General features: G+C 65.7%; 72 protein-coding genes (2 of these 72 only partly in view). 23 read left to right on the top strand and 49 right to left on the bottom strand.

What is annotated here, in order from left to right:
• From ACIBCN_RS01965 to ACIBCN_RS01945, 5 genes are all read right to left on the bottom strand, one after another.
• On the bottom strand, positions 1–809 hold the 5' portion of the coding sequence (locus ACIBCN_RS01965; protein ID WP_396989586.1) for a hypothetical protein. 22 nt of this gene lie to the left of the window's left edge; 809 of the gene's 831 nt are visible here — the first part of the coding sequence; the start codon lies at positions 807–809; the stop codon falls past the left edge of the window.
• The gene (locus tag ACIBCN_RS01960) at positions 806–1048 is read right to left on the bottom strand and encodes a hypothetical protein (RefSeq protein WP_396989585.1); all 243 of its coding nucleotides are present in this window, start codon (positions 1046–1048) and stop codon (positions 806–808) included. The genes ACIBCN_RS01965 and ACIBCN_RS01960 overlap by 4 nt, the downstream gene beginning before the upstream one ends.
• Positions 1048–1926, bottom strand: a complete 879-nt coding sequence (locus ACIBCN_RS01955) for a diiron oxygenase (RefSeq protein WP_396989584.1) — start codon at positions 1924–1926, stop codon at positions 1048–1050. Before ACIBCN_RS01955 ends, ACIBCN_RS01960 begins: the two co-directional genes overlap by 1 nt.
• A gap of 35 nt (positions 1927–1961) precedes the next feature.
• Entirely contained in the window at positions 1962–2897 is a 936-nt protein-coding gene (locus ACIBCN_RS01950) for a hypothetical protein (RefSeq protein ID WP_396989583.1), read from the bottom strand.
• A 364-nt stretch (positions 2898–3261) separates the two neighbouring features.
• Positions 3262–4872 carry an MFS transporter gene (locus tag ACIBCN_RS01945; protein WP_396989582.1) on the bottom strand — a complete coding sequence of 537 codons (1611 nt, stop codon included), beginning with the start codon at positions 4870–4872 and terminating at the stop codon, positions 3262–3264.
• A gap of 323 nt (positions 4873–5195) precedes the next feature.
• Here ACIBCN_RS01945 and ACIBCN_RS01940 point away from each other — a divergent pair, with 323 nt between their 5' ends.
• The 3 genes from ACIBCN_RS01940 to ACIBCN_RS01930 all read left to right on the top strand — a co-directional run bounded on the left by ACIBCN_RS01940 (position 5196) and on the right by ACIBCN_RS01930 (position 8343).
• Positions 5196–5351: a hypothetical protein gene (locus ACIBCN_RS01940; RefSeq protein WP_396989581.1), complete on the top strand. Its 156-nt coding sequence runs from the start codon at positions 5196–5198 to the stop codon at positions 5349–5351.
• Between the two features lie 276 nt (positions 5352–5627).
• The gene (locus ACIBCN_RS01935) at positions 5628–7427 is read left to right on the top strand and encodes a carbamoyltransferase (protein ID WP_396989580.1); all 1800 of its coding nucleotides are present in this window, start codon (positions 5628–5630) and stop codon (positions 7425–7427) included.
• 88 nt (positions 7428–7515) lie between these two features.
• The gene (locus ACIBCN_RS01930; RefSeq protein ID WP_396989579.1) at positions 7516–8343 is read left to right on the top strand and encodes a BTAD domain-containing putative transcriptional regulator; all 828 of its coding nucleotides are present in this window, start codon (positions 7516–7518) and stop codon (positions 8341–8343) included.
• 11 nt (positions 8344–8354) lie between these two features.
• Here the strand turns inward: ACIBCN_RS01930 and ACIBCN_RS01925 are convergent, their stop codons facing one another.
• From ACIBCN_RS01925 to ACIBCN_RS01900, 6 genes are all read right to left on the bottom strand, one after another.
• The gene (locus ACIBCN_RS01925; RefSeq protein ID WP_396989578.1) at positions 8355–8672 is read right to left on the bottom strand and encodes a hypothetical protein; all 318 of its coding nucleotides are present in this window, start codon (positions 8670–8672) and stop codon (positions 8355–8357) included.
• 148 nt (positions 8673–8820) lie between these two features.
• Positions 8821–9882, bottom strand: a complete 1062-nt coding sequence (locus ACIBCN_RS01920) for a ketoacyl-ACP synthase III family protein (RefSeq protein ID WP_396989577.1) — start codon at positions 9880–9882, stop codon at positions 8821–8823.
• Positions 9883–9977: 95 nt separating this feature from the next.
• Positions 9978–10568 (bottom strand): response regulator transcription factor, encoded by a 591-nt coding sequence (locus tag ACIBCN_RS01915; RefSeq protein WP_396989576.1) that lies wholly within the window; start codon positions 10566–10568, stop codon positions 9978–9980.
• Positions 10569–10669: 101 nt separating this feature from the next.
• Positions 10670–12112 (bottom strand): ABC transporter ATP-binding protein, encoded by a 1443-nt coding sequence (locus tag ACIBCN_RS01910; RefSeq protein ID WP_396989575.1) that lies wholly within the window; start codon positions 12110–12112, stop codon positions 10670–10672.
• On the bottom strand, positions 12109–12870 hold the full coding sequence (locus tag ACIBCN_RS01905) for an energy-coupling factor transporter transmembrane component T (protein WP_396989574.1): 762 nt from the start codon (positions 12868–12870) through the stop codon (positions 12109–12111). Before ACIBCN_RS01905 ends, ACIBCN_RS01910 begins: the two co-directional genes overlap by 4 nt.
• Complete coding sequence (locus ACIBCN_RS01900) at positions 12867–13442, bottom strand: MptD family putative ECF transporter S component (protein ID WP_396989573.1); 576 nt, start codon at positions 13440–13442, stop codon at positions 12867–12869. The genes ACIBCN_RS01905 and ACIBCN_RS01900 overlap by 4 nt, the downstream gene beginning before the upstream one ends.
• A 620-nt stretch (positions 13443–14062) precedes the next feature.
• Here ACIBCN_RS01900 and ACIBCN_RS01895 point away from each other — a divergent pair.
• Positions 14063–14761, top strand: coding sequence for a TetR/AcrR family transcriptional regulator (locus ACIBCN_RS01895; protein WP_396989572.1), 699 nt, complete (start codon positions 14063–14065; stop codon positions 14759–14761).
• A gap of 39 nt (positions 14762–14800) precedes the next feature.
• Here ACIBCN_RS01895 and ACIBCN_RS01890 read toward each other — a convergent pair whose 3' ends face one another.
• From ACIBCN_RS01890 to ACIBCN_RS01845, 10 genes are all read right to left on the bottom strand, one after another.
• Positions 14801–15586, bottom strand: a complete 786-nt coding sequence (locus tag ACIBCN_RS01890; RefSeq protein WP_396989571.1) for a thioesterase II family protein — start codon at positions 15584–15586, stop codon at positions 14801–14803.
• On the bottom strand, positions 15579–17294 hold the full coding sequence (locus tag ACIBCN_RS01885; protein WP_396989570.1) for an ABC transporter ATP-binding protein: 1716 nt from the start codon (positions 17292–17294) through the stop codon (positions 15579–15581). The genes ACIBCN_RS01890 and ACIBCN_RS01885 overlap by 8 nt, the downstream gene beginning before the upstream one ends.
• Positions 17291–19135, bottom strand: coding sequence for an ABC transporter ATP-binding protein (locus ACIBCN_RS01880; RefSeq protein ID WP_396989569.1), 1845 nt, complete (start codon positions 19133–19135; stop codon positions 17291–17293). The genes ACIBCN_RS01885 and ACIBCN_RS01880 overlap by 4 nt, the downstream gene beginning before the upstream one ends.
• A 65-nt stretch (positions 19136–19200) precedes the next feature.
• Positions 19201–20301 (bottom strand): saccharopine dehydrogenase NADP-binding domain-containing protein, encoded by a 1101-nt coding sequence (locus tag ACIBCN_RS01875; RefSeq protein ID WP_396989568.1) that lies wholly within the window; start codon positions 20299–20301, stop codon positions 19201–19203.
• Between the two features lie 2 nt (positions 20302–20303).
• Complete coding sequence (locus tag ACIBCN_RS01870; protein ID WP_396989567.1) at positions 20304–25718, bottom strand: amino acid adenylation domain-containing protein; 5415 nt, start codon at positions 25716–25718, stop codon at positions 20304–20306.
• A gap of 71 nt (positions 25719–25789) precedes the next feature.
• The gene (locus ACIBCN_RS01865; protein WP_396989566.1) at positions 25790–30274 is read right to left on the bottom strand and encodes an amino acid adenylation domain-containing protein; all 4485 of its coding nucleotides are present in this window, start codon (positions 30272–30274) and stop codon (positions 25790–25792) included.
• A complete protein-coding gene (locus tag ACIBCN_RS01860; protein WP_396990156.1) occupies positions 30274–31146 on the bottom strand; it encodes an alpha/beta hydrolase in 873 nt (290 codons plus the stop codon). Before ACIBCN_RS01860 ends, ACIBCN_RS01865 begins: the two co-directional genes overlap by 1 nt.
• 46 nt (positions 31147–31192) lie before the next feature.
• Positions 31193–32770 (bottom strand): tryptophan halogenase family protein, encoded by a 1578-nt coding sequence (locus ACIBCN_RS01855; protein WP_396989565.1) that lies wholly within the window; start codon positions 32768–32770, stop codon positions 31193–31195.
• Positions 32771–32825: 55 nt separating this feature from the next.
• A complete protein-coding gene (locus tag ACIBCN_RS01850) occupies positions 32826–33584 on the bottom strand; it encodes a tryptophan 2,3-dioxygenase family protein (protein WP_396989564.1) in 759 nt (252 codons plus the stop codon).
• Between the two features lie 30 nt (positions 33585–33614).
• Positions 33615–35228, bottom strand: coding sequence for a (2,3-dihydroxybenzoyl)adenylate synthase (locus ACIBCN_RS01845; protein ID WP_396989563.1), 1614 nt, complete (start codon positions 35226–35228; stop codon positions 33615–33617).
• 199 nt (positions 35229–35427) lie between these two features.
• Between ACIBCN_RS01845 and ACIBCN_RS01840 the strand changes: the two genes are divergently transcribed.
• The 7 genes from ACIBCN_RS01840 (at position 35428) to ACIBCN_RS01810 (ending at position 42223) form a co-directional block, all read left to right on the top strand.
• The gene (locus ACIBCN_RS01840) at positions 35428–36195 is read left to right on the top strand and encodes a thioesterase II family protein (protein ID WP_396989562.1); all 768 of its coding nucleotides are present in this window, start codon (positions 35428–35430) and stop codon (positions 36193–36195) included.
• Positions 36192–36938 (top strand): SDR family NAD(P)-dependent oxidoreductase, encoded by a 747-nt coding sequence (locus ACIBCN_RS01835; protein WP_396989561.1) that lies wholly within the window; start codon positions 36192–36194, stop codon positions 36936–36938. The genes ACIBCN_RS01840 and ACIBCN_RS01835 overlap by 4 nt, the downstream gene beginning before the upstream one ends.
• A gap of 47 nt (positions 36939–36985) precedes the next feature.
• Complete coding sequence (locus tag ACIBCN_RS01830; protein WP_396989560.1) at positions 36986–38245, top strand: pyridoxal phosphate-dependent aminotransferase; 1260 nt, start codon at positions 36986–36988, stop codon at positions 38243–38245.
• Positions 38246–38277: 32 nt separating this feature from the next.
• Positions 38278–38829 (top strand): flavin reductase family protein, encoded by a 552-nt coding sequence (locus tag ACIBCN_RS01825; protein WP_396989559.1) that lies wholly within the window; start codon positions 38278–38280, stop codon positions 38827–38829.
• The gene (locus ACIBCN_RS01820; protein ID WP_396989558.1) at positions 38822–39376 is read left to right on the top strand and encodes a winged helix-turn-helix transcriptional regulator; all 555 of its coding nucleotides are present in this window, start codon (positions 38822–38824) and stop codon (positions 39374–39376) included. Before ACIBCN_RS01825 ends, ACIBCN_RS01820 begins: the two co-directional genes overlap by 8 nt.
• The gene (locus ACIBCN_RS01815; protein WP_396989557.1) at positions 39373–40584 is read left to right on the top strand and encodes a cytochrome P450; all 1212 of its coding nucleotides are present in this window, start codon (positions 39373–39375) and stop codon (positions 40582–40584) included. The genes ACIBCN_RS01820 and ACIBCN_RS01815 overlap by 4 nt, the downstream gene beginning before the upstream one ends.
• Before the next feature lie 73 nt (positions 40585–40657).
• On the top strand, positions 40658–42223 hold the full coding sequence (locus ACIBCN_RS01810; RefSeq protein ID WP_396989556.1) for a flavin-containing monooxygenase: 1566 nt from the start codon (positions 40658–40660) through the stop codon (positions 42221–42223).
• Between the two features lie 98 nt (positions 42224–42321).
• Here the strand turns inward: ACIBCN_RS01810 and asnB are convergent, their stop codons facing one another.
• The 5 genes from asnB to ACIBCN_RS01785 form a co-directional block, all read right to left on the bottom strand.
• The gene (gene asnB, locus ACIBCN_RS01805) at positions 42322–44157 is read right to left on the bottom strand and encodes an asparagine synthase (glutamine-hydrolyzing) (RefSeq protein ID WP_396989555.1); all 1836 of its coding nucleotides are present in this window, start codon (positions 44155–44157) and stop codon (positions 42322–42324) included.
• A 45-nt stretch (positions 44158–44202) separates the two neighbouring features.
• Positions 44203–45981 (bottom strand): non-ribosomal peptide synthetase, encoded by a 1779-nt coding sequence (locus tag ACIBCN_RS01800; RefSeq protein WP_396989554.1) that lies wholly within the window; start codon positions 45979–45981, stop codon positions 44203–44205.
• A 124-nt stretch (positions 45982–46105) separates the two neighbouring features.
• The gene (locus ACIBCN_RS01795; RefSeq protein WP_396989553.1) at positions 46106–46606 is read right to left on the bottom strand and encodes a winged helix-turn-helix domain-containing protein; all 501 of its coding nucleotides are present in this window, start codon (positions 46604–46606) and stop codon (positions 46106–46108) included.
• A gap of 557 nt (positions 46607–47163) precedes the next feature.
• Positions 47164–47850, bottom strand: coding sequence for a response regulator transcription factor (locus ACIBCN_RS01790; protein ID WP_396989552.1), 687 nt, complete (start codon positions 47848–47850; stop codon positions 47164–47166).
• A 135-nt stretch (positions 47851–47985) separates the two neighbouring features.
• Positions 47986–48132 (bottom strand): hypothetical protein, encoded by a 147-nt coding sequence (locus tag ACIBCN_RS01785; protein ID WP_396989551.1) that lies wholly within the window; start codon positions 48130–48132, stop codon positions 47986–47988.
• A 579-nt stretch (positions 48133–48711) separates the two neighbouring features.
• Here ACIBCN_RS01785 and ACIBCN_RS01780 point away from each other — a divergent pair.
• Positions 48712–49938 carry a Glu/Leu/Phe/Val dehydrogenase dimerization domain-containing protein gene (locus ACIBCN_RS01780; protein ID WP_396989550.1) on the top strand — a complete coding sequence of 409 codons (1227 nt, stop codon included), beginning with the start codon at positions 48712–48714 and terminating at the stop codon, positions 49936–49938.
• Positions 49939–49943: 5 nt separating this feature from the next.
• Here the strand turns inward: ACIBCN_RS01780 and ACIBCN_RS01775 are convergent, their stop codons facing one another.
• Together ACIBCN_RS01775 and ACIBCN_RS01770 are read right to left on the bottom strand one after the other, a co-directional pair.
• Positions 49944–52934 (bottom strand): hypothetical protein, encoded by a 2991-nt coding sequence (locus tag ACIBCN_RS01775; RefSeq protein ID WP_396989549.1) that lies wholly within the window; start codon positions 52932–52934, stop codon positions 49944–49946.
• The gene (locus ACIBCN_RS01770) at positions 52927–54333 is read right to left on the bottom strand and encodes a hypothetical protein (protein WP_396989548.1); all 1407 of its coding nucleotides are present in this window, start codon (positions 54331–54333) and stop codon (positions 52927–52929) included. Before ACIBCN_RS01770 ends, ACIBCN_RS01775 begins: the two co-directional genes overlap by 8 nt.
• Positions 54334–54544: 211 nt before the next feature.
• Here ACIBCN_RS01770 and ACIBCN_RS01765 point away from each other — a divergent pair, with 211 nt between their 5' ends.
• Entirely contained in the window at positions 54545–54832 is a 288-nt protein-coding gene (locus ACIBCN_RS01765) for a hypothetical protein (RefSeq protein WP_396989547.1), read from the top strand.
• A gap of 100 nt (positions 54833–54932) precedes the next feature.
• Here the strand turns inward: ACIBCN_RS01765 and ACIBCN_RS01760 are convergent, their stop codons facing one another.
• Positions 54933–55220, bottom strand: coding sequence for a helix-turn-helix transcriptional regulator (locus ACIBCN_RS01760; protein WP_396989546.1), 288 nt, complete (start codon positions 55218–55220; stop codon positions 54933–54935).
• 271 nt (positions 55221–55491) lie between these two features.
• Here ACIBCN_RS01760 and ACIBCN_RS01755 point away from each other — a divergent pair, with 271 nt between their 5' ends.
• Entirely contained in the window at positions 55492–56724 is a 1233-nt protein-coding gene (locus tag ACIBCN_RS01755) for a TetR family transcriptional regulator (protein ID WP_396989545.1), read from the top strand.
• Here ACIBCN_RS01755 and ACIBCN_RS01750 read toward each other — a convergent pair.
• A complete protein-coding gene (locus ACIBCN_RS01750) occupies positions 56632–58059 on the bottom strand; it encodes an alpha/beta hydrolase family protein (RefSeq protein WP_396989544.1) in 1428 nt (475 codons plus the stop codon). The genes ACIBCN_RS01755 and ACIBCN_RS01750 overlap by 93 nt on opposite strands.
• 84 nt (positions 58060–58143) lie before the next feature.
• Between ACIBCN_RS01750 and ACIBCN_RS01745 the strand changes: the two genes are divergently transcribed.
• Positions 58144–58572: a nuclear transport factor 2 family protein gene (locus ACIBCN_RS01745; RefSeq protein WP_396989543.1), complete on the top strand. Its 429-nt coding sequence runs from the start codon at positions 58144–58146 to the stop codon at positions 58570–58572.
• Here the strand turns inward: ACIBCN_RS01745 and ACIBCN_RS01740 are convergent.
• The 5 genes from ACIBCN_RS01740 to ACIBCN_RS01720 form a co-directional block, all read right to left on the bottom strand.
• A complete protein-coding gene (locus ACIBCN_RS01740) occupies positions 58544–59629 on the bottom strand; it encodes a ThiF family adenylyltransferase (protein WP_396989542.1) in 1086 nt (361 codons plus the stop codon). The two genes, ACIBCN_RS01745 and ACIBCN_RS01740, sit on opposite strands and share 29 nt — an antisense overlap.
• Positions 59629–61062 (bottom strand): phenylacetate--CoA ligase family protein, encoded by a 1434-nt coding sequence (locus ACIBCN_RS01735; RefSeq protein WP_396989541.1) that lies wholly within the window; start codon positions 61060–61062, stop codon positions 59629–59631. The genes ACIBCN_RS01740 and ACIBCN_RS01735 overlap by 1 nt, the downstream gene beginning before the upstream one ends.
• An 84-nt stretch (positions 61063–61146) precedes the next feature.
• Positions 61147–62520 carry a CHAT domain-containing protein gene (locus tag ACIBCN_RS01730; protein ID WP_396989540.1) on the bottom strand — a complete coding sequence of 458 codons (1374 nt, stop codon included), beginning with the start codon at positions 62518–62520 and terminating at the stop codon, positions 61147–61149.
• A complete protein-coding gene (locus ACIBCN_RS01725; protein WP_396989539.1) occupies positions 62510–63913 on the bottom strand; it encodes a hypothetical protein in 1404 nt (467 codons plus the stop codon). Before ACIBCN_RS01725 ends, ACIBCN_RS01730 begins: the two co-directional genes overlap by 11 nt.
• Positions 63910–65274 carry a hypothetical protein gene (locus ACIBCN_RS01720; RefSeq protein WP_396989538.1) on the bottom strand — a complete coding sequence of 455 codons (1365 nt, stop codon included), beginning with the start codon at positions 65272–65274 and terminating at the stop codon, positions 63910–63912. The genes ACIBCN_RS01725 and ACIBCN_RS01720 overlap by 4 nt, the downstream gene beginning before the upstream one ends.
• A gap of 104 nt (positions 65275–65378) precedes the next feature.
• Between ACIBCN_RS01720 and ACIBCN_RS01715 the strand changes: the two genes are divergently transcribed.
• Complete coding sequence (locus ACIBCN_RS01715; RefSeq protein WP_396989537.1) at positions 65379–66548, top strand: hypothetical protein; 1170 nt, start codon at positions 65379–65381, stop codon at positions 66546–66548.
• A gap of 7 nt (positions 66549–66555) precedes the next feature.
• Here ACIBCN_RS01715 and ACIBCN_RS01710 read toward each other — a convergent pair whose 3' ends face one another.
• Together ACIBCN_RS01710 and ACIBCN_RS01705 are read right to left on the bottom strand one after the other, a co-directional pair.
• Positions 66556–68109 (bottom strand): tetratricopeptide repeat protein, encoded by a 1554-nt coding sequence (locus ACIBCN_RS01710; RefSeq protein WP_396989536.1) that lies wholly within the window; start codon positions 68107–68109, stop codon positions 66556–66558.
• Between the two features lie 82 nt (positions 68110–68191).
• Positions 68192–68437: a LuxR C-terminal-related transcriptional regulator gene (locus tag ACIBCN_RS01705; RefSeq protein WP_396989535.1), complete on the bottom strand. Its 246-nt coding sequence runs from the start codon at positions 68435–68437 to the stop codon at positions 68192–68194.
• A gap of 260 nt (positions 68438–68697) precedes the next feature.
• On the opposite strand from ACIBCN_RS01705, the gene ACIBCN_RS01700 reads away from it, so the two are divergent.
• The 3 genes from ACIBCN_RS01700 (at position 68698) to ACIBCN_RS01690 (ending at position 71993) form a co-directional block, all read left to right on the top strand.
• Entirely contained in the window at positions 68698–69333 is a 636-nt protein-coding gene (locus ACIBCN_RS01700) for a TetR/AcrR family transcriptional regulator (RefSeq protein WP_396989534.1), read from the top strand.
• A 501-nt stretch (positions 69334–69834) separates the two neighbouring features.
• Positions 69835–70737, top strand: coding sequence for an SGNH/GDSL hydrolase family protein (locus tag ACIBCN_RS01695; RefSeq protein ID WP_396989533.1), 903 nt, complete (start codon positions 69835–69837; stop codon positions 70735–70737).
• An 11-nt stretch (positions 70738–70748) separates the two neighbouring features.
• Positions 70749–71993: an acyltransferase family protein gene (locus ACIBCN_RS01690; protein WP_396989532.1), complete on the top strand. Its 1245-nt coding sequence runs from the start codon at positions 70749–70751 to the stop codon at positions 71991–71993.
• On the opposite strand, the gene ACIBCN_RS01685 is transcribed toward ACIBCN_RS01690, so the two are convergent.
• Both ACIBCN_RS01685 and ACIBCN_RS01680 read right to left on the bottom strand, forming a co-directional pair.
• Positions 71960–73186, bottom strand: a complete 1227-nt coding sequence (locus ACIBCN_RS01685) for a serine hydrolase domain-containing protein (protein WP_396989531.1) — start codon at positions 73184–73186, stop codon at positions 71960–71962. The genes ACIBCN_RS01690 and ACIBCN_RS01685 overlap by 34 nt on opposite strands.
• Before the next feature lie 5 nt (positions 73187–73191).
• Positions 73192–75231: a hypothetical protein gene (locus ACIBCN_RS01680; RefSeq protein ID WP_396989530.1), complete on the bottom strand. Its 2040-nt coding sequence runs from the start codon at positions 75229–75231 to the stop codon at positions 73192–73194.
• A 245-nt stretch (positions 75232–75476) separates the two neighbouring features.
• Here ACIBCN_RS01680 and ACIBCN_RS01675 point away from each other — a divergent pair, with 245 nt between their 5' ends.
• Positions 75477–76148, top strand: coding sequence for a hypothetical protein (locus ACIBCN_RS01675; protein WP_396989529.1), 672 nt, complete (start codon positions 75477–75479; stop codon positions 76146–76148).
• Positions 76149–77159 carry a protein phosphatase 2C domain-containing protein gene (locus ACIBCN_RS01670; RefSeq protein WP_396989528.1) on the top strand — a complete coding sequence of 337 codons (1011 nt, stop codon included), beginning with the start codon at positions 76149–76151 and terminating at the stop codon, positions 77157–77159.
• Between the two features lie 1133 nt (positions 77160–78292).
• Here the strand turns inward: ACIBCN_RS01670 and ACIBCN_RS01665 are convergent.
• The 10 genes from ACIBCN_RS01665 to ACIBCN_RS01620 all read right to left on the bottom strand — a co-directional run bounded on the left by ACIBCN_RS01665 (position 78293) and on the right by ACIBCN_RS01620 (position 94045).
• Positions 78293–80224 (bottom strand): hypothetical protein, encoded by a 1932-nt coding sequence (locus tag ACIBCN_RS01665; protein ID WP_396989527.1) that lies wholly within the window; start codon positions 80222–80224, stop codon positions 78293–78295.
• 212 nt (positions 80225–80436) lie between these two features.
• A complete protein-coding gene (locus tag ACIBCN_RS01660; protein WP_396989526.1) occupies positions 80437–81357 on the bottom strand; it encodes a helix-turn-helix domain-containing protein in 921 nt (306 codons plus the stop codon).
• Between the two features lie 124 nt (positions 81358–81481).
• Positions 81482–81787, bottom strand: coding sequence for a WXG100 family type VII secretion target (locus ACIBCN_RS01655; RefSeq protein WP_396989525.1), 306 nt, complete (start codon positions 81785–81787; stop codon positions 81482–81484).
• A gap of 28 nt (positions 81788–81815) precedes the next feature.
• The gene (locus tag ACIBCN_RS01650; protein WP_396989524.1) at positions 81816–82625 is read right to left on the bottom strand and encodes an ESX secretion-associated protein EspG; all 810 of its coding nucleotides are present in this window, start codon (positions 82623–82625) and stop codon (positions 81816–81818) included.
• A complete protein-coding gene (locus ACIBCN_RS01645) occupies positions 82622–85168 on the bottom strand; it encodes a hypothetical protein (protein ID WP_396989523.1) in 2547 nt (848 codons plus the stop codon). Before ACIBCN_RS01645 ends, ACIBCN_RS01650 begins: the two co-directional genes overlap by 4 nt.
• Positions 85161–91175 (bottom strand): hypothetical protein, encoded by a 6015-nt coding sequence (locus tag ACIBCN_RS01640; RefSeq protein ID WP_396989522.1) that lies wholly within the window; start codon positions 91173–91175, stop codon positions 85161–85163. Before ACIBCN_RS01640 ends, ACIBCN_RS01645 begins: the two co-directional genes overlap by 8 nt.
• 12 nt (positions 91176–91187) lie before the next feature.
• On the bottom strand, positions 91188–91670 hold the full coding sequence (locus ACIBCN_RS01635) for a YbaB/EbfC family nucleoid-associated protein (RefSeq protein ID WP_396989521.1): 483 nt from the start codon (positions 91668–91670) through the stop codon (positions 91188–91190).
• A 127-nt stretch (positions 91671–91797) separates the two neighbouring features.
• The gene (locus ACIBCN_RS01630) at positions 91798–92127 is read right to left on the bottom strand and encodes a hypothetical protein (RefSeq protein ID WP_396989520.1); all 330 of its coding nucleotides are present in this window, start codon (positions 92125–92127) and stop codon (positions 91798–91800) included.
• 20 nt (positions 92128–92147) lie between these two features.
• A complete protein-coding gene (locus tag ACIBCN_RS01625) occupies positions 92148–93896 on the bottom strand; it encodes a hypothetical protein (RefSeq protein ID WP_396989519.1) in 1749 nt (582 codons plus the stop codon).
• Positions 93893–94045: a hypothetical protein gene (locus tag ACIBCN_RS01620; RefSeq protein ID WP_396989518.1), complete on the bottom strand. Its 153-nt coding sequence runs from the start codon at positions 94043–94045 to the stop codon at positions 93893–93895. Before ACIBCN_RS01620 ends, ACIBCN_RS01625 begins: the two co-directional genes overlap by 4 nt.
• 229 nt (positions 94046–94274) lie before the next feature.
• On the opposite strand from ACIBCN_RS01620, the gene ACIBCN_RS01615 reads away from it, so the two are divergent.
• Complete coding sequence (locus tag ACIBCN_RS01615; protein WP_396989517.1) at positions 94275–94742, top strand: YbaB/EbfC family nucleoid-associated protein; 468 nt, start codon at positions 94275–94277, stop codon at positions 94740–94742.
• 177 nt (positions 94743–94919) lie between these two features.
• Positions 94920–115343: the 5' portion of an ADP-ribosyltransferase gene (locus tag ACIBCN_RS01610; protein ID WP_396989516.1), read on the top strand. The gene runs 11202 nt beyond the window's last position; only the first 20424 of its 31626 coding nucleotides appear in the window; its start codon is at positions 94920–94922; its stop codon lies beyond the right edge, outside the window.

Below are 115343 nucleotides of genomic sequence, written 5' to 3'. Positions count from 1 at the left end.
GCCAGTGCGGCGTCGGTGTCGCCGAAACGCTCGGTCAAGGTGTGCACCCAGCGTTCCAAACCGAAAGCGAGGCAACTGGTGTGGGCCGTGCCGTCGCCGGCCAGGATCGAGCAACGCTCGCCGAAGAAGTTCCGGTGGTAGTTGACCGAGCCGATCGCCAGGCCGTTGACAACGAACTCCTCCTTCACCGGGAACAGCCGCTGCATCTTCGCCTTACCGCCGTTCTTGTCGAAGAACGGATCGGTGGCGACCTCGAGCCGCACCTTCAGGCCGAGCTCGGTGCACAGCGCGAGCACGGTCTCCTTCGCACGCACCAGGTGCTGCTTGGCGCCGTCCTCCGGTCCGACGAAAACGATCTCCCGCATGGAGAATCCGAGCAGCCGCTGCAATCCGTCGTAGTGGTCCTCGTTGCGGAAACACGTGCCGACCGTGGTCCGCAGAACCCCCTCATCGGGCAGCACCGCATCGGACAGATCGAGATAGATCGAGTAGCAGGCCGCGGACGGCAACGCGAACGCGGACGGCTCCATCACCGCGGCGGGCATCTCCTCCACCGGCCGTGGCCCCTCGGCCAGCACGGCGCCGAGGCGTTGCGGATCGAGCCGGGTGGCGGTCAGGCCGAGATGCGGAAAATTGTCGTAGTAGTCGAAGGTGTCGAGGTCCCGGCACCGCATCAGGTACGGGAACCGGAACTCCGGCGCGTCCCAGCCGTCGGCCCAGCGCAGGAACAACGCGTCGATCGCCCGCAGCAAACGCAGCTGACCGCCGTCCAGGATTCTCAAGCCGTTGTCGGTCGCGGTGGTCATCATGCTGCTTTCTGGTTGAAGAATCGTGCTTCGATCGCGTTGAGGGTGCGGAAGTCGCCGAGGTCGAGCTCTTCCGGATCGATCGCCTCGCCGGTGAGCTCCTCGAGCAGGAAGATGAACTCGACGAAGGCCAGCGAATTGATGGCCCTGCTGTCGATCAGGTCGAGGGTCGGGTCGATATCGGCGAACTGCGGATTCCGGCTTCCGATGAATTCACGCACCGCCGTCATCGGATTCGACATCAGTTGATCGCCTCTCGTCCGACGCCGGACTTGGTCAGGAACTTGCGCGTCCGATTCAGGATCTTGTCGTGTTCGGCGATCCTGGCCGGATGCGTGATCGCCTCGCGCCGCAGCGCCAGCGCGTCCGGAATGCCGGCGGCGCGGTAGGCAGCCGGGTTGTACAGCGTGCCGATGCTGTACTGCAGGTAGTTCTCGAGATACGCGGCCACCACCGGCAATTCGGCCGGATCCCGTTTCGCGACCTGGCCGACCAGGTTGGTGAAGATCATCCGGCCGAAGGCGACATGCCTGCTCTCGTCCTGGTGATGGACCCGGTTGATCTCGCGGGCGATGGCGGGCAGCGTCTGATCGGTCGCCATCAGCGCGTTGAAGTAGTCCACGATCTCCTCGAAGATCAGGATTCGCGCGAAGACGATCAGCTCGCGCGCGACCTCGGACAGGTGTTCCACCGAGCTGGCCTGCAGGGTGGGCTGCGCCGGGTACAACCTGCCGCTGTAGCGCAGGCAGAACTGGGCGAAGAACCACATGTGCTCGTTTTCCTCACCGATGAAATGGTGCAGGAACTCCGAGACATCGGCGTAGACCCGATCGTGAATGCGCATGACGACTTCGCTCAGCAGCTCGCGAATGCCGTGGATGTTCAGGCTGAAGAAGTTCGTCGATTCTTCACGGGTCAGCGCGAGCTGCTGTTCCCGGGTCAGGTTGTCCCACATCGGCGTGCCTGCGAGCGTGACCAGGCTTTCGCTCATCCACGGCTTGTCGTGCTCGATCGTGTCCGGCCAGTCGAACATCGTGTAGGGGTTGTAATAGCCGGACTCGGCCATATTTTCCAGCCGATCCAGCTCCAGCTGCACCGGCTCGATTTCGCGTACTGCCATTACCACTCTTCTTTCCAACGAGTTTGCTCGATGATTCAGCTTCGAGGCGTCGATCGGATATCGGCATGCACCCGAACGGGGAGCTGTGAACTGCATTCGTGATAACCGAAGGGCGCATTACCGGAAGCGGTGGACGGAATCACCTTGTTGTAGATCGACCCCTGGCACAGTTCTTGGAACTCCGTGGTGTTCGGAGACAACCGCGCGGCCAGCTGCGCCTTGGCGATATCGACGGTCTTGAGCGCGCCGTCGTCGTCCTCGACCTCGACGCAGGCGTGCGGCAGGTCGAGCGCGCCGCCGACCACTCCGCAGAACCAGCCGCGTTTCGCCTCGGCCAGATACCCGGCCGCACGGAACTGCTCGGCCAGGAACAGGCTCGCGGCGATGCAGCTCGTCGCGCCCAGGGCGTGCACCAGCGCGTAGTCGGCTTGCATAGCCACCGGGATCATCTGCCAGCGATAGCCGGCGTCCAGGTACTCGCGGGTCAGCCGTCGCAACACCGGCGAGGTCAGCGGGGTCAGCGCGCCGGTCGTGGTGACCGTCGCCGCGTATGCCGCGGCACCCGCGCTCGCCGTCGGCGCCGTCACATCGACGAGACTTCCGCCGAATCGGACGACGTCCGGTGCCTCGAGGCGCCAGGGCGCGACCTCCGCGCAGTCGACACATTCCAGGCGGACCCGGAAGTCCCAGGTCTTCGCGCGCAGCAGATCGTCGACCGGCCGGCCCGCGAACCGGAAGAGCATGCGGAACGCCAGCTCCGGCTGCGTCTTCGAGGTATTCGAATACATGCCGAGGTTGTACAGATCGTTCGCGTCGAAATGGCGTACGCCGGCTCGCTCCTCGAACGGCAGACCCGCGTCGACGAGGCTGTCGATCTCCGCCGTTCCGCAGCGCAGCATCTCGCGGGCCACGGATTCCGGCTGAGTTCTACTGGAATACTCGGCGGGAATGAATTCGATAGAATTCGCCACGCGAGCCCAGGGCATATTTGCGGTCAAGAATTGCTGCGACACACTATCTCCCATGCAGGACGACCACGCCGAAGGCCCGGCGCCCGCCATCGTCGCGACACCACCACAGGAATGGTCGGATTACCTACGGCGATCGGTCCTATGGATTATGAGGATTCCGCGAATTCGTCTGTCTCGATTGCGGAACGAGACCGACGCTACCAGCAGGAGACCGGATCGCAACACAGTAATTTTACACGTATAGTTATGTGTTTCGCATACGCTCGATCAGCACGAGCCGGGCACGGCGAACACCCCTCCCGCTGATGCTGGAGGGGTGCGCGAAATCGGCAACGAGTCCGCCGCGTGCGATGCCGCCCGAAGGCTAGTGCGTACTTTCCGAGGAATCGCCGAATCGCCGCCCCAACGCGAAGGCCAGCGCGGCCACCACGGCGGCGACGAGGCCCGCCACCGCGCCGACACCGAGAATGCTGTTGAGCGCATCGGCGGACGCGCTGTCCACCGACTCGGTCAGCCGGCCCGCCGCGGCATCGAATTGCGGCGGCAACGAATGGACCACCGACGAACCCGCGCCCGAACCGACCGCGTCGACGAACTGCTCGCGAACGCCGCCCGGGAGCTGCGCCCGAGAGTCGTTCTGGAGGACGTCGATATCCCGTTGGACCCGATCGATGGCCGTGTGACTGAACAACGCGCCGAGCCCCGCGATGCCGATCGCCAGACCCACCTGCCGGAAGGTACCGAACGTCGCACTCGCCATGCCCGCGTTCTCTTCCGGCGCGAAGCTCAGCGCGGCGGCATTACTGATCGAGGCGATACCGCCGAGCCCGACGCCGGCCACGATCATCCCGGGCAGGAAGTGCAGCCAGGAGTCGCCGACCGCGATGCCGCTCATGAGCCACATACCGAAGCCGACCAGCACCATGCTGATCGTCAGCGAGACCGATATCGGCACCCGCTTGCTCAACGCCGCGGCGGGCGGTGCGGTGAGGAAGGCCGTCAAACTTATCGGCACCAGCCGCAACCCCATCTGCAACGGCGTGTAACCGAGCGTATTCATCAGGTACAGGCCCAAATAGGTGACGGTGGCCATGATCGTCGCGGCGTACACGGTCGAGACGATCGCGGTGCCAGCGAATCCCGCCTTCCTGGCCATCGCGACATCGAACATCGGATCGGCGGCCCGGAACTGCCACACCAGGAACGCGATCAGCAAGACCGCGGCCGCACCGAGCAGGCCGAGGATCTCAGCCGAGGTCCAGCCGACCGAGTTGCCGCGGATCAGCGCGAAGACCCCGGCGAGCAGGCCACCGGTCAACAGCACCGAACCGAGCCAATCGGTCCGGCGCCCACCGGGTTTCACCGATTCGGGCATCCGCAGGTAGGCGAGCACCAGCAGCACCGCGCCGACCGGAACGTTGATAAGGAATACCGAGCGCCAGCCGAACGCGGTCACCAACGCACCGCCGACCACCGGACCGGCGACGGTGGCGCTGGCGATCACCGCGCCGTAGATGCCGATCGCCTTCAGCCGCGCCTCCCGACCCGGATACACGACGGCGAGCAGCGGCAGCGCGGCCGCGAAAAGCATTGCGGCCCCGATGCCTTGCACGGCCCGCAGCACATCGAGCATCGCGATGCTTGTCGAAAGAGCCAGCGCCAACGAGGAGCCGGTGAACACCGCGAGCCCGGCCAGGAACACGCGCTTGCGCCCGTGCCGGTCGGCCAGCACCGCGAAGGTCAGCGACAATCCGGCCAGGGGTAGCGAATACGCGTCGATAACCCACTGCAGGCCGCCGATGGTGGCGTCGAACTCGCTGCGGATGTCGGCGAGTGCCGCCGTGACAATGGTGGCGTCCAGCAGCAACATGAAATTCGCCATGCACACCATCACCAGGCACAGTGTGGCCCCGGGAATTGTTGCTTGCTTATCCACCCCGCCCCGCCCGGCCGAGGTGGCCGTAGTCGATGACATCGTAAATTCCTCTCGGTATAGCATTCGGCCGAATTGACAGCATTGAGCGAGGCGACTCCGCTACCGCGGTCGCATCGGAACAGCCGGCCCGGCCGTACCGTGGGTCGCCAACTATTGATTCAAGAACCCGGGCAGTAACACCTTCCCGAACCCGGGTTCGCGTACCGCCGGGCAGCCGGCGCCGGCCGGCGCACCAGACCGTCGTCCAGCGATCGAGTGGTCGTCTCCTGCAGAGCACCTCCCATTTTCGTACGCGTACCATTGCAAATGGTAGCTCGAAATCGCCTGGCAGGCCACCTAATCAAGAATTTGGACGGACAAGCATGCGGACCGCCCCGCCACCGGCGTCCGGCAGGCTCGGCAACCCGCGAGCCGCCACCGGCGATCCGCTGCCGCGGGTGCACCACACAGCCGATCCGAGCCGCGTCGACCTGTTCACGGTCACGAACACCAGAAAGCCGGATCGCCCGCGGATGTGAGAGATTCACGCACACATGGTGCAATTCTCATATTGCGACCGGTAGATTCCTGCTGGTAACTTCGGGGAGGACGTCGGCCACCACAGAGAATACCGAAGATTCACTCGGATACTTTCTGTATTTCGAAAGTCGATCCGGCATGGAAACCAGTCGCGGCGGCCGTGCAGTGGGTATTCCGATAATTCCGCGATATCTCCCCGTCCGATGCCGTCAGAGCCTTGCCGGCCGGTCGGCGCTCGGTGCACGCGACACAGCAACTGAGAAGGAGAATTTGGCATGATTATCTTGGGCTGCAACGGTTTTACCGGCGCGGCTGAGGCGTTCGGCAGGCTGTTCGGCGCGGTCGGCATCGATAAGCACTACATCCTCGGCCACGACGCGGGCGCGGCGCTGATGGTCGACGGCAAGCTGGTCGCCGCGGTAGAGGAGGAGCGCCTCAACCGGGAGAAGAAGACCTCCGACTTTCCGGTCAACGCGGTGCGCTGGTGCCTGGACCATGCGGGCGTGCAGTTCTCCGATATCGACCTGATCGCCATCCCCTGGAATTTGTCCGCCGAGGTCTTCGACCCCATGCTGGCCGACCTCGTGTCGACGCCGATGGACGTCAAGGAGAAGTTCGGCCGGTTGGATCGGCTCGGTCAACTGGTCACCGGTGTCTTCAACCGCGAAACGGTGCTCGCCGATTTCGCCGCGCGCACCGGCTTCACCCCCGATCCGGACAAGGTGGTGTTCGTGCCGCACCACCTCGGCCACGCGATGACCGGCTGGTACATGGCGGGCATGCGCGACACCGCGTTCCTCATCAGTGATGGTCGCGCCGAGGTGTTTTCGTCGATGATGGGCGAGATCCGGGACGGCAAGATCCGTGTCTTCCAGGAGTCGACCATCGGCGGCAACGATTCGCTCGCGCTGCTGTACGCCTCGATCACCCGGTTCCTGGGCTTCGTGCCCAACAACGACGAGTACAAGGTGATGGGCCTGTCCGGATTCGCGGCGCCGCCCTCGCCGAATCCGTTGCTGGAGCACTTCGTCGAGCTCCGCGAGAACGGGCGTTACGCGCTCTGCCGACCGCACGATCTGGAAAACTCCCGCTGCTTCGATCCGCTGTTGGAACAGCATTTCGGTCCGCTGCAGGACACCGTCGAATACAAGGCGGGGCTGGCCGCGGCGGCCCAGGAGATGATCACCGCCGTCACCAGCCACCAGGTTCGCGCGCTGGAAGCCAAGACCGATCTGAAGCACCTGGTGCTCGAGGGCGGCCTGGCGATGAACTGCGTCAACAACACGCTCCTGCTGGAGGGTTCGCAGTTCGAGGATATGGCGGTGAGCTTCGGCGCCAGCGACACCGGCGTCGTGCTCGGCGCGGCCGTCTACGCCTGGGCCACCCATCCCGACAACGCCGAACAGGTGAAGTCCACGCCGTCGATTACCCCGTACCTCGGACCGGAGTACGACGACGCGACGATGCTGACCACGCTGCAGGAGTACGGCGATCGAGTGGAGTGGAGCCGCCTGAGCGACGACGAGGTCATCGACCAGGTCGCCAAACTGCTCACCGAGAAGGTCGTCATCGGCTATTACGAGGGCAGGCTCGAGCACGGCCCGCGGGCACTCGGCCACCGCAGCATCCTGGCGAACCCCAAGTTCTCCGACATCAAGGACGTCATCAACATCAGGATCAAGCACCGCGAGCCGTTCCGGCCGTTCGCACCGATCGTGCTGGAGTCCGATGCGTCGAAGATCTTCGACATGGGCCGTAAAACCAGTTCGCCGCACATGACTTTCGTGTTCCCGGTGCGGCCGGAGTTCCAGGACCTGATCCCCGGCGCGTCCCACGTGGACGGCACCTCCAGGGTTCAGACGATCACCGATCGGGATACCCCGCGGCTCGCGGCGCTGCTGCGCCGGTTCACCGCACTCACCGACGTGCCCTGCCTGATCAACACCTCGTTCAACGTGGCGGGCGAGCCGATCGTCTGCGCGCCGGCCGACGCGTTGAACTGCTTCCTCGGCACGGAGATCGACTACCTGGTGCTCGGCAACTACCTGGTCACCAAGGTCGACGCGAGCAAATGACGCCCGTAGTCGCGTACGTCGGTTAGTCGGGAAGCCGTGCTTCGGCTTCCCGGCCTCCGAAATCCGAGCGTCTATTTCTGAGGTAACGATGATGGGCCGATCAATCGGACGCTGCTCCGCCACAACGGAATCAAGCGGCGTCGATCTTCGCCTGCTCGGCGAGTTGGCAATTGCCGCCGACGGTTTCGAGCACAAATTACCCGGAGCGCGACGCAGAGCGCTCGTCGCGGTGCTCGCGCTGCGGGCAGGCACCGTCGTGAGCACCGCGGCACTGGTCGAGGAACTGCGCATCACCGGCTCCGCACGACAGGTGACCAACAGCCTGCAGGCCCATGTCGCCCGGCTGCGGACCTGGCTGGACCAGCGGTTCCATGCCCGCGAACTGCTGCGGACCCACGAATCCGGGTACTGCCTGCGGATATCGCCGGATCGCATCGACACCAACCGTTTCGCCGCGGCGTTGGCCACCGCGTCCGCGGTGGCGCCGCAGCAGCCGCACAAAAGGTTGGCGGCACTGGAAACCGCACTCGAGCTGTGGCGTGGACCCGCGCTGGCGGACGCGGGCGACGGGCTGATCTGCCGTCAGGCGCGGGATCATCTGCACGAACTGAAGATCGCCGCGCACGAGGATCTCATGCAGGAATTGCTCACCCTCGGCTACTTCTTTCGGGTGACCCTGGACATTCAGGAGTTGATTGTCCAGTATCCGCTCCGGGAACGCCTTCGGGAGCAGTTGATGATGGCGCTGGCCTATTCCGGGCGGCACGCGGAGGCCGTCGAGGCGTACCACGCGTTCCGTCACCTGCTCGGCTCGGAATTGGGCCTGGATCCGAGCCCCGCGCTGCACGCCACGCTGGGGCGCATCCTCCGGCACGACCTGCGCTCGCCGAGCGCGCAAGCGCGTATCACGTTGTGACAATAGCGGATTCAAATCCGCTCGCCGACGTTCTGGAATCGTGTCCCGATGCGTTCGCGGGCGGCGAATTTCGTAGCCTCAACGGTGCTGCGGGCCAAGGCGATAGCGTCCTGCAGGAGAGTGGCGTCGTTGGCGGGACCGACCGGGCCGCCCTGCTGCGTACGCAGCAGGGCAGCGGCACAGGCCAGGGCATCGCAGGCGGCCCAGACCTCCGGAACGCGCCATCGAGGCGAGCTGCGCAGTTGCCGGTCGAGCAGTTCCAGCTGATGAATGACCGTCGTAAGATCTTGGGTCGCAAGATCTTCGGTGGACTCGTGGATAATGCTCATAGGAAACACTCCGCTCGCTTTCCTGACCACGCTCCTGCTTTCCGTGGCTGCACCAGTATTTCTGAGCCCGCTGATTTCTTGCTGACAGCGCCTGCGAATCGCGTCAGCGTCCGGTCAGCGCGCCATTCGTGAATTACCGCAATACCGTTCAGATATCGGCGGGGAGTTCGAAATCGGTGCTGACGTCCGGCCATTCGGGCAGCGAATCGATCTCGACCACCGCGACCGTCACCGAGTATCCGCCACCGGCACCGATCAGCAGCATCCGATCGCCCGGCGCCACCGTGTGCTTCTCCACCAGGCGGGCGATGCCGGCGATCTGGTCGCCCGCGCCGAGGTGGCCCGTGTGCGAGCCCCAGCTCATCAGCGTCTGGTCGGCGCTGATGCCCAGCGGCTTGAGGAACTTCAGGCCCATCAGCACATGCCCGATGCTCGGCAACAGAATCTTCGTGAAATCCCGCAGCTCGTACCCGGACTTCGACAGCGCCCGGCCCACCACCGCGCAGAGCGCGACCGAGAATCGTTGCAGCACAGAACCCAACCCCACCTCGGCCACATAGGAACGCTGGCGCTCCCGAAAATCGATCGGCCCGGGGTGGATCATCGAGGACAGCGGTTCGGTGCCGCGGTACAGCTGTTCCAGGGACGCGTCCGTCATCGACTCCATCGCCACGATCCTGGCGAATCCCCCCTGGCTGGACAGCACGAGCGCCGTTGCGCCGTCACCGAATACGACGCCGTAGGTACTCTCCCAGCGGTTGAAGCCGGGAGACGAGAACCGATCCGATGTCGTCACGAGAACGTTGGCCGCGCGGCCCGATTCGAGGTAGGCACCCGCGAGATCGACCGCGGCCATGCCACCGTTGGACGCCTGGTCGATATTCATCGCGAACGCGCCGGTGAGTCCGAGTTCACGCTGGATGAACGAGGCCGATGTCCAGCAGTGCCCGTGGCCCTGATGGTAGATCGACGCGTGCAGGACCAGGTCGATCCGCTCGCGGACCACGCCGGCCGCGCGCTGGAGTGCCCGGCGACCGGCCGCGACCGCCATACTCGACGCCGTCTCCCCGTCCGGCGCGATCGGCAGGCACATCACATTGTTGCCCGCCAGATCATCTTGCGAATATTCACCGTTCGCGACGGCTTCCTTGGCGGACGCGGCGGGCGGGATCCAGGCCGCGGCGGCAGCGATATAAATCGGTACACGCATGTTCGTACTCCTTCGAACTCACTTGTCGATATCGTCGCTGACTGATCGGCGCGATCGCACGATCGCGCGTGTCGATACTTATCCTGGGACTTTCCTCAGATCCAGTTCGCTTTCCGCGCGATACGCAAGGCGTCGATGCGGTTGCGGGCACCGAGCTTGGCCACGGTGGAGGACAGATAATTCCGCACGGTTCCCTCCGAAAGATGCACCCGCGCAGCGATTTCCGGCACCGTGTCGCCCAGCGACACCTGCTCGAGCACCGCGATCTCGCGGGGCGTCAACGGAAGATCGGTGTTGCGCAGCATCGCCAGCGTCAGCTCGGTGTCGAAGACACGCTGGCCGTGATGCACCTGGTGAATCGCTTCGAAGAACTGACGGGGCGGGGCACTCTTGTGCACCAGACCGCCGACGGTGCCGGTAAAGGCCCGGCGCACAACAGAACGCGGAAACGCGGTACCGAGCAGCAGGCTCCGGCATTCCGGAATGGTCGCGATCTTCTCGGCAAGGACAACACCGCCGGTATCAGCGCCCTCGGCACTGATCACCACGATGTTGGGGCGGAACTGCGCAGCGAGTTCGAGTGTCTCGTGGCTGCTACTCGCGGATCCGACAACACTGATCCCGGCCTGCTCCTCGAGCAATGCGACGAGCGCGGAGCGGGATAATTGCATTGTGTCGGAAACCATTACATCGATCGTCATACGAGCCCCTGATCAAACAATCTGTCAAAGCACCAGGGGCCCTACGAACGCCCTGGCTGCGCGCGTGCGCGCCATGCGAGGTTCATTCACCGGATCGAGCGCAGACGCAACTCCTGGTCCGCGGCCAGGGCCAGCAGGTCGGCGTCGTGGCTGATGAGAACGACCACCGCACCGTCGGCGGCGATCTCGCGCATGGTTCGCGTCATCGAGCGAAGATGACGGCGGTCGATACCGGAGCTCGGCTCGTCGAAGATGACGATGCGGCGCCCGCTCAGCCGGGCCGTCGCGACGACAAGGCGCTGCTGCTGACCGCCGGACAGCGACAACGGATGCCGGTCGTCGAGGCCGTCCAGACCGAGCTCGGCGAGCACGGTGCCGCCGGGCTCGGCGACGGCCCCGAGACGCAGTTCGGCGGTGACGCTGTCGGTGAACAGTTGCCGCTGCACGTCCTGCATCACCAGCGCGGACTCGCGCTGGCGCTGCGAGCGCGACAGCGCGCGGCCGCGCCGAAGCACCCGCCCGGAGTGGCGTTGCAGCCCGGCGATGATCCGGGCCAGGGTGCTCTTGCCCGCGCCGTTGGGACCGGTGACCGCGGTGATGACACCGGCGGGTAGCCGCGCTTCCGCGATGTCGAGTACGCGGCGTCCCCGGAAGGTGCAACGGATGTCTTGCAGGACAATATCGTTCGCGGCCGAGTTCGACGCAGCGGCGACTGGCACCATGGCCCGCGGCGCGGCGGCTCCCGTCGCGATGCTCGGTCCATGCGCCGAAGCCGGAACCAGCGCCACGCTTTCGGGTTCGCGCAGGCCACGTAGCCCCTCCGCGCGCATCATCGCCTCGGTCAATCCGGCGAATTCCGTACTGGCCCATTCTTTTTCGATACGTCCATGCTGAAGCACGACGATCCGGTCGGCAACTTCGCGCAGATAGTGCAGGCGATGTTCGGCGATGACGAGGGTCGCGCCGAGCTCCTTGAGGTGGCGCAGTATCGCGGTGAGATCGGCGATGGCCTGCGTGGACAGGTTGGCGGTAGGTTCGTCGAGCAGCAGCACCGGCGGTTCGTGGGTCATGGCCGCCGCGCACGCCACCCGCTGCTGCTGACCGCCCGACAGCTCCCGCAACCGGCTGCCGGCGAACTCGGCGAGCCCGAAGTCGGCGATGACCGAGGCGACCCGCTCGCGGATCCGCTGGGGCGGGGTGCCGAAATTCTCCAGGGCGAAAGCCAATTCGGTGTCGACGGCGTCGGTGAAGAACTGGCGGCGCGGATGCTGCAGCACCGTCCCGGTCAGCCGCCCGATCTGCGCGAGATCGGTGATCGGCGCACCATCGACCCGGACCGCCCCGTCGAGGCTCCCCTCGTGGAAGTGCGGAATGAGGCCGTTCATCAACCGCAGGGCCGTGCTCTTGCCGGATCCGCTCGGCCCGCACAACACTACGGTTTCACCGCGCCGGACGTGCAGGTCGACGCCGTCCAGCACGACGGCGCCGGCGCCCTGGTACGACCAGCCGACATTCTTCAGCTCGATCATCGCAGCGGCACCCACAGCGCCGACGCCGCAACGAGCACCGCGACGATGGCCGCGGCCGCCGCGTCGGCGGGCCCGAATCGCAGCGGCCGCATCGTCGTCGGCCGGGCCCGCGCGCCGAGCCCGCGCAGCAGCGCCGACGCCGAAAGGTCCTCGGCCACTCGCAGACTCGACGCGATGAGCGGCACCGTGAAGTACTCGATACTGCGGAGCGGGTGCCGCAGCAGCGCCCACCGGCCGCCGAGCCCGCGCAGCCGCATGGCATCACGCACCGCCTGTGCCTCGGCGACGATCGTCGGCGCGAATCGCAGCATCACCGCGCCGGGCACGGTGAACACCGATGGCACCCGCAGCGATCGCAGCGCGACGATGAACCGGGTCGGCGGGATCGTCCGAATCAGATGTGCGGCAATACCTCCCACGGCCACCAGCCGCAGGGTGTACGCGGCGAGGACCCCGACGAGACCGAGGATCGGTGACGCGGCGGTCAATGGCAGCAGGTAGGCCGCCGCGGCGGTGATCGCGGCGGCCACCGGCAAGCCGAGCGCGCGTCGCCAGGCTCGTTCCAGGATCGCCAGCAGCACACCGCCGATCAGCACCGCCGGAATGAACCGCTCGCCGCCGGGCGCCAGGACAGCGATGGACGCGGCCAGCAGGATCAGCACCGCGGTGCGCGGGTCCAGCCCTGCTCGGGCGGCCGGTTCCGCCGGTACGGCCGACTCCGGCACGACAGGATTCGGCCGTCCGAGCGTGCTGATCACACTAACCCGGCCTTGCGGAAGTGCTTGTCCAGCAACCGAAGTCCCAACGCGCCACCGATCAGCCCGAGGACAAGCGTCGACACGGCGTAGGCGATGAGCACCGTTGGCGAGAGCAAGGTATCCATGCGGTCGAGGAAGTCCGTGCCCATCTGCTGCAGTGCCGCGCTGGACAGGTACTCGTGGCGGGCGTAGAACAACGGCACGAACGGCCCCGTGGCCGATACGCTGAAAACGGCATAGGCGAGCACGCTCATCCGCCGGGAACGGTATCCGCCCAGCCACAGCAGCACCTCGGCGATCAGCGCCACGACGACCCCGAGGACCACCGCGATCGGCGGGTTCGCGAAGACCAGCAGAAATCCCCAGACGATGACCGCGAAGATGGTGACCATACCTGCGTGCCGCACCCGGGTGAGGAACAGCATGAACGGCACGCCCCCCGCGACGATGCCGATCGCGCCCCCTATCAGCAGCCCCAGCGGACCGATGAATTCGAGCAGGTTGAACACGCTGATGGTAACGATGAAGAGCGCGGCGAATATTCCGATATTGATGAGATCCCGTGGGCTCATTCGGAAGTCGATACGGCGATCAATGGATTGGACGGTCACGATATCGAAGTCCTCGTCTCGGCTGTAGCGACGTGTCCGCGCCGAGGGGCCCGCCCGGCATGGTCGAGGTCGGCCCGGCAGGTGCGGGTGCACAACAGGATTCGGGCGTAACAGGTCTCAACACGGGCAGCCCCTCAGCTGCGGCAGTCACTGGGTACCAACTCACCATACTGGAAATCGGCCAGTTTTCGTACGCATACGGGAAATATTTCCCTGCCACGAAGCTCCGCCCCCCAGGTCCGCAGGGCCGCCTTCGGCCCGACCACGGAACCCGTAGCGAGGCAGCTTGTTTCAGGGTATGATCAGCATTCGTACGCGTACGTTAATTGGATCGGAGACACTGTTGCCACACTGCCCGGACGCTCGAGATCGGCGATGCGGGTTCAGTCACGACGACACCCTCCCCACCGGCATTTCCCGGCGTACCCGGACCTGCGGCGAAACCATGATTTCGGACCTGTCGAGACGACCCGAAAGGGGTGAATTTCACGAAAAATAGATATTCGCCCGACCGCATATTCACCAGCGATCTCGGCACCCCCGACCATTACTGACCGGAACTCACCGTGGAAGATTGGCAGATGCCCGCAGAAACAAATAGCGCAAGGAGCGTCGGCAGGCCAGCGCGCCTGTCGGTGGAGGCGATCATCGCCGCGGCCGACCGCATCCTGGCGGCCGAAGGCTCGGAGAAGCTGTCGATACGTCGCTTGGCCAGCGACCTGGACAGCGCACCGATGGCGCTGTATTACCACGTGCGGGACAAAGACGAACTGCTGATGCACGTGCTGGAGTCGCACGCCAAGCGCCTCCCCCATCCGGATTTTCCGGACGATCCGCGCGAGCGGGTCACGGCGGTGGCCGTCACGCTCTACGACATGCTCGCCGAGCGCCCGTGGATCGTGGAGGTGCTCGCCGGCGACGACCTCTTCGCCCCCTCCGCCATGTGGTTCGTCGAGCAAATGATCAGCGCCGCAGTCGAATACGGCTGCACGCCCGCGGAAGCCGTGCACGTGTACCGCACGATCTGGTACTACATCGTCGGCAACCTGACCGTCCGGGTGAACCGGGCACGCAGGCTGGCCAGGGCAGGCACACCGGACGATCAGAATCAGGCCATCGCCGAGCTGCCCGCCGATATCCATCCGCGCCTCGCGGCGGTCGCCGATCGCTGGGTCGAACTCACCACCCGCGATTCCCATCGACAGGCGCTGATGGCCATCGTCGACGGATTGCTGCCCGCCGATTCCTGCACGCACGATCGTTCCCAGGCAGGCCAGTAGCCCTCTCCTGATCCCGCCCCCAGCGGCGGGATCCGGAGACTACGGGGTGGACAGCCACGGGGTGGCCGACCGGTCCGACGCCGCACGCGCGAGTGCCGTCAGGAGGTCGACCACCGACCGGCGGTGCTCATCCAGATAGAAATGACCACCCTCGAAAGCGCGGAATTCGCAGGGTCCGCCGGTGGCGTCGCGCCATGCCGCCGCTTCCCACGCATCGACCTCGGAATCCTGACTGCCATACCACACCGTCACCGGAACGCGCAGCTTCGTGCCGGGTAGTGGCCGATAGGTTTCGGCCACCCGATAGTCGCCGCGGATGATGGGCAGAAATGCCCGCAGCATGGTGTCGTTGTCGAGCAGATCATGGTGCGTCGCACCGGTTCTGCGCAGTTCCCGGACGAGGTCTTCGTCGCTGCCGAGATGTATCCGGCCGGGCCGGGTCAGGGCGGGAGCGGGATGCGCGGACGCGACCAACCCCACCGGCGGCGCACCGGCCGCCGACAGCTGCCTGGCCATCTCGTAGGCGACGACCGCCCCCATGCTGTGCCCGAACAGCACGGTCGGCAGCGGCGGGCCGTCGAGCGGCAGATCGGCCGCCAACGCGGCGACGAAACCTTTCATATCCGGCGGGACGGGTTCGGCATACCGATCCTCCCGGCCCGGATATTGCACGGCGAGGAATTCGATATCCCAGGGCGCCTCGTTGACCCACGTCCGGTAATAGCTCGCGCTGCCGCCGCAATGCGGAAACAGCAGCACCCGGGCACGGGCATACGGGCGCGGGGCGAGCCGGCGAAACGCGCCGGCTCGCCCTGACTCATTCACTGGCGACCGGCTTCATGGAAATGCTCCAGAAGTCGGCATATCGGCCACCGGCGCGCAGCAGCTCGTCGTGGCTGCCCTGCTCCACGATCCCGCCGTCCGCCAGGAAGGCGATGTGATCGGCGCGTCGGACGGTCCGCAGCCGGTGCGCCACCATGATCACCGTCCGGTCCGCCATCAGTCGCTCGATGCCCTCGTGCACGGCCGCCTCGTTCACCGGATCCAGCGCCGAGGTCACCTCGTCCAACAGCACGATGGGGGCGTTCTTCAGCAGCGCCCGCGCGATCGAAACACGTTGCCGCTCACCGCCGGACAGCATCGCGCCGCCCTCGCCGACGTCCGTCGACCAGCCGCCGGGCAGCCGCTCGATCACCTCGTCCAAGCGCGCCGCGGCCGCCGCCGCTCGCACCTCGGCATCGGTGGCGCCGGGACGGCCGAGGCGCACGTTCTCCTCGATCGTGCCGTCGAACAGATACACGTCCTGGAAGACGATGGCGATTCGCTCCATCAACGCGTCGGCGTCGATCGCGCGCACATCGACCCCGCCGATCCGCACCGCGCCCGCGTCCACATCGTAGAACCGCGCGAGCAGCTGCAGCATCGTGCTCTTGCCCGCGCCGGACGGTCCGACCACGGCAAGCCGCTTGCCCTCCGGCACCGACAACGACACCTCCTCGAGCACCGCGCGGTCGCCATGCCGGAACGTGACCGACTCGAATTCCAGGTCGTAGCGTCGCGGCAGGATCGGGTCGCTCGGGACAGGCAACGGCTCGGTGCGCAGCACCACGTCGAGCCTGGCCAGCTCGCCGCGGGCGGCGCGGATCTTGCCGCCGAACTCCGCCAGCGACATCAGCGGATCCGCGCACCGCGCCGCGAGCACCAGGATCGCCACAACCTCTGCCGCACTGACGCTTCCGTCGAGCGCGAGGTAGGCGCTCAGCACCAGCAGCACGGTGAACATCGCCTGCACCACGAACGCCAGCCCGAAAGTGGCCGGGAGCACCGCGAGCATGGAACGGCGCGCCGCACGCTCGACGCCCTGCAGCGAGTCGTCGAGCAACCGGAAGCGTTCGGTGGTCCGGCCACCCGCGCGCAGCACCGGCTGGGCCTGGAGATATTCGATGACGCGCCCGGCGGCATCGTCGCCGCGGGCCATCCGCTCGGTGTCGACGGCGGCCATCGCGCGTCCGGTCCAGATATGGATCAGCACGACTATCGGGGCGGCGATCAAGGCGGCCAACCCCAGCTGCCAGTTGAAGGCCAGAATCACCACGACGATCGTCAACGGCGTCACGCAGGCGGAGATGAGCGGTCGCAGCTGATGCGCGGCCACGCCCATCGCCATCAGCAGGCCACGGCTGGCCATCGCGGACACCTCACCCACGCGGCCGCCGCTGTACCAACCGATGGGCAAGCGGGCCAGGTGATCGCCGAGCCGGTGATACATGCCCTGCAGCAGAGTGGTGCCGACGCGAAAACCGGACAGACTGCTCAGATAATCCAGCACGGCGTAGACCGCGACCGCGGCGCCGAACGCGATCAGCCAGGGCCGGGCGGCTCCGGGATCGCTGCCGAACAGCTCCCGCAGCACCGGAATCAGCAGCGCGTAGGACAAACCTTCGACTATCGCGGTGGCCGTCATCAGGATCACGGTGCGGCGCATCGGCGGCGCGTACTCGTTTCCCAGCACGCGTAGCAGCATTCGAATCATCGAAGCTCATCTCCTTCGAGCACGTAGCCGTGGCCGTCGATCTCATCGGAAATCGCCGACTGATGCGATTGCCAGAACTCGGCGAACTTTCCATTGTTTTTCAGCAGCTCGGCGGGCTTGCCGCGTTCGACGATCGCGCCGGCCTCCAGCACCACGACGGTGTCCGCGTCGGCGACCGTCTCCAGGCGATGGGCGATGACCAGGATGGTCCGATCCCCCGCCAGCGAGGCCAGCGCTCGGCGCACCGCCTGTTCGGTGTGCGGATCAGCGAAGGCGGTCGCCTCGTCGAGCACGAGCACGGGCGCGTCGGCCAGCAGCGCGCGGGCGATCGAAATCCGTTGTGCCTCACCGCCCGACAGCTTGGCTTCGTCGCCGAGCACGGTCTCGTAGCCGCGCGGCAGCTCCAGGATCCGGTCGTGAATGTTCGCCAGCCTGGCGACGCGAACCACGTCGTCGATGTCGGCGTGCGGCACCGCCAGCGCGATGTTCTCGGCCACCGAAGCGCGGAGCAGGCGGACATCCTGGAAGACGAAGGAGACCAACAGGTGTAGCTCGGCGCTGCCGAGCTCGCGCAGATCGACGCCGCCGAGCGTGACCGAGCCATGGGTCGGGTCGAAGAACCGCGGCAACAGCTGGACCAGGGTGGACTTTCCGCTGCCCGACGGCCCGACGATCGCGGTGACCGTGCCGGGCTCTAGCACCAGGTCGATGCCGCGCAGCACCTCGCGATCGGCGTCGTAACCGAAACGGACGTCGCGCAGTTCCACCCGATGCCCGCGCGGCGTCACCGGATGCGACGGCTGCGACAGCGGCGGCACCGCGAGCACCTGCTTGATCCGGCCGACCGCGCCGCTGGCGGACTGCATGTCGTCGAAGCCGTGGCCAAGCGCCGCCAACGGCGCGGTCAGGCCGAGGCCGAGCAGCAGGAACGGCAGCAGGTCGGCCGGCGGCATGCCACCGGAGGTGATCAGGGTCGACCCGCCGATCAGCACGACCAACAGCACGAACGGCGGCGACAGCGCCAACTGCATTCCCGACGCGATCGGGGAAAGACCGATCACCCACCGGTAGAAAACGCGAACGAAATCGTCCACCGTCGTGAAGAATTTGCGGTGCGCGCGCTCGGATCCACCGAACGCCTTGACCACCGAAATGCCCTGCACGAACTCGATGACGGTGTCCCCGATTCGCCCCAAACCCTCTTGGAACTCGCGTTCTTCGCGCATCTTGGTGGGGGTCATCATCAAGGGGACGAACAGCAACGCCAGCAGCACCGGGATCAGCGTGATGAGCGTGAGCCGCCAGTCGACGGTGAACAAGTAGATCAGTGACACCAGCGGCACCAGGAACGCGGAGACGATCTCGCCGGGGGTGTGCGCGATGAACGGGTGCACGGCACTGACGTCGTCGCCGACCACCTTCGCCAACTCGCCGGTTTTGCGCCGGGAGAACCAGCCCAGCGGGACCCGGCCCAGGTGCTCGGCCAGCTCCCGGCGGAACGACAGCTGCACCCGGCTGTCGAGCAGATGCCCGATGCCCGACGACGCGGCGGTGAACAGCAACCGGACGAACAAACCGACGGCACCCCACAGCACCACGGTCCAGACATGACCACTATCAATCGGGCCGGGCGACAACAACGTTCGGCCCAATTCGACCACCGCCAGCAACGGCGCCAGACCCGCGATGGCACCGATGGCCTGCAAGAGGATCACGGCGGTGAAACCCCAGCGATGCGGAATGAGCAGGGCGGCCAAGCCGCCCTTCGCCGCCGCGGGATCGGCCTCCGGTGGTGCTGCGGGCTGCTCTCTCGCCTCGGCAAGGCCAGTCGTGTTCGACACTCTCTCACCTTTCTAGTACGCGTACAAATATCGTACCTTGAGCGAGGCTTACGAGCCATACTCGGTCAGAGAACGCCCTCGTCCGCCCCGACGTCCGCGGCCGACGGGGACTCGGAGATCGACACGACGGCGCCCTTGAGGTGTTGTCGGATCGCGTCGAGCACGACATCGACGCCCACTACGTCGGCAGCCTCATGACAAATACCGGGAGCGATACCACCGCGAGCAACCTCCCGCGTGGCGACAGCGCCGACAATGCCGGTCAGCGCATTACCGTCGTCGGCCCTGAGCAACGCGGTGCGCCGCATCGGGATTCGATCCGCGGAAAGGCCGTCGGCGGTGCCGAACAACACGTGGTAAGGAGCACGCCCCAACACATCGAGCGCACTGGCCCGCACCAACTCCGTCGCGACAGCCGCCCTATTTCCCGAAGCATGGGAGCGGTTGAGCACGCGAAGCCCGTGCTCACCGTCGAAGGCGTTGTACCAGCGGGCCGCTTTCAGCCCGAGATGGCGTGCCTGCCGCACCAATTCGGTGGTCAGATAGGGATACGCGGTGACCCGGCGCGGAATTCCGACGATGGAGCAGTCGGGTTCGACGTCGAGCGCACCGGGAACCACGCTGCCATCGCGCCATTCGGCGAGCGCCGTACCGTACCCGCGATCCATGCTCAGCAGATAATCCATCGCGCCGGTGTGCGTGAATGTGCCGAGCGTGACGTAATACCCGGCGAAGCATGCCTCGGACAGTCCGGCGGTCAGCAGCCGCGGCAACAGCCCGGACAGTCCAGGCAACAGCCCGGCGGACAACACCGTGACGCGGTCTGCCGGCGGTGAAAACGCTTCTGCGGCACCGTCCATCACGTCGACGTAGTCCGCTCCCGCCGCGAGCACCGCCTGCCTGGGCAGCACGCCCAGTTCATATGCGGGCCCGGCGCAGTTGAGCACTACGTCGCAGCCCGCGCTGAACCGGGCGATGCTCGCGGCGTCGGCGGCATCCACCACCATGGCCGCGGTGTCCGCGAGTTCGGCCGCGAGCGCCGCGCCGCGCGCCGCCGACCGGCCACCGATCCGCAGCCGGAACCCGTCGGCGGCAAGGCATCTGGCGGCCACCGACCCGACCGCCCCGTAGCCGCCGAGCACGCCGATCAACTGTGCCGTGCCCACCCTCAGTCCTCCGCCAGCAAGATATCCGCCATCATGGCGACATTCGGCGGTTGCATGCAGGTGAAATGGTCCCCCGGCACGTCGACGATGGACAGTCCGCCGACACATACCTGCTGCCAGTATTCGGTCATATCGGCATGCATGCCGGGAAATATCTCGGCATCACCGGTCTGGCGAATGAAGGTGGCCTGCTTCTCGTATTTCGTCGGCATGTGATTGGCCACGGTGATCAAGCTGTGCTTGATATTTCGCAAGAATCCCGCCAGCCATTCGACCGTGCCCAGCTCGTCGTCGCCCGCGGGCATTTTATCGCCCATGGCACGCAACCGCTCCTGCTGCGGACGTTGGGCCAGCAGCTGGAATTCGCGCAACGCCAGGGCGCCCGCCTCGCTCAACCCCGACGCCGGTTCCGCGGCGAGACTGCCCTGCGGAATCGTATTGCCGTGGCGGGCCGCGACGGCCTGAATCAGCTCGTTCATACCGCGGTCGGCGGGCGGATAGCCGAGGTCCGCCGGATCGACCTGAACCATTCTGGCGCACAGGTATTCGGCCATCAGATCGTCCTCGACCAGGTACGGCACTCGATAACTACTGATCGCGGTCATGCCGGTCACCTCGACACCCGCCTGGGTGAGCCGGTGCGCGATCTCGGGCACGAGCAGCCCGCCCATGCAGTAGCCGACCAGGTGCGCCCGCTCGATGCCGGCCGCGAGCAGCGCCGCGGTATGCCGATTCGCGAGGTCGTCCACCTCGGTGCGCGGGTCGCCGGACAGGAACAGTTCCGGGTCGTCGATGACCAGGCCGACCAGCGGCACCCGACCGGACAGTTCCCGCAGCAACGAACGGTAGGGAACCAGCGTGCCCGTTCCGTCGTGCACCAGGACCATGGTCGAGGTGTCGGCGACGATGCTGTTGATCTGAACCACCGAGGTCGCCGACCGGGTCGTGCCGTCCGCGCCGAGCTGGGCGGCCAGCGCGGCGACCGTCGGCCGGTTCATCACCAGCCGCAGCACCTCGTCCCAGGACAGCTCAGCGGCCTGCGTCAGGTCCTCGCGCATCCGGCTGACCAGCCGGGCTACCAGCAGCGAGTCGCCACCGAGGTCGAAGAAATTCGTGTCGCGGGCGACGAATTCGACGGGGAGTACCTCCGTCCACAAGGCCGCGATGGTGTGCTCGAGGCCCGCCCGCGGCGCCTCACCGCCCGCCTGGTGCCCGCTCCCCTGTTCCACCGACCCTGCCCACGCGTCGAGCCGTGACCTGTCCACCTTTCCGTTGCCGGTCAACGGAATACCGTCCACCACTTGGATTTCGGCCGGGATCATATAGCCGGGCAGCCGGGCAGCCAGCTGGCCGAGCAGTTCCTGCTGGCGTATGTCGGCGCGGTCGGACTTGAATCGCGCCGCGAAGGTCTGCGGACCGATCCCGGCGAGCGCGGAGCCCGCTTCGGGCAGGCACAACGCGACCTCCGCGCCGGCTTCGTCGAGCAACCGCAGCCACGTTTCCCGATCGGGGAATACGCTGCCGTCTTCTTTTCGATGGTCCTCGAATCCGCTGAGCCCGGCATTGAACTCCATCGAGGTCATGATGCTGTAGACCTCACGGGTGGCCTCGATGAAAACCAGCCAACCGCCGGGTGCGAGCATTTCGCGCAACCGGACGAGACCGTCGCCCAAATGCTTTGCCAGGTGCAGCACGTTGGAGAGCACGATGACATCGACCGTGTTCGGCGCGATGCCCTGGGCGCGGTAGTCGCGATTCAGGTCGAACAATCCGTAGCGCACCCAGTCGAAGTCCTGATACTTCTCCTTGGCGGCGCCGAGGAAGAAGTGCGAGACATCGGTGAAGAGGTAGTCGACGTTCGCCTCGGCCAGGCCGGGTATCAGCACGGCGCTGGTGCCACCGACGCCCGCGCCGATCTCCAGCACCCGCAGTGGACCCGGTCCGGCGTTGGTCCTGGCGATCTCCCGCACTGTCGAGGTGACGACCGCGTTGTTGTATCGGCTGATCAGATTCTCGCGGTAGGTGGCCTCCGCCGGCCCGAACTGTCCCTCCGGGAACAGCAGCGACAGCACGCTGACGTCATCACGCAGCAACGATGCCAAATTGGCCTCGGTCATGCGCAGATAGCGAATGACCTCGGCTCCCCAATTCGTCAGCCCGGCCAGTTCGTCGATCCGCCGCCATATTTCCCGGCGAGCGGCCGGATCGGCGGTCAACCTGCCGCGGTAGGCGCCGCCGGGAAGATCCCGCGTGATCCGCCGCTCGCTCACCAAGACGCTCAACCAACGCCGCATGAGGTGGTGATTACCGGCAGCCACCGCGAGCACATCGATGATCTCGTCGATGGTGTGCGTCGCGTCCGGCGCCGCGAACAACTCTGCGGCGGTGAACATTTCGGCCATCGCGTCGAGCGCGACGGCGTCGAGTAAGCCGTTCATCTCTACGATGTGCGCGTCCGCGATCCCGCGCGCGACCTCGGCACCGCTGTCGCTCGCCTGGCGCACCAGCCCGTCGGGCAGCGCGCGGGGCGTGATCCTGGCGGATTCGACAAAGCCGACGAGGCGCCGCGCCGGACCCTCGTCGCGCACGGCGACGGCGGACTGCTCGACGCCCTGGCAGGTGTGCAGTGCCGCCTCGATCTCCGCGAGCTCGACCCGGTGCCCGTTCAGCTTCACCTGCCGATCGATACGACCGAGGAATTCGATCACTCCGTCGGGATACCGGCGACCGAGGTCACCGGTGCGATACAGCGACGCGCCGGTCACCGGATGCCGCACGAATTGCGCGTTCGTTCGCTCCGGATCGCCCAGGTAGCCCTTGGCCAGCCCCACCCCGCCGATATACAGTTCGCCGATCACCTGGACCGGGCATTCCCGCATCATCGGGTCGAGCACGTGCATGGTCTGATTGGCCAGCGGCTTTCCGTACGGAATACTGCGCGCGCCTCGATCGACCTCGGTAATGGGGTGATAGATCGACCAAATCGATGCCTCGGTCGCCCCGCCCAGGCCGATCAGCTCGAGGTTCGGAATCCGCGGCCGAATGGCGTCCGGTAGCGTCACCGGAATCCAGTCACCGGAAAGCATCGCCAACCGCAAGCGTGAGATCTCGGTCGCGGAATCGTGTCGCAGATATTCCGCGAGCATCTGCATCTGGGCCGGTACCGAGTCCCAGATCGTGACGCCATTGGTGGCCAGTTGCGCCGCCCAGTGGGACGGGTCGCCGCGCAGCGCGTCATCGGGGAGTACCAGCGCGGCGCCGACGGACAGCGGGCCGAAAATATCGTAGACCGAGAGGTCGAAACCCAGTTGCGCCAAGCCGAATACGCGATCGTCCTCGGTGACCGAGAATCGCGTATTGATGTCATCGATCGTATTGCGCGCGGCGGCGTGGCTGATCATCACACCCTTCGGACGGCCGGTGGACCCCGAGGTGTAGATGACATACGCGAGATCGTCCGGTGCGGGCCGATGCGGCGCCGACCACGGGCGGGGGGACAATTGATCGACCTCGATCAGGTGCACGCCGGCAGGCGGGTCGAGCGATTCGCGCAACCCGGCCACCGTGATCACCTGGCGAATCCCGGCGTCGGCGATGACCGTATCGCGCCGCAGCGCGGGTTGTGTCGTGTCGATCGGTACGTACACGCCACCGACCAGCAGCGTGCCGAGTACCGAAACCACCTGCTCCGGACCCTTCGGCAACACGATGCCGACCCGGTCGCCCGGCTCGCAGCCGGCCGCGGCCAGCGCGGCGGCAACCGCACCCGCTTCGGCCATAAGCTCGGCGTAGGTCAACGTTCGCGCATCGCTCACCACGGCGACCCGGTCCGGTGTCCGTGCCGCACGCGCGACCACCCCCGCGTGCAGCGGCTCGACCGAACGCGGTGCCGCGGTGTCGTTCACGGCCGCGATGACCTCGCGTTGCGCGGGCGGCAGCTCGACCGGGTCAGCCGCCGACCACACCGCGGATTCGTCGGCCAGCCGGTTCACCAGCCGGGCGAACGCGACGAACATGGCTTCGGTCAGGCCGTCGGGGAACACACCGTCGCGCACATCCCAGTGGGCGACCAATCCGTCTGCGTCGGCGGTGATTTGGCAGTCGATCCAGACCTGTGGCGTCTGGGTGATGCCGTAAACGATCTCGGCTCCGGTCATCAGCGAATTCGTGTCGTCCGCGGTGGTACCGCCGATGGTGCTGGTGAAGGTGATCGGCATCAGCGCGTCGGCCCGGCCCCGGCGCTTGGCCAGCTCACGCATCACCTCGACACCCGAGTAGAGCCGATGGTCCAGGTCTTCCCACAGCCTCGCCTGCCCATCGCTGGCTCGGTCCGCGAAGGTCGCGCCCTCGGTGAGGTCCACGGCGAACAGGCTGGTCGAGCTGAAGTCACCGATTATCCGCGGCACGTCCGGATGCAGCGGCAGACGATTTTCCAAGGTCAGGCTCAAGGTGAGGCGCGGCGTCTGGCTCCATCGTGCGATCGTCTCGGCGAACGCCTGCAGCAACGCGCTCGACGCGCTGACGCCCGCCGCGCCCGCGCGTTCGTTGAGCGCATGCCACCGCTCGGCGGGCAAGCGCACCTCGTGCCGCGAGAATTTCGGTGGCGCGTCGGCCGCGTCGGTGCGCAGCGGCAGCAACGGAGCAGGCGGCAGCGCGTCGACGCGGTCCAGCCAGTAATCGCGATCGCGCCCGTAACGGGTACCTTCGACCACGCCGCGAGCGCCGAGCACATAGTCACGAAAGGTGATTTCCGGTGTGGGCGACAACGATTCGCCGGCACACAGCGCACCGAACTCGCCGAGCAGCAGCTGCATGCTGCGGTAGTCACAGAGCAGCAGGTCGAACCCGATATGCAGGATCAACCGCTGGTCGGTCGGCGTCACCCGCATATCGAACAGTGGCCACTGTTCGGTCGGGCGTACCTGATGCGACATCGCCGCCCTGGTCGCCGTGATCGACTCCGCGCGTTCCTGTTCGACGCGGTAGTGCGGCACTTCCGGCAGTACGCGTTGATAACCCTCCGCCGAGATCACCGCACGCAGCATGTCGTGCCTGTCGATCAGCTGATTCCAGGACGGCTCGAGCTGGGCTGAATACGACAGTGGGAGAGCGAGTTCCATATAGCCGTGGCAAGCGACGCCGCCGTAATCGAAAGCCCTGCTTCGACCGAGCAGATACGCCGACTGAATATCGGTGAGCGGGAACTGCTCGAACCGCGCGGCCGGATCGGCGACGAGTCCCGGGCCGAACTCGCGCTCCCGCAACAGCTCCAGCAGCGCGCCCTTGTGCGTCCGCAACCGCGCAAGCCGGTCCGGCGTCATCACGCCCTTCGGCGCGCGATAACGAAGCTGACCGTCCTTTTCGTACAGCACACAGCCTTCGGCAGTGAGGCTGGCAAACATCGCGCCTACATCCACGGCTTTTCATCCTCCATCAAAGAAAATTCAGCAAAATAGCGCAATCATCGGACGCGGCTCGTGCCCGCGGGTCACAGCTCGCCTTCGTCGAACTCGTCCCGGCCCGCACCGAGCTGCTCGATCAGCGCGCTCAATCCCGCCACGGTCGGCGCCCGCATGACCTCGCGCATCGGCAAGTCGACGCCCCATGTCGCGCGCACCTCGGCGACGAAGCGGGTGGCGAGCAGGCTGTCGCCGCCGAGCCGGAAGAAGTTCTCTTCCCGGCCAACCGATTCCAGCCCGAGCAGCGTCGTCCAGCGTTCGGCGATGAATTCCTCGGTGCCGCCGCGCGGCGAATCGCCCACCGCGCGCGGCACCGCCACGGATTGTTCGAGAGCCGATTGGATCCGTCGCCGATCGACCTTCCCGTTGGCGGACAGCGGCAGCGCGGGCAGCACCGCGAAGTGCGCCGGAATCATGTGCTCGGGCAGTCGGTCCGCCGCCCACCGGCGCAGCTGCTCGGCATCGACGCCGAGTGCCGTCTCGGGACGGCGCGCGGCGAGCACGAATTCGCCGGTGACCTCGTGGCGCAGTAGGCGAACGTTGTCGAGCCCGGCACGATGGCACGCCCGCGTCCAGCGCTCGGGGCCTTGGCACCAGGCGGAATTCGCACCGCCGTCGCCGAAACGGTTTCCCATTGCCTCGAACGGCAATTCGGTGACCAGCGCGAACGGCCTTGGGTAAGCGCGTTCGAGCAGATAGAGGTGCCCGCCCGGCGCGAGCAGCAGCGCCATGGTCGTGACGGCGAGCTCCGGGTCCGGCATTCGGCGCAGGGCGTTGTTCGCCACGACGGCATCGAACGCGTGGGCGCGTGGCCCGGCGATCGCCGCGGGGCCCTGCACCGCGATGCGGGTGCGGTACCCGTGTTCGGCCAGCCGCGCTTCGGCCGCGGCCAATACTGGCTTCGCGGTACCGAGCAGGGTGTATTCGACTGTGTCCGTGGCTAATTCGGCCAGCAATCGGGCGGCGCCGAGACCACCCGCCACATCCCACTCCGCGACCGCCGGCGCCGCGCCCCGGGTCCGCAGGTCGTCCGCAATGGCCGCAAGGCATTTCGCGGTCCCCGGCGCCAGATCGTTGAGACTTTCCGGAGCGAGTACCGGGTCGTCCAGCAACGCGGTCGGATCGGCGTCACCGCCGAGGATGGCCGCGAAAAGCGGGCCCGCCCACGCCAGCGCGTTCGCGGCGTGCTCCAGATGGGTGCCACCGGCGCTGGCGCGAAGCTCCTTGATCCACTCCGGATTCGTGACCTCATCCCATCGAGGACCGCGCCGGTAGACCGTGTCGGCAAGTGCCAGGACCGAGCGTTGCTCCAGGTATTCGAGCCAGATGTCCAGCACCGGAAGCTGTTCGGCGCTGACGGACAGCTCCGCCACGTCGTCCGGCCCGACCATCGGCGCGACGATCGCGGCCAGCAGCACCTCCATCAGCAGGTGCTCGACCAGGTCCGGTTCGGTACCGATCACGAACTCTGTTGCGGGCGAGACGTTTTCCTGGCTATCACCGACGATGCGGTCGGTATCGGCCGGCACCGACGCGCGTTCCACCACCGCGGCCACCAATTCCCTGCGCCCCTCGGTGGTCGCGATGGCCACCGCCTGTGCCACCGCCGGATGCGCTTGCAGGCCGGCTTCGATCTCGCCGAGCTCGATCCGGAAGCCGTTGATCTTCACCTGGTGATCGAGGCGCCCGAGGAACTCCAGGTTGCCGTCGGGACGGTAGCGGCCGAGATCACCGGTGCGATACCAGCGTTCGCCCTCCTGCCGCGGGAAGCGGGCGGCGGTCAGCTCGGGATCGCCACGATAACCGAGCGCCACCCCGCTCCCGCCGATCCAGAGTTCGCCGGGCACCCAATCGGGACAATCCCGGCCGCGGCCGTCGACCACTCGAAACTTCTGATTCCGCAACGGTTTTCCGTACGGTATCGATCGCCAGCCGGCCGGTACCTCGGCAACCTCGTACGCGTTCGACCAGATCGCGGCCTCGGTGGCGCCGCCGAGCGCGATCATCCGGCACCGTCCGCGCGACGAACTAGCCAGTCTGCCCGGCAGTTCCAGCCCGATCCAGTCGCCGGACAACAGCGCCAACCGCAGCGTGCCGGGGAGTTCGTCGGATGCGGTCAGCACCATCTCCAGCAAGGCGGGGACGGAGTTCCAGACGGTGACGCCATGCCGCTGGCACAGGGTCAGCCACTCGCGCGCGTCGCGGCGGCCGGACTCCGGCACCAAGACGGCGGCACCGCCCACCGCGAGGAATCCGAAGATGTCCCACACCGAGAGGTCGAAATCCAGTGCGGACACCGCCAATACGCGGTCGCCGCCGCCGACACCGAACCGCTCATTGATGTCCTCGACCGTATTGACCGCCGCCCGATGGCTCACCTCGACGCCCTTGGGCTGGCCCGTCGACCCGGAGGTGAAGATCACGTAGGCGGTGTCGCCGGGGTCGGCGGCCACGGGTGCCCGCAGTGGCCGGGCGCGCATCGCCGCGTCGATCGCGAGCACCTCGATGCCATCGGCCGATTCCGGTAGCCCGCTGCCGTCGAGAATTACTCGGACGCCGCTGAGTTCGAGGATGCGGGCCCTGCGGTCGGCCGGCTGATCGACGCCGATCGGCACATACGCGGCGCCCGCCGCGAGCACGCCGAGGACGGCCGCGATCTGCTCAGCGCCCTTCGGCGCGAGCACGGCGACATAGGAACCACGACCGATACCGCGCCGCACCAGCGCACCGGCGACGCACAGGGCGCGGCGAGCCAGCTCGTCGTGATCCATCACCCCGCCGTCGCCCCACAGCAGGGCGGGCCGTCCGAACCGGCCCTCGGCACGCTCGAAAAATACGGTATGCAAAAGGTTTTCGGTCAGCGTCCGGGTCGCCGAATTGATCGCCGCCCGCCGCTGTCGCTGACCAACAGGCAGCGGGATCTCCGGCATCGCGAGGTCCCGGGCGCCGTCGGTCAGGCCACGGACCAATCCTTCGTATCCCGACATCATCGCGTCGAGCACACCCGCCGGGAACAGCTCGTCCACGGCATCCCACACCAGCCGCACGCCGCCGTCGGGGGTGCGGTAGATCTGATGGTCCAGCCACAGCTGCGGGGTCTGCGTGATCATCCACGACACGTCGCCGAAGCGGGCCGCGAACTCGGCCGGAATCAGCGGTCCGGACAGATCGCAAGAGAACGCGACCGGCGCCGAGCGGGGCGTATCCGCGTCGGCGCGCGCGAAGTCGCGCAGCACATCGACGCCGGTGTACGCGGCGTAGCCGATGTCTTCGTGCATCTGCTTCTGCACGGTGCGCGCGCAGTCGGCGAAGCTTTCCCCGGACAGATCCACCTCGAGCAGCACGGTTCCGGTGAAATCGCCTACCAGTCGCGCGATCTCGGGGTTGGCGTCGAGGTCACGATCGAACAGCGGCAGATTGAGCAGGAAACGCTGCTCCCCACTCCAGCGACCCAGCATCATCGCGAACGCCGTCGCCAGCACCACCGCGGGCGTGAGACCCAGCTCGGCCGCTCGTCGCTCCACCCCGCGCCACTCGCCCTCGGTCAGCCCGAAAGAGCGGCGGACGAATCTGGGCGCGGCGACCGCTTCCGGGTCGATGGCCAGCGGCAGCTTCGGTCCCCCCGGCAGCGACGGCAACCGTTGCTGCCAGTACGAGCGCGCCCTTTCGCGTTCCACCGCGCGAATGTCGGTCTGATCGGCGAGATATCGGCCGAACGTATAGGTGATCTCGGCTAGTCCGCCCGGATTGTCGTACAGCACAGCCAGTTCGGTGAGCATCAACCGGAAGCTGGCCAGGTCCGCGACCAGCATCTCGACGTTCAGGTGCAGCCGATCCAGCGCACCGGGGAGTCGGGTCAGCTGAACATCGATGACCTTGCCCCGATCGACGTTCATGTACCGGTGCGACAGCCGGTCCCGAAGATCGAGGGCGGCCTTGGCCGCGGCATCCGCCGGGTATTCGCGATAGTCGTGCACGGCCAGACCTGGCCAGGACGAGTGCGCCATGATGTGCTGGGTGGCGTCATCGGCGAACCGCGCCCGCAGCATCGGATGGCGGTCGATCAGTTCGCGGACGGCCCGCTCGAGGCGAGGCGGATCCACCGGTGCCACATCGAATTCCATGTAGTTGTGGCAACTGACACCGCCGAGTGGCTGATCAGGGAGGCGACCGATCAGGTAGGCCTGCTGCACCGCCGTGAGCGGGAAGGACTGGTCCGCTCGGTCACGCTCGGGGATCCGCGACGCCGGTATCGGCGCTGTGCCCTCGGCGAGGTGCACCAGCCCGAACCACGCCGACAGCCGCGGCTCGTCGGACAATTGCGCGAAGGTGACCTCGGCACCGGAACCGTTGAACCGGTTGGTCAGTCGCATCAACTCCATCGACTGCAGGCCGAGTTCGAAGAGGTTGCTGTCGTCGTCCGCGCTGGTCAATTCGATGCCGAGGACACCGGACACCGCACCGCGCAGGGCATCCCGGTCGCCCGCGCCGGGGCTGACATTCTCCGATGACATTACAAACTCCCTTGCCCGGCATGGATCAACTCGACCAAGGCATGACCGAGCACAGTGTCCGGATCGCCCAGGTCGAAAGCCAGATCGAAATGATTTCGGTTGGGTACGACCAGATCCGTCACCCGGCCACCGCGGGCGCGCACGGCGGCCGCGAATTCCGTGTGCTGCCTCGCGAATTCGTCGGTTTCGTTGTCCCCGCGCGCAATGACCAGCGGCGGGAGCGCGGCACCCAGGTTGTGCAGCGGGCTGCACGCGCGGGCCGCATCTGCGTCCAGTCCCAGCGGCTCGTTCACGTAGGTTCGACGGATCGGTTCGAGGTCGTAAACGCCGCTCAGCAGCAGTGCGCCGCCGATCGCCTCGGCCGCCCGCATGCCGCACCGCCGCCAACCGGGTTCGTCGAGCAACGCCATGGCGACGAGATGCGCGCCCGCCGAACAGCCGCTCAGATAAATCTGCTCGGGGGCGCCGGGCAGCCGGTCGGTGTTGCGGGCTATCCACCGTATCCCGTCGGCGACCATGCTGATGATCTCCGGCAGCCGGTACGTCGGCGCCAGGCCGTAACCGAGTACCGCCACCGAAATGCCTTGTGCGACGAGGCCTTCGGCCATGAAGGCTGATTCGCGCCGGCTGAGCTCCTGCCAGTAGCCACCGTGCACGAACACCAGCACCGGGGCGCCCTCGTGGCCCGAGGGAAAGAAGTCGAGCAATTGCTCGGGCCACGGTCCATAACGTATACCGCGACGCACAGCCAACCTGTCTCTGGCCGCCGCGCTGCGCACGGCGTACTCGTGCAGATAGACATTGATGTCCGCAACACGCGAACTCGGTGAATACTGAATGTCCAGGGATCGCTGGTCGTACGACAGATACATCGTCACGTCGATTTCACTCGTTTCGAATCAGCATATCGAAGAAAATCTACTGATTGGCCCGCATGTGGGCGAAGTACTCATTCTGCGTCGGCAGTTCCTGAACCAGCTTCTCCGCCTTGGCCCGGATACGATCGAACTCGAGCAGCGCCGCCCGATCGTCAACCATATCGAGCGCCGGAGAATGGCGGACCTCGATCCCGCCGGTACCGAGCAGAATACAGTTGTACGAGTACGGCGGCAGGCCATGGTAGTACGGGTACACCGTCTCCGAGTCCGGCACCTTGTATTTCCAGGTCTCGAGCCGCTCGGCCAGTTCATCCGGGATCTTACGGGTCTTCGTATCCTGCCAATACTGGTTATCCGCACGCTTCGCGCCACGGTAATGCAGACACAGGAACTCTCGTACACCATCCATGACGCGCGACACCGAAAGGTTGTACTGGTCCCGCAGGCGGTCGTCGCCGCGCCCGGCCGGGAAGTATTTGACGATCTGCTCGATGGCCTGGTGGATGAAGAAGATCCCGGTCGATTCCAAGGGCTCGACGAACCCGCTCGCCAGACCGACCGCGACACAGTTGTTCACCCAGGAACGGCGGCTCCGGCCGACTCGCATCTTGATATGGTTCGCCGAAACGTCGGCCGCCGCGGGGCCGACGAATTCGCGCAGCACACGCTCGGCCTCCTCCGGCGTGGTGTATTCACTGGCGTAGACGTATCCGGTGCCGACGCGGCTGATCAATGGGATGGTCCAGATCCACCCCGCGTCCTGCGCGGTCGCGGTGGTGCACGGCCGCAACGGTTCACGATCCATATCCAGGGGCACCTGGAGTGCCACCGCGCTGTCGTTGGGCAGGGTGTCCTGGTACGACACGAACGGCTCACCGAGTGCCTTGTTCAACAGCACCCCACGGAACCCGGTGCAGTCCACGAACAGGTCACCGGTGATGTCGCCGTGCTCGGCGGTGCGCACGTGCGAAATCCAGCCCTGCGCGTCGAGCGCGACATCTTCGACCTTGTCGACGATGTGCCGGACGCCGCGCTGGGTCGAGTATTTCGTCAGGAACTTCGCCAGCAAATGGGCCTCGAAGTGGTAGGCGTAGGGGATCTGCGCGCCCTGATACTCGGCGATTGTCGACCTGGCCGAGGTATCGCTCAGATCGTGTTCGACGAAATCCTGGTCGATCAGTTTCCCGTCCAGGTAGCGGGGTGAGCGCTGGGCGTCGCACAGCGACGCCATCACGAAGCAATCCTTGTCGAAACGGCTGGTTATCGGGTTCCGCAGCCACCAGTCGCTGAGTGGAAATCCGTCGACCGATCCCAGCTGCTCGAAGGGGTGATAGAAATGATGACCCGGCTCCCGCCAATTCTCGAACCGGACCGCGAGCTTGTACGTGGCGTTGCAGGCCGGCATCCACTCGGACTCCTCCAAGCGCAGGAACTCGAAGAAATGCCGGATGTCGCTGAACGTCGCCTCGCCGACACCGATGGTGCCGATCTGGTCCGATTCCACGACCGTCAGATCGATCCGCTCGCCGAAGGCGGCCGCCAGGTACGACGCGGTCATCCAGCCCGCCGTGCCACCACCGACGATCACGACTCGTTTTCTGTTGCCATTATCGGACATTGCTGCTTTCTCCTTAACCATCGGTAACTCGCTCGACGACATCGGCTGATCCATATCAGATCGGGCAATTCATAGTCATGACCGTGCCCTCGCGCCGCTCAGCTCGAGTAAATATTTCTGGAAACAATGTGCGCTCGGTCGAGCGCCACAAATATGCCGCGCCGGACGAGCCGGCCGTGCCCTGCGCGCCGCCGAGAAATAGCTCGGCCAGTTCGGCATGCTGGGCCCGCCAGGCACGCACCGAGCTGTCGATATTCGAGAGCGCCGCATATATCCGCTCGGTCGACGACGAGTCGCTGTGCGGAGTCCCCGCGCCGACCCGATCGCGGTACTCGACGAAAGCAGTGGACACCGACTTCTCGTCGAGGCGGCGCCGCATCCTGGCTCGTTCGGCGTCGGTCAGCCCGGTGATGTTCAGGAATCGCGGATCTTTTGCGCCGCACAGAAATTCGATCTCGCGGTACTGGGCGGACTGGAATCCGCTCGAGGTGCCGAGCGTGGCCCGTAGCCGGTCGAACGATTCCGGCGTCAGGGTGGCGAGCACGGCGAAATGCTGGCTGATCACCTGCATGATGTGCGGCAGCCGCTCGAGCTGCGCCGCGGCCGCGGCCGCCTCGTCCGAGTCCAGCGCCGCACGCGCGGACTCCAGATGGCGCAGCACAACCGCGAACCAGATCTCACAGGCCTGGTGCGTCGCGAAGAACAGCGTGCGATCCGCCTCGTCACGCACACAGGCGATTTCGAGGAGTTCATCCAGTCGGAGTATTTCCCCATACGCCGGATCGCGTTCGATAGCTGGCGAATTGGTTGTCACGTGACGTTTCCCTCCTCATCTGATTTCCGTTCAGCGAGACTGCAGTTGTCCAGCACGCAGTGCGTTCTTGTCGATCTTTCCCACCGGCGTGCGAGGCAGTTCGGGCACGATGATCAGCTCATCGGGCAGCTTGTACGGCGCCAGACCACGATCGCGGAAATGCTCTCGAACCGTCCGCAGCGAGACCTGCGTCGCCGCGCCGTCCCCACCGACAACGACGAAGACGCAGAGGCGTTCGCCGAGATCATCGTCGGGGATGCCGACCACCGCGGCATCGCGGACCAGCCCGTGCGCCAGCACGTGGCCTTCGATCTCCTCGGCCGAAACCTTCTCTCCCCCATGGTGAATGATGTCTTTCAGCCGACCTTCGATGACAATGTGCCCCGCGTCGGTCAGCCGGGCCAGGTCGCCGGTGCGGAAGAATCCGTCCTCGGTGAACGCGCGGCGATTGACTTCCGGCGCGGCGAAGTAGCCCCGGATCGTATAGGGGCCGCGGGTGAGCAACTCGCCGATTCCGCCGGGCGCCACCGGGTGATCGTCGGCGTCCACGATGCGGATCTCGTCGGCGGGCGAGAGTGGTTTGCCCTCGGTGCCGAAGACGATCTCCGGCGGGTCGTCGAGGCGGGTATGGGTGAGCAGGCCCTCGCCGACGCCGAACCAGTTCATGATGCGGCACCCGAGACTCACGCTGACCCGAGCCGCGGCCGTCTGCCCGAATTTCGAGCTGCCAACCTGCATGGTCATCGCGCTCATGTCGATGGGGGTGTGCTGCGCGGCCTCCGCCCACAGCAGGGCCAACGTGGGCACCAGCGCCGTGAGGGTGACCCCCTCCTGCTCGATCAGCGGAAAGACATGGTCCGGACTGGGATTGGCGGCCAGCACGGCCTTTCCGCCGACGAGCAACGCGCCGAGCGCGCCGGGGCAGCCGAGCGCGGCATTGTGCGGCACCGGGTTCGCGGCGAGATACACACCGCCGCTGTCGAATTCGGCGACCCTGGCGCACTGGAAGATGTTGTACGCGTAGTCGTCATGGGTCCGGGGAATCAGCTTCGGCACCCCGGTCGTGCCGCCGGACAGCAACAGCAGCGCCACCTCGGACGCGTCGACCGGCGGCAGTTCGCGCGCCGCGGCTCGGGCGATCTCGGACAGCGGCGTGAATTCCGCTGCCTCGCCCGCGATCACGATATGCCGTAGACCAGGGACCGCATCGCGAACCTCGCGGGCAAGCGCTCGATAATCGAAACCCTGGAACCGATCCGGGGCGATATACGCCACCGCGGCCGATTGGCGCGCGAGATGGACGATCTCGTCGCGGCGATGACCGGGCAGTGCCATCACCGGAATCGCACCGATGGTGAACAGCGCGAAGATAGTGGAGAGGAAATCGACCACATTGGGCAGGTGCAGCACCACCCGGTCGCGCCGGCCGATGCCCAGCTCGAGCAGGCCCGCCGCGATTCGATCCGCCTCGTCGACGAGTTCCGCGTAGCTGACCCGACGGGTCGCATCCACCGCCGCGACCTTGTCCGGGCGGCGGCGGGCACTGTCGGCGAGCAGCTGCCCGAGCGAGATACCGTTCCAATAGCCCGCACTGCGGTAACGCTCGGCAAAGTCGGGTGGCCACGGTACGAACCCGTCCAGCATGTGTCCTCCTCGGTTACGTGCCTTCAGCGTCGGGCACAGGCCTCGACGGCGTACCGAGCCCCAACAGAGCTGCGACAGAAATGTGCGGCCGGGCCGTCGCGTCGACGGCGCCGAGGACCCGATCCGGCTCCGGCGCGGGGTGACGGAGAGACGAAAGATACTGGTACGTCACCGGGTTCGGCGTGCGACTCTCGGTGACATGAACCAGGTACGAACCCGCGACCGCGGGTGGGTGCGGGCCCTCAACAGCGTGGTGAACCCCGCTATCCGGTTGGTGTGCTTTCCATACTCCGGTGGCTCGGCGGCAACCTATCGCGCTTGGGCCTCGGCGATGCCCGCGGGTTTTCAACTGATTGCCGTGCAATATCCCGGTCACGCCGATCGGATCGCCGCGGCGCCGGCGGGCAGCGTAGCGGAGATGGCATCGTCGGTCGCCGGGGAACTGGCGCGACTGGATCCGGCTCGTTGCGCCCTGTTCGGGCACAGCCTGGGTGCCGTAGTCGCCTACGAGACCGCGAAAGTGTTGCAGAACAACGGAACACCGGCGGATTGCCTGTTCGTTTCGGGCGCGGCCGCGCCGTGGCAGGCCGGTGGCGGGGCCACCCATCGGGCTACCGACGACGAATTGTGGTCAGCCCTCCGGGATCTCGGCGGAATCGACGCGGACGTCGCCGACAATGCTGAGCTGCGTGAGCTGCTGCTACCGGTGCTCCGGTCCGACATCGCGCTCCACGAGACCTATCGGCCCGCGCCGCACCCCGAACCGCTGCGCTGCCGGGTCCGCTGCTACTACAACATCGAGGATCCCCTGGTGGATAGCGCGCGGGTCGTCGCGTGGGCCGCGGTCGGTACCGGCCGATTCGGCCTGCGGGCCTGGCCGGGTGGCCATTTCCAGTCGCTCACGGACTCGACCGAACTGATCGGCGACATCATCGCGACGCTCGCGGAAAGCGGGTTGCCGCAATGACTCTGGATGGTAAGTCGATCGTGGTCACCGGTGCGGCCACCGGTATCGGCCGGGGTATCACCGAATGCCTGCTGAAGTCGGGCGCCAACGTGACGATGGTCGGGCGCCGCGCCGTGCCGCTGCGGGAGCTGGCGGATCGATACGGAGACGCGGCCGCGGTGCTGGTGCACGACATCTGCGCACCCGGTGCCGCCGAACGGATCATCACGGCGGCGACCGAACGCTTCGGCGGGCTCGACGCGGTGGTCAACAACGCGGGCTCGGCCCGGTTCGGCAGGCTGGCGGAGATCGACCCCGCGCAGTTCGACGCGATGTTCGCCGTCAATGTCCGGGCGCCCGCCGACCTGATCCGCTGCGCGCTACCGCAGCTGCGCGCCAATCATGGCAGCGTGGTCAACATTTCGTCGGTCGGCGGGGTGCTGTCCATGCCGGGCCGCGCCTACTACGGCGCGACCAAAGCGGCCATGAACAGCCTGACTCGTTCGCTGGCCCGGGAACTCGCACCGGACGTGCGGGTGAACGCCATCCTCCCCGGGCCGGTGGACACCCCGATGTGGACCGAGACCGGTCTGAGCGAGGCCGCGACCGACCAGCTCCGCACCGACCTGCTCTCGTCCACGCCGATGGGACGCCTCGGTGACAGCACCGAGCTCGGCCGGTGGGTGTGCTTGCTGCTAGACCCGGATATGTCGAGCTGGGTGACCGGCGCACTGATCCCGGTCGACGGCGGTCGCACGGCGTGAAAACGGTTGACTCCGATGACAATTCGACGAATACAGGTGGTACGAGCGTGAGTCCAGATATCTTCTCCGTCGCTGGATCGATTCCGTCGTCGTGTCTGCACGACATCTTCCGAGCCGCGCAGGCTCAAGAGGAACGGACCGGCACCGAGGTGGTGAAGCTGCACGTCGGTGAGCCGTACTTCCACCCCTCCGATGCGGTCGCCGAGGCGTTCATCGATGCCGTTCGCCGCGGCGACACCAAGTACACCGGCCCGGAAGGCCTGTCCCCGCTGCGCGAGGCGGTGGTGGACAAACTACGCTCCGACAACGCACTGGACACCGAGTTTTCCCGGGTGCTGATCTCCCCCGGTTCCTGTCAGGGCCTGGCCGCCCTGATGCAGTCGCTCGCCGAGCCCGGCGCCGAAATCCTGCTGCCGGAACTGCATTGGCCCGTGCACCTGCAGCAAAGCCTGCTCGCGGGTTTCCGGCCGGTGCTGTATCCGCTCGGGCCGGACTTCCGGCCCGATCCCGAGGCGATCGCGGCCGTCGCGACGCCACGCACCCGAGTGCTGCTGCTGAACTCACCGGCCAACCCGTCCGGCGTCACCCTCGATCCCGAGGTGCTGGCCGCCGTGCTCGACTTGGCCCGCAGGCGGGGCTGGCGCGTCATCAGCGACGAAGCCTACGAGCACTTCTGCTACGAGGACGAGCACGTCTCGGTCGCTTCGCTCGAACGCGACGTCCCGGTGGACGAGCGCATCGTGCACAGCGTCTTCACCTTCTCCAAAAGCTTTGCGATGACCGGTTATCGGCTCGGTTACCTCGCGCTGGCCAACGACCGGGCCGCGGATGTCATGAAGGTCGTCCAGGAGGCCAATGTCATCGGCACGTCGACGCCGGTGCAGCATGCCGGGATCGCCGCGCTGCGCGGCCGGGCCGACGCGGCGGCGACCAATCGAAAGCTGGTGCAGCGCAACCGGGATGTGGCACTGTCGCCGCTGATCGAGGCGGGGTTGCTCAGCGAACTGCCCGCGGGCGGGTGGTACGCGATGCTCGACGTGGGCCGGACCGGGCTCGACGCCGAAACGTTCGCGATGCGGCTGCTCGCGCGCACCGGTGTCGCGGTGGTGGCGGGCAACGGCTTCGCCATGCGGCCCGACCTCGACGATCGAGGTCGGCTCCGTTCCTTCGGCTACGCACCGTGGGCGCGGCACCTGATCAGAATCGCCTATTGCGTCGATCCGGCACAGCTCGAGCTCGGGGTGCAACGGCTGGTGGAATTCGTCGACGAATGCGGCGACGGGCAGCGGCACGGGATCCGTTCGTGATCACCGCCGCGGTCAAGAGGAGGTAGCTCACCATGCGGGATCCGGTACCGGACACACTGCTGCGCACGCCGGTCGACGCGGCGCAGTTCAGGTCCCTGATGACGGCGCATCCAGCCGGGGTCGCCGTGGTGACCACCGCGGGACCGGATGGCAGGCCGTGGGGGATGACCTGTTCGTCGATATGCAGCGTGGCGCTGGAACCGCCGACCCTGCTGGTGTGCCTGCGCGCGGAAAGCCCGACGCTGGCCGCGCTGCTTCGATCGTCCGCCTTCGCCGTCAACCTGTTGCACGACCGGGCCGAATCAGCGGCGAGCCTGTTCGCCTCGCCGGTGGCGGACCGATTCGAGCGGGTCGCGTGGGCCCGGGAGCCGGAGTCCGGGGTGCCGCACCTGATCGAAGACGCGCATACGATCGCGGACTGCCGGGTCCGCGACACGCTGTCCATCGGCGACCACATGGTGGTCTTCGGGGAGGTGTTCGGGGTGCAATCACCGGTGGTTCGGTCATCGAGTCCGCTGCTGTACGGAATGCGGCGGTACTGGTCACTGGCGGTCGACCCGGTGTCCGGAGTCGACGGTGAGTAGCGAATTGGCCGGCACCGGGCGCGCGGCGGCCGGGCCGACACCGCGCATCCCCGATTGCCCGCTCGCGCGCACGGCCCAGACGATCGGCCCCTGGTGGACCCTGGAGATCCTGCACGAGATGTTCGACGGGCACACTGGATTCGAGTCGATCGGTCGGAATCTGGCGACGCCTGCCGACGTCCTGCTGGCTCGGATGGCCGCTCTGATAGCGAAGGGGTTACTCGAAACCGAGCACGGCTCCGCGAATCCGAGGGACCGGAACTATCGGCTCACCGATCTCGGTCGTTCGCTGCGCCCGATCATCCTGGCCATGGCGGCATGGGGGAATCATCTACTGGCGCCGCAGGATCGCAGCCTCATCCTGGTCGACGCCGCGACGGGCTCGGAGGCAGACCCGGTGCTGGTGGACCGCTGGACCGGCCGAAAAGTCGACAGCACCGGATATTTCTTCGCCCGCGGTCCCAAGGCAAGTGCATTGATCAGCGCCCGCTATCCGCCGAATCCCGGTGCGGCGAGCCAGCATTCGGTGGAAATAGAGGAACAATGAGTCAGCTCACGGTCGACGTTCGTTCGCTGGACCTCACCGATCCGGCGGCCTTCCTCCGCAACGACGTCCATGAATTCTGGCGTCGAGCACGGGTGGCACACCCGGTCTACTGGCACGACCCCACCGACCGGAAACCCGGATTCTGGGTGGTGTCCCGCTATTCCGACGTTCAGTCCTCGTACAGCAACCCCGCGCTGAGTTCGGTCCGGGGCAATGTCCTCGATGTCGTACTGCGCGGCGACGACTCGGCGGGCGGCAGCATGCTCGCGGTCACCGATGGTGCACACCACCGCAGGCTGCGCACCGTCCTGCACCGCGCGTTCACGCCGCGGGTGCTCGGCGAGGTGGTCGAGAAGGTCAGGCATCGCACCACCGAGCTGTTGTCGACGGTCGCCGGGCTGGACAGTTTCGACTTCGCCGCCGAGGTCGCCGACCACATTCCGATGAACACGATCTGCGATCTGCTGTCCATTCCGACCGCGGACCGCGCGGATCTGCTGCGCTGGAACAAGATGGCGTTGTCGTCGGATCGGGCCGACAGCACCGAACTCGACGCACTCGGCGCCCGCAACGAAATACTGCTCTACCTCATGGAATTGACCCAGGACCGGCGGGACGACCCGGGCAGCGACGTGATCAGCATGCTCGCCACCGCGGTCGTCGATGACCGGCCGCTCACCGTGGCGGAGATCGCGGTCAACTGCTACAGCCTCATTCTCGGCGGCGACGAAACGTCCCGGGTATCGGCGATCGGAGCGGTGCTCGCGTTGATCGAGAACCCCGACCAGTGGCACGCGCTGCGGGCCGGCGACGTCACCGTCGACTCGGCGGTGGAGGAGGTGCTGCGCTGGACGACGCCGCCGCTGCACGTCGCGCGCACCGCGGTGCAGGACCTGGATATCGGTGGCACCACGGTGCGCGAGGGCGACATCGTCACGTTGTGGAACGTCTCCGCCAACAATGACGAATCGGTCTTCGCACAACCACGCCGTTTCCTGCTGTCGCGCTCCCCCAACAAGCACCTCTCGCTCGGCCACGGCCCGCACTTCTGCCTGGGCGCCTTCCTCGGCCGGGCGGAACTGCGGGTGCTGCTGGGTGCCCTGGTGGCCGGCGTCGCGCGGATGGAACTGCGCGGGGCACCCCGCCCCCTCTATTCGAATTTCATCTACGGCTGCGACAGCCTCCCGGTGCACTTCGCGCGCCGCTGATAAGCAGGCACCTGATGGAAAGAAATTGGCAAGAGTCCGCGCAGTCGCCGGGCTCACCTGAAAACATTGAGTAATGAGAAAGAACGTCTGTGTAATCGGTGCCGGTCCCTCCGGCTTGGTCGCGGTGAAAGAGCTATTGGATGAAAACCACACGGTGACCTGCTTCGACCGTAGCACCGAACTCGGTGGGGTATTCCGTTCGGGAATCGGCCCCGACGAGATGGGCGCCTACGACTCGACGATGCTGACCATCTCCAATTACATGATGACTTTCTCCAGCTTTCCGCCGCAGCATGACGAACGTCGATATTGGTCCGCGGCCGAATATCGGCAATATCTGACGGATTTCGCCAAGAAATTCGGCGTCGATTCGACCATCCGCTACCGAACGGATGTCTCGAGCGTATCGAAGAATGACAGCGGCGGCTATACGGTCGAGGTCGCGCCGGTCGACGACCCGGCGGCGCGGACTGCACACCAGTTCGATGCGGTAGTCGTCTCCACCGGCACCCACCGGATCCCGAATTACGTCGACCTCCCTGGTCAGGACGACTTCACCGGCGAGATCGTGCACTCGGCCTATTACCGCAATGCCGAACGATTTCGCGGAAAGAGAATCCTCTGCGTTGGCATCGGCGAAACGGCCGCGGATGTCGTGAACGAGGTCGCCCAGGTAGCGACGAGCTGCACGCTGTCCGTGCGACGCTATCAGCCTGTCGTCGCCAGGTATCCAGGTTCCCGAAGCTTCACAAATGACACCTACACGTCCTACGTGTTGAATTCGGTACCGTTACCGGCCGCCACCGCGTTGCAGCGCGTAGGGGCCCAACTGGGTAAAAGGTACGGCAAGACGGCCATCACCAGGGCGGTGGCCGATTGGAATTCGAAGAACAAACACTTCTTCAATCATTTCTATACCAAGAACGAAGCATTCATCCATCGGGTCGTCGACGGCACGCTGGCCGTGAATGCCTCCGGCATCGAACGCCTCGGCAAGGATTATGTGCTCTTCAAGGACGGTCACCGGGAACCTATCGACACCATCGTCTTGAACACCGGATACGTCGAGGATTTCAGTCTGGTGCAGGACGTGCGCATCGACGACGTGCGCAGAATGTACAAGCATATGATCCATCCCGATCTCGGCACCGGCATAGTTTTCATCGGATGGGCCCGGCCCGGTACCGGCGGCGTGCCGGCCTGCTCCGAAATGCAGAGCCGCTACTTCGCCCTGCTGTGCAGTGGCAAACTCCAGCTGCCGGACCGCATCCGCCTACTCGGCCACATCGAGCGGCAGGCCGCGTACGAGAACGAGGTCTTCTTCGGCAATCCCGAGCTGCGGACGCTGGTGCACTACCCCCGCTACATGATCGACTTCGCGAAGGTGCTCGGCTGCTCGCCGTGGCGTCCGGAGGTCTTCCTGAATCCGCGATTGGCATTTCACCTCTGGTGGGGCTCCCAGGTGCCGCCGGTTTTTCGGCTGTTCGGTCCGCACAGCGATCCCGACACCGCACGGACAACGATCCTCAGTTTGCCGACCGGATTCAGTGCCGCTCAGATGCTGCTGGCATCCGCGTTCATCGGCGGCTCACGTGTGCTTACGGCGGTGGGCCTGATGAAACGGGACCCGGCCTACTGAGCCGGCCTACTACCCAAAGCGAAGCGGCCCTCGGTCGAGAATTCCTGGTGCCGGACAAGGAATCTCGACCCGAGGGCCGCTTCTTCACGTCGGCTAGCTCACAGCAGCAGTTCCGGGGAGTTCAGTTCGAGCCAGACGGCTAGGGCGATCGTGCGCTCCAAGCCGGCCCGGGTGGGAAAGGGCATCCGTGCCGGGTCCAGTGCGACCGCATGCTCTACCCGCTCCCGATCGGCCAGCGTGAAGATCGGCGAATCAGGTTCGGCCAGGCGCTCTTTCATCTGCTGTTGCAGGCTACCGATATAGGTCGCGTCCTGCGTGGACGGGAACGCGCTCTTCACCCGCTCCACCACCGACCCGGGCAACACATGCTTGGCGGCGTGCCGCAGCAGGCTCTTCTCTCGGCCGTCGAAGGACTTCATCGACCACGGAACGTTGTACATGTACTCGACGAGCCGATGGTCGCAGAACGGCACCCGCACCTCCAACCCGACCGCCATCGACATCCGATCCTTACGGTCCAGCAACTGCCGCACGAACCGAGTCAGGCTCAGGTGACAGATCGTGCGCATCCGGTACTCGACCTCGGATTCGCCGTCCAGGTGCTCGACCTCCGCGATGGCGGTGGCGTATTGGTCGGCGATGTAGTCGTCCAATCGCACGCGCTCGCGCAACTCGGGGCGCAGGATCGAGTCCGCGCTGCCGAGATACTGCCGGAAGGCGGGCAGCCACGGGAACGTCTTCGCGTGCACGCTGTCGTCATGGAACCAGCTGTAGCCGCCGAACACCTCGTCGGCCGACTCCCCCGACAGCGCGACCGTCGAATGCTCACGGATCGCCCGGAACAATAGATACAGCGAGCTGTCCAGGTCGCCGAAGGTGACCGGGATATCGCGGGCCCCGATCACCGCGTGGCGCACCGAAACATCGGACAGCTCAGCGGGATTGAGCACGACATCCTGATGCACCGATTGCACGAGCGTGGCCACGTCCCGCACGTACGGCGAATCCGGGGTGTCGTGCATCTCGTCGGGCACGAAGTTCTTCTCCTGGTCGATGAAGTCGACCGAGAACGTGCGCACCCGCTCCCCCCTGCGCGCCAGTTCGTGCGCCGCCAGGCCGGTGATGGCGCTGGAGTCCAATCCGCCCGAGAGTAGGACGCCTTGCGGCACATCCGAAATCAGCTGCCGTCGCACGGTGTCGGTCAATAGGTGGCGCACGCGATCCACCGTGTCGGTCAGACTGTCATGATGCTCGGCCGGGGTCAGCTTCCAATAGGTGCGCTTGCGAATGCCCTTGCGGTCCACCGTCAGCACGGTGCCGGGGAGCACCTCCGCCATCCCCTTCCACAGCGCCCAGCCCGGCGGCTTCGTGTACGCGAACACCTCCCGCAGACCCTCGAGTTCGACGGCCTTGCGCGCCAGCGGATTCGCCAGGATCGCCTTCGGCTCCGACCCGAACAGCACACCGTCCGGCGTCGGATAGTAGTAGAAAGGCTTGACCCCCATGCGATCCCGCACCATCACCAGCTTTTCGTCACGCTGGTCCCAGATCGCGAACGCGTACATCCCGTTGAGCTCATCGACCAGCCCGTCGCCCCACTGCAGGTACGCCCGCAACACCACCTCGGTATCACTGTCGGTGGTGAAGCTGTGCCCCAGCGCCGCAAGCCGGTTGCGCAACTGCAGAAAGTTGTACGTCTCGCCCGAATACACCAGCGCGACATCGCCATTCGGCGTAGCCACGGTCATCGGTTGCGCCCCACCCGGCAGATCGATCACCGCCAGCCGTCGATGCCCGAGCCCGACATGCGTCCGCACGAAGGTGCCCCGCCCATCGGGTCCCCGGCAGGCCATGGTCTCGGTCATCGCGTCGATCACCTCCGACCGGCGAGTCAGATCAGAGTCGAACGAAACCCACCCTGCAATACCGCACATTCCCGCGGCCCTCCAGATCCTTTGTCTATGAATTGATATCGAGAATCACGCGCGGACCGGCTCCGCCTGCTCCATCAGCCGCGCCAGCTCGGCCAAGCTCGCCGCCGCGAACATCGCCCGCATCGACACGTGCACGCCGAGCTCTTTGCGCATCCGACTGGCCAGTTTCGCGGCAAGCACCGAGTGGCCGCCCAGATCGAAGAAGTTGTCCTGTGGCGTCACGCCGCTGATCTGCAGCGTCTCCATCACCAGCTCGCACAGCAGCTGTTCGTTGGATTTCGGCTCGTTCGCGACGGAGGCGGCGAATGGTGGCGTCTCGGCCGCCGGACGCGCGGACCGCTCAGCGAGGGCCTTGCGATCGATCTTCCCGTTCAAGAGCGTGGGAAACTGCTCGAGCAGCACGAACGTCGACGGAACCATGTGTTCGGGCAGCGTCCGGCGGGCGTGTTCGCGCAACTGCGCCTCGGTAACAGCGTGGCGTGCCGAGGTTTTGACGTAGGCGGCGACATTCGCGGTAGCGACATCGGCACCGCTGACGACCACGACGACGATCTCCACCGCCGGGTGGCCGGCCAGCCGCGCTTCTACCTCGCCCAGTTCGATACGGAAGCCGCGGACCTTCACCTGATGATCGATCCGGCCGGTGAAATAGAATTCGCCGTCGGTTTCGTGTCTGCCTCGATCGCCCGACCGATACATTCTGCTGCCCGGCGCGCCGTACGGATCGGCGACGAACCGAGCCGCGGTCAGGCCGGGCCGGTTCAGGTAACCGCGCGCCAATCCGGTTCCGGCCAAGTACAACTCGCCCTCGTCGCCATCGCCGCAGGCGCCAACCAGTTCGTCGAGCACGTACACCACGCCGCCGTCCCACGGCGATCCGATGGTCACCTCCGCCTGGACGCCGTCGATCGGGCCGCCGACCGCCGCACCGACGGTCACCTCGGTCGGACCGTAGCCGTTGAACAAGCGCCTGCCCTTGGACCACGCCTCGGCCAGCGACCCGGTGCACACATCGCCGGTGGAGGTGATCGTGCCGCCGAGCAGCAGCCCCGCGCTGTCGGTGCTGCCCAGCGCGACCGGCGGCAGGACCGCGTGTTTCACGTCGTACTTCAGCAAGGTTTCGCGTAACGAATCGCCGGGCAGCAACGCGTCCGCATCGGCCATCACCAGCGTCGCGCCACGCAGCAACGCCAGCGTGAAGTCCCAGAACCAGGCGTCGAAGCTGAACGACGCCCATTGCAGCACTCGGTCGCCGCGTTCGACATCGAACACCCGCGCTTGGGTGGCGACCAGATCCGCGACGCCGGCGTGGCTGACCGCGACTCCCTTGGGGACGCCGGTCGAACCGGAGGTGTAGATGACGTACATCAGATGAGCTGGCGTCAGTAGCGCCAGACGCTCGCTCGCAGTGACGTTTTCGCCGCGTTCGCGCTCGCACATCGCCTCGAATCGCGGTGCGCCGAGCACCATCTCCGGCACGTGGAGTTGCAGTGCGGTGACATCCTCGGTCCGCAGCAAGAGGACCGGGCGCGCGTCCCCGATCATGTGCGCGAGCCGCTCGGCCGGATAGCTCGGGTCGAGCGGCAGGTACGCGCCGCCCGCCTTCAGCACCGCGAGCACCGCGACGATCAGCCGGGTCGATCGCGGCACCGCGATGGCGACCAATGCGTCCGGCCCGACGCCGGCCGCGATCAGGCGCCGAGCGAGCCGGTTCGCGCGGGCGTTCAACTCCGAATAATCGACGACGGTCTCCCCGAAGATGACCGCCGGAGTATCAGCCGACTCGGCAACCGTGGATTCGAAGAAATCCGAAACTGTATTCAACTTCGCTCAGCCTCCGGCGCGTATTTCATCACGTTTGATACAAGAGAATACGCCGCAGGCGTGGCAACGCACTTCATTCTTTCTCGAGTCTGTCAGGCCGGGCCCGGACGCCGCCGACCAGCGGCTAGGCGGGCTCTACGACGAAACCGCGACCCCAGATATTCCGCACCGCGAGATCAATTAATTGCAGGCGGCGGCGCAATCGCATGACATGAAGGTCGAGCGCATTGCTGGACGAGCTGGCACCCGAATGTTCGAGTATCTGCCGCAGTTCACTGCGGTAGACGAGATTGCCGTAGCGTGAGATCAGCGGTGCCACCATTTCGCATTGCGTCATGGAGAGCGTGACGGAAGCGTCCTTGTAATAGAGAATACCGGCCGGGTCGAGTAACGGCTTCGAATTGAGCACCGCGCGGGCGGCCAGCTGACGAACGCGAGCATATAGATCGTCCGAACCGATAGGCGGGCGTACCCAGTCCTCATTGAGGCTCAACTGCTCCGGCGGCTGCGCGCCGTGCTCGACTATCAGGAGGCAGAGATGCTGGCCTGCCTTGCACTGCTCGCGGATATCCCTTTCCGCGGGCCAGCGCACGAATTTGACCGACTCTTTGACATTTACCTGCACAAGTACTCCTTAAAGCAATTCTGCCCGTCGAGACCGAGCAGCAGGCGTCGCAACGCCGTCTTCCGCACAGCTATCGGCATGCCATCGGCTCAGCACGAATCACAAAGCAGCCGCAGTCATCTCATCGTCACCCGGGGCGAGCCGGGCCGAAGCGCTACGTGAGATCCGGAACCATCATGAAAGACGCGAATATCCGTCGGATTTCGGATTCACGATAGGTCCGACTCGAGCGACTTCCGAATAATCCTCCCCGCTGCAGGACCGATACAATTAAATGTGTCGACGGTAAATTCAGGAGTATGAAACATCTGGTGAGTACCGCCGGCGATGCTGGCGCCTTCAACTCTAACAGCCGTTTCGAACATCTGGCAATACAAAAAATCACTTGATGATAGTAAGTGAACATTACATATGACCGTCGTGAAGAATGCACATTGCGACTATTCGAAAATAATCACCGCATGACACGCCATATCTCGACACCGCTGCAGCTACGGACGATTCGAACCAAGCAAGCGATCGGTAGTACCTGCGATCCAGGGACCGCTAGGACGAGGTCATTGAGCACATATCCAGGACGCCTCGAGCGCGACCCGGACCGCATCGATCCGGTTGCGCGCGCCAAGCTTCGCGACGGTGGAGGAAAGGTAGTTCCGGACCGTTCCTTCCGAGAGATTGCAGCATGCGGCAATTTCGGCGACGGTATCACCGAGCGCCGCGCACTCCAGTACCGTGATCTCGCGCGGGCTCAGCGGGCAGTCACCATTCTGCATGGCCGCGACCGTCAGATCCGGATCGAAGACCCGCTGACCTCGATAAACCTGGTAAATCGCGTCGAATAGCTGGCGAGTGGGAACGTCCTTCTGCACCAGACCGGCGATCGGTCCCGCGAAGGCCCGGCGAACGACGGCACGGTCGAACCGCATACCGAGCAAAATGGTCCGGCATCCAGGAATTTCCGCCAGCTTCTCCGCGACCCCGACGGCGCCTGTCTGGCCGCTCTCCGACCCGACAACTACGACAGCCGGCCGAAGCCGCGAGGCGAGTTCCAATGCGTCATCGCTATCGCCCGCCGCGCCGATCACATCGATTTTTTTGCTTTGCCTGAGCAGGGCCGCCAGCGCTACTCTGGACAACTCGAACTCTTCGGCCACCATGACCTCGACCACTTCGGTGGACTTACCGGCCGAAGGTTCATGACGGAGCCATGCACTCGGCATTATCTCAACGGCCTGACCTACCACGACCGCCCTCCTTAACTCTCTGTGGATCCCTATTACGGCATGGCAACATCGGCCGACACGAAGTGCGGCGACGCGTGCTCATGCTCCCCAATGCCGAAAGGCAGGATTACCGCCCAACGGCCCCCGTCAGTAAAATCAGCTTTCGACCAGCCCGAGTGTCGTCGGCAGCGTCACCGCCAGGCGGTCGGCCTCGCGCAGATTCGGATGCGTCTGTCGTACAACAAATTTGGCGTCCAGTCCGGACTGGGAGGTTGGGGCGGCTTTCTCGAGGGTGGTCATCATCGACGTCCGCCGCGTTGCTGTATGTACCGCACGCGACGCCGATTACGGCTTGCCGCAGCGCAATCGGGCGGGGAACGATGCACTCGTACCATGTCTTGCTACCTCCCAAGAGCAAAGCGGGCCAGCGCACAACTGAACGTGCGCCCAGAGAGGCCGTCGCCGAGTGGCACTCCCGAGGCCCGCCGCTCCCAGAGAGTCGGTATGTGCAAGACCCGCAACCATTTTTCAAGCTACGGGCCGCCCGATGATTGTGCGAGCCCCTACTGCCGGGGGCCTCGCGTCGGCACTTCGCACTGCTAAGAAAATCGAACCGGGGGCGAGCTACCCGCCGCCACGGCGGTGCTGAAGGCGGACGAATCATTCCGCGCGCGCCCGGCTCCGTGCTGGCATGATTGCACTGCTGGCAACTAGGCATCTTGTCTCATCACAGTCCAATTACGGCAGGCATTCTGCGCAGGTTGCGCGGAAGCCACTAGGCAGGTTGCGTGGAAATCGTCGGGAATACACAGTGGCTGACACAACGGGCGCCCGTCCCTTTGGTTGGTCGACGGCACATTCCGAACGGTGAGGAACACGCGCATGAAGAACCTGCTTGCCCAGTTCGAGGATAAGGCACCCGAGATCGTGTTCGAGTGGCAGGATTCCGAGACCACCGCCAAGGGCTGGGTGGTGATCAACTCGTTGCGCGGCGGAGCGGCGGGCGGCGGGACGCGGATGCGCCGCGGACTCGATCGCAATGAGGTCGAATCGCTGGCGAAAACCATGGAAATCAAGTTCACCGTCTCCGGGCCCGCGATCGGCGGCGCGAAATCGGGGATCGATTTCGACCCGCGCGATCCCCGCAAAGGCGAGGTGCTCAGCCGATGGTATCGGGCGGTCACGCCGCTGCTGCGGGCCTATTACGGCACCGGCGGCGATCTCAATGTCGACGAGATGGCCGAGGTGGTGCCGATCACCGAACGGTACGGGCTGTGGCACCCGCAGCAAGGTGTGGTCAACGGGCACTACGGCACCGACGATCGGGAACTCGTCCAGCGGGTCGGCCAGCTGCGGCTCGGCGCGGCGAAGGTGGTCGAAGATCGGCGCTTCACCCCGAATCCCCATGGCAAATACACTGTCGCGGACCTGATCACCGGCTGGGGCGTCGCCGAATCGGTCCGCCATTTCTACCGGATCTACGGCGGCGAACTCGCCGGGAAACGGGTGATCGTCCAGGGCTGGGGCAATGTCGGCGCGGCCGCCGCCTACTACGCGGCGCAGGCCGGTGCCCGGATCGTCGGCATCATCGATCGCGACGGCGGTGTACTCAATCAGGCCGGGTACACCCTGGAAGAAACCCGAGAGTTGTTCTTGGCCAAGCAAGGTAACGCACTGCACGCCGACGGCGCGCTGCCGTTCGACGAGATCAACGACCGCATCTGGAATCTCGGCGCCGAGGTGTTCCTGCCGTGCGCGGCGTCCCGGCTGGTCACCCATGACCAGATCGATCGGCTGACGTCGAACGGATTGGAAGTGATCGCCAGCGGCGCCAATGTCCCCTTCGCCGACTCCGAGATCTTCTACGGCCCGATCTACGAGCACGCCGACAAGAGCGTCGCGGTAGTCCCGGACTTCATCGCCAACTGCGGCATGGCCCGCGCTTTCGCGCTACTGATGCAGGGCGATGTCGAGGTATCGGACGAGGCGATCTTCGGCGACATCTCCACCACCATCGCCACCGCCCTCGACCGTTGCCACGCCCGCTCGGACCGCACCACGAACGTAGCGAGCACGGCCTTCGAAATCGCCCTCGACCAACTCGTCTAGCGCGGTCAGAAAAGTTGTCCCGAACCGAAGCCGTAGTAGCCGTAGCTCAACCAGATCAACGGCCTGACCTTTTCGCCGCTACGCGCCGCGTGCAATCGACCGCGTTGCATATCGCCGACCACGGTCCATGGCGCGGCCGACGTGCTCAGTTCGGCGGCGAGCAGGTGGTCGATGTCGTCGGTCTCGGCATCGGCGGGCAGGCAGTAGCGGGTTGCGATGACATGGCGCGCCCCCGCGGCCAGGCAGCCGATCGGAAATCCGATCCATTCCGGGTTCGCGCGAATATCGAACCGGCCCGCATTGTCTTCGGCTCGAATATCGTTACCCCAGCTGAAATCTGCCCCCAGACTTTCGCAGGCTGATGCGATGACCCGCTCCGGCATCGCGTACCTCGGCACCGATCCGCGGAAGGTGATCAGGTCGCGCACCTCCAGCACGCCGTCGGCGAAGCGCAGACCACCGGTGGCGGGCTGACCCGGTGCGCCCGCGACCCCGTGACAGACGAACAGCGCGGTCGCCGGCGCGCCGTAGCCGATTCGACCGAGTTCCCTGGCCACCTGCTGCCGGTCGACACTGCCGACCAACGGCACCTGTGCTCCTGAAGGAACAGTCGCTTCCGCGAGCGGCGAAGCGGGATCCGGTGAGACCACCGCGAGCCGCAGCGGCGCCACCACCCCCGTGGCCGGCACCGCGCGAGGGTCACCGAACCGGATGTTCGCATGCACTGCCGCCCACGGCGGCGGGTGGATGAGGTCCGCGGAATCTATGACACGCAACGCATCCCCCGCCGACGACACGGTTCCGGAGAGCGGCAGTCCGGCAACGGGAATCGCGGTCAGGACGCCGACGAACCCGGTCACCACCACCATCCGCCGACCGCGGCGCTTGGCCAGCGCACGCCGCAGCCGGACAGGCAAGAGCAACTCCGCAATCGGACCGAGCAATCGGATCTCGGCATTGTCCGGCCGCCGCGACTGCCACCGACCGAGCACACTCGCTGTCGCGGCGCGCAGCACCGCACCGCCGTCCGCGCCGGACACCCTTGCCACATCAGGGATCACATCAAGCAACGCCGCGACGGCCGAGCCTGCGATGCCGGATAGGTCGTGGCGGACGAAACTCCATCGGCCGCTCGGCTCGCGCAGCGATATCCACAACGCCCCCTCGACGACCGCACCGCCGAGATACCAGACCGACTCCGCAGCGAAAGAGCCCAAGCAGGTTTCGAGGTCGATCGCCGGAAATTCGGGAGGACCACCCCAGGACACGCCGCCGATGCGCAACGTGGGCGGTGGTTCGATCAGATCGGCCCCGAGGATCGCGCCGTCACCCGAGACCATCGCGTCCGCGTCCGCCGAACTCGGCATCGTGCTGGCGGCCCGGTATCGCAATGCCGCCTCCAGGAGCAGGCGCGACGCCGAACCCCGATGATCGGATTCGTCGCGGCGGGTCGGAATCGGCTGTGCGCGAATGATTTCGATGATCTCGGCCACGGCGACCTGATCGTCGGCGTGCGCGGCGATCTCGAGCCCGAGGCCGTACACGGTCTCCATGGATTCCGCCCACTCGTTGCGCCATACGCTCGCGGGCAGCCGAAACCGGAGCCGCTGTCCCTCGCGAATCGCCGCGAAGATCCGGGCGAGCAACTCATCGATCGGCACCTCCAGCGGGTCACCCACGAGCGTCCACAGGTAGTACGCCTGGACGGTGAACGCACTGTTCGGATGGTCCGCCAGCCGCACCAACGCCTGCGCCACTTCGGCATCCGCCTGCTCCGGATCGTCGTAGTGCAGCGCGCAGACCGCCATCAGCAGATGGGCCGCGATGTGGTCATCCGAGGTCCAGTTCAGTGCGACATTGCGGTTGTCGGGCTTCAGCGCGTACCACCTGGTACGCCGGATTCCTTCGATATTGTCGACCCGCAACATCATCCGGACGAGGATCAGCTCGGTCCAGTTCACGTCGTACCCTTCGCGGCGCTGGAGACCGTCGCACCGCAGCAGCAGCAACTCGTCGTATGCCCGCGCCCATTCGTCCAGATCGACCAGCAGCGCGACCCTGCGACGGCGGGCATGCAGACGGATCGCGCACCCGTCGCGCCCGAGCGCGGTGCGCGCCGCCGATTCGAACGCGCTCAGCGCGTCTTCCATTCTCCCCGCCGCGAACATCACCTCACCATCGGCGAGATGGATCAACGCCACTACTCGCGGCGAACCCGCGGCCGCCTGCCGTGCCTGTTCGACCAGCATCAGCGCCTCGGTCACCTGCCGAACCCGCACGAGCGCAACGGCTTTCGCGGCCAGTACGGCGGCCGCGTCGATCTGCGGCAGCGCCCCACTCGCCTCGATAAACCGCAGCGCGACGTGCGGATCCTGTGCGAAGGCCGACTCGACCGCGACCGAAACTGTCGACCAGCGGTGCGGGTGGCGCAGCCGGGCGCGGCGTGTCATGACCGGCGCCGCGTACGGCGTCGGCAAGAAGAGTCCAAGACGCGCAGGCGATTTCAGCACCAGCGCCGCGGCATGTTGGACAACGAGCAACGCGCCGACGGACGCCCAGCTCTGCCAGTGGATCACCAGTGCCGCGATCCCCAAGGCAACCGCGACCGCGTCGATCGATCCGAGGAACAGCGTCGCCGCGCCGACGACCGCGACTTGCTGAAGCGGCCAGCCCAATCCCCAGCCGATGAGTACCGACACCGCGGCGACCACCACTCGGCCCGACCACCTGCGGCGGTCGATCGCCGCGTTGACCGCGACGACGTCGGGAAGGAAGTCACCGATCCGACCGGCAGCGCCCGCGGTGCGAGCGACGGTCCGGTGGGCATGGTTGACTCGGCGCGCGTCGGCGTAGCCGCGTACGGCGGTCCTGAAGCGGGTCGGATCCCAGAAGGTGGTCCGCAGCACACCGGTCAGGGTGATCATGTTTTCGAAGGCGATGGTGTTGCGGGTGCGCAACCAGTCGACGACTTCCTCGTCGCGATCGAGGTCAGCCATCGATCAGCTTTCGCCACTCGCGGCTCGCCAGCCTCGCTCGCGCGCTCGGTGCGCGAAAGAGACCGAAGGCGTCCTGCACGATGTCGGTGTAGCGCAGGTTCGGATTTCCGGAATCGTTGCGCCGGATCTGCAACTCGACCCACAGCAGCATGATCGAGACCACCGCGTTCACCGAACAGACGACGGCAAGGGGCCACGGCACGGTCAGGCACGCGGCGACCGTGAGCGGGACCCAGATCCGAAAGCCGATGAAACTTGGGCGGTAGGTCACCGCGTATACCGCAACCAGCGGCCAGAAGTTCCAGTGCGCCGCGGTATGCGCGAGATACACACAGCAGATCGCACACGCGACCAGCCACAGCCACAGCAGTTGGTACAGCCGCCCGGCGTAGCCGTCGGCCAACGGGGTGCCGTCGGATCGGAAGATCGTGGCGCGGGCCATCCCCCCGAGCGCACCCAGCGAGACCAGCCAGGCGACCTCGGGCAGCACCGGCAGTGGCGTGTCGAGGGCCGGCCTCGAGCCCAGCGGTGAAGTCGGCACGAACCGGTCGGCGGCCGCGACGGCGCCGCGCCGTAAATTGCGGTAGGCGCTGGCGATCTGGGCGGGGGTCGCGCCGAGCTTGTGCAGTACGCGGTCGAGCTCGGTCTGTACGGGGGCCGCGGCCATCAACAGTTCCGCGGTGTCGATCGGGCGGCCGTCGATCCGCGCGACGGTCGACGCGGCCTCGAGGCGGCCGCGCAATTCGGTATCCCAGACAGGTGCGCTCACTGCCCGGCCCGACCCGGCCCGAGCTGGCTCGAGCAGCTCGTGCACGAGCCGGTGCAGCGGGGCGACATCGAGGCCGAGTATCGCCAGAACGCCATGCGCCGCAGCTCCTTCGAGCTCCGGCGAGGTCAGTTCACACCACACATGGATGGGACCGATACGGTCGTCACCGTTACGGGACGCCCGCCGGTGCGCGGCGACGAGAACCTGCGTGGCCGCCGCGGTACACGACTGTCGCGGCAATGCCTGCGCCGCGATCGCTGACGTCGCGACCTCCGGTTCGAATCCATGCGCCGCCAGGATCCGGCCGACCCGAGGTTCGAATCGAGCGGCAGCACAGAGGAATTCGCCAGCGGTCCAGTCACCGGCCGCAGGCACGTCGGTGCGGGAGACGCTCATGAACGGTTGTGCGCGAATACTGTTCAGTAGTTCATCGCGCAGTTCCGCAGGCTCGGCATCCATCGTGTCGACGACGGCGGCAACACCGTCGTCCCAGCAGAGCGGATCCATGGCGGCCACCGCGATGTGGCCCCACGCGATCGTGTCTTGGGCAAGGTGGCGCGCGACCCGTTCGGCTTGGGCGTTGATCAGCCCGCGGGTATCGGGCGTATCCAGTGGAACAGCACTGGTCATGACAACATCATCGACTCGGGCTACCAAACGGGCAATACCGTTGCGCTGCTTGTCATTCGACTGAATGACGCCGGTCCCCCTGCTCGCCCCGAAACGCGACGATGCTGTCCGGCGTTCGGCAGACAGACAGCACCCTTGATCGATGACACCGTCGGACGAGCACGATTTCCGCAGAAATGCCCGACTATTATCGTCGAAAGAAGCAAATAACATGGATGCATCGTTTATCCCGTGGATAATTCTGTTCGCGTACGCGATCACCGGTGTCGTGGTCGCCCGGCTGTATTACCGGAAACGGCACGGTGTGTCGTTCAAACCGGAGAACGCGGGCGCCGCCGTCCTGCTCAGTTCGGTCTTCTATCTGGCGCTGGTCTGGCCACTGGTGTTCATCCTGCCGAACCTGAGGAATCCGGAACCGTGCGCACACGTCGAGCACATCGAAGCCCGCGCGCGGACCAACGCGGCCGCCGCGTTGTATCGGGCCGAACGCCAAAAATAACCGAGCGCGGCAGCCGGGCGACGTCAGCGGCGGTGTCGCCCGGGACCGACGTAGCAGGTCGGGAACGATGGCGCCGCCACCGAGCGACGGGCGGCGTACCTCAGAGCTCCGCGATATCGATGAGCCCGTCCTGCAGCAGCCGGGCAACCAGCGCCGCCTTGGTCGGGGCAGGCCTGCCAACGGCTACGTACTTCTCCCGCACCCTGGACAGATACGTGTTGACGGTGCCGAGCGAAATGTAGAGTCGCCGACCTACTTCCACCTTCGTATCACACCGCAACCAGGCCAGTAACACTTCGAGCTCGCGGGCGCTCAGCGCCGGACACCCGGGATGATCGGCCGCCCCCGCACCGGGCTGTTCGTTCGGGCCGTCGACTGTGACACTCATTGGATGTTCCTTCGCCGTCAACGCCGGAGTCCCGAACTCCCGCACCGGTATAGATGATGTGCCCCTATTCAATCGCCAGGCGACTGCCGGGACACTCCGCAAGAAGGACGACCCGGTCTCAGCTGAGACCACCCTGTCTCATCGCCGGCGTAACGACCGGGTCGGGAGACGGGATCAAGTGAGCGAAGGGATCTCGCCGGGGAGCGAGCCGGGCCTACCCGGGGGGTAGGAGTAGCAAATCAATACTGACGACCAAGCGGCTCTCGATCTCGTGCAGGCGGGCATCCGGCTACTGGTCGAGCAACCGGAGAAACTGCTCGACGGCGGCTTACGCAGCGAAGACGCCATCAACATCGCGAATTCCTCACACGCCACGTTCTATCGGAAGTTCAGCACGAAATCGCGCTACCTGGCCGAGGTCCTCGACCAGCTCGCCGACGACGCGCCCGGTGCGCCATCGGACCTGCGGGCGTTGACGCGGTCGGCGCTCGATGCCCATGGCGGCGATCGCAGACGCGCGGTGCGCGCGCTGATTCTGACGCATTTCGATGCCGCGTTCAACGACGCGTTCACCACTCGGCGACTGCTCGCGATGGCCTTCGGCTCATCCAGCCGACGCACGCCGGGAACGATGCGCGCCACTTACCGTCGCAGCGACGCGCTGATTCTTCAGATCTTCGAGGTCCTCTTCGCCCACACCGGCGCGACCTTCCGAAAACCGCTCACCGCCAACAGCTTCTGCGTGGTGCTGACGGCGCTACTGGATGGCTTTCTCATCCGCCATCGTGCTGAGCCACAGGCGGTCTCGGCCGAGCTGGTCGCCGACGCCGTACTCGCCGTGCTGAACGCCGCGGTGGATAGTTCGCAAAGCCACTCACATATCGACGACGCGCTCACCGCGCTCGGCACCACGCCCGGCCGGCCCTCGGTGCTGCCGAGCGAGCCGCGGGCAGCGCTGCTGGAGGCAGCGCGTAGCGAATTCACCAAACGCGGCTATTTCATGACCACCATCGCGGCCATCGCCGCCGATGCCCGCGTTCCGTTGGACGCCGCGCGCCGGATCTTTCCGACGAAAGCTCACCTGATCATCGGTGCGTTGAAATCGGCGCACGCCACGCTGGGTGAGGGCATCGCCGACGACACCGCGCTCGGCCACGACGATGTCACCATCGTGCGAAATCACTACCTGCGCTGTGCCCGCCTGGTCGACGAGGAGCGCCCCTTCATGGACGCGTTGATGGCCGCGGTCGCCCACGACACCTACGCCGAACCGGACGGGCTCATCTCGATCAAGCGGGAACTGAACTTTCCCGCGCTGCTGGCCCCCGTCATCCAGCACGGGCAGGACAGCGGCGTATTCGCCGACGACCGCCCTGCCGTCGAGATCGCCGCCTTCCTGACCAACACATTGCTACTGCGCTGCTTCACCAGCCGAAATCTGAGCCCGGAACAGAACGCGGCCTTCGTCAGCAGCGTGACCTTCGACGGGTTGCGCATACCGTGAGTGATCCACGTCGAGCCGGCGCCGCGCCCATGCCATGGCGACGTCCAGCCAATCGGCGTAATGACTTATCGCGCAATGGTCGTCGCCCGCGTAGAGGCGAAGGATGCCGTGCGGTGCCGCGGCGGCCAACTCGACCGAGTCGTGCGGGTCGACGAGTGTGTCGGCCGCACCGTTGACGACAAACAGTGGGATCGCGATCCGAGAGTAGAAGCGGCGCAGTGACAATGCCGGTAGCTTGCGGCCGATACCGAGCGTGCTGCCCGCGCCGACGACCTGCCGCATGGCGTCCACCATGACCGCGGGGGCGCCGACCAATCCGGTGGGCCCGAAGCTCCGGTGGGTCGGCGTACCGGCCGCGATGGCGCACCGCAGTCGGCGGTCGACGGCGGCCATCCGAGCCGACCAGTATCCGCCGAAACTCATCCCGAACATGCCGATCCGGCCGCCGTCCACCCGAGGATGGGAGCGGAGATGGTCTATCACCGCCCGGTAGACCCGCTCGGACTCGACCGACATCGGCTCCGAATAAGAGTATGTTCCCGGCATCTCCATGACGACTACGCCGAGGTCCGCGCCGCAGTACTTCAGCAGGGGCAGCAGCAGTTCCTGCATCGTGCCGTCGAGCCCGTTCGTCGCCAACATAGTCGCGCAGCGGTGCTCGCCGGACGGGAAAACCGCGCTGGCCCTGACGATCTCGCCGCCCACCGGGATCTCCATCGATTCGAAGGCCAGCCCGAGGCCGGGGGCGAGCGCCGCGACCAGCAGGCGGGCCAGTTGTTGCGATATCGCGTATGCCCGCATGCGGGCGGGCGAACGGCCCGGCCAGCAGGCAACGAGGTAGTAGGCCATCGCCTTGACGATCGCATCGATGGCGATGACCGCCGCGGCCGACTGTCCCTCCTCGAGTTCACCCGCCCCGGCATGGATTCGGCGGAAATTCGCTACGTCGTCGGGTCCAGCCTGCGGCCCGCGATCGGCGAGGAAGGCCGCCGCGGGCGCGAGCAGCGGACCGAGCACCTGGCTCGCGCGATCGATGTCGAGCAGGCCGCCGAGGGTCGGTGGCCGCGCCGCGAGAGCCGCCAGCGCACCGTCAGCCGCTGCCATGTGCGCGGCGGCGATCCGCTCCCAATACCCGGCCCACCGTTCGTCGGCGAACGAGCGAGCCCCCGCGAGCTGCGCGGCGAACACAGCGCGGTCGACGCCCGCGAGGTTCGCGAACCGAGGGACCAAGACCTCCGGCAGGAAGTATCGCGCGCCCGAACGACGCACCACCCACTCGGTCGTCCCCGTCAGCGCGCATGCGGTGACCACCAACCGTCTCGGCAGCTTCATCATCGTCGATCTCCTTGATCTCGTATCATTTTCGCTGTCCGGCGCAATGTCATCGCACCGCCGAACCGAGTGCACTACGTTGTCCGGATGACGTCGGACGCTGATCGAATCCAGGACCTGCTGGATCGGGAAGAGCTCGGCAACCTCGTCGCCGAGATCGCGGATTGCGTGGACCGCAAGGACTTCGACGGGTTGTCGCGGGTCTTCGCCGCCGATGCCACCCTCGAGACGCCGGGCGGAGTATCGACCGGCGCCGCGGCGATCGTCGACCTCGCCCGGCGTAACCACGAGAATTACGCACAGACCCAGCACCTAGTCGCGGGCACGACGATCGCGCTGCACGGAGACCGTGCGACGGTCGGCGCGAATGTCGTAGCGGTCTTCGTGCCGAATGCCGGGGAACCCGCCGTCCACCGAATGATCGGTTGCCGCTACGCATTCGACGCCGCCCGCACGACTCACGGCTGGCGGTTCACCAGCCAGCTCATCACGCCGATCTGGGATCGCCACCCATAGCTGAGACGGCCGCGAGGAACTGCGCCTCGGTCAGCTCGTTCCACTGGTCGGCCGTATCCGCCGCCGCGCCGAGTAGCGCTCGGTCCATATCGAGGCGATAGCGCCCCGACGGCAACGGGTGGCCGGTGGCGATCAGTCGCGCCGCGTACGCTGCGACCGCGCCCGCGAGGGTCGCCGCGGTACCCAGTTGCGGCCAGGACGGCAGCGAACGCCCGACCTGGGTCAGCGAAAAGCGGGTGCGTGGCGTGATGTCGGCGCCGACGATGCGCTGGGCGATCGCCGCCCGATCGCGCGGATCGTCGAGTGTCGAGGTGGTGAGGTCCGTCAGGTCGCCCGCCCGACCGTGGAACAGCGGGTAGCCGGGGTCGAGATCGAACCGCTCGACATCGAGAATCGCGTTGTCGCCGTTGTCTGTTGCCATGACGACCGGGATGCCCGCGTCCCGAGCGCGGCGGCGAATATCGACCTTCGCGGCGAGATCGTCCATCTCCTCGATCAGCACGGTCAGCGGTTCGTCGGCGTCGCCGAGGAACGCGGGGGCGATATCCGGTGTGTAGCCGTCCGGGAACACCGTCACCGAGCTGTACGGATCGGTCTCGAAAACGCGGCGCTGCGCGATCGTCAGCTTCGGTACCCCGATGTCACAGACCGATGCGGGAAGCCGGTTGAGGTTGGTGAGTCCCAGCGTGTCGTGTTCGGCCAAGCGGAATCGCCGCGCGCCGGTGAGCGCGCAGACCGACAGGGCGGACGCGCCGACGCTCAGACCCGCGATGCCGATCCGCGCGTTCGACCACCGCCGTTGTTCCTGGTCGTCGAGGAGATACCGGTTGCGCGCGGTACGCAACCGCCAGAACGTCTCGGAATCGGGCAGTTTCACGATCCGCGCGCGCCAGTCGTACACGACGTAGCGCGGCGTGCCGCGCGGTCCGGTCGGGTCGATGGCCGCGAGTTCGCGTGCCGCGGTGTCCCAAGCGTCGGTCAACGAGAACCCGGAGCCCGGGTCCAGCAGCGCGGCGATTCGGGTGGCATCGGTGGCGGGGTCGAGGATCTCGATCATTACTTGTTCTCCAGATAGTTGTGCTTGATGGGGTAGCGAAATCGGCTGCTGCCGAAGGGATCCAGCGTTATGACCGGCTCGGCCATGGCGCCGATCGTGGCGTGCAGTTGCCGGTACTCGCTGTTGGTCCGATCGAGCGCGGCGACCACCCGGCGGGCGAGCAGCTCGCGCAATGTCGCCGAGGGAAGGGCCGCCGCACTCAGCTCGACCCGCAAATGCAGTGTCTGCCCGAACGCGTCATCGGTTTCGGTGCTCAGCACGAACTTGCCGCTTACCGCGTCGCGCACGGCCGAGTCCTCGAGTGCCGCTCGAACACTTTCCGGAAACAACTTCACCGCATAGAAACTCGCGGCGATATCCGGGCGGCGGCGCAGCACCATGAACCCGGAACCGACGGTGGAGGTGCGCACCGGCAATTGGTGTCCGCACCGGCGCAACGCCTCGGCCACCTCCCACGGCGCGAAGACCCGGCCCTCGTCGTTGATTTGGTAGCGGATCAGCGGCAACGAGCTGTCCACGGTGAACAGCAACCGGCCGTTGGCGTCAACCTCGGTGTAGCGGAATTGCGGATCGAATTCGACAAAGGTCGGCAGTGGGTTGTCCGCGCCGAACAGGGTGGCCGCGAGCAGCCCATCGGTGCGGGCCAGCCGCCGGATCCCGATCGTGGTCGGGGTCTCGTGACCCATCTCGCCCGCATCGGCCGTTCCGTAGATCAGGCAGATCTGATCGGGCTTGTCCGGCTTGCCGATGCGCGCGAGGATATGGTCACGCCACTCCTCGGTGATGTTCTCCCCCGCGAGCAGCACCTTCAGATCCTGGCGCAGCACGTCGTGATCCGCCCGGTCCAGGATGTCCTTCACGAAAGGCGGATATCCGGCGATGACGACCTGTTCATAGTGCGGGCCGAGTTCGGCGATGTTCGCCAGGATGGTGTCCGCGTTGATGCCCGGCGCGATGATCGAGATCTTGTGCCCGCGCTTGCGCAACGCGAGCGCGGCACGGTAGGTATACGTCCCGCCGATCCAGTTGCCCAACGCGAACCCGACGACCAGCAGCGTCGATCGCCGATGCGAGGCGAAGCTGTTCCGGAACAGCCGGTCGTACATCTCGACACTCTCCTGCAGCGAGACCTGGTCCCTCGGCCAGTAGGTCGGCGCACCGGTGGATCCGGAACTGGTCGACCAGGTCCCCGCCTGGGTGATGTCGCCTTGCCACAGCATCGAGGGGATCTGGAACTCCTGCAGGTAGTTCGCCTTGGTGGTAGCCGGAACCGAGGCGAAGTCGTCGGCCGTCTGGATCGACTCGGCGTCGATCCCGTGCCTGGCGAGGAACTCTCGATACGCGGGCACCTCCCGGGCCGCGCGATGGAATACGTCGATGGCGCGGCCGAATCCCGGCCGGCCACCCGCTGTCAGCGACAGTGACACTGTCATTGGATTGATCTCCTCCGTGAGCGTGGGACCGAAGTCCTGTGCCCGGGACACCGATCCCCCGGCGCTCACGGCGGGCCGCTAGAACTAGCCCGCGCGGGGTAACTCGCGCAAAACCCGCGCGGGCGCACATGTTTGGCTGATCGAGGCCCACACCAGCGGCGTATGCGCCGGATCGCCGTTCGACCGCCACGCGGTCAGCTGTTCGCGTTGCCAGCCGGCCAGGTCGGCGACCGGATCGCAACATTCGTGCGCCTCGTCCACCCGAAGCGCGAGCGCACTCGTCGGCATCACCTCGCGGCCGACGGCACGGAACGCTCGATTGGCGGGCAGTGGCCAGCGCGTCGTGGTGACCAACTCCGCTCCCGCGTCGAGGACCGCGACAACCAGGCCGAAGGTTTCCGACGAGCGGTAGTCGATGCTGCCCTCGCAGGCGATCATCGCGACTCTGGGTGGCATCGGCCACAGGTCCGCACCGTTGGCCGCCGCGCTGTCGCCGTACCGGGCCCAGACGTGTTGCCCTGCCAGGCGGGTGCCGAGCAGCAGATCCAATGCCGAAAGCGGCAGGTGGTCGGCGGCATCGGCTCTCGCGGCCCCTGTCGTCGCGGACCTTCTCCGCAGCGGTTGCGCCATCCCCCAGGTCCGTGCGGTGTCGTAGAGGTGCAGCGACGCCGAGCCGGGTTCGTCGGGCTCGGCGGAGATATGCCCGACGTAGAACAGCCGGGATCGTGGTGTCCGCAGCGCCGCGCTCAGCTCGACCCGGTCGAGGCAATAAGCGAGGGCGATCTCCCGCTCGGCTTCGGTAATCCGTTCGGCGGCAACGTGTGCGGCCAGCCGAGCCGCGAACGCGGGAATATCGACGCGATCCAAGATCCGGCGCAGCCCGTGGTCGCCGGCGCGCGGGGGCAACACCGGGTCGATGACGAACAAGGCGGGCAGGTGCCGCATCGCATGCCACCCATCCGGCGGCGGAATTCTCGATCGCCCCACGTACACCGTCGCGGGCGGGTCGTAGACGATCTCCACAGCTTCGATCAACCGGAGATCATCATCCAGGCACAGCAATTCCCACGGAATGCGCGCGAGGCGTTGGCTCGGGGTGACCCGAAACCGGATTCGGTGGCCCGATGCGAGCCGCGCCAGCGTTTGACGACGCAGACGCCGAGGCAGCACCGCGTCCGTCAACGCGACCGCGAGCGCATGCTCCGTGCCAGGCTCGGCGAACGCGCCGACGGTGAGCGCGCGGGCCGCGGCCGCGGCCGCCGTCTCACCGGGCAGCCTGGCGATCAACGCCGTATCGAGCAGACCGACTGCCCGCGCCACCGACGCCGCGGCGAGCACCTCGAAGTTCGGGCTGTCCCTTTCGTCGAGCCAGCGCCACGTCAGATAGGTGCTTCCCGCGTCGGCGGCACGCACCAGCACCTCGATGACCGCGCCGTCCGGCGATGCCTCACTCGTCATCGGGCTCGGGCGGCACCAGCTCACTGAGCAGTGGCCTCGCCTGCGCCGCGGGCACCATCGCGAGCTCGTCGAGGAATGCCGTCACCGCCTCCGATCGCGTCCGCAGCAACAGCTCGATCGGTGCGGTGTCGGCGACACCGTCGGCAAGCTTGCGCAGCGCGATTCTGGCCGCCTTGCGCGCGTCGATGAGGCAATCGTCGAAGACCACTCGCGCAGCGGCCCATACCTCGGCGGAAGCGTTGTCCGGCACAGCATTCCATGCGGCCAGGGCCGCTCGCTGCCAATTCCACGCCTCGACGGTGTAGCGATCCACTTCGGCGAGGCAGCGTCCGGCCGGATCGCCGCGCAGCGATTCGACGTCGACCTTCGCGTCGAACACACCGCAGTGGAGGTCATCGATGTCGTGGCCGCGGGCTGGCAGATTCGCGGATATCGACCGCCCCGCCACCCGGGTCGGGGCGGTGGCGACGAGGGCGCCGCTGTCCTTGTTCGCGGCGTATGCCAGCAACCGGCGCGCCTCCGCGCTGTCCGGATCGACGCCGTCGGAGAGCAACGCGGTCAGCACGATCCGGTCGGTGTCGAGGTCGTGCTCGATCAACAGTTCCGGTACGTCGGCGCCCGCCCACGCGACGATCCTCGGCGGGACGGCGGCAATATCGAGCATCTCGGATCCGACGGTGAGACTGACGGTGCCCGCGCCGAGCTCCGTGCTCTGTGCCACCGCGCCGGCCTCCTGCACGGCATAGTTCCATTCCGCCAGCCCGGCGAATACGCGATCATCGGCGATCGCGCCCGCCGCGCCGAGTTCGCGTGCCAGCGAGTCGATCTCGCCCGTAAAGCCGGCGCTGCCCGCCACGATCGCGGCTCGGCGAACCAGATCGATGACAGCGCTGGACATTTCGCCGTCGACACAGCGGCGGCCGAAGTCGATGAGCGCGTCCTCGGCGAAGGTGAACAGGTTCCTGGCGGCGGCACCGTGTCCGACGCCCGCCTCCGCGACGGCGCGGTCGAGCAACAACGCCGCACGGTCGACCGGGCGCATCGTCCATCGCGCGACCGCGGCGACCTCCGCGAACCGCGACCACTGCGCGGTCAATCGCGCACCGCGCACGATTTCGGCGGTTTCCCCACGCTCGCGCAAGTGCCTGACGAGTGCGGCCAGCGCCGGGTCGCCGGCGGCGAATCCGAGCGGCTCCGGATCGGCGGCCGCGTCTACTTCCCAGGCCAGCACCGTCGCCGAGTGCGCGGCATCGACGTGTACGAAGCAGCCTGCGCCCACGGTGATATCGACCATTGCGACGGCCGCCTGCCGAACCGTCAGCCAGGACGCGTTCCCCGTCGCGTCGATGGACAGCACGCCATCGCCGACGGTGTCCGTGAATCCGATGGTCATCTGCCCAGCTCCTCGGGGTCGGCTCGTCTGGTGCGTCGACTGAGTTGGTTCAGCAGTTTCCTCGCCTGCTCGAGCCGATGGGCGACCCGCGCGGTCGCGGTCGCGGTCTGGAAGGTTTCGGGATGGTCCGAGGCGCGCGCCGCGGCGGCCGCGACGATGAGCAACGCGCGCACGTAGGTGGCGGCCGTTGCCGGGCCCGAGGTCGCGGCGCCGGACGGCGAGGCGCCGTAAGCCGGGCACTCGGTGCGCCATGCCGCGGTCACCAGGTTCTCGATCGACCCGCGCGCGTCCGAGGCGGGCAGTCCCTCGTCGAGAATCCGCATGGCCAGTGCCTTCTCCCAACTGACGCTGCCGTCGTCGGCTTCGGCGTAAGCGACAAGCTCCTCGTAGGCGGCTGTCAGCCGCACGCGTTCCGGAGCATCGTTGTCCACTCGCACACCGGAATCGATCCGCGCGAGCGCGGCGTCATCGAGTGACCGCTCCCGGTTCGCATGTCGAATCGTCGCCGCGAGGTCGTCCTTGCGTGCCCACTCGAGATGCTTGTAGAAGATCGCCGCATGAATATCGCCGCGGCCTTGGACTACCCAGCACAGCAGCGTCTTGGTCGCCCGCGCATAGGCCTCGGCGCAGTACGGGTTGTCCTTGACCTCGGGGGTGGTGGCTATGACGGTATCGAGCAGCGAACGGACAAACTGCTTTTCGTCCGCGGTCGGCTCACGTGGCGGTTCGGCCAAATCGCCGAAACGGCGAGACAATTCGCCTATCCGGTCCAGCAGCGGCCCCGCGACCTCGGCATCCGGATCCTCCAGCTTGCTGAATGTTTCCAGCAGCATCGAACCGTAACTTCGCAGCGCGACCGTTTCGTAGGGACCGTATCGACCGGCGATGTCGCCGAGAAACCCATCGGCGTCGCGGCGCGCATCGATCGCGCCACCTATGTCCCGCATCCGAGGACCGGCGACCACCGCGCGCACCATCGGCGGAACCTTCCGATTCAAGATTCTGACCTGCTGACCGATACCGTCCGGAAGTCCGATCGGACGGTATTCGTAAGCGACGGCGGCGTACTGTCCGGTGAAACGCGAAAATGGTTCGACGTACGTTGCGTACAGTCGGCTCAATACTTTTCGGTGCTCCGGCTCATGCAACGCCTTCTTCCGATACGACCGCGCCAACTCCGCAGGCCGCGGCCCGTAATCGCGCCGCACCCAGTCACATTCGCCGAGTCGGCCCGACCATCCCCCGAGTTCGGCGATGAACTCTTTCTTGTTGGGTTTGGGCCGCGCCGCGGCCTCGTACCACCTCTCGATGAATTGATCACCGGAGATCTCGTCCTCATCGCGGTGGTGGGCTACCGACATTCCTGAAGTCTGGCAGTCGGTCGGCGTGCCAGTCGACCTGTCCAGGCGAAATACATTCGAACGACCGACACGACTGCCACTTCCGGCCGGGTTGAATAGGGTGAATGTCGCCTCCGATATTCCCGCGGATCGTGCACCCGCACATCGCCCCGACGTGGCCGTCGAGCGTCGTACTCGACGACGGCCGCGCGATCGCGGTCGACCCATGGACACTCGATACGATAAGTGCACGGGCACAGGCGATCTCGCGACTCGGGGTCTTGCTGTGGCTCGAACGGTGGTCGCCGTGGCCGCTCGACGAGCAACTGCTCGATATCGACATTGCTTGTGCGGCAGGCGCCGCGGCACGATTCGGCACCTCGACCATCGCACACGAGCGATACCGCCGCGCTCTCGGCGCATTGGCCGATCTCGCGGAACGCACGCTGCTCGGCAACGCCACCGACCACCGGTTCCAGTCGATCGTGGCGACCGCCGTCGACCTGTCGGGTCCCTATCTGCACGACGCCGATGCCGACCCGGCGGCCCGGCTCCGGCAGCTCCGGCGGCTGCCGATGCCGGTGACGGCCCCGATCCAGACCGCCGCCGCGCGTTGTGCCGACGATCTGCTGATCGGCATGGATCTGACAACGACCGCGGGCCGGTTCCGCACCCTGTCGGGCGGCATGCGCATCCGCAGAACCTCGGTCGATTGGGCGCTGGTTCCGCGCGGATACCTCGACCCCGGCGAGAATACGGTCGGCGTAACCACGTCGGGCGCCGACATCTCCGTATCGGTGACCGCGTCGGCCGCGGCCGTCGAGCGCGCACAGTGGACCGATACGCTGCGCTGGCAGCTGCTGCGCCCATCCGCCTCGGCGCCGGTCGTCTCGGGCAGTCTGCAGCCGAACCCCTACACCGGCGACTATCGCGGGACCGCCTCGCTCGCAGGCGAATTGGGCGATGACGCGATCGTCGACGTCTACTCCGCCAACTCGCCGCCGCCGCTCGACGGGCGTACCCGAGCACTCGCCGCGTCGCACCGGCACGCCGGATGGGCCCTGTCGATCGAGCGCCTGATCCCACTCGACGACCCACGTTACGCGGACGAATCCTGGCGGCACGCGGAGAGCGAATGGGCGCAGGCGCAGGCGCTGACGCCAGCCAATGAGGCTGCGCTGCTTCAGATCCTGGATACCGCCCGGCGATCGTGCGGCACCGCGGGCACCCGGTCCGCCGCGACAGCACCTTCACTCGCCGAGATGGACCTCGTCGGCATCCGCCCACCCGCGTGAGCACGCCTCACCACACCGCGACCGGCGCCGACAATCGATCGATGCGCCCATACAACGCCTCCACCCTATCCGCGTAGCGATCGAGGGCGAGGTGGCCATCGGGCATCAGCAGTCGGGGCGGGGCGATCATCGGCAAGATCGCACCGGCTACCAGGCGGTGCCCACCCGACGAGTGCGCGGCGGTGTGCTCGTCGAGGGGCATGGCGATCGGCAACTCGGCACTGCCGATCCGCGCGAACTCCGATTCGGCATGGATTCGCTCGTGCCCGGTGATGCCCACGTGCACACCAGAATTGATGGCGGCCTCGACCAAATCCGCCACCAGCTCGCAGTCGCCGAGTTCGGCAGCCCATTCGAAGAGCGCGGACCATCTGATACCGAGAACGCGGGCCCACGCCTGCCGCGCCTGGGCCCTGGCGAACTGGAACCGCCCCGCGTCCAGGAACAGCACCGCGGGCACCACCAGCGACAACCCCGCACGCAGCCCCTCGCGCCATTCTGGCGAACCGGGCGCGCTCGACCTGGCCGCAAGCGCGGCCGACAGTCCGCGGTTGATATCGCACCACGCCACCTTCTCCGGCAGCTCGAGCTCGACGTAAACGGCACGGGCATGCGCGAAGTCGCGCTCGGCGCGCCGATAGTCGGTCGAAGACCTATGCACCACACCGAGATTCAGCGCGCAATCGGCTGCTCGCTCGGACAACCCCAGCTCCACGAAGACCCGTCGAGCCCGCCGGTGCGCCAAGCCTGCCATGTCATAGCGCTGCGCGATCTCGTAGACGATCCCGAGATTCTGATCGCATTCCGCCACCGCCTCGGCGCGGTCCAGCGTGGCGAATTCAGACCGCGCGCGCCGATAAGCCAGCTCGGCAGCCCGATAGCGCGTCATCGACTCATACACGACGCCGAGGTTCAGGTCGCATTCGGCGACGCCTGCCACCGAGCCCAGCTCGGCGAACACCGCTCTGGCCGAACGATGAGCCTGCTCGGCCAGCGCATACCGACCTGTCGCCTCGAAGACGTTGCCGAGCCCCTGCATCGAGTTCGCGGCGTGCTGCCGCCTGCCGAGCTGGTCGAATGCCGCACGCGCGGCTTCGAATGCGGCTTCGGCCAAGCTGTACCGTCCCATTCCCGCGTACGCGACGCCGAGCCCATGGGAGCAGTCGGCGCCCGCCGCCGCCCACGAGGTCCGCCGATACAGCTCCCATGCCAGGACGTAGGCGCACTCGGCTTGGCGATAGCGGCCGGTCGTCAGCTGGATCTTCCCGATATTGCGCACGCTGTCGGCGGCGCCCCTGAGGTATCCGATCCGCACGCACCGGCGCAGCGCGGCGCAGAACGACCGCGCCGCGGCGTCGTATCGACCGGCCGAGCCGTGCGCGATCCCCCGTTCGACGAGTGCGTCGAGCTGCCGCGCGTCCTCGCCCGACGGCCCGGATAACGTGCTGGCACAAAGCATCTGCTCGAACTCCCGGACAAGATCCGCAGCGGCGGCGTCGACGTCGCACACGACATCGGTCAGCCGCGCCGCCAGGTCGGCCGCGGACACGTCGTCGATCATGCGGTGCCACCTCCCCGGACAAGTCTGCGCCACCACCGAAGACGACGATGTCGGCTGTTCGATCGACTGGTCGCGATACCGGTCATATCTCGTCCAGCGTGATCAAGCCGTCCTGGATCGCGCGGGCCAGCAGCGCCGCCTTGGTCGTCGCCGGACGGCCGACCTCGGCATACTTCCGGCGGACGCGGGCCAGATGCGTATTGACGGTGCCGATCGCGACGAACAATCGCCTGCACACCTGCGATTTCGTGTCACAACGCAGCCAGGAGACCAGCACCTCCACCTCCCGTTTCGACAGTTCGGGACGCCGGTAGGCGAACGCAGTCATGAACCACCCGCTTTCTTCGAAGCGCCCATGCGGCTGGTGCCTGCGACGCTCGCTGCGGCCCCACACCGCAGATTACATATTAGACTCCACTACAACTTGTATTCAAGTCTGGTTTGTGTGACACGTCTTTACCAGTGCATATGCGATCACCTGTCGACCGCGATCTCGACTCGATGTCAATCGAACTCCATTGCATCCAGATTGGGTCAGACACCAGTTTGGTCTCCGCCATAGGCTGGATATGTGTAACGTCAGTTGACATGAGCTCTCCACTCGACGCACGCCAACGCAGCGGGGAAACGAAGCGTCAGCGCACGCGCGGCGCGCTGATCACCGCGGCCAAGGGGCACTTCGCGGCACGCGGATGGCAAGCGACCCGGGTCGAAGACATCGCGCGCGACGCCGGGGTGAGCGTGGCGACCGCATTCAACCACTTCAACAAGCAGGCCCTGCTCGGCCACGTCTACGCGCCGCTGTTCGAGCCACTACTCGCCGGCGCGACAGCGGATATCGAGCACGAGACGGATCCGACCGAGGCGCTGACTCGTCACGTCCGGGAATTCGCGGCCATCTGCCGCAAGCACCAGACCCTGACTGTCGCCCTGCTCGCCGCGGTCTTGGAGCAGACCGTCAGCGTCAGCGGCCCGTCCGCCATCGGCGACGAGAGCGACGTGCGCAACATCGTGCCGCTGCCGAAACCGATGATCGATCTCATCGCCTATGGCCAACGCGCACACCGCTTTCGCTCCTACCCGTCCAGCTCGGACGCGGGCGTCTACCACACCAACGCCCTGGTGTTACGCGTCATGACCCGGCCGAAGGAATCGGCCTCGACCACCGCGACGCTGGTACTGAGTCAAATGCTGCCGGCGTTGCTGACCGACTCTGCTCAGTAGGCGGCACCGAAAGCCGGGACGGCTGCTCAGTATCCGGGGCGCGGTTCGAATCCGGGATCGGAAAGCGTTGGTGGCGCTGCCGGTTCGGGCTTCGGCGGCGCGGGCTGGACAGTCCGCGGGACAGCTGCGGGTGCCTGCGCTATTTCTGGCGCCTGAACTATTTCTGGTGCCGGAGCCGATGCCGCCTGCGGCACACTGGTCGGCGGAGCGGGCTCAACCGACTCCGGACCGGCGGAGGCGGGTGTGGTCGACGACGCACCGGCCGCCGGAGCCGGTGATTCGACGGCGCCGGACGGGGGCGGTGCCGATCCACGGTCCTCGCCGCAGGCGACCAAGGCGACCGAAACGACGCCGATCGCCACAACGAACCGGAGACAACGCCTCTTCACGACGGGCTGACGTGTGGTGGCCACAGGGTCAGGGTAGCCATGACACGCGGCCGCATCTGTCGTCCGTTCAACCGATTGTGCGGCATCGCACCGCCGCGAATACTCGACTCCGATGAGGTCTCAGCAATGGAAGTCGTTGGCGGCAGCGCTATTTGCCGTCGCATCCGTGGTCGCCCTGCCCACCTCGGTAGCGGCCGCGGATACCGAGGGAGTGTCACTGGTCGTCCTTGGAGATTCGTTCACCGCGACCGCACCCGTGCTCGGCCAGGCCGATGACGGGTGTGTGCGCTCACCGTCGTCATGGCCTAATCAGCTCGCGGGGACAGCCGGAATCCTCGGAACCGCCGATTTCCTCGATGTGTCCTGCAACGGTGGCACGCTCGACACCGGCGGTGGCTGGACCCTGGTTCACCAGGCGCGAAAAGCGGCCGCGCAGGCGGCATTCGGCCCGGCGACGCGCGCCGTACTGATTCAGGCAGGCATGAACGACGTGTGGGGACGATCGAGCGGGACCGCGTTTCCGTCGACCGATTGCCTGCTCAACCTCGCCCAAGGATGCGGACTCGACGCCGCCGACCAAAACCGGCTTCCCGACTATCGGGCAGTGACCGGCGCGGCGTACGCGAACCGAATCCGGGAAGTCGTCGAGTTCGTCCGCTACTACGCGACGAACAGCAAGATAGTGCTCGTCGGATACCCGGAGATATTCGCCAGTGGTCAGCAGACGGCCTGCATGGACCTAGTCGGCATCGGTCGCGTCGTCCAGCCGCACGCCGAAGGCTATCTCGCCTATCTCGACCGACTGCAGGATGCGCAGCGGGACGCGGCCGGGCAGCTGCGGATCGACTTCTTCGACGCACGCGCTGTCACCGCGGGCCACAGCAGTTGCTCAGCCGAACCGTGGATCAGTGGCTTGGCCGGCGCGGACTCACCGTTCGCCGGTGCTCCCGTCCACCCCAATGCCAAAGGCAACGCAACGGTCGCGGCAGGACTGGCGCCTCAGATCGGCCGCTGAGAGGACCGAAGATGGCCTCGCACAACGGATCTGACAACTCGCCGGGTACCGTCCTGCCCGCGCTCACCGGCGCCCGCTGGTGGGCGGCGTTCGCGGTATTCGTGCTGCACGCACTGGTCTTCCTGCCGGTCTACCCCTTCCAGAAATCGGAGCTCTTCCGCACGATCCACCAGTTCGTTCCGATGCAGTTCGGCGCGGCCGGCGTGACCTTCTTCTTTGTGCTGTCCGGATTCGTCATCTACTGGTCGTTCCGGCCGGGCACCCGGACCCGGCTGTTCTACCGGCGCCGGATCTTGAAGGTCTACCCGACGCACCTTGTCGCGGCGACGGTATTCATCGTCGCGGCCGGTGTACCGCTGTCGCGCCTGGTGGTCTGGGCGCCCAACGCGCTACTCGTGCATACCTGGGTGCCGAAATGGACCACGATCGGCGGACTCAATGTCCCTTCGTGGTCGCTGTGCGCGGAATTGGTGTTCTACCTCAGTTTTCCGCTTGCGCTCCCGCTGATCGACCGTATTCCCGGGCACCGGCTGTGGTGCGGCATCGCGGTCCTGCTGATCGGCATCCTCGCTGTGCACACCTGCTTCTACCTGTGCGTCGATGGGCCGAAGGGCACCGCGAATGTGTTCGCGCCCAGGCTGTTACGCGGCGACGTCTCGCCGTCGTTCGAGATACACGCCGCACCACAATGGTTCGCGCAACCTGACATCCCCGTTTCACCGTCGTATTGGCTCAGCTACACGTTCCCGGTATCACGCTTACCCGAGTTCTACCTCGGGGTGCTCGCCGCACGCATGGTCGGCGAGCGGATCTGGCGAAACACGCGCCTGCTGCTGCCCTTGGCGGCACTGGCCGCCGCTTACGTCGCGACGTGGTACGTGCCCGTGAACTACAAAATGTCCGCACTGCTCGTCGCGCCGATGACCGCGGTGATCGCGACTCTCGCGGCACGCGATATCGCGGGTATCTCCGGCCTGAATGCCACCCGGCCGATGGTCTGGCTCGGCAATATCTCCTATGCCTTCTATATGATCCAATTTCCGGTGATGGTGATCATCACGCGGCTCTTCGTAGGCGGGCACCGGTTTTCGTTCGGTGGCTGGCTCCTGTGGGCGCTCATCAGCCTCGCCGCCTCGGTACTCGCCGCGGCAGCGATCTATCAGTGGGTGGACCAGCCCATCATGAAGCGCTTCGCCGGCAAACGAATCCGCGATCGGGTCGATCATTCGCCGTTCAGCTTGCGGACGATTCCATAGGCGATCTCGTTCGCGGGCCGACCGCCCGCGGGTCCGTCGCGCACGGTACACAGGACAACTATGGTGAGGTCGGCGACCGGGTCATAGCCCATGAATGTCTGGAAACCCGGTATGGCCCCGTCGTGACCGATCATCGGCCCGAACGACTCCAACCCGAGGCCGTACCGGATGGTCGCCGGATTGTGCCGGTCCAGTGGTTCGGCGCTGTCGAGTCGTTGCCGCTGCAGTTCCTTGCCGAGGAGCTGGTTGCCACCGACGAGCGCGCGAACGTATTCGGCCAGATCGGCCGCAGTCGAAATCGCCCCGCCCGCCGCCCAGATCCAGGATGGGTTCAGGCTCGTCACATCGGTCGGCGGCAGGGTACCGGCCCTGGTGGCCGCTATCTCACTGTCGGACAGCCTCGGCGACGCGAGCGACGATACGTTGGTACCGAACAGATAGCCGTGCGGGGCGGGCGACGGGATGGCCGCGTCACCGCGCGCGGGAAAAGTGGTCTTCGACAGGCCGAGGGGCTGGTAGATCCGATCAGCGAGCACTGTGCCGATATCCGCACCGGTCAGCTGCTGAATGATCAACGCCAACAGGATCGTATTCGTGTTCGAGTAGCGAAAGTCCTTGCCCGGCAAAAAGTATGGCCGGTGGGACAGTCCGATCCGCAGCAGTTCCTCGGGCTGCCACACCCGGTCCGGATCGTCGTCCATGGCTTGGGCGACCGACGGCGACTCGTTGTAGCTGTACAGTCCGCTACGCATATCCAGCAACTGGGCGATCGAGATCTCGGCGCCGTCCGGCACATCCGGCCGGTACTTCGATACCGGATCGTCCAGCGCCAGCCTGCCCTCGCGAACCAGTTGCAGTGCAACGGTGCCGACCATGGTCTTGGTCGTCGATCCGACCCGAAAGTAGTCACCGACCGTGACCGGATCGCGCTGCCCGATCGTCCGCGTCCCGAACGCGTGCTGCCAAGTGGCGCTCGGGGTCCGCACATAGACCACGGCGCCCGGAACGACCATCAAGTCCATCACACCCGCGACGATCGGAGTGACCGCGGCGTCGATATCCAATCCTGGCGGCCTGATCTCGGGCGTCGAATATTCGATCCTGCTATTCGCGACGCCGACCGACGCGTAGGCGACGACCAGGGCGAAGCCGAGCCGCACCCACCGCCGATATCCGATGTTCGTGGCAGTCATCGCGTTCAGTGTCCGATCACCGAGAGCGTACCGTCGTTGAAGTTGGTGACATAGACGAGGTGATCGGCCGCGTCGACGGCGATACCGTGCGGGCGGGTGCCGACCCGGACGGTGCCGCTCACCGCCGCAGTTCCGCTGTCGATGACCGAAACCGTGTTGTCCGAACGGATGTCGTCCAGACCGTGGTTGGCGACGTACACCGACCGCGCCCGCGAATCGACCGCGACGCCCACGGGCCCGACTCCGACTCGAATCGTCGTGACGACGGTGCGCGATCGGGTGTTGATCACCGAAACAGTGCCGTCGGCATGGTTGGTGATGTAGGCAGTCCCGGCGTCGGTGTCGATAGCCACGCCCCACGGCTGGTTTCCGACGTTGATGGTGGCGACCACCGTCAACGCGCCGGTGTCGATCACCGAGACCGTGTGATCGACCGCGTCGGGCGAGCCTGCGTTAACCACGTACACGCTGCGCGTTGCCGGATCGACCGCCACGCCGTACGGATGGCGGCCCACCGGAATCGTCGCGGTCACCATCCGGGTGCTGGTGTCGATCACCGACACTGTGTCGGCGTCGAAGTCGCTGACGTAGGCGGCATGTGACGCGGTATCGACGGCGACGCCGTATGGTCCCGCCCCGACCGGAATGCTGCCTACGACAGCGTGCGTCCGGGTGTTGATCAGCGACACCGAGGCGCTCCCCGCATTCGTCGCATAGGCGATCCCCGCCGCCGGGTCGATCGCTATCGCCGCAGGCTTCGCGGTACCCGCCGGGCTGACGGTGGTGACACCGAAGTCGGTGGTCCGAGTATCGACCGCCGACAGCGAGTTGCTGACACTGTTGGTGGCGTAGGCGGTCGACGCGTTCGGGTCGACCGCGACGCCCCACGGTTGCGCGCCGATGCCGACCGTGGCGATTACCGCCGTCGCGGGAGCTGTCGCGACGGCGCCGCGCTGAACGGTCGGACTCGCGCTATTACCGCCAGATGTCTTGTTGATCAGGAAGATCGCCAACACGACGAGCAGGACAGCGGCGACGGCGCCGACCTTCACACCGGGACGGTCCAGCAATCCGCGCGCTGGTCGTGTCTGGCGAACCGGCACCGTGGCGGCCCGAGGCGTGGCGGTCGGAGCCGGCGGACCGGGTGCGAAGTTCAGTGGCCGTGCGGAACTGAAGTTCACTGGGCGCGTTGATTTTTGGTTTTTGGGTGCGGTGGAGGTCGCGATGCGGGCGGCGGCGGTGAGGGCCGGTACCCAGTCCGCCGGTGTCGGCCGGGTGGCCGGTGCGGATGAGAGTGCCGCGCGGACCAGTTGGCGGACCGCAGCGGGGACCTTCGACGGGAGCCGTCCTGGGTCGCGCGTGCTTTGGTCGCTGACCAGGAGTCGCAGGGCGAGCAATCCGAGTTTGTAGGCATCGGACTGCGCGGTGGCGAGTTCCTCGCCTGGATTGATCTGGCGCACTTCCCAATCGGGTGTCTCGACCTGTTTTGCGACCGACCGGGACTGAAAACGCATCGCATCGCAGTCGATGAAATATACCTTCCGCTCCGGATGCAATGAGAACAGCAGGTTCTTCGGTGACATATCTCCGACAGCGATGTGATGGCTGTGCAAGATCGTCAACGCCTGCGCGGTTGCCAGCAACAGCTCGTAGCGGTCGCGCTCGGTCAATGGAATACCTAGCCGAGCCAGGAATCTGTCACCGTTGAGCAGATGTTGGAACTCCGCGGGTTTCGACTTGGTCCCCGACGGCAGCATCATTTTTATGAAGAACTCATCCGGAATGACCGGCATCACAAAGCCGGTCACCGTGGTCGAGGTGTCCTCCTCGACCAGTCGGCACGGCCAGGCGGCTCGCGTCAGCAAATCCATCCCGTCGGCGAACGGCAACGACTCCAAATATGCGGGCATCTCATCGAGCACCGCCACATTCAACCCGGGCCGCACCACAGCCTTGTATTCCTTGTACACCAACGACTTCGCGAACGACATCCGGCAATCCGGCGCCGTGAAAACCACGCCCTGACCACCCTCCGCCAGCTTCATCAGCGCACCCAATCGCGCTCGCTTCAATCGCTGTTTCGTCGTTACCATCCGGCCCCTTTTCCATTCCTTCGCAGCCGACCCACGACAGCGGACGATACCGCGATTATCCCCTCCGCCGGACCGCTGAACATACCTTGTCGATTGAACGAACGACAGTGAAATCCGTTGGCGCACGCTACCGTTGGGAACATCGCTGAGCTGCTGTTACCTGCTGGGCGGATCCAGAAGAGAGGTTGCGTGGCCACATGAGCGAACCCCGGGCGACGATTCTGCCGGTGTACTTCGTGGCGGACGAGTCGTATTCGATGAGTAATGACGTCGGCGATCTGAACATCGGCTTGACGAGTCTGCTGGACGCACTACAGAGTGAGTCGATGGCCGCGGCCAAAGTCCGTTTCTGCGTGCTGGGGTTCTCGGATACCGCGATCTGCTATCTGGAACCGGCCGATTTGCGGCAGATCGATGCCATGCCGGAATTGACCGCGCGCGGCTCGACATCGTTCGCCGCCGCATTCGACGCGCTCACCACCCGAATCCCGCAAGACATCGCCAAGCTCAAGTCCGACGGCTATCTGGTGAACCGGCCCGCCGTGTTCTTCCTGACCGACGGCGCACCGAACGGCGGTGATGGATGGGAAGCCGCGCACACACGCCTCACGAGTTTCCCGGCGCGGCCGAATATTCTCGCGTTCGGCATCGGCCAGGCCAACGTGGATGTCATCAGGATGGTCGCGACGAGTCCGCAATATGCGTTCATCACCGCGGCAGGCACCGATACCGGGGTGGCGATCTCGAAGTTCATCACCGCGCTGACCCAGTCGGTGATCAACTCGGGGCAAGCGCTGGCGACCGGGCAGGCATCGCTACAGGTTGCGAAGCCCGATGGTTTCGTATCCCTCGCCGTGGATACCGTGTAGATGCGATTTACCAAAAAGAAAGAAAAGCAACCGGCCGGCGACGCACCGGCCGAGCTCGCGGTCACGAACGAAGAATCCGACGACGCGGCCGAGGTCCCCGATCCGGTCCAGGTGGGCTGGCCGTCGAGCGACCCGATCGTGGTCGGCGAGCCGACGGCTGCCTTCGAGCCCAACGCGGTGGGCGAGGAGTATCGCCGGACGCCGTATCGGCCGGACACGCTGATCGACGGGTGGTCTCGCGGCTCGTTCACGATCAGGGCGGCATCGGCGCGTGGCCACCTGCACCGATACAACGGGGCACCGCGCCAGGACGATTTCGCCGTCGCACTGCCCAACGATCACGATCGTTTGATCGTTTCGGTCGCTGACGGGGTGTCCGCTGCCTTGCAGTCGCATATCGGCTCGACGACGGCCGTGCGCTATTCGGCTCAGTGGCTCGAGGAGACCTCACCCGACGACATCGCAGGCATCGACTGGCATTCGCTGTTCCAAAACACCGCCTGGAAGTTGACTGAACTTGCCGCATCCGTGCTTTCGCTGCCGGAGGCGAGCGCCGAGCAGGCCGAACAAGCACTGGCGACGACCCTCACCTGTGTCGTCTGCGAACCGCACCCGGAAGCGGGCTTGTCGGCGTACGTGGCGGGTGTCGGCGACTCCGGAGCGTGGATTCTGTCGGACGGCCATTTCACCCAGGTCCTCGGCGGCAAGCAACCCGCCGAGTCCGGACTGTCTTCGTCGGCGGTCAGCGGATTACCGCGCGTCCCCCCGGAGATCGAGGTCGTCAATGTGCTGATCGAACCGGACGAAGTACTGCTGGTCGGGACCGACGGTTTCGGCGATCCGCTGGGCGGCGGAGACGGCGCCGTCGGATCCCTGTTCAAATCCTTGCTCCACGGCCGAGTACCGACCCTGATCGAATTCGCCCACACCCTGGACTTCTCGCGAGAAACCTTCGACGACGACCGCACACTGGTAGCCGTGTGGCCCACGAAACACATTGGCATACACTAGATTTCGGCCTGGAGTTGACGGATGACGGTAGCGACGCAACGACTGAAGCGGTCACAGCTCGGGCCGTTGCTCAAGTTGAGCGAGGGCGGCCAAGGGGTGGTATACCCCGTCCCAAGCGTTCGATTGTCGTTCGCGAAGTCGTTGGTGTACAAGGAATACAAGGCTGTGGTGCGGCCCGGATTGAATGTGGCGGTGCTCGATGAGATGCCTACAAGCTCGGATTGCTCGCCCTACGATTCCTGGTCAGTGATCAAAGCACCTGCGATCCCGGACAGCTGCCGTCGCAAATCCCAACCGTGGTACGCCCACACAGCAACGACCACACCACCAAGAACTCCAACACCACGAACTCTGCCGCCAAGTCTTTCAAGACCGGCATCATCAATTGGTCCGCGACGAGGTTTCGAGCCCCCCCTCCAAAAACCGAGTGCTTCAGCAGGTACCGACCTCGCGGAGCTGTCGGCACGACGCGACCTCGAGCTCGAGGAGGCGGTGTGGACCGCGTTCCAAGTCTGCGCCGCGGTCGAGCACATCCATGCGCGAGGTCACGTCCACGGCGAGATAACCCCGCGCAATATCCTCATTTTGCCATCTCCGATCCCAGCCGACTGGGTGCCGATCGGCATCGATGGCTTGCCTGAGCGCCTCCGAGTGGCCTCCGCTCGCGGCTTCTGTCAGACACCCAAGGTTGGTTTTGCAAAGATAGCCGAGCTGCGAGATCATCTCAGCCCGTTGACAAATCGGCATATTTCCGTCGTCTTACCAGGAAATCCGGTAGTCGCACTCCATGGCATTCGAACCCATCCATCGTCGCGCACAGCTTCGGTACCTACACCCTCGGCAATGCGCTACTTCGATACCGCTACCTGCGATTCGATAAAGTATTTTTGTGCGGTTCGATTCTCCCGGCGACGTTCCCGTAGGACCTCCTGATCGAACGGGGACAGGTCCACGCGGTTCGCAACGAGTATCTCGACATCCCCGTCGTGGCACCGCGGTACCAGAGCCATCCATACGGTCTCTACTGCGCTTATCTGCTGCTGATAGCGGCTTGCGCAATGGCGGTCATCACGATTTCGTGGTGACCGGGCCGGTGTGGGACGCGCAGATTGCGGAGGCATCCGGTACCACCGTTACGGCTGGTATCGGGTGCTGCCCTCGATCGGGTGGGTGGTGCTTATCAGCTTCGCGTAGCAGTGGTCTCGGTCGAAGCCGTGGTCGGCGCACCATTGGATCGCGCCTTCGGGGGTCTGGTAGGCGGTGCCGGCAATGGTGATCCAGAAGTCGGGCGAGTTGAATGTCGACCAGGCGCCGGACCACAGCAAGCGTATGTTCGGGTACTGCTGTCGCAGCAAGAGATGCTCGCGCAGGATCTCGGCGTGGTGCCAGGTGACTCCTTCGGCGACGAGGCCGAAACGTTTCGAACTGAGCTGCGGTACCCAGCGATCCGCGAGATCCGGCAGGACGGTGGATCGGTCTGCCTCAGCGGTCGACTGAAGTCCCGCCAGGCTCATCGCCTCGACGTATCCGGCATCCGGTGGTGCTGCCGCAGCGGCTGCCGTCACGACCCCGCCGGACGACGAGCTCACCACGCTCAGAATGCCCTGGCTACCCGATTCGTCCACGGCGACCGACCAATTCGCGCTGGTGGGGAGGGTGTCCGCCGACCGCCAGAACTGTCCGGCGGGGAACCGGAAGACCCGCTGCGTGGATCGGGACGACGAAGGCATCGGCACAGGGGCGGCCGCCAGGTCGAAGGCCGCCGAAGCGACGGTGTCCGAGCCCATCGAAATCGTCACCTGAGTGTGGCTCGACGACAGCACGTCACCGTCGGGGCAGCCGGCGACGATATTGAGGGTGACATCAAGCGACTCACCCGCGGCTGCGGTTCGTGCGACCGAGAACTTCGGGGGGACAGCGCATTTGGCGCTCGGTAGGGATACGGCGGGCTCGGGATTCGGGTTTTCGCCGCCGCTGCCGCCGCTGCCGCCGCTGCCGCTACCGCCACGATCGAACAAGAGGACCCCGGCGGCGGCCAGTGCGGCAACGACGGCCACCGCCGTCAGCCGCCACCGCCGCGACGGCCCTCGCCGCACCTGACCGGACGGGGGCACCGGGACCCGCTGAACCGGCTGCCGCCAAGGCAGGTGAGTGGGCGGCACCGGCCCCGTGACGACCGTGATAGGCGTCGTGGTTTGTGGTGGTTGCGTCGACGCCAGGCTGACAGCGTCGGTCAGTGCCGATACCCACTCGGCCGGGGTGGGACGCGATGCCGGAGTGGGTGACAGCGCCGCCTCGGTGAGTCGGCGGATCGCGGTCGGCACGTACGAGGGCAGCCGGTCGGCGTCGCGGGTGCTCTGATCACCGGCGAGCAGCCGCAACACGAGCAGGCCGAGCTTGTAGGCGTCGGACTGCGGGGTGGCCAGTTCCTCACCCGGGTTGGCGGCACGCACTTCCCAATCGGGCGTCTCAACCTGGTTGGCGACCGTGCGGGAGCCCAATCGCATTGCGTCGCAATCGATAATGTAGACCTTCCGGTCCGGCTGTAGCGAAAACAGCAGGTTCTTCGGTGACAGGTCACCGATCGCGATCTGGTGGCCGTGCAGAGTCACCAACGACTTGGCGGCCTGTATCAGCAATTCGTACCTATGCCGGTCCGTCAGTGCGATATTGCGCCGGGCCAGGAAGTTGTCGTCATTGAGCAGATGCTGGAATTCGGCGGTGGTCGACTTCGTCCCCGAAGCGACGGACATGGTGATGAAGTACTCGCTCGGGATGGACGGCATGACGAATCCGATGACCGCGGGCGAGGCATCCTCCTCGACCAGCCGGCACGGCCACGCCGCTCGCGTGAGCAGATCGATGCCCTCGGTGAACGGCAACGATTCCAGGAATGCCGGCATCGCTTCCAGTGCCGCTACATTCACCGCGGGCAACACTTGCGGCTTGTACTCCTTGAAGACCAGTGCCGCCGCATACGCCATATGCGCATTCGGCGCGGTGTAGACCACGCCCTGGCCACCTGCGGCCAACTGCTGCACAGCGCCCAGGTCCGACCGTTTCAATCGTTGTTGCACCATCGTCGGCCCATCCCTACTCCCCGATGGGCCACCCTGGGTATTTCATGAAGAAACCGCACGGCAATGCCTTTCGCCGGCTCCGAATAGTCGCTACGAAGCGTTGCGTCGATTCTCCCGCTTCCGATCGGGCACCGGCAGTCGTGCGATCGACCGACAGCCATGGGTAATGGAAAACTCGGGCGGTCGAGGGAAATGGATCAGGTTGCGGTGCGGGCGTATTCGGTGGGGGTCAGGCCGTAGGCGCGTTTGAAGGCTCGGATGAAGTGGCTTCGGTCCGCGAATTGCCAGTAGGCGGCTAGTTCGGAGACGCTGAGGCGGTTGCGGGAGGTGAGGGCGAGCCGGGCCTCTTGCAGGCGTCGGTGCTGGATGTAGGCGGCCACCGATTCGCCTTCCGCGGCGAATGCTCGTTGCAGGGTACGCAGGGAGACATTCAGTTCGCGGGCCAGCACCGTGGGGGAGAGTTCGGGATCGGCGAGTCTGCGGTCCGCGAGGTTCTTTGCCGCTTGGGTGAGGGCGGGGGCGAGTCGGGGTTCCACGTCGTCGAAGTGGCCAAGTGCCACCGCCTTGAGCAGTTCGAGCATGGCGTTACCTGCGGCTTGCCTGCCGGCCGGGCTGAGGTCGGCTATCGTCGCTCGGACCATTTCCGCGTGGGCCAGCAGCAGCCGAAGCTCGGCCGAGTCCGCGGGTCCGGCGATCATCCGGTTGCGCAGTAGCGGTTCGAGTGCGGGCGATGGTGTGGTGACGACGACCTTCGCCGCGGTGCCGGGCGCCATGTCCAACTGCGGCGGCCGCTGGAAATGCTGGAGCAGGAACTGCCCGGCCGACACGGTGTGCGCACCGTGACCGGACGGCCCGAGCACCGTGTAGGCGCCGCGCGACACCACGTACAGCTGGATTTCCTTGTCCGTCTCATCCAACGGGCGCGTGGTCGAGATGCCCGACGCGCCATGGATATCGACCATCAGCACGTCCTGCATCAGGATCGCGTGCACCTTGACCCGGAAGTCGTCGGTCGTGGCCGCGTCGAAGGTGGGCAGTGCCGGCCCGAGTTTCGCCTCCCAGCCACGCCGATGCGCCTCGAATCCCGGTACCTCGGCGTCCGGGAGCGTGGAGTCCATGGCGAACTCCGCCGCGCTCCCGGTCACGGGTCGACCGCGACTGGATGCTGTCACGACAGGTATTACGTCTCGGGACAGCGTCCCCCGTCAAGGATCGGGCAGGATTAGTGCTATTTGTTCACGGTCAGGATGCGCCGTCCATGTTGTCCATCTTGGTCGCGGCATCGCGCATGGCCTTGTCGAACTTCACTGCCGAATCGGTCATGTTGTCACCGCCGGTGAGCAGGCTCTTCGACGACTTCGTATAGCCGCTGTCGCCCTTGGTGAACTTGTCACCGTAGTCGTCGGTGCCCCACGGCTCGCCCTGCGCGTTCAGGTTGTTCTTCAGCGTGCTGATGATGTCGCCGGTCCTGCGGCCGATCCCCTCCATCTTGGCCGCGGCCTGCCGCAACCGCGCGGTGTCCACGTGAATCCTGCCATCTGCGGGCATGTCACTCTCCTGTCTTGTCGATCCGAATTCAGTATCGGTCCTCGGGACGTCCCCACTCCCAATGGGTTTCGAGACGTTCCATCAGATGGTCGATGTCACGCTGCAGCCGGTTGACCAGCTGCTTGCGGCTGGTGCCGACGGCGATCGGGGCCTCCTCCCGCGACCAGACATATCGCCCGTCGTCGGCCACATCGCGCCACATCAATGTCGTCTCGTGGATCCCCCGCGGGCCGAACCGCGATCGGCCCTGCACCACGGCGATCATGCCAGCGCAGTCGGCGGTTCGCTGGAAGAACTGCTCGGTGCGATAGGTCGGCCGATCTTCGATGTCGTCTCGGATGAAGCTGAAATTCTGGCTCGACTCGTCCTGATCGGGCGAGTCGGTCACGATCGGAATGTCGCGCTGCCGACCGGCTTCCACCTTCGGCAGCGCCCGTACCACCGCGACGACCAGTTCGTGCGGATGGCATTCGGTAATAGTGACCATCGGCGAGTCGTAGGTGAGTTTTCCCGGCGGCTGCTTGAAGAGGTACCCCAGCGCACCCGACCTCGCGGCGTGCAGGTTCAGGTGCTTTTCGGTGTTGAGAACGTCCTTCTCGTCCCAGGTGCTTGCCAGCACATACAGTTCGGGCGTGCGCAGCACCTCGATCACGCTGTCGAACGAGCCGTCGAGTCGCCGCCGCAGGTCTTCCCATGTCGCTTGTTTGCGCCGTTCCAGCTCATCGACCAGCACCACCTCGTCGCTGACGAAGAGGAACGGCACTGGCGGCGGACCCGCGAGGTAGCGCTCGCACAGGACGATGAACTCGAGCGCGGTGAATTCCCATTGCTGGGTCACGGCTCCACCACCGGCTTCGACCGCTCGATGTCCGGCCCGAGGACGCTATCCATATTTTCCTCCGAGTCGAGGAATTTGCCCCGCTTGTACTCGCTGCTCGCGTTGTGCGCGCCGGGGCCGGGGCCCGGCCCGAGCGGCATTCCGGAAGACCCGGCATTCGAGGATGCGGAATGCATCTGCTGTCCCTCGATGGCGGGCGTGATCGCCGCCCGAGGGAACAATTTCGACGGCTCCAACGGGGCGTTGTGCGTTGTCAGCGGCGGATGCAGATTGCCACCCGGGCCAGGACCCGGGCCGGGACCGCCACCGTGCGCCGGTAGTCCCGCACCATTTTGCAGCGCCGTCATCATACTGTTCCCTATCGGAGCGTCCACGTTCATGGGATGCAGTTCGCCGATACCCGGGATGCCGAGCATGCCGTTGGTCGCCAGACCGGCGAGCATGTCGGTGCCGGTCTTGATGACATCGCCGATCGTCTTCGTGACGCCGTTCAAACCGTCGGTCAGCGTCTTGAGCAGATCCGCACCGCCGGGAACCTGGGGCAAAACCTTTCCGAGATCGCGCAATGTGTCCGGACTCAAGTTCCGCAAAGTCTCCGCGTCCAGATTCTTCAACGTTTCCGGGCTCAACGTCTTCAACCCCTCCGGGGTGAGGCCGCCGATAATGTCCGACCCGAACTTCTTCAGCTGCTCGGGAGTCATGTTCTGCAGCAGATCCGAACCCAGCTTCTGCAAGCCCTCCGGCGTCATCTGCTTCAACAACTCCGGACTCAAACCACCGAGCAGCTCTTTCCCGATCTTCTGCATCGTTTCCGGGCTCAGATCCTTGAACGGATTCTTGCCCTGCAGCAGTTGATCGAGCAGTTCCTTCGGAGTCTTCGGGGCCGGCTGACCCGGCGGGTTGACCGGTACGTTTTTGACCGGCCGGTTGGGCGACTTGTCGCCGTTCGGATTCGACTGGTTGTTGCCGTACGGATTCGAGTCGCCCTGGTTGCCGGGGCCGCCGCTGCTGCCTTGGCCCGGACCGCCGCTGCTGCCCTGCCCCGGACCGCCACTGCTGCCCTGCCCCGGACCGCTACCGCCTGCGGGCTCGGTGCCCTTCTTGTAGCCGTCCTCGTAGCCAGCCTTGTATTCGGGGCTGTTCTTGTCGATCTTGGGCTGGTCGCTGCCGTTCCCCGGACCGCTGCCCTGACCACCGGGGCCACTACCTTGACCGCCGGGGCCGCTACCACTGCCCTGGTTGCCGGGTCCGCTGCCTTGACCGCCGGGGCCGCTGCCGCTGCCCTGGCCCGGACCGCCCTGGCTGCCACCACCGTTTTTGTTTTTCTCGGCGGTGTCTTTGATCCCCTTCTCGTTACCTTCTTCGAAACCGGCTTTGTAGTTAGGACTGTTCTTATCGATATTGTTGTTATTCCCGTTGCCGCCGCCGTTGCCGTTGCCGCCGCCGTTCCCGTTCCCGTTCCGGTTGCCGTTGTTATTTACGCCGCCTTTGCCATTGTTATTCCCGCTGCCGGTGCCGTTGTTATTCTCGCCGGTGTGGCCGCCGGGCTTCTCCGGCGGCGGACTGAACTTGCCCGCGATGGGTATTTCCGGCATCGCGGCGACAGCACCCGAGATTCCGGCCACATAATACTTCTGATAGGCGTCACGGTACGAATACAGATAAATCAGGTACATAGCGATTCTCGCGCCGTCATCATCTGGCCACTTCTGCCACTCTTCTGTCGGCAAAGCGGCATGCGTATCGTACAGCCATTCCGCGCAATATCTAAGGTTATTGGCGATGTCGGTCAGGCTGTTCGTAAAAGGGACCGTATTGTCGGTGAAGCGCTGCACTGCCTTCATGGCTTGGTCCGCGCCGTCGCCTTGCCACATTCCGGCGGTAATGCCCTTCAGCGCGTCGTTCAGGGCGGCAAAATCTGCGGAAAGCTTGCCGGCCAGGAAGTTGTACATTTCACTTGCGTAGTATGCTTCCTTGTCCTTGTTAGCAATTTCATCATTGAAGAGCTTGAACTTATGGAAGTCCCAGCCTTCACTGGACTGCGGCGTGATCGTTGTGCTGGTATCGACGGTGGACGTTTTCGGCGGGTCCGCCTTGCCGTCCTTGGGGGAAAAATCGGTTTTCGGCGGTGGATCGAGGGGTACCGCATCGACAGTCTGCAGGTCACCGATCTTGTAGAAGGCGTCGGTGTTCTTTTTTTCGGCCCGCAGATAGTTCCCCATCGCGCTCTTGAACGTATCCCCCATATCCTCCATCGTCCACCTCAGAGTGTCGAGGTCTTTGATGACCTCGTTAGCCTTACGGTTGAACCATTGTGAGAGAAGTCCCCCACTCGGCTCGATTTTCGTCCATTCACTCAAATCGTTCATTTTGGTATTATCGACAAATTTCTGATATCCCTGCAGTTTGCCGATCATCTCGAGGCACTTGTTCACGAGTTTGGTGGTGACCGCCTCATCGAAATTCACAGTATTGAACTTCAACGTCTGTTTATCCGCGCTGCCGCGGAGGTCATGCCAGTCGTTCCGAATGGTGTCAGCCATCTGTGGTACTCCTCGTGGTCTGTGTGTTGGTTCGCCTGTCGATGACCGGTTCGGTTACTGAGCTCGAAGCTTCGACCGCGAACGGCACATCATCGGTGGATTCGTCGGGACCGGCGCGCTGCTCGGGCGCATCGAACGGCGAGGGCAACAGGAACGGTTTCGGCGGCTTTCGCTGCTTGTCGTTCTTCTTGCGCGGCTTTCGCTCCTGCTTCTTCGGCGATCCGGGGAGACCGCCGGGCGGTGGCACTGCTGCCGCCGGGGCACCGGGCGACGGCGGTGCTCCGGCGGGCGAGGACAACCCGGACGCCGGATGCCCGTCCTGCATCGGCGACATGGGCGGCCGCCCCGGCATGGTCGATTGCGATCCATCTCGACCCAACGCCGAGTTCCCGTGTTGTTCCGGGATTCTCGACTGCCCATCGGGTCCACGCGTTTGATCGCCAGACCCCGGCGTTCCCGAATGCCCATCAGACCCTGGCGCTCCCGAACGATCGCCAGATCCCGGTGTGCCCGAATGTCCATCGGACCCTCGCGTTCCCGAATGATCGCCAGCACCGGGCGTGCCCGAACGATCGCCGGTATCGGTGCGACCTGATGGGTCCGCGGCATCCGAGTTCTTCTCGGCACCGGGGGCATCGGCGTTGTCACCGACGCCGGGATGCTCTCCTGGCCCTCGCGCTCCCGAACGATCGTCGGAACCCGTTGTGCCCGAATGATTCTCGGAGCCTGGTGCACCCGAGCGGTCGCCAGGTTGCGCGCCCTGTCTTGGCATGTCCGCGTTGTTCCGGCCGTCGGGGTTGTTCGGATCGCGCTGTTGTTGCGCGTCCGTGTCGCGCTGCGAACCGGACCGATCCGACTCGCTGCCACCCTGCTGGTTCGGTGTACCCGGCCGCTGCGGTGCGACCGAATCCTGGGTGCCCGAGTGCGATCCGGCGCCGGGTCGATTCGCGGACCCTGGCTGGTTCGTCGCATTCTCCTGGCCGAATGCGCCGGATCCCGAACCACCTGTTCCCGAACCCGCGGCTCCCGAACCGCCAGGTCCCGAACGGCCGAGTTGATCGAGTGCCCCGCGCAGCGCGGACAGGTCGGGCGGAGTCGATGCATTCGCGCCGTCGGACAGACCGCTACCGGGACCGAGGCGCAAGAAGTCCGGCGACGGCTCGTCCTGGCCGTTGGACCCTTGGTCCGTGCCCTCCTCGTTCGAGGACGCGCCGTCCGTGTCCGGCGACGGCACATCGCTAGCACCGTGCAGGTTGTGGAGCATCTTCGACAGCATCTCGGGATCGAGTTGCGGCGGTGGTGGCGGCGGTGGCCGCCGGTCTTCGGGCGGCGGTGTCCGGTCGTTGCCCGACGAGCCGCGACCGTCACCGGAACCGCCACCGTCATGGGGACCGGGGCCGGGGCCGCCGCCAGTGCTTCGACCGCCGTTGGAGTCGCCACCGTTACCGAGACCACCGGAGTTACGGTAACCACCGGAGTTGCCGGGACCGCCGGAGTTGCCGACTCCGTTGCCGGAGTTACCCGGCCCCGGATTGCGTTCGTACGGACCAGCATTCGACGAGCCCCCGCCGCGGGGGCCAGGACCCGACTGATCGTGCACGTACGGATTCGGCGGACCCCACTGATCTTGATCCGGCGGACCCCAGTTGTCCTGATCCGGATCCCAGTTGTCCTGGTCTGGATCCCAGTTGTCCTGATCCGGCGGACCCCAGTAATTCCGATCCGGCGGATCCCAATCGTCATTGTCCCGATCCGGCGGATCCAGATTGAACAAATCCGGCGGTACGTCTTCCTTCTCCGATCCCGGCGGAATAAAGTCCTCGGCCCTCGGCCCGGGCGGCGCGGTGTACCCGCCAGGCAACGGATCGTCCTCCTTCACCTGACGCGGCCGGGGGTTGGTGGACAGATCCTCGCCGTCGACAGTCGGGCGCTTCCGGTCGGCCGGTGCCGCCTCGTTCCCGTCCTGATCGGTGACGTGCACCTTGTTCTTGTCGTCGACGGTCCAGCTGGTGGCGTCCGGCCTGCTGCCCCACGAGGTACCGTCCTCCGCGGTGACCCGTACCGCACCGTCGCCGCGGATCTCGTGCGTGTCATTCTTCGGGTCGTTGACGAAAACCGTTCCGTCCCTGCGTACCCCACGAGCCACACCGTTACCGTCGGTGAACGAGGCGCCGTTCGGTCCGATCTCGGAGGTCGTATTGTCGGCATGGTTGACCTGGAAGCCGTTGGGGGTCCGCTCCAGCGTCGCGCGGTTGCCCAGATCGATCGGTTCCTTCATCGACCGCGTCTCGGTACGCCCGTTCGGCTCGGTGATGTGCACCGACCCGCGTGGACCCCGCTCGTAGACTTTGTCGTCGCTCCCGAATACCTTGACACCCTTCGGCGTTGACTCCAGGCCGATTCCGTCGGGCCGCTCCATGTGGTAAATGCCGGGCTTGTGCGGGCCTTCCTGATCGAAGCCGCCGAGCCTATCCCGCCACCCGATCTTCAAGGTGTCCTTCACGTCGTAATGGATCACCGTGTGGTCGGGGTGCTCGGTCCGCCCGCTGCCCGGCACATTCGTGGCCTCGAACACCGTATGCCTGGTGTTGTCCGGGAGCTCGACGGTCACGTTGTTGTTGTGTTCGACGGTCTGCTTGGTCCCGCTGGGGCCGGTGATCACGGTCGGCTTGCCCGGGCCGGACTCGACCACGGTTTTGTCCGCCTTGAACACGGTCTTGTCGCCGGTGGGCGATTCGAATTCAGTTGTCCCGTTGCGCTTTATCGTCGTGGTCCAGCCGTCCGGGGACTTCGTCTGCACCCCGCCGCCGTCGAGCACCGTGTGCGAGACCTGATCGGGCCGGGTGAACGTCGGCGACTGCACCCCGGTGCCCTTTTCCCCGGCGCCCTTTCCCCCTGTGCCCTTGTCCGCGGCGCCCTTGTCCCCTGCGCCTTTGTCCGCGGTGCCCCCGGAGTGGGCCGCCGGGCCGGCACTGTCCGGGCTGACGAACACGATCGCATTGTCGGCACCGATCTTCAGGTGCTGCGGGTCGCCGTCGCGGCCCACCGTGATGTTCCCGTCCCCATCGATCTCGTGTTTGGTGCCGTCCGGAGAAGTGATGACGAAGTTACCGTCCCCGTCGTGGTGCCACCCCATCTTGTCGTTCGGCACGATGTGCACGGTGTTGTCCGGCTTGGTGACGATCACCGGATCGCCCGGCCCGGTGTGCACGGCGGTGCCGTTCGGATCGAACTGCGTCCGTTCGTCCCACGGCGAGCGAAGCTCCGCTCCGCCGTTTCGCTTGACGATCGTTATCGAGTTGTCCCCGGACTTGGTCTGGACCGAGTTGTCCTCCAGCAACGTGTGCTGGGTACCGTCGCCTCGGTCGATAACGAATTCCTCGCGCCGGCCCCCGCCACTCGGTGTGTCGGTCCGCGGAGCGGGTGGCGCCACCGGGAATTCGCCGTCGTGGGGTTTGGGCAAGTATTCGACCGAGCGGTCCGGCCGAATCATCACCACAGTGGGATCGCCGGTCCGCCAGATGAAGACGTTTTCGTTCTTGTCCACCAGGTGCTTGGTGTCGTCGGGCGAGGTGATCAGCGCGTCGCCGTCCTTGGTGCGCGTCCAGTTGGGATGGTCCGCCTCGCCCTCGAGGATCCGACCGCCGCGACCATCCGATCCGGCGTCATCGTGCCCGCGCGGGACCGGGTGCTGGTCCTGCGGAACCGATCCCCGCGGCGACGGCCGATCCCCCTCGGGCCGATGCGGCGTGATCCCGCTGGCGTTCGCCTCCGGCGGACGCTGCCGCGACGGTGGGAGGGCGCTCGCATCCGACCCGGACGCCGGAACGCGCCGCACCGGCGGCTCGTCGCCGGGGCCGGGATTCGGCCCCGGGTGCCGCATCTGCTTCGCGTTGTCCGAGACGGGCGGATGCTGCTGCTGCCCATCGAGATTCAAGCCACCGGGTCGCCGAGACGGTTGGCTCGAACTCACCTCGGACACCGAGGCCGCACGCGAGGGCTGACCCGTCCCTGCCTCGGACACAGCCGACGAACGGGGCGACGCGACCGAACCAGCCTCCGGCCCAGCCGAACGCCCCGGCGTAACCGGGCCACCCTCTGGCCCCGCCGAACGCCCCGGCGGAACCGGGCCACCCTCCGGCCCAGCCGAACGCCCCGGCGGAACCGGACCAGTCTCCGACGAACGAGAGGGCGTGACCGAACCTGTGTCTGACGCAGCCGACGAACGCGGCGGCGCAACCGATTTGTTCGAACCCGCGTCGGACACCGGCCCAGGTGAACGTGATTGTCCCGTAGCGGGATTCGTCTCGGGCGTCTTCGAGTGTGACGACGTCTGGATACCGTCACCGGGCGCTGGCGGCCCCGGCTGGCGTTGGAACTGCACCGAACCGTCGCGACCGGGTGCCGGCTGCGTGCTTGGCTGACCGTCACGGGTCAGGCCGGAACCGCCGGCGGGCCGGTCGCTCGATCCGCTGTGCACCGACGAAGCGCGGCTGTCCCCGAACGGATTCGACGCCCCCGTCCGCGACCCCGTCGCCGCGTTCGAGTTTCCGCTGCTAGCTGTCGAATTCGGGGGTGCCTGGTACCCGCTCCGGTCGCTCCCGCCGAACGCCGAGCGGGGACCCTGCGAGCGCGAATCACCGTTCGGGCCAACGGCTTTCGACCCATTGGCCGGTTGCGTCTGGCCATTCCGGCCGGAATCGGACGGACCGCCGGACCGGTTGCCGTTGTAGTTGCTCGGCGTCACCGAGGGCGGTTGCCTGGTGCTACCCGAGTTCTCGTTGCCGCCCGGCTCGTTGCGCGAGAATCCGTCGGCGAACGGGTTCCGCCGCCCGCCCGCGCCGTTGTTCTCGGTCCACCCGGCGGGGTGGGTGCTCCCGTTCTCGCCCCGCCCGCCGTTCGATCCGCCCGGCCGGTCCTGGATGGGGATGTTCTCGCCGCCGCCCCCGTTTCGGGAGCCGTTGGGTTCGAGTTTGCCAGGGTCGAACGAGAATCCGCCCCTCTTCGGGATATTCGCTGACCCATCCTTCAGCACGTGGAAGTCGATCTCGAAGCTCTTGTTGTCGGGCCGGTTGATGCCGCGGTAACCCTTGACGCCGCCGGTGATGCCGCCGCGCGCCGCGCCGCCGACCCAGCCTGCGCCGTTACCGAACGTTCCGGCCCAGTCGCCGGTGATCATCGCGGCACCGACACTGCCGAAGCCGTATTCGATGACGCCGGAACCCATGCCGACGATCGCGCCGTTGCCTGCCCGCACCCACGGGTTCTTGAGCCTGTCCCCCAGGAATTTCGTCGTCTGCTTGTTGAGGAAGTTGGCCCCGATCCGGCCGAACGGCGCGCCGAGGCCCGCGGAGCCTACCGAGGCCCCGAACTCTTTCCAGTCGAAGTGCTTGCGATGGCCCTTGGCCATCTGACCGAGCTGCACGGCGGCGTCCAGGCCGCCGGAGATCAGCGCGGCCTCGATGATCTTCAGTATCCAATTCTTGGCGAAGCCGGCGAATTTCTCGCCGAATATCTGAACCACCTTCGCCGTGATGCGTTGCTGCAGCTGCCTCGCCAGGGTGCGCACAATGGACTGGGTGGCCACCTCCTCGGCCGCCTGAACGGCCGCCGCGGTCGGCGGAAAGACCCAGGCCCAGGCGATTTCGATGGCCAATGCGACCAGCGAGAGGATCGTCATCAGCTTCGCGGCCTCGATCTGCGTGCCGAAATCGAAGGCGGCGTCGGAGATCTGCTCCATGTAGTGCGCCAGCGTCTCCATCGACTGGTCGCCCTTGAGCATCAGATCGAACATCTCGGCGATGTTTTCGCCACCCGTGCCCTCCGGATAGGCGGCGACCGCGGTGCGTTTGGCGTCCTCGATGTCCGGGATCACCGTCCGCAGCGCCGCGGCGGCGTTCTTGTAGGCGTCCGAGACCGCCCAGGCCTTGTCCTCGTCGCCTTCCGGCCACGCACCACCCGCGATCCACCCCAGCCAGCGCAGCTCAGGTGGCAGATACAGACTCATCCCGGCGCGAACTCAGTCGTCGGGGTCGTTGATCAGCGACCGGCGCCCGAACGGCGCCGCGTCGCCGGCCTCGTCGGGTTGCCTGCGCGACGGCGAGTTCGGCGGCGCGGTCGACGCGGGTGTCGCCACCGGGATCACCGACTTGATATCCGGGATGTCGGCGACGAGATCCGACAGGCGCGGCAGCCGGGTCTTGCGCTCCTGCAACGGTTCCATGAGCTGACGGCCCTGCTCGATCACCTTCAGGGCGGCGGCCTGCACCGCCTCGGTCATCGCCGCGGCGATCTCGTGGTAGGAAAGGTCGCCGATATCGTCGGCGAACTGGGTGTCGATGAGAATGCCGTTGGCATTGACGGTCACCGTGATTCGCTTATCGCACGCGGTGACGCTCGCGGTGAGCCGGGCTCGATCACGCTGAATCTTCGCGATCCCTTGCATTTGCCCCGACATCGCTTCGATCATCAACGCGGCATCGGCCCGCAGCCATTCGTTCACCACCAGAAGCCTCCGGATCGTAGGTCGAGCTCGTCTCGCAAGACCTCGCTGAGCATTTGCCACTGATTGCGATCCAACACCACGCCGATCAGTTTCGAGTCATCGCCGCATAACCGCGGGTAATGCGTCAGCGCTGGTCTCGTATTCGCATGTTCTCGACCAGCCGGCGCTCGTTCTCCTCGTGGATCTTCGCCGAATCCCGAAGGTTCTTCGCGTTTCCCGCGAAGACCTCGGTGATGGCGGCCAGGGACTCGAAGGTATTGTCGCGGCCCTTCTTGTATCCCTTGTCGCCCTCGGCGAACTTCTTACCGCTCTTGTCGTCGCCCCAGGCCTCGCCCTTGCTGCTCGAGTTGGACTTCAGCGTCTCCAGCAGCTTCTTGGCCTTGTCCGCGAGCTCGTCGAAATTGTCCGCGGAGCGGCGTAATCCGTCCGGCTCGATCTTGATCGGCTTGTCCATGGTGCTCCTTTTTGATCAGGTCAGATCACGAGATCGACGCCAGCCCTGGTCCGTCGTTCCTGGAAGCGCTGCTCGAACCCGTCGGTGTAGGTCGACGGTGGCATCGACGAGGACGACTGTTCGATCACGCCGTCGTCGGCGATATAGAAGATGGCGCGGCCGATGGCGATTTCGCCGGGTTCGGTCGGTACGAACACCATCCAGCCGACGTCGAGGCGTTCGGCGACGAGTTGGTCGAGTGGATAGCCGGTGGTGTCGACGCCCAGTTCGAGGATGAATTCGCGCACCAGGGTGATCGCCTGGTCGTGCGGTAGCTCCTCGGGAACCGTCGCGGTGAGGCCGGCCAGCGACAGCTGATACATGGCGCCGTCGATGTTGTCGCTCTCATCGAACAAGCCGGTCAACGTCTCCCGGGTCACCACACCGGCCTCGGCGGCCTCGACCAGGGTGGCCGCGGCCTCGCGCTGGTCTTCGGTCGGCTCGTTGCTCACCACGGCGCACACGATGTCGGCGACGGTCTGGCTCGTCCAGATGCCTGGAACGGCCGCGCTGAACTGGTCGGCGGTCGGCGATTCGCCGCGGTGCCAGCTGCCGTTGGACCACCAGTAGCAGAACGACAGCATGCCTTGCGCCGCACGGGCGTTGAGCACCTGATTGGCCACCCAGTCCGGGGCACCGGCATACAGCTCCGGCAGCTCGTCGTCGTCGTTGTAGGCGGCGTCGAGTTCGGGAGCGTTCCACACCCCACCCGAGAGCACCGCGCGACCGCCGGGCAGCACGAACAGGGTGGAACCGCTGCGCGCCGCGCCTTCGAAGATGCCGAGCGCCGGGCGAATTCGCGGCCCGAGCCCCGAACCGATGGCGACGAAGGCCGCTGCGATGGTGGCCCAGCGGGCCCACAGCACGGGCAATGCGGGCAGTTCTTCGCGCGCGAGCAGCGCGGTGACATTCGCTTCGCGGTCGGCGCGAGCCTGCGCGGCGGCCTGCTCGGGCGAACGCCACTGCCGCTCGTCATGAAAGACGTAGGCGGCCAGCCACACCGGGAGCTGTTCGCGCGGATACGCGGCCAGGTCGGCCCGATAGGCGTCGGTGGCGAGCAGCTGATCGTCGGGGAACGGCTCGTCGCCGTAGTCGTAGTCGACCTCGACCTCGCCGGTGATCTCGAGCTGGATCACCATGCGCCACCAGGGGCCGTCGCCGAGTCGGGCGGAGATATCGCGATGCCGCACCACGAGTTCGGTGACCGTCGCCGACGGCTCGGCCCGGGAGGACTGTTCGGAGTCGTCGTAGTACAGCACGTAGGCGATGCCACCGGCGACGGTGAGCGAGAAGGACGCCTCCAGCCATTGCCAGCCTTCCGGGCCGGCCACGCCGAGTTCGCGGGCGATGCTGTGGGCGAGCTCGGCCGCTTGTTCCTCGATCGATGGGGGCTCGGCGGTCGGCTCGTCGGAGGTCGTCGACTCGGCGGCCTGATCGTCGGCTGTCAGCGGCTCGGCGGCTGGATCGTCGGCTGTCGGCGGCTCGGCGGCCTGATCGTCGGTCGTCGGCGGCGCGACTGCTTGATCGTCGGTGTTCGGCTCACCGATCGCCTGCTCAGCAGCGTCCTGCGGCTCGGCTGCCGGTATATCGGAATCGGTTGGCGAGGAGGGTTTCTTCGTCTTTCGCGCATCGGCCACCGGCTCATCGGATGGCGGCGCGGTACCCAGCCGGAAGCTGACGTCCACCCCGTCGCTGATCCCGGCCCGGCTTTGCTCCTTGGGATCGCTCATATGATGAATTCTTTCTCGTCGGTGCGCGGCGTCGGCCCATCGAATTCAGGCACACGGCCGACAATATCCGGCATTTGTTCCGATAGTATTTCCATCATCATCGCGGTATCGACTCGCAGCCTTTCGCCCGACACCAGAACAGTCTCCACAACTTAGCTCGGTCTCATACCGCCACACCGCGTTTGAGCACTAGCCACTAAGGGGATTCAACACTACGCAAATCAGTCGCGCATAAGTCTCGCGTAACAGCGCATAATAATGACATCACAACGTGGTCGTGACGAGATTTCCGACAATATAGCGTGGTACGTTCGCGAAGTAATCGATGTGGGCAACGCATCGCTGGTTGTATTTCTTCGTGCGGCAGGAGGACTCGACGTGAGCAACGAACGGGCCAAGGGAGACGTCGCCGACCTGCTCGACACGGTCAGCCAGCACATTCGCTCGATCGCCGAGGTACAGCAGAAGCGGGTCACACTCACCGCCACCGCTACCGCGGCCAAGGGCCGGGTGCGCATCACCGTCAACGCCGACGGCGTCGTGATCGACACCGAATTCAGCGACGACATCGACGAACTGAGCTACGACGAGATCGCCGACGCGGTCACCGAGGCCACCCAGGACGCCGCCGCCGAGGTCGCCCGCAAGGCCGAGGAACTGATCGAGCCGATCCGCCAGTCCCGGTCGCGGCTGCCGAGCTTGTCGTCCATGGTCGAGGGCCTGCCCGACTTGCGCACGAAAACGCCGGAGCTGCAACGGGCGTCGTTCGATTCGCCCGCCGAGCGTAAGCAGCTCGAGTCCGATGATTCGCAAACCCGGCCATGGTCGGTCGTCGACCGCGACTGATCGGCGTCGGTTGTCGTTCCTCGCTGAATCGAACACGCGGCGGCCACGGGATGCCGGGCCGAAGCGCGGGAAGGTGTTCGACGTGTCCCCCGGCCCGCTGATCATGCTGCGGCGCTGCGCATTCCGCCGAGCCGCCGGTGGGGGCTGGTCGCGACGCAACACCTCTGGGACTGATCGATGAGCATCGACATGCCCGAGGGCCTGCGATGGCTCAGTTACCTGTCGGGTGCCGCGTGGCCGGAAGGCGACGAGGACAAGATGTTCGCGCTCGCCGAAGACTACAAGACGGCGGCGGACGGTCTGGAAGCGCTGCTCGACCAGCTGCACACCGCCTGCGACACCGCGCTGGACAGCTATTCCGGCGACGGCCACGACAAGATGAAAAAGCAGTTCGGCATGTTCTTCGCCGGCGACCAGTCGATCCCGAAGCTCGTGCAGTCGCTCAGGGGGCTCGGTAAATCGGCGCACGAGATGGGCGCCGAGATCGAGCACACCAAGCTGCAGGTCATCATCACGCTGGCGATCCTGGCCGCCGAGATCGCGTACGCCCTGACCACCCTGTTCGGCGCGATGATGGTTCCGGCACTCGAGGCCGAGACCGCGGTCGTCATGTCGGGGATCGGTCGCACGCTCCTCAACAAAATCGCGTCACACGCCCATTGGATCGCGCGGCAGCCGATGTGGAAGCTGGCCGGGATCAGCGCTGGGACGCAGGGCGGCCTCGGCATCTTTACCGAGGTCCTGATCGAGGGAATCCAAAAGGACAAGGGGCATATCGACGGATTCGACCTGAAGCGGATATGGATCGCGGGAGCCGTTGGCGCGGCGTCCGGCGCGGCAGCGGCACCCGTCGGCGCGATTATCGGTAAGGGCCTCGGCAACTGGATCGGCCGGGAGGGCATGACCTGGTGGAAGTCCGCGGGCATCGCGATCGGCGCCGGTATCCCCGGTGGTCTGGTCGGCGCCGGCGCGGGTTTCGTCACCGGTGGCGTCCTCACCGGGGAGTGGGAGTTCGATCCGGCCATGCTCGCCGGCGCCGCGGGCGGCGGCATGCTCGGTGGTATCCACGGCGCGGTCGGTCACATGCGGGGCGAGGCCATGCACGCCAAGGGCATCGGGGTCGACGGCAAGATCGATCTGAAGATCTCCGACGGCAGTTCCATCCATTCGGTGCTGGATAAGGACGGCAAGGATGGGCGCGGGGGCGCGGGCGGCCGTTCGGCGGATAACGCAGTCACGGAGAAACCGACCCGGTCGACGTCGCATACGGCAGGCACCGAGAACGGCAACAACCGGTCGTCGGGTGCGAAATCCGATGTCACGGAGAACAATTCACGCTCCAACCCAACCTCGGTGCAGGACAAGAACACCGCCTCGACTCGACCGACTTCCGCCCGCACCGGCAGTATTTCGGCGGCGAGCGTGCTGCGGCCGCGCGCGGGTTCGGTCGGCGGGACCGGCATCGACGGATCGACTTCGCGGGTTTCGGCGTCGTCGAAACCGAACGGCACGTCGGCGGCATCGAACGGCAATGGCGTGCACCGGTCGTCCAGTGCGCCGCCACCGGTCACCCGAGGGTTCAATGCCAAGCCGGAACCGGCAGCGGGTTCGACGTCCCGGTCACCTGAGTCCCAGGGTCCGAAGGACTTCACTCGTAACGGTGGTGGGTCGAGGAATGGGAGTTCGGTTGGGCCCGAGACGCATTCGTCGGTATCCCGGCAATCGGGCGAATTCAACCCGCCCGCATCGCATGCCCGAATTTCGGGTGAGTTCGACACCCACAGCGCGACCAGCCACCTTCGGGACGGGTCCGAGTCGCCCGCCTCGGCCAGGCACGAACCGCCGCCCGGGCAGGCGGAGTCGCGGCCGTCGTCCAGGGCTTCGTCGATAGATAGCGGGTCGGACTCGCAGAGCCGAGGTCGGAGCACGGACGGGGTATCGGGGAGCAGCAGCCGGACCAGCTCCGAATTCCCCACTCGGTCAACCACACCGGAGGTCGAGCCGGTACGGGGCCGGTCAGGGGCGCCGATCACCTCGGCATCCGACGGCGGATCGCAGGCGCGGATCACCGCGGCGCACAACGAGTCCGGCCCGGCCGGGCCGCGGCCGGTAGTCGCTAGGGAAGACCAGGCACCGGGCGCGTCGCGGGCGGTGTCACCGGAGCGCGCCGTCGGCCCCGCGGCCGGAGCGCGGCCGGAAGGCCTGGCCGGGCACAGCGGGTCCGGCTCGGAAGCCGGGCAGATCCGCACCAACCGCAACTCCGGCGACGATGCCCGCACGCATCCGGAAAATGTTGTGCCGGAACGCAAAAACGGTCTGAGCCAGGACGGACCGGATGATCAGACGATTCGTCGGCCGAGAGTCCACCTGTCCGAGCACAATGATGGTCAGGCAATTTCGGAGCAGCACCACAGCGGCCTCCAGCGCGACCACGACGCACAAGGCCAGGGCCGCACCGAGCCGCCCCCGCCCGTCCGACCGGCGGCCAAAGAGCCGATGAGCCCGCATGAGCTGAAGCTACGAGATCAGTTGCGGACCGAGGTCGCGGCCGGCGACCAGAATGTCATCGGTGCCAGGGAACGGCTGAACGCCGCGGTGAAGGAACTCGACAACAGCAGTCGAGCACTCGAATCTGTTCAGGCAGAGAAAGATCGGGCGCCGGACGCCGCCGTGCACGCCGAATCGCGGCACGAGGCGGCGCGCACGGCGCACGATGCCGCAAAGGCCGAGCACGACGCGGCAGTACAGCATGCGGTGCAGGAGCGCTATGAGCAGTTGAAGGCCAATTCGGAGGCCGGGATTGATGCGGTCAACCAGGATCGGCTGTTGATGCTAGAGGCCACCGACGCGCACATGGATACTGCTATTAAGAATCTGCGTAAGGAAATGGCTGATCTGAAGAACCTCAGAAATCTGCACGAAATGGAGAAAGCGCAGCTCGAGGTTCATCTGAATCAGAGTCTTGACAATAGAATCGAACCCTCAACGAATAGGGTGGCTGAAGCACGGAAAGCGTTCGAGAACAGCAAGAAGGAGTACGAGGAGGCCCGGTCGGGCAACGAGCCGCGGGCGGAATACCTGAAGCAGCTCAATCGTGAGGTCAAGCAGAGTCGGAAGAATCTGCGGGATCAAATGATCGAGCACGAGGCGCTGCTGACCGCCGCCAAGGATCGCCCCGAGGAGCTGGCCGCGGCGCGGAACGAGCGTGACGAGCTGGCCTCGGATCGGCGCCGCAGGTGGGTATTCAACAGGAGAGTCGAGCAGCGATCCGCGGTCTGGGAGCGGGAATTGAGCCGAGATGAGTCCGATGCCGGGTCGCGGGTAGCGGAGTTGGGTGCGGAACTGGCGGCGAAGGAAGCGGCGTACCCCGAGGCGGTAGCGAAGTTCAAGCGCGAGATGCACGAGGTGATCGAGAAACGCTTCGCGGGATTGGGGACCGCGAAGGGACTGGATCGAGACGCCTACGAGGCGGGGCTCGCGGACCAGCGAGAGGCGATGAAGGCAGCGACGGACAAGGCCATGGAGATGGGGGACGCGGTGGTGAAGGCGGCGTTCGTGTACCGGGACGAGCTGTTGCGCCGGACCAAGGAGACCGATCCGGTGATCGGGCGGGGCGCGAGCGACGCTGAACTGGATCGGATGGTGCGCAACGGGCCGCGCGCAGAGCAGGTGTCGGCGATGGCTGAGTGGATGATGCGTCATGATCCGGAACCGAAGCAGCGCACGCCGCGGAAGACGCAGATGCTGACGTACGTGCTGACTGAGTTCGGGCCCGCGGATATGAAAGGTGGGGAGGGCAAAACGCTGGTGATGATCATGTCCGGGTTACGCGATGCCATAAAGCGTGGCGTGGTGACGATGCTGACGAGCAGCGAACCGCTGGTGGGCGACATGATGCGCCAGGTACAGGGCTATTTGGGGACGCACGAGGAGCATCGAGCGGGGCTGAAGGATATGGGCGTGGATGTGGTGCAACTGCGGGAAGACGAGCCGTTCCCGCAGTGGGCCTGGGATGCCAAGGCCTCGGGCCGCAACCTGCTGATCGTGGGGACCAAGGAAGCGGTGCTGTTCGTCGGTCTGCACGAAGCGAACTCGATGATCGAGGAGATCGGGCGGGCGGGTGCGCCGAAGGAAGTCGTGGCGGAAGTCAAGGAGTGGCTGCGCACGGAGCCACATATTGATGAGGTAGCGGATCGGTTGAACGCGATGGCCGAGAAGCAGAAGATAGCGCGGCGGTTCAGGCCGCTCCCGGAGGGGATGGGCAATCTCGATGAGGTCGATACCGCTTTCGACGGGGAGGTGCGGGCCAAGTTGTCCCCGGGTGCGGACGGGGACGCGTCACCGGCCACTGTGACGCAACTGAAGGATCTGTATGAGCAGTTCCGTCTCGCGATACTGGATCGGCCTAACGACACGCTGACCGACAAAGATGGCCCACTGACCGACAAAGATTTCGGCAGGCCCGAGAACACCCGCGGTCTGTGGCATGCGCGGATGACCGAGGACGCGATCGACAAGCTGGCGGCGGTGACCGGGGATCGGGGTTCGGTGCTGGCCAACGCGGAGCATTACACGAAATTCGCGAACGCGAGGTGGGGGTTGGAACGCGACAGGGACTTCAATACCTCCCGTGAATACGACAAGGTGATGCAGATGAACGCGTCGACCACCGACCGGTTGATGTGGGATTCAAACAAATCAACCGAAGTGCGGTTGGAGGGATTGGGGCAGCATCTCGACATCGTTCAGGGTGTGACGGTGCGGGGCAATCGCCCGGAGGATTCGCTGACGATGACGTTGAAGCAGTGGATCGGCAGTCGTTACCTGCAGGATCCGACGGGTGTGTCGGGCACGGCGAAAGAAGTGGAAGGCGCCATGTACGAGAGTTGGGGTGGGGCTCATGACAAGCGCGGTGATTATTTCGGGGTGCCCGAAGTCAAGCCGTTCTATGAAAAGATGTTGTTCCAAGAAAAGCCGTCGCACTTCGAGAGTCGCGAGGCGAAGCTGGCGGGCATCGCGACCGATGCCATCGATGTCGCGAAGATCTCGTTCACCGTGAAGGACGGCACGATTGTCGGTATCGAGCAAAAGGGTCAGCCGCAGTGGCGTATTCACCTCGACAACTCCGAGATCAGCGGCGCGAACGAGCGTCTGGTGGAGCGGGTAGTCGACAAGCCGGGCGGTGGGCGGATGGTCGAGGACACCAGGATCGAGCTGAATCGTTGGCAGGACAAGGAATTGTCCGAGCGCGGGGTCGTCGATTGGGTCGACGCGATCGTCGAACGGCGCATGCAGCACTACGCGACTGAGCACGGGTTGGCGATCAAGGAAGGGGTGAAACTCGAATACTCAGCGATCGATGCCCGCTGGTATGAGAAAGCAGAAGGTGGGGATAAGGCCGAGAACGCGGCCAATGCACTAGTCAAGAAGTTCGGCGAGCCGGGCAGCTTGATGTTCATCAACAAGTCCGGCGCGCGCGGGACGGACCCGAAGCCGACGGAGGAGTCGATAAAGCTTGGCGGCGTACTCACCGGAGTCAGTGGCGGCCCGGCCTTTTCGCCGCGGGTGTTGTTGCAGGCGATCTGGCGGTCTGCCCGCGGCGGGTCGGGCGAAGATCAGGCGACCGGCGGTACACCCGGCTCGGCGAAGGTATACACCTCGAACGAGGACTTCCGCACCACGATCGCGGACGCGCAGGCCATCCGCGAGATCACTCAGTACATGAAAGCGAAGGACGAACAAGACCGCGCCGCCACCGAGTACAACGCCGATCCCTCGGCGGCGAGCAAACAAGAAGCCCTCAACAACGCCAACGACCGAGTCGCCGAGGCCGTCCGGGTGCTGGAGCAGGAGACAACACCGCGGCTGCAACAGCACGCGGAAGAACAACTACTCGCCCCCCACCTCGGACCGAAAGACCTGGCAACCGCACTGCGACATGCGATGGAAGACCAGCTGCAGTCGTCCGAACATCCCGGGACCTACCGAGCCAACGCTCCGCCGGTGCTTGCCCCTGCCCCGGGCCAGCAGCCCACCACTCCCCTGGCCCCGCCAGGGATGGACTTCACCGCGCCGCCGCCTGCGGCGCAGCTGCCGGAGCAGCAGACCATTACACCGGAGCCGGATCGTAACGATGGTTCCGTCGACACTCCGGGCGATGCCGGTATGCATCGCGACACCGATACCGGCGATGGCGCGAATACCCACGGCGACAACAACACTCACTACGACAGCAGCACCAACGACGACAGCGATACGCACAGCGACACCAGCAGTCATTACGACAGCGACTTCACCACCGACACCGATGTGCACAGCGACACTCACGACGACGCTCCCGGTGATGCCCGGAAGGTGCCGCCGACCGAGGTGACGCCACCCCCGACGCAGGAGATCACCAGCACCCGCAATGATGGCAGCTCCGCGACAACCACTCGACCTTCGCCGCCGAATACGTCGACCTTCGACGGTTCAGCAGATTCATTGTCGCGCAACGGATCCAGTACGTTCGGACGATCCGGGGTGGCCGGGCGATCGGTGTTCGAGCCGCCGGTCGACGAGCCATATTTCCGTCCGCTGGACAAGATCTTCGACGCCGCCGACGCCTATTCGGCCGCGCAGCCGGATGCCCTGGCGCAGCAGGACTTCGGTACCGGTCGCGACGGCTTCCAGAACCTGACCGGCATAGTCGACGACGACGGGCCACGTATCGGTCTCGGCCCCGAGCCGACGGATGTCACGGGGCCACCACCGGCGCAATCACCGCACTCGAACGGACAGCCGGCGATACCGCCCACGACGCATCGGCCCGATTCGGTGGTGGATCGCGCGGCCGCGCAATTCGGCGACATCTTCGACCAGCCCCTACAGCTGAACCAGCTCTACACCGCGCTGAGCACCAGGTGGCCCGACCTGTCGTTCGACGACCTGCAGCAATTGCGGTCACACACTTACCTGAACAATGGAATCCAACCCCCCACGGTGTCCCGGGAGAACCTGGACAACTTCCTGCAGACCCTCTGGAACGACCGCGATTTCGTCCCGGACGAGAACATGATCTACGAGGCATATCTGACCCTCGGGGCAGGAGACTCGCCCGCGGACACGGCCGCGTTCAAAGACGACATGGTGCAGATCCTGGCCCAACGCCCACCCGGACGGGCCCAGCAGGGCGACATGGAGGAAGCGGGCGTGCTCACCCCGGACAACGCACACAATTGGGCGCCCGAAGACATCCCGGTTGTGCATTTCGCCCGAGACCACATTCCCGGCAACACATCCAGCCAAGACACCAAATTCAATATCTATGTGAACGCGACCGGCGCCGCGCGCTCCACCGTGACCGGGCACCTGGTCCACTATGTCCTCGATGACCCCGGTCGCTTCCCAGGGGTCTATGTGGTGAAAGCATTCGGCCCACGGGAACTGCGGGTGGACGGCATCGTCGTCTCAGTCAGAGGCCAGGCCGCGGCGAACCGGGTGATCGCATGGTTGCGGGAGTATCAGAACCGCTACCCCGACCTGTTCCACTGGGGTGTGCCGACCGGGTCCGAGCAGGTGCTCTCCGGCGTCGGCCTCGGCGCCGAAACCCGCAACAACACCTTCGGCATGACTCGGGCCAAAGCACTGTTCACCGCACTCGACCTGCACCGCAACGCGACATTCGACGACTTCGCCGCCGAAGTCCGAACCCAGTTCCGCGCCCGCGGCCTCGACCCCGAGCAGGTGCACTTGAACCTGGCACCGGCGACCGATGGCAGCACCGCACACCAGCACCCCACCAGCATCGCGACAGATCAGGAACCCTACATCGGCGAGTTCCCCGGTGCGGCGACAACAGCTGCGCCGCAACCGATCCCGGACAATCGCAACAACTGCTTCGACCTGTCGGTGGCGGGTGTCAAGCGCGTCACGGGTAGTGCGGATATGACCGTTCCTGCTAAGCGGGCGGGTCTGCGTGGGCGTACATTCGCCGAAGCCGAGTTCTATTTCGGTGCACCGTTGTATCAGTATGGCAGCCACGCTCGGGTCGAGGACCATCTTCGTGCTCAGGGTCCTGCGGTGGTTCACGTGGTCGAGGAGTACAAGGGGCCGGTCGACGAGAACGGTATCGGCGCCCATTCGTTCTATGTGGTAGCGAAGCCCGACGGAATCATCACTATGGTGGACGAGGCATTCAAGGAGATCGGTCCCTATCCACCACAGTTCCAGCGCCGCGAGATCCTGACAGTGCAAGCCAGCTTCTTCACCCTGACCGGTGGCAAAATTATCCCACCGCCCTCCGGCGTCCCGCTGTCGCGCACATCCGCGCAGAAGAAACTCATGGGTCTCGGCCCGGCACCGGTCCAGAAACTGGCGGTAGTCGGCCAGTCGGAGCCCGGCCCTGCCCCTGACGGCAGCGCAGCACACGCCCGCCCCACCCATATCGGCGCCAGCGAACATGACAACGACTGCGGCCCAGCCCTACTCACCCATCTCGACACCCACGCCCCCGACTCCGCCCGCATCGACCACGACCACCTCCCCCGCGGCCCCGCCGGCGTCACCCACCACCACATCGAACAGGCACTACCCCCCGGCGCCCGCTTCCACACCGTTCCCGACCACGACGTCATCGCCGCCACCCTCCGCCGAGAAGGCCCCGCCACCCACGCCTTCGTCGTCCTCAACTACACCGACGACTACATCAAAACCAACAAACACCGCATCGGTGCCCACGCCTACCTCATCACCAACAACCACAAACTCCCCGACAACCACACCACCCACGACCTCACCATCACCGACCCCGCAAACCGCACCACCCACCCCTACCCACACCACATCACACAAACCGTCACCAGAATCGACGTCATCTATCTCGACCACACCAACCAACCCGTCCCACCACCCACCGATCACCACACCCCCACCCCACACACGCCACACCGCATCGGACTCAACGACAACAACCGCGGCGTGAATGCTTCGCTGTTCGACGGCCCGGAAGATAATCTGCTGCCCGCCCTGTTCGACGAGCCAGGCCAGGTGACCCCGAGGTTCGAGCCGTCGGCGGGTGACACCTATTTCGGAGCACTGAGCAAGGTGTTCGATGCCGACTGGAACAACGCACCGATCGAACCGAATTACATCGCCCAGAATTTAGGTTCGGGTCATACCGGCGTCCAAGAGCTCGTCGAGATCATGCCGCTTCCGGAGACGACGGTGCAGTGGCTCGGCGATCAGATCTACCGCTATGTCATGAGCAAAGAAGGCCCGCAATCGGCGGCGCGGCAACTGGGCGAGGATATCTACCGTTATGTAACCAACGGAGACAGCCCAGAGGCGAAATTGCGAGCCGAGATTCGCCAGGTGCTGACGCCCCGTCTGCTCAGCGCCGAGTGGCCGCGGCTGTTCACCAATTCGGGCATGTCGCTGACCGTGACGCATAATGGCCGCCGCCATCGGGTCGCGATACGCCTGAGTCTGGACGGCGCCCGCCTGGCACCGGAGCAACTCGCGCTGGTCGGGGACCGTAACGATCCCGCTAATGGGCCGCCGGTAGCCATTTTCCGTTATTCGCGTGGTCGGTCCCACGTCAGCAATAATGTCAGCGAACACAACCTGCGGTCCCTGTCTGGTTCCTATGGCCTGAAAGCGCCGATGGCGGAAACGGGATTGAGCAGTCTGGACGGCACGCCGCAGGGCTCGACGATATATGACCAGTTGTCTACGCACGTCGAGGCCACCACCTCGGTCGAGTCGACGGTCAAGATGTCGAGCAAGGGCCCGTCCATTCCGTTCGACTACGCGATGACGTTCCAGCTCAGCGATGAAGACCCGGATCTGCTGTCCTCCGATACCGCGGCCAGGGTCTGGCACGATATTGATGCGGAAACGCCTGGCCGCCTGATTGTCTGGATCCCGAAATTCCTGGCCGACAGCACTGAGCTGCCCGTGGTCAACGAGGAGGATCCGGCCACCATGCCCCCGGCATGGCACCCAGGGGCCGACGATTCGCATCCTTCGCTGGAAGAGGTCCCCCTCTTCGCGCCGCTGAGCAGTCCGAACCACGAGGAACTGGTCAGCGATGTCATAGCGGGGTTCCGCACTCGTCTCGCCGGTATCTCCGAGGACTCCGCCGACGATTTGCGAGATTATCTCAAAGAAGAAAATTTCCTCGGCAACATCAAGTTGATGCAGGGCGGTTCGATGGCCTCGCAGCGCTTGCAGACTTCGTCCGGTGAATCGCTCGGATTTTTCCTGATGAGCGTCGACCTCGACGGTGGTACCGAAATCACCGGCCCCACTCATACGAATTTCGGCCTCGAAAACTACACCATCCGGGAATTGGGGGTGCAGGGTAAATCCACGATCACCAATGAACTCGGCACGCACCCGGCGTTCAGCTTCAGTTTCAGTCAGGGTAAGGAGTTCGAGGAATCCGGGTACTCGCGCCGCGGCGGCCAGATCACCTTCCGCGGTGGGGTTTCCGACCAATCCAGCCAGACCCTCGGTTACGGCAGAAAAGCCCAGGCGGTGCGCTCGCTGCGGCTCCATGACGATCTGCTGCATACGACGCCACGCGCGACCGTCACCATCGTCCTGGTCCAAGACGGCGAGCGCTTCGGGCCTGCTGCGAATACCCCACTGGCCAAAGGGAAGACGTATCCGGTCAACACGCTGGTACCGCCGAGGGGTGCCCTCGGTCGCAAACCGAAATTGGACATGGAACTCGACGAGAGACAGTACCTGCCACCGAAGGTCCTGCATCTGCAGCAACTCGGCCCCGACGCCACCCCGGTCACGGTCGGGGGCACCGAGCCGTTGTTCGTAGCGGCCGAAAAATTCCTGTCCGATAACGGCTTCTTCTCGAGCAAACACGATAAACAGGGCGTGCTGGACCTGATCACCCAGCAGGGGCTCGCCGCCGCGCGTGATGCGAATATCGCCGCCTTCGAACAGATGCGGGCCCAGTTCAACTTGAAGGCAGCCCTACAGGAGATGATCGATGGCGAAGTAGACGAGCAGACCAGGAAGCTCGAGGGAGGTTCGCTCGTCTGGTTCGAAAAGCCGGGAAAGTACCGGACCGAACGCATTTCGATCCGGCTCGTCACCAAACGCCACCTCGAATCGAAGGAGGACGCACACCAGGGCGTATCGCATGATTGGATACTGCCCAAGTTCCAGACACAGAACACGGCCGGCTTCGCCTTTTCCAGCAGCACGCAGTCCGGAAAATCGACAGTGCGGGTCAATCCGAATGGCGGCGGTAATGTCGCGATCAACAATCCGTTCGACGTGAAGTACAGCCAACTGCTCGCTAGTGTCACACCGAGTGCCATCCATGCGTACCAGCACTCGGAGAGCGAGTTGCACGGTTTCGACACCGGCGCGAACAACATGCTCATCAGCCCGGCTGGCGAGGGCGCGCAGAACTTCACTGTTCCGGTTGCCCATTGGATGGAGATCACCTACCGGCACGGCACCAGCCCGGAGCCGATGCGCAGTGACGGCTTTGTCCGCATCAATCTCCCCAGCTACCGCGCGGAGTCCGAAAAGCCCGCCAAATCAGCTCCGCCCGCACCCGCTACCATCCGCAAAGTCAACCCTGAGGACATCGAGAACCTCACCTCGCCGCAGTGGAAACTTCCCCAAGACGCCATTATTCGCGATGCGGGCAGCAGCACGCTGATCCGCCGGGCCATCCTCAGCCTTATCGACCGAATCGGAGTCGGAACCGACACCGGCCGAACCGACGGGACCGACACCGCTCAAACGCAGACGATTCCTGGCGCGTTCCCCGTCGAACCCGACGAGAATGCCGAACTGCCGCAATGGAACCCCCCTGCCGCAGCACCGGCCCCGCACACCGACCGCCGCCCGTCTGACACCCAGGTGCCGGAGATCCCCGCTATCGTCGTCGTGGATCCGTCCGGCGTGCTGCGCAGTGCGGAATGGGCACCCGAAGCAGAAACCGACATTGCCGATACCCGCACACGGATGCCCGGCGAATTCCCCGTCGAAGCCGACGAGAATGCCGAACGACCGCGCTGGAACCGCCGAGTGACAGAGCCGGAAATCCCCACCATCGTCGTCGTGGATCCGTCCGGCGTACTCCACAGCGCGGAGTCGGCACCTGCCGCGCCCGAATCGGATACCGACACAGGCACCGGCTGGGTCGACTGGGCAATGAATCATGCCATCGCCGGTGGTAAGTGGGCGTGGGACCAAGCCTTCGGGACGCGCACCACGAATCCGGAGTCAGGGCCCTACCAGGTCATTCACACCACCATATCGCCGCAAGCGATGCTGGCCATGCTGGCGCATGGTTCCCATAACTCCGACGACATCGAGGTCAGTGGTACCGAGGGCATCCTCGCGGGCAAAAATATCCAGATACGTATCGAGACCTATATCGCCCGCCTGAAGGTGTCGCCGAAATCAGTGCAGACCAACTCCGAGAACTGGAGCCCCTCACGCAACCACGTGGCCACCGCCAGCTCCACCCAGCACAGCGACCAGTTCGGCATCAGCATGACCGAACGCTTAGGCGCGAAGGCCGACGGCAGCTTCATTCCCGGCGGCACTTACCAGCACACCCTCGCCAGATCGAAAAGCTCCAGTGCCGCCGAATCATTGGGCTCCAACCGGGTCACCTCGACCTCCGGCGGCCCGGCCTACTGGTTCACCGGGGACCTGGTCCATGTCATCACTGTCGAGAAGGGCACCCGCAACGTCGTCATCGGTGTGGCAAACGACTTCGCCACCTGGGTGCAGCACCTCCTCGGTATGGCCAAGCGTGCGCCCTACGGTGACAACACCCTTGTCGTCGATTCGCCGGGCCGGGCGGAATTCATGGCGCACGACAAGGATCTACAGCTGCATCCCGAACTGGCCGCACTGGTCGAAGCCAGCGGCGTGCACAAGATTGCCAAACGGAACGAGGAAAAACTGTATCTGCCGAGCACTTTCGTCGAGAGCGGCGGCGTCATCTCGTTCGGCAGAATCGTCGGTACAAACTTCGCGGCCGGCCGAGACGGGTTCAAGAAGGCACTTGAGAAACTCTTGGAACCGGTGGCGCCCGGCATCACGCGACCGAGCTCCGCCAACTTCTTCGAGGGCCTGCTGATGGGCATCAACACTTACGTTTTCGATCCCCGCACCATCGGCCCTGGCAGCAACACATTCAGCTTCGTCCACCGCTCTTGGTTCGGTTCACGCCTGGTCCACCTCACCTTCACCGCGCGTCCGGATACCAAAGATCTCGACAAGAAACGCGGCAGAGAACTTCCCGGGGGCGTCGGTTTGGAGAACACCTTCTACGACGTCTCGGGCGACGGCAATGTGCTCGGTGGCCGTACCACCAAGGTAGGGGCGAATCGCGCCGGAAGCGACCAGTGGAGCGCCAACCCCGCCGGGCAAGTACCCGGAGTTGGCGTGCGCCCCACGTTCAGCTTCGCTCTCAGTGGGACTGGAACAAGCGGCAGGTCCCATGACTCCAACCGGTCGTACGACGTCTGGGTGCGCGGTGATATCACCGCGCTCTTCAAGCTTCTCTACTTCTATGAGGTCAAGATCGAGTGGTGGCTGCTACCCAAAGCGCTGCCGACCCGCGCGGTGGACCTCGCTCTACTGCCGACGAAATTAGCCGTTCAGGGACTCGCCCGACTGCCGAAGAAGATGCCCCTTCAGGGACTGGCCCGGCTGCCGTCGGATGTAGTTCTTCGGGGACTGGATACCTCGGATTTGGGGCGCCCGATCTACACCAAATCGATCACCCTGGAATCGACCAACCTCGTCCAGTTCCACGCCGCCGACACCAGAACCGAGCCGAGCATCGACCCCGGCCGCCGCATCACGCCCGACGTCTACCGGTCCGATCCGTCGATCCCGCGCCCGGCCCCGCCCGAAGGCAGTGTGGCCATCGAGATGGAGATGCCCGCCGACCTGCCCACCCGGCTCGTGGAGCCCTGGGTACCGAACAACCCGTTCCAGATGTACTGGTTCGACGGATTCGATCAGCTCGCTCGAGCGATGCGCGCCGTCGCCCCCGACGTCGAGGCCAACCGCCGGACGCATTCCTTCGAGAGCGCGGTCATCGCCCTGAACTCGCTGACCAGGAAGAACCGGCCCACCGTGCTCGGCCCCGCTGCCATCGCCGCCTTGCTCGGCGCCGGCGGCGCCGGCGGCACCGACGGCACCCTGCCGACCCCGTTGAAGCATCCGCCGGGGCAGCGGGTTGACGACATCACCGCCGTCGTGACCCACTACTCGTACGAGATCGAGGAGACCACCGGAGCAATCGCTATCGACGCCTTGGGCGTCGCGACGGAGAATTTCGCGTTCGGTGCCGACCAAGGCGTCACCTTCATGCCGACCTTCGGCATCAGCATCCCCACCGTCTCGGACGCCAGCAACCGCGGCGCACCCGCAGGCTTCCCCTACGCCGGCGGAGCCAAGGGGCACGGTATGTCGGTCAGCATGGGCCATCAGCTCCGCATGCTCATCCGTTACGGCACAACATCATTGAACAAAGACGGCCGCGGATCGGACAACCATCGGATCCGCACCTTCGTGCTCATCAAGCTGACCGGCCCCGAGGGCATCACCTGGACCGTCGGCAACAGCGTCGGGCGCACCGTCGATATCCTGCCGAAAGCCCCGCCGAGTGCGCCCGCCCCGAAACCCGAGCAGCGCACCGATCCGCCCAACCGTTCCGATAACGATGTGGCACTGGATAATTCGTCGCGCGGCGTCCGGTGGCAAGGCCCTCGGTCGGCCACTGTGAACGGCATCGCCGCACCGGCGGGACATGTCTGGGAATCCATGCGCGACGACGGTGATTGCCTGCCCCTCATGCTGGAGCGCGTGGTCTACCCGAACGACCCGCCGCTGACGCAGGCGATACTGGACCAACGGATCGCCGAATTGCGCGATGAGATCGCCACCGAGATCGAAACGAATGCCGACGGCTACTTCGAGCAATTCCAGGCGATCATCGTTGCGGCACTATTCGGAGAAGACGAAGAACGTAACGCGGGAATTCTCGAACCCAACGAGCCCGAACTACGCGTAGAGAGAACCGCCGAGACCGAAGACCACTTCGAGCAATTCATAGCCGTCGTCGACGCACTCGAAAAAGAAGCAGAACGTAACGTTGATCTTCTCGATCCCAACAAACCCGAACCACTCGCGCGATCCACGAACCTCGTCGGCGCGGTACTCGAAAAAGCACCTGGCGCAAGACTTCTCGACTCCGACGAATTGGCAGCCCTGCGGGCGCTACGGGACGACGGCCGACTCCGCGCCGAGTTCGACCGGCAGGTCCGAGCGATCAGGAGGCCGAGGGTCTGGCGAAACGCGGTCAGCCATCTGGCACCTGAAGCGGCGGGCGCCGCGCTGCGCCGACGAGGGCTTTTCCTGGCCCTCAACAGCCCGGACTACAGATCGCAGACAGTGATACTCGGTGCGGAAACCACCGAAGCACCAAACGCCACAGCCCTGACCTACGGGAACCATTTCTACCTCGCCGTACCGACCGAACCCAACGCGGCGCCCCTCCCCCCGACGAAGCTGCCCACCCGACCTGCACTGGCGGTGCTGGCCGGAAACTGGAAAGCCCAGCGGCGGCGGAACGGGCAGACCCCGGTGGAGCCTTGGTCCGATGCGGACGGGTCAACCACCAAACCTGCTGCGGCAGCGCCGATCCGCAACTTGCCCCCATTGGCGGGCTCCCCGGCACCGGCCGAATCCGACGCCGAGTATTGGGATCCATTTACGACGTCGCAGATCGATCACACGGACGACTTCCGGCCCGCACCGCTGCCCGAAACCGAGCAGCGGGCGGCCACCGATGCCGAACCGGTCGAGACACCAGGCTCACCGGACCTTTCGATCTCGGCCGAGGTGGCGCCGGCGCACGAGGCGGAGTCCGCCTACATCGATCAGGCGCAGCAACGGCAGCAGGAAATGCTCGATGCCCTGATGCGGGAGCAGGCCGACCAGGCAGCGACCGAGCACCTTGCGCACCAGGATGATCCGACGAGTGGACCCCGCGCCCCGCCCAGCCCGGTCGATCGCCCGCGGGATATCCGCAGGCCCGCTTCACTTCCGGACCGCTTCCCGACTCCGCGCCGTTCCGACGGGTCCGTCAACCGCACCGATGTGGACGACCTCTCACGATCCCACGAGCCATCCCCGCACGAACCTGAGCAGACCGAGCCCGAGCGCATCTCTGCGACCGGTCCGCGGATTCGCCTCGAGCTGCCGGACATCCGGTCCGCACTGCGCATCGACGACGAGTCGGATCCTGACCCCTATACCGACGAGTCGGTTCACAGCAGCGACGACGCGTCGATCTACCGCAACGATCCGGAGCGCACCGCGCAATCCCACGAATCCGCCCTGCGCGAATCCGAGCAGACCGGGGATGGACGGACCACCCCGATCGTCCCGGCCATCCAGGAGCGCACCGGGTCCGCAATCGATACCGACGACCGAGATTCGGCCGACAGCGTCCACGATCCGGAACCACTGCGGCACACCGAAACAACGCCGGATGATTCCGGAGCGCCCAGGGACGAACAGACATCCGGGACCGATGAGCTGAACCAGCGCGACATCGCGCCCGCGGCATCCGACGACGCGATCAGCAACACGCCGCACACCGGCGACGACCTCGCGCCGCTATCCCAACCTCGCAACGGCACAACGACATCCACGACCGCGCGCCGGGACCTCAGCATCGCGGGCATCGACGGCAGCGCACTCATCCGCACCGGCGAAACTCCGCCCGAGCAACCCGCACGGCGTCCTCGCACGCGGGAACGGTTGCGGGGCTTCGTCTCCCGTATCAGGGGCGATCGCGCCACCAGCGACGCCACGACCTCTCAGGCGGCACCGCACACTTCGCCAGCCGCGCACGCTCCACGCCGCGGCGTCCGAGCCACCCTCCGACGGCTTGTACCCGAAACAGATAGCGGCACAATACTTCCCACGTCACTCCGGACCACGGCCCCCACGCACGGTGACGGCACGGCGGCGCATGCGGTCGTGAGTGTCGCCACGCACGGTCCCTACGACTGCTTCGACCGCGCACTGACCGACATCCAGCGCAACACCGGCAGCACCGCCATCCGCCCGCAATACCGATCCCGGACCGACAGGCTGCTCGACCGCTTGCGCCAACCTCTGCCCGGCCGCTCGCGGCGAACAGCCGAAAAACGCGCGGGCGGCAAACTCCGCAAACACACCGACGAGCACAGCATCGCCAAGCAACTAGACCTTCTCGGCCCCGGAGCCGAGGCACTGGTCGTCAGCGTGCACCCCGAAGTCAACGCGAACGGAATCGGCGCACACGCCTATCGGATGGTCAATGACCGCGGCGTCATCGTCGTCCACGACATCGATACCCGCGACCCCAACGCTCCCAAACACATACGCCGAGCTCCCCGGCCCATCGATGCGGCCAAGTCGGCCGGTCTCTTCGCTGTTCACTACAGCCCCACAGGCCGAGTGAGCCCTATGCGCCTGCACGGCCGAGGACACCCGAATTTCCCACGCAACATCCGCATCGGCGCACCAGACGACCGTGCAACCGCAGCCGGCCCCGGCCGGACGGGCGGATCACGCAGTCAATCGGCCAGGTTCGACCAACTGAGCCAACAACAACGGACAGCGGTCGCCGGGCACGCGGACAAACCCGATGCGGTGAACGACTTCCTGGCCGATCCTGACCGTTTCGTCCGGGACTGGGATGAGATGGTCGATGCGCAAGAGGGCATGGAGACGCTGTGGCCCGAGCAGGAACCACCCGCGTTCGACGATCTCGAATCGAAACTCGACGAACTGACAGAAGCCGAGGACCCGCCGTACGCGGTGGACGGGGTGCGCGAGATTCTCGCCTCCGACGATCCGCACGCGCTATGGCAGAGCCTGGTGGACGCCTCCCGCAGATATCACATATTGAACGACCACTTCGGCACCCATCTGAACGCGACGTTCAGCATCGAAGAAGTCCGCTCGCAGATCCGGATATTGGATGAGATCACCGCGGCGCGACTGCCCATCACCACCCCCTTACGGGTGCGGGCCGATCACAGCCTGACCGCACAGCAGTTGACGATGCTGGGAGAGGCGGGTTCCGAGGTCCTGATCCAAACCTTTGCTACCACCGAGGTACTCGGAGGATCGTCATCGGCAATACAGCCCCAGGTCGAGTTGATCCTGCCCGCTGGGACGGCTGGACTGTTGTTCGGCGACCTCGCACGCCCGAAGGTGCTGCTACCGCGCGACACAGTCGTCCATATCACCGGTGTATCCGCGGACGGGCGCGTCATGGCGGAGGTCGTACCGTCTGAGTCCGCTCCCGCCAGTGCTCGCTACGTCCCGGGCGGCAGTAGTCGAAGGGCATCCCTGGATTCGATCGATTCGGCAGCGTCCATCGCTTCGGCAGCGTCCATCCTGCCTGATCAGGGTCGACTCGTCGGCGGCGTGCGCTATTTCAGTGACGAGGCCACTCGCCAGAATTTCGCGCACCAAGTCCTGCGGACATGGGACGAACTACCTGACGACGTGATAGAGGCACTGCTCACCTTCGAGGAGTCCGCGCTGATCAACCTTGCGCTGCGGTGGGGCGGATCGTCCGGACTCGGACGGTGGCTCGACCATCTCACCGAGAGCGCCGAGCTGTGGCAGGCCCGCCAGCAAGAATTGCAGAGCGCCGGACTTTCGCATTTCCACCCCATGGAGCAGCAATTGGCGGTGCCGAGCACACTGCTGCCCGACGCCGAGCCTGGTACCCGGTGGGAACAGATCCGATCCGACGCCGACATCGAGGAGTTGTTCCGCGAGCATTTCGGCGCCGACGCCGCCCAGCGGCTCGAAGCGAGTTCGCTCCAGGAGCACATCAGAGTGCTCGACCTGGCGACGAGCCCGCAGCTGCGATTGGACGGAAAGGTTCACGTCACCCGCAGCCTGGTCTCCATCGATTTCTTGATCACCGCGGACGGCAAACCCCTGGGCAAACGTGACCCCGATCTGCTGATCGGCGTCCTCCAAGAGGAACCCGGCTATATGTCCACCTCGTTCACCTCCCGGGTCGTCCACCTGCCCGACAGGATGAAGTACCGGCTGGCATTGACCGTGCCGCCCGGCGTGCGGGGCGTCTACATCGGCAGCGATGCCCGGGACCGCTATAAGCGCGAACTCGTGCTGCCCCGCAATACCCGCTATCGGATCACCCGGATCGAGCGCCACGCCAGCCGCATGCCTGTCCTGCACGCGGAGGTAGTGCTCCTTCCGGCCGTCGACACCACCACCCAATCCACTGAACCGCTGCGCGGCGCCGCCGAACAACAAACCACCTCCCACACCGAACCAAGCCACCCCGACCGCACACAAATCAACGAGCGGCACAACCATTTCGACGGCGTACGGGTGTTCGACACCAACACCGCCGCTGGCGCGTACGCCTTCCTCCATCTACGCACCTGGGACCAGCTACCGACCGAGGTGCAAGAGGCGCTGCGCGCATACCAGCAGTGGCCGAGGGCCAACAACGCACTGCGGATCCGCCCGGACGCAGCCGCTTTCGCTGCTCCCGCCGATGCCGACGCCAACCAACGGCACATCGAACTGCTCGACCGGGCAACCGAACAGCCGTTGCCGCTGACCGAGCCGATCCGCGTCGTTCGCGCTCTCGACAACATCGACTTCATGGCCATCGACCAGCACGGCAACACCATGAAAGGGCAGTCGGATCTCTCCCGGCTGCTCACCGTTCCGCAACGGGAACCTGGCTTCACGTCCACCTCGGTGGCCGCCGAGCTCGGGGATCTCATCCACGACACCAAGTTCCGCTTGGAGCTCGTGGCGCCGCCTGGCACGCGAGGGGTCTACATCGGTCCGGACGGCGACAGAAACTTCGCCGATCAGAACGAACTTCTGTTAGCGCGCGACACGTTGTACGTAATCACCGGATACGACCAGTCCGACCCCGACGTCACCGTGCTCTACGGCCGCGTCGTACCAACCACATCGCGCCTCGGCCGCACGGAGGAGCCCGCCGCCACCGCACACGACAGCAACGAATCCAGCGGCCAGGCCCGGTCGAGCGACGATGAATCCGACAGCGAGCGCGACGATAGCAGCGACACGAACTCCGACGATGAGCGCAGCGACCACGACAACTCCGAGCGCAGCTCGTCCACAGGCGACCACGACAACTCCGAACGCAGCTCGTCCACAGGCGACCGCACCGACGATGGCATCGATTCCAGCGGCGACTCGCGGTCGAACAGCGGCAGTGCCGACGGTTCGGACATCGTGTCCACCTTGCGCTGGATACCGGTGGAACATCCCGCCGACCCCACCTCCGCTGCCATGGCGCGGGTCATGAATGTACGCGGACCAGCGGACGTGCACGATCAGATCAGAGAGTATCTGGACCGCATAACCGAGGAAGAGGACAAGCGCCTCAGCAATATCGAGCAGGAATGGCAGCAGGGACGGGTCAGCGACGCGCAATGGCAGAACGCATCGATGAGTCGGCAGAATTTCGACCGCCTGGTGGCCGGGCAACGAGCGATGCTTGAAAACCCCAGGGCCGCACTGGAGTCA

Source organism: Nocardia sp. NPDC051052 (assembly GCF_044456045.1).
Taxonomy (GTDB): Bacteria; Actinomycetota; Actinomycetes; order Mycobacteriales; family Mycobacteriaceae; genus Nocardia.
Note: the sequence above shows the minus strand (reverse complement) of the source record. Positions and strands in the feature narration are given on the sequence as shown.

Bases quoted from the DNA above. Each gene is read 5' to 3' on its own strand.
- ACIBCN_RS01960 (WP_396989585.1), bottom strand. From the start codon at position 1,048: ATGTCGAATCCGATGACGGCGGTGCGTGAATTCATCGGAAGCCGGAAT.
- ACIBCN_RS01955 (WP_396989584.1), bottom strand. From the start codon at position 1,926: ATGGCAGTACGCGAAATCGAGCCGGTGCAGCTGGAGCTGGATCGGCTG.
- ACIBCN_RS01945 (WP_396989582.1), bottom strand. From the start codon at position 4,872: ATGTCATCGACTACGGCCACCTCGGCCGGGCGGGGCGGGGTGGATAAG.
- ACIBCN_RS01940 (WP_396989581.1), top strand. From the start codon at position 5,196: ATGCGGACCGCCCCGCCACCGGCGTCCGGCAGGCTCGGCAACCCGCGA.
- ACIBCN_RS01935 (WP_396989580.1), top strand. From the start codon at position 5,628: ATGATTATCTTGGGCTGCAACGGTTTTACCGGCGCGGCTGAGGCGTTC.
- ACIBCN_RS01930 (WP_396989579.1), top strand. From the start codon at position 7,516: ATGATGGGCCGATCAATCGGACGCTGCTCCGCCACAACGGAATCAAGC.
- ACIBCN_RS01925 (WP_396989578.1), bottom strand. From the start codon at position 8,672: ATGAGCATTATCCACGAGTCCACCGAAGATCTTGCGACCCAAGATCTT.
- ACIBCN_RS01920 (WP_396989577.1), bottom strand. From the start codon at position 9,882: ATGCGTGTACCGATTTATATCGCTGCCGCCGCGGCCTGGATCCCGCCC.
- ACIBCN_RS01915 (WP_396989576.1), bottom strand. From the start codon at position 10,568: ATGGTTTCCGACACAATGCAATTATCCCGCTCCGCGCTCGTCGCATTG.
- ACIBCN_RS01910 (WP_396989575.1), bottom strand. From the start codon at position 12,112: ATGATCGAGCTGAAGAATGTCGGCTGGTCGTACCAGGGCGCCGGCGCC.
- ACIBCN_RS01900 (WP_396989573.1), bottom strand. From the start codon at position 13,442: ATGAGCCCACGGGATCTCATCAATATCGGAATATTCGCCGCGCTCTTC.
- ACIBCN_RS01895 (WP_396989572.1), top strand. From the start codon at position 14,063: ATGCCCGCAGAAACAAATAGCGCAAGGAGCGTCGGCAGGCCAGCGCGC.
- ACIBCN_RS01885 (WP_396989570.1), bottom strand. From the start codon at position 17,294: ATGATTCGAATGCTGCTACGCGTGCTGGGAAACGAGTACGCGCCGCCG.
- ACIBCN_RS01865 (WP_396989566.1), bottom strand. From the start codon at position 30,274: ATGTCATCGGAGAATGTCAGCCCCGGCGCGGGCGACCGGGATGCCCTG.
- ACIBCN_RS01860 (WP_396990156.1), bottom strand. From the start codon at position 31,146: ATGTATCTGTCGTACGACCAGCGATCCCTGGACATTCAGTATTCACCG.
- ACIBCN_RS01855 (WP_396989565.1), bottom strand. From the start codon at position 32,770: ATGTCCGATAATGGCAACAGAAAACGAGTCGTGATCGTCGGTGGTGGC.
- ACIBCN_RS01845 (WP_396989563.1), bottom strand. From the start codon at position 35,228: ATGCTGGACGGGTTCGTACCGTGGCCACCCGACTTTGCCGAGCGTTAC.
- ACIBCN_RS01840 (WP_396989562.1), top strand. From the start codon at position 35,428: ATGAACCAGGTACGAACCCGCGACCGCGGGTGGGTGCGGGCCCTCAAC.
- ACIBCN_RS01835 (WP_396989561.1), top strand. From the start codon at position 36,192: ATGACTCTGGATGGTAAGTCGATCGTGGTCACCGGTGCGGCCACCGGT.
- ACIBCN_RS01825 (WP_396989559.1), top strand. From the start codon at position 38,278: ATGCGGGATCCGGTACCGGACACACTGCTGCGCACGCCGGTCGACGCG.
- ACIBCN_RS01815 (WP_396989557.1), top strand. From the start codon at position 39,373: ATGAGTCAGCTCACGGTCGACGTTCGTTCGCTGGACCTCACCGATCCG.
- ACIBCN_RS01810 (WP_396989556.1), top strand. From the start codon at position 40,658: ATGAGAAAGAACGTCTGTGTAATCGGTGCCGGTCCCTCCGGCTTGGTC.
- asnB (WP_396989555.1), bottom strand. From the start codon at position 44,157: ATGTGCGGTATTGCAGGGTGGGTTTCGTTCGACTCTGATCTGACTCGC.
- ACIBCN_RS01785 (WP_396989551.1), bottom strand. From the start codon at position 48,132: ATGATGACCACCCTCGAGAAAGCCGCCCCAACCTCCCAGTCCGGACTG.
- ACIBCN_RS01780 (WP_396989550.1), top strand. From the start codon at position 48,712: ATGAAGAACCTGCTTGCCCAGTTCGAGGATAAGGCACCCGAGATCGTG.
- ACIBCN_RS01775 (WP_396989549.1), bottom strand. From the start codon at position 52,934: ATGGCTGACCTCGATCGCGACGAGGAAGTCGTCGACTGGTTGCGCACC.
- ACIBCN_RS01770 (WP_396989548.1), bottom strand. From the start codon at position 54,333: ATGACCAGTGCTGTTCCACTGGATACGCCCGATACCCGCGGGCTGATC.
- ACIBCN_RS01765 (WP_396989547.1), top strand. From the start codon at position 54,545: ATGGATGCATCGTTTATCCCGTGGATAATTCTGTTCGCGTACGCGATC.
- ACIBCN_RS01760 (WP_396989546.1), bottom strand. From the start codon at position 55,220: ATGAGTGTCACAGTCGACGGCCCGAACGAACAGCCCGGTGCGGGGGCG.
- ACIBCN_RS01750 (WP_396989544.1), bottom strand. From the start codon at position 58,059: ATGATGAAGCTGCCGAGACGGTTGGTGGTCACCGCATGCGCGCTGACG.
- ACIBCN_RS01745 (WP_396989543.1), top strand. From the start codon at position 58,144: ATGACGTCGGACGCTGATCGAATCCAGGACCTGCTGGATCGGGAAGAG.
- ACIBCN_RS01740 (WP_396989542.1), bottom strand. From the start codon at position 59,629: ATGATCGAGATCCTCGACCCCGCCACCGATGCCACCCGAATCGCCGCG.
- ACIBCN_RS01735 (WP_396989541.1), bottom strand. From the start codon at position 61,062: ATGACAGTGTCACTGTCGCTGACAGCGGGTGGCCGGCCGGGATTCGGC.
- ACIBCN_RS01730 (WP_396989540.1), bottom strand. From the start codon at position 62,520: ATGACGAGTGAGGCATCGCCGGACGGCGCGGTCATCGAGGTGCTGGTG.
- ACIBCN_RS01725 (WP_396989539.1), bottom strand. From the start codon at position 63,913: ATGACCATCGGATTCACGGACACCGTCGGCGATGGCGTGCTGTCCATC.
- ACIBCN_RS01720 (WP_396989538.1), bottom strand. From the start codon at position 65,274: ATGTCGGTAGCCCACCACCGCGATGAGGACGAGATCTCCGGTGATCAA.
- ACIBCN_RS01715 (WP_396989537.1), top strand. From the start codon at position 65,379: ATGTCGCCTCCGATATTCCCGCGGATCGTGCACCCGCACATCGCCCCG.
- ACIBCN_RS01710 (WP_396989536.1), bottom strand. From the start codon at position 68,109: ATGATCGACGACGTGTCCGCGGCCGACCTGGCGGCGCGGCTGACCGAT.
- ACIBCN_RS01705 (WP_396989535.1), bottom strand. From the start codon at position 68,437: ATGACTGCGTTCGCCTACCGGCGTCCCGAACTGTCGAAACGGGAGGTG.
- ACIBCN_RS01700 (WP_396989534.1), top strand. From the start codon at position 68,698: ATGAGCTCTCCACTCGACGCACGCCAACGCAGCGGGGAAACGAAGCGT.
- ACIBCN_RS01695 (WP_396989533.1), top strand. From the start codon at position 69,835: ATGAGGTCTCAGCAATGGAAGTCGTTGGCGGCAGCGCTATTTGCCGTC.
- ACIBCN_RS01690 (WP_396989532.1), top strand. From the start codon at position 70,749: ATGGCCTCGCACAACGGATCTGACAACTCGCCGGGTACCGTCCTGCCC.
- ACIBCN_RS01685 (WP_396989531.1), bottom strand. From the start codon at position 73,186: ATGACTGCCACGAACATCGGATATCGGCGGTGGGTGCGGCTCGGCTTC.
- ACIBCN_RS01680 (WP_396989530.1), bottom strand. From the start codon at position 75,231: ATGAAGCTGGCGGAGGGTGGTCAGGGCGTGGTTTTCACGGCGCCGGAT.
- ACIBCN_RS01675 (WP_396989529.1), top strand. From the start codon at position 75,477: ATGAGCGAACCCCGGGCGACGATTCTGCCGGTGTACTTCGTGGCGGAC.
- ACIBCN_RS01670 (WP_396989528.1), top strand. From the start codon at position 76,149: ATGCGATTTACCAAAAAGAAAGAAAAGCAACCGGCCGGCGACGCACCG.
- ACIBCN_RS01660 (WP_396989526.1), bottom strand. From the start codon at position 81,357: ATGGACTCCACGCTCCCGGACGCCGAGGTACCGGGATTCGAGGCGCAT.
- ACIBCN_RS01655 (WP_396989525.1), bottom strand. From the start codon at position 81,787: ATGCCCGCAGATGGCAGGATTCACGTGGACACCGCGCGGTTGCGGCAG.
- ACIBCN_RS01645 (WP_396989523.1), bottom strand. From the start codon at position 85,168: ATGGCTGACACCATTCGGAACGACTGGCATGACCTCCGCGGCAGCGCG.
- ACIBCN_RS01640 (WP_396989522.1), bottom strand. From the start codon at position 91,175: ATGAGTCTGTATCTGCCACCTGAGCTGCGCTGGCTGGGGTGGATCGCG.
- ACIBCN_RS01630 (WP_396989520.1), bottom strand. From the start codon at position 92,127: ATGGACAAGCCGATCAAGATCGAGCCGGACGGATTACGCCGCTCCGCG.
- ACIBCN_RS01625 (WP_396989519.1), bottom strand. From the start codon at position 93,896: ATGAGCGATCCCAAGGAGCAAAGCCGGGCCGGGATCAGCGACGGGGTG.